110 protein-coding genes (2 of these 110 cut by a window edge) are annotated in these 111,487 nt (G+C 70.4%); 49 read left to right on the top strand and 61 right to left on the bottom strand.

Translation table 11 applies throughout. The features are described from left to right. The 8 genes from OO69_RS12095 to OO69_RS12060 form a co-directional block, all read right to left on the bottom strand. Positions 1–2, bottom strand: partial view of a PP2C family protein-serine/threonine phosphatase gene (locus tag OO69_RS12095; RefSeq protein WP_033280504.1) — a 2-nt sliver only. 829 nt of this gene lie to the left of the window's left edge; a 2-nt sliver of its 831-nt coding sequence is all that appears in the window; only part of the start codon is in view: it crosses the left edge, with 2 bases visible at positions 1–2; its stop codon lies beyond the left edge, outside the window. A 150-nt stretch (positions 3–152) separates the two neighbouring features. Continuing rightward, complete coding sequence (ykgO, locus tag OO69_RS12090) at positions 153–275, bottom strand: type B 50S ribosomal protein L36 (RefSeq protein WP_014669332.1); 123 nt, start codon at positions 273–275, stop codon at positions 153–155. Beyond that, positions 272–520 carry a type B 50S ribosomal protein L31 gene (locus OO69_RS12085; RefSeq protein ID WP_033280503.1) on the bottom strand — a complete coding sequence of 83 codons (249 nt, stop codon included), beginning with the start codon at positions 518–520 and terminating at the stop codon, positions 272–274. Before OO69_RS12085 ends, ykgO begins: the two co-directional genes overlap by 4 nt. Before the next feature lie 95 nt (positions 521–615). Then, positions 616–780: a 50S ribosomal protein L33 gene (gene rpmG / locus OO69_RS12080; protein WP_033280502.1), complete on the bottom strand. Its 165-nt coding sequence runs from the start codon at positions 778–780 to the stop codon at positions 616–618. Between the two features lie 105 nt (positions 781–885). After that, on the bottom strand, positions 886–1,251 hold the full coding sequence (locus OO69_RS49390; RefSeq protein WP_051800939.1) for a hypothetical protein: 366 nt from the start codon (positions 1,249–1,251) through the stop codon (positions 886–888). A gap of 60 nt (positions 1,252–1,311) precedes the next feature. Further along, positions 1,312–3,198, bottom strand: a complete 1,887-nt coding sequence (nhaA, locus tag OO69_RS12070; protein ID WP_033280501.1) for a Na+/H+ antiporter NhaA — start codon at positions 3,196–3,198, stop codon at positions 1,312–1,314. Positions 3,199–3,297: 99 nt separating this feature from the next. Beyond that, complete coding sequence (pgm, locus tag OO69_RS12065) at positions 3,298–4,938, bottom strand: phosphoglucomutase (alpha-D-glucose-1,6-bisphosphate-dependent) (protein ID WP_033280600.1); 1,641 nt, start codon at positions 4,936–4,938, stop codon at positions 3,298–3,300. 117 nt (positions 4,939–5,055) lie between these two features. Further along, the gene (locus tag OO69_RS12060; RefSeq protein ID WP_051800938.1) at positions 5,056–5,976 is read right to left on the bottom strand and encodes an SGNH/GDSL hydrolase family protein; all 921 of its coding nucleotides are present in this window, start codon (positions 5,974–5,976) and stop codon (positions 5,056–5,058) included. A gap of 265 nt (positions 5,977–6,241) precedes the next feature. On the opposite strand from OO69_RS12060, the gene OO69_RS12055 reads away from it, so the two are divergent. Next, entirely contained in the window at positions 6,242–6,916 is a 675-nt protein-coding gene (locus tag OO69_RS12055; RefSeq protein ID WP_051800937.1) for a hypothetical protein, read from the top strand. 78 nt (positions 6,917–6,994) lie between these two features. Here OO69_RS12055 and OO69_RS12050 read toward each other — a convergent pair whose 3' ends face one another. From OO69_RS12050 to OO69_RS12015, 8 genes are all read right to left on the bottom strand, one after another. Then, entirely contained in the window at positions 6,995–7,231 is a 237-nt protein-coding gene (locus tag OO69_RS12050; protein ID WP_033280500.1) for a chaplin, read from the bottom strand. A gap of 100 nt (positions 7,232–7,331) precedes the next feature. Further along, positions 7,332–7,784 (bottom strand): flavodoxin family protein, encoded by a 453-nt coding sequence (locus tag OO69_RS12045; RefSeq protein WP_033280499.1) that lies wholly within the window; start codon positions 7,782–7,784, stop codon positions 7,332–7,334. Positions 7,785–7,800: 16 nt separating this feature from the next. Next, positions 7,801–9,396: a serine/threonine-protein kinase gene (locus OO69_RS12040; RefSeq protein WP_033280498.1), complete on the bottom strand. Its 1,596-nt coding sequence runs from the start codon at positions 9,394–9,396 to the stop codon at positions 7,801–7,803. Positions 9,397–9,507: 111 nt separating this feature from the next. Next, complete coding sequence (katG, locus tag OO69_RS12035; RefSeq protein ID WP_033280497.1) at positions 9,508–11,718, bottom strand: catalase/peroxidase HPI; 2,211 nt, start codon at positions 11,716–11,718, stop codon at positions 9,508–9,510. Positions 11,719–11,752: 34 nt separating this feature from the next. Then, positions 11,753–12,190, bottom strand: coding sequence for a Fur family transcriptional regulator (locus OO69_RS12030; protein ID WP_033280496.1), 438 nt, complete (start codon positions 12,188–12,190; stop codon positions 11,753–11,755). A gap of 50 nt (positions 12,191–12,240) precedes the next feature. Next, positions 12,241–13,758: a crotonobetainyl-CoA--carnitine CoA-transferase gene (locus tag OO69_RS12025; RefSeq protein WP_033280495.1), complete on the bottom strand. Its 1,518-nt coding sequence runs from the start codon at positions 13,756–13,758 to the stop codon at positions 12,241–12,243. Further along, on the bottom strand, positions 13,755–16,067 hold the full coding sequence (locus OO69_RS12020; RefSeq protein ID WP_033280494.1) for a CaiB/BaiF CoA-transferase family protein: 2,313 nt from the start codon (positions 16,065–16,067) through the stop codon (positions 13,755–13,757). Before OO69_RS12020 ends, OO69_RS12025 begins: the two co-directional genes overlap by 4 nt. Before the next feature lie 17 nt (positions 16,068–16,084). After that, positions 16,085–16,963 carry an alpha/beta fold hydrolase gene (locus OO69_RS12015; RefSeq protein ID WP_199810929.1) on the bottom strand — a complete coding sequence of 293 codons (879 nt, stop codon included), beginning with the start codon at positions 16,961–16,963 and terminating at the stop codon, positions 16,085–16,087. A 121-nt stretch (positions 16,964–17,084) separates the two neighbouring features. Here OO69_RS12015 and OO69_RS12010 point away from each other — a divergent pair, with 121 nt between their 5' ends. Both OO69_RS12010 and OO69_RS12005 read left to right on the top strand, forming a co-directional pair. Continuing rightward, positions 17,085–17,570, top strand: a complete 486-nt coding sequence (locus OO69_RS12010) for an FAS1-like dehydratase domain-containing protein (protein ID WP_033280493.1) — start codon at positions 17,085–17,087, stop codon at positions 17,568–17,570. Continuing rightward, complete coding sequence (locus tag OO69_RS12005) at positions 17,567–17,983, top strand: acyl dehydratase (RefSeq protein ID WP_033280492.1); 417 nt, start codon at positions 17,567–17,569, stop codon at positions 17,981–17,983. The genes OO69_RS12010 and OO69_RS12005 overlap by 4 nt, the downstream gene beginning before the upstream one ends. A gap of 277 nt (positions 17,984–18,260) precedes the next feature. Here OO69_RS12005 and OO69_RS12000 read toward each other — a convergent pair whose 3' ends face one another. Continuing rightward, positions 18,261–19,043 (bottom strand): hypothetical protein, encoded by a 783-nt coding sequence (locus OO69_RS12000; protein ID WP_199810928.1) that lies wholly within the window; start codon positions 19,041–19,043, stop codon positions 18,261–18,263. 150 nt (positions 19,044–19,193) lie between these two features. Here OO69_RS12000 and OO69_RS11995 point away from each other — a divergent pair, with 150 nt between their 5' ends. Together OO69_RS11995 and OO69_RS11990 are read left to right on the top strand one after the other, a co-directional pair. Continuing rightward, positions 19,194–20,363, top strand: coding sequence for a sensor histidine kinase (locus OO69_RS11995; RefSeq protein WP_051800936.1), 1,170 nt, complete (start codon positions 19,194–19,196; stop codon positions 20,361–20,363). Next, positions 20,360–21,022 carry a response regulator gene (locus tag OO69_RS11990; RefSeq protein WP_033280491.1) on the top strand — a complete coding sequence of 221 codons (663 nt, stop codon included), beginning with the start codon at positions 20,360–20,362 and terminating at the stop codon, positions 21,020–21,022. The genes OO69_RS11995 and OO69_RS11990 overlap by 4 nt, the downstream gene beginning before the upstream one ends. 51 nt (positions 21,023–21,073) lie before the next feature. Here the strand turns inward: OO69_RS11990 and OO69_RS11985 are convergent, their stop codons facing one another. From OO69_RS11985 to OO69_RS11970, 4 genes are read right to left on the bottom strand one after another with little or no spacing between them, the layout of a single operon-like run. After that, complete coding sequence (locus OO69_RS11985; protein ID WP_051800935.1) at positions 21,074–22,027, bottom strand: quinone oxidoreductase family protein; 954 nt, start codon at positions 22,025–22,027, stop codon at positions 21,074–21,076. Further along, positions 22,024–22,845: an ABC transporter permease gene (locus OO69_RS11980; RefSeq protein ID WP_033280490.1), complete on the bottom strand. Its 822-nt coding sequence runs from the start codon at positions 22,843–22,845 to the stop codon at positions 22,024–22,026. The genes OO69_RS11985 and OO69_RS11980 overlap by 4 nt, the downstream gene beginning before the upstream one ends. Continuing rightward, the gene (locus OO69_RS11975; RefSeq protein WP_199810927.1) at positions 22,842–23,687 is read right to left on the bottom strand and encodes an ABC transporter ATP-binding protein; all 846 of its coding nucleotides are present in this window, start codon (positions 23,685–23,687) and stop codon (positions 22,842–22,844) included. Before OO69_RS11975 ends, OO69_RS11980 begins: the two co-directional genes overlap by 4 nt. Continuing rightward, positions 23,684–24,691 carry an ABC transporter substrate-binding protein gene (locus OO69_RS11970; RefSeq protein WP_033280489.1) on the bottom strand — a complete coding sequence of 336 codons (1,008 nt, stop codon included), beginning with the start codon at positions 24,689–24,691 and terminating at the stop codon, positions 23,684–23,686. The genes OO69_RS11975 and OO69_RS11970 overlap by 4 nt, the downstream gene beginning before the upstream one ends. A 309-nt stretch (positions 24,692–25,000) precedes the next feature. Here OO69_RS11970 and OO69_RS11965 point away from each other — a divergent pair, with 309 nt between their 5' ends. From OO69_RS11965 to OO69_RS11885, 18 genes are all read left to right on the top strand, one after another. Continuing rightward, positions 25,001–26,221, top strand: a complete 1,221-nt coding sequence (locus tag OO69_RS11965; RefSeq protein ID WP_033280488.1) for a Rieske 2Fe-2S domain-containing protein — start codon at positions 25,001–25,003, stop codon at positions 26,219–26,221. Then, positions 26,218–26,340: a hypothetical protein gene (locus OO69_RS53515; protein WP_019056058.1), complete on the top strand. Its 123-nt coding sequence runs from the start codon at positions 26,218–26,220 to the stop codon at positions 26,338–26,340. Before OO69_RS11965 ends, OO69_RS53515 begins: the two co-directional genes overlap by 4 nt. Continuing rightward, positions 26,337–27,677 (top strand): M20 family metallopeptidase, encoded by a 1,341-nt coding sequence (locus tag OO69_RS11960; protein WP_033280487.1) that lies wholly within the window; start codon positions 26,337–26,339, stop codon positions 27,675–27,677. The genes OO69_RS53515 and OO69_RS11960 overlap by 4 nt, the downstream gene beginning before the upstream one ends. Further along, a complete protein-coding gene (locus tag OO69_RS11955; protein ID WP_033280486.1) occupies positions 27,674–28,630 on the top strand; it encodes a catechol 1,2-dioxygenase in 957 nt (318 codons plus the stop codon). The genes OO69_RS11960 and OO69_RS11955 overlap by 4 nt, the downstream gene beginning before the upstream one ends. Before the next feature lie 7 nt (positions 28,631–28,637). Continuing rightward, positions 28,638–29,513 carry an alpha/beta fold hydrolase gene (locus OO69_RS11950; protein ID WP_033280485.1) on the top strand — a complete coding sequence of 292 codons (876 nt, stop codon included), beginning with the start codon at positions 28,638–28,640 and terminating at the stop codon, positions 29,511–29,513. Between the two features lie 37 nt (positions 29,514–29,550). Next, positions 29,551–30,372: an IclR family transcriptional regulator gene (locus tag OO69_RS11945; RefSeq protein ID WP_033280484.1), complete on the top strand. Its 822-nt coding sequence runs from the start codon at positions 29,551–29,553 to the stop codon at positions 30,370–30,372. Beyond that, the gene (locus tag OO69_RS11940; protein WP_033280483.1) at positions 30,369–30,890 is read left to right on the top strand and encodes an FAS1-like dehydratase domain-containing protein; all 522 of its coding nucleotides are present in this window, start codon (positions 30,369–30,371) and stop codon (positions 30,888–30,890) included. Before OO69_RS11945 ends, OO69_RS11940 begins: the two co-directional genes overlap by 4 nt. Further along, on the top strand, positions 30,887–31,279 hold the full coding sequence (locus OO69_RS11935) for a MaoC/PaaZ C-terminal domain-containing protein (protein WP_051800934.1): 393 nt from the start codon (positions 30,887–30,889) through the stop codon (positions 31,277–31,279). Before OO69_RS11940 ends, OO69_RS11935 begins: the two co-directional genes overlap by 4 nt. Positions 31,280–31,346: 67 nt before the next feature. Further along, positions 31,347–32,360, top strand: a complete 1,014-nt coding sequence (locus tag OO69_RS11930; RefSeq protein WP_033280482.1) for an NAD(P)/FAD-dependent oxidoreductase — start codon at positions 31,347–31,349, stop codon at positions 32,358–32,360. A 2-nt stretch (positions 32,361–32,362) separates the two neighbouring features. Then, positions 32,363–32,683 (top strand): ferredoxin, encoded by a 321-nt coding sequence (gene fdxA / locus OO69_RS11925; protein ID WP_033280481.1) that lies wholly within the window; start codon positions 32,363–32,365, stop codon positions 32,681–32,683. 157 nt (positions 32,684–32,840) lie between these two features. Then, entirely contained in the window at positions 32,841–34,175 is a 1,335-nt protein-coding gene (locus OO69_RS11920) for a metal-dependent hydrolase family protein (RefSeq protein ID WP_234444412.1), read from the top strand. 13 nt (positions 34,176–34,188) lie between these two features. Continuing rightward, complete coding sequence (locus OO69_RS11915) at positions 34,189–35,151, top strand: ABC transporter permease (RefSeq protein ID WP_033280479.1); 963 nt, start codon at positions 34,189–34,191, stop codon at positions 35,149–35,151. Further along, a complete protein-coding gene (locus OO69_RS11910) occupies positions 35,141–36,022 on the top strand; it encodes an ABC transporter permease (protein WP_033280478.1) in 882 nt (293 codons plus the stop codon). Before OO69_RS11915 ends, OO69_RS11910 begins: the two co-directional genes overlap by 11 nt. A gap of 57 nt (positions 36,023–36,079) precedes the next feature. Then, the gene (locus tag OO69_RS11905) at positions 36,080–37,660 is read left to right on the top strand and encodes an ABC transporter substrate-binding protein (protein ID WP_033280477.1); all 1,581 of its coding nucleotides are present in this window, start codon (positions 36,080–36,082) and stop codon (positions 37,658–37,660) included. Further along, positions 37,657–38,694 carry an ABC transporter ATP-binding protein gene (locus tag OO69_RS11900; protein ID WP_033280476.1) on the top strand — a complete coding sequence of 346 codons (1,038 nt, stop codon included), beginning with the start codon at positions 37,657–37,659 and terminating at the stop codon, positions 38,692–38,694. The genes OO69_RS11905 and OO69_RS11900 overlap by 4 nt, the downstream gene beginning before the upstream one ends. Further along, positions 38,687–39,688, top strand: coding sequence for an ABC transporter ATP-binding protein (locus OO69_RS11895; protein WP_033280475.1), 1,002 nt, complete (start codon positions 38,687–38,689; stop codon positions 39,686–39,688). The genes OO69_RS11900 and OO69_RS11895 overlap by 8 nt, the downstream gene beginning before the upstream one ends. Continuing rightward, positions 39,685–40,479, top strand: coding sequence for an alpha/beta fold hydrolase (locus tag OO69_RS11890; RefSeq protein WP_033280474.1), 795 nt, complete (start codon positions 39,685–39,687; stop codon positions 40,477–40,479). Before OO69_RS11895 ends, OO69_RS11890 begins: the two co-directional genes overlap by 4 nt. Beyond that, positions 40,476–41,264 carry an IclR family transcriptional regulator gene (locus tag OO69_RS11885; protein ID WP_033280473.1) on the top strand — a complete coding sequence of 263 codons (789 nt, stop codon included), beginning with the start codon at positions 40,476–40,478 and terminating at the stop codon, positions 41,262–41,264. The genes OO69_RS11890 and OO69_RS11885 overlap by 4 nt, the downstream gene beginning before the upstream one ends. Here OO69_RS11885 and OO69_RS11880 read toward each other — a convergent pair. Continuing rightward, complete coding sequence (locus OO69_RS11880) at positions 41,218–42,015, bottom strand: alpha/beta fold hydrolase (protein ID WP_033280472.1); 798 nt, start codon at positions 42,013–42,015, stop codon at positions 41,218–41,220. The two genes, OO69_RS11885 and OO69_RS11880, sit on opposite strands and share 47 nt — an antisense overlap. Positions 42,016–42,058: 43 nt before the next feature. Then, positions 42,059–43,234: an Lrp/AsnC family transcriptional regulator gene (locus tag OO69_RS11875; protein WP_033280471.1), complete on the bottom strand. Its 1,176-nt coding sequence runs from the start codon at positions 43,232–43,234 to the stop codon at positions 42,059–42,061. An 83-nt stretch (positions 43,235–43,317) separates the two neighbouring features. Between OO69_RS11875 and OO69_RS11870 the strand changes: the two genes are divergently transcribed. Further along, positions 43,318–44,598: a metal-dependent hydrolase family protein gene (locus OO69_RS11870; RefSeq protein ID WP_078652383.1), complete on the top strand. Its 1,281-nt coding sequence runs from the start codon at positions 43,318–43,320 to the stop codon at positions 44,596–44,598. A 5-nt stretch (positions 44,599–44,603) separates the two neighbouring features. On the opposite strand, the gene OO69_RS11865 is transcribed toward OO69_RS11870, so the two are convergent. Further along, positions 44,604–45,674, bottom strand: a complete 1,071-nt coding sequence (locus OO69_RS11865; RefSeq protein ID WP_051800933.1) for an LLM class flavin-dependent oxidoreductase — start codon at positions 45,672–45,674, stop codon at positions 44,604–44,606. 137 nt (positions 45,675–45,811) lie between these two features. After that, positions 45,812–47,212 carry a cytochrome P450 gene (locus tag OO69_RS11860; RefSeq protein ID WP_051800932.1) on the bottom strand — a complete coding sequence of 467 codons (1,401 nt, stop codon included), beginning with the start codon at positions 47,210–47,212 and terminating at the stop codon, positions 45,812–45,814. A 269-nt stretch (positions 47,213–47,481) separates the two neighbouring features. On the opposite strand from OO69_RS11860, the gene mgrA reads away from it, so the two are divergent. The 3 genes from mgrA (at position 47,482) to OO69_RS11845 (ending at position 50,566) form a co-directional block, all read left to right on the top strand. Beyond that, positions 47,482–48,525, top strand: a complete 1,044-nt coding sequence (gene mgrA, locus OO69_RS11855; protein ID WP_033280470.1) for an L-glyceraldehyde 3-phosphate reductase — start codon at positions 47,482–47,484, stop codon at positions 48,523–48,525. Between the two features lie 52 nt (positions 48,526–48,577). Further along, positions 48,578–49,579 (top strand): Dyp-type peroxidase, encoded by a 1,002-nt coding sequence (locus OO69_RS11850; RefSeq protein WP_078652392.1) that lies wholly within the window; start codon positions 48,578–48,580, stop codon positions 49,577–49,579. Positions 49,580–49,858: 279 nt separating this feature from the next. Then, on the top strand, positions 49,859–50,566 hold the full coding sequence (locus tag OO69_RS11845) for an NPP1 family protein (RefSeq protein WP_078652391.1): 708 nt from the start codon (positions 49,859–49,861) through the stop codon (positions 50,564–50,566). A 25-nt stretch (positions 50,567–50,591) separates the two neighbouring features. Here OO69_RS11845 and OO69_RS11840 read toward each other — a convergent pair whose 3' ends face one another. Continuing rightward, positions 50,592–52,007, bottom strand: a complete 1,416-nt coding sequence (locus OO69_RS11840) for an FAD-binding oxidoreductase (RefSeq protein WP_033280468.1) — start codon at positions 52,005–52,007, stop codon at positions 50,592–50,594. 103 nt (positions 52,008–52,110) lie between these two features. Beyond that, positions 52,111–54,711, bottom strand: coding sequence for an ATP-binding protein (locus OO69_RS11835; RefSeq protein WP_033280467.1), 2,601 nt, complete (start codon positions 54,709–54,711; stop codon positions 52,111–52,113). A 96-nt stretch (positions 54,712–54,807) separates the two neighbouring features. Between OO69_RS11835 and OO69_RS11830 the strand changes: the two genes are divergently transcribed. Continuing rightward, positions 54,808–55,701, top strand: a complete 894-nt coding sequence (locus tag OO69_RS11830) for an alpha/beta fold hydrolase (RefSeq protein ID WP_051800931.1) — start codon at positions 54,808–54,810, stop codon at positions 55,699–55,701. Here OO69_RS11830 and OO69_RS11825 read toward each other — a convergent pair. Beyond that, entirely contained in the window at positions 55,655–56,164 is a 510-nt protein-coding gene (locus OO69_RS11825; RefSeq protein WP_033280466.1) for a hypothetical protein, read from the bottom strand. The two genes, OO69_RS11830 and OO69_RS11825, sit on opposite strands and share 47 nt — an antisense overlap. Before the next feature lie 306 nt (positions 56,165–56,470). Here OO69_RS11825 and OO69_RS11820 point away from each other — a divergent pair, with 306 nt between their 5' ends. The 6 genes from OO69_RS11820 to OO69_RS11795 all read left to right on the top strand — a co-directional run bounded on the left by OO69_RS11820 (position 56,471) and on the right by OO69_RS11795 (position 63,980). Then, positions 56,471–57,841 carry a chitinase gene (locus tag OO69_RS11820; protein ID WP_033280465.1) on the top strand — a complete coding sequence of 457 codons (1,371 nt, stop codon included), beginning with the start codon at positions 56,471–56,473 and terminating at the stop codon, positions 57,839–57,841. Positions 57,842–57,896: 55 nt separating this feature from the next. Further along, positions 57,897–60,119 (top strand): RICIN domain-containing protein, encoded by a 2,223-nt coding sequence (locus tag OO69_RS11815; RefSeq protein WP_106971011.1) that lies wholly within the window; start codon positions 57,897–57,899, stop codon positions 60,117–60,119. 26 nt (positions 60,120–60,145) lie between these two features. Next, positions 60,146–61,444: a ThuA domain-containing protein gene (locus OO69_RS11810; protein WP_033280464.1), complete on the top strand. Its 1,299-nt coding sequence runs from the start codon at positions 60,146–60,148 to the stop codon at positions 61,442–61,444. Positions 61,445–61,591: 147 nt separating this feature from the next. Further along, entirely contained in the window at positions 61,592–62,317 is a 726-nt protein-coding gene (locus tag OO69_RS11805) for a TetR/AcrR family transcriptional regulator (protein ID WP_033280463.1), read from the top strand. Further along, positions 62,310–63,053: an SDR family oxidoreductase gene (locus OO69_RS11800; protein ID WP_033280462.1), complete on the top strand. Its 744-nt coding sequence runs from the start codon at positions 62,310–62,312 to the stop codon at positions 63,051–63,053. The genes OO69_RS11805 and OO69_RS11800 overlap by 8 nt, the downstream gene beginning before the upstream one ends. 27 nt (positions 63,054–63,080) lie before the next feature. Next, a complete protein-coding gene (locus tag OO69_RS11795) occupies positions 63,081–63,980 on the top strand; it encodes an SDR family oxidoreductase (RefSeq protein ID WP_033280461.1) in 900 nt (299 codons plus the stop codon). A 13-nt stretch (positions 63,981–63,993) separates the two neighbouring features. On the opposite strand, the gene OO69_RS11790 is transcribed toward OO69_RS11795, so the two are convergent. The 4 genes from OO69_RS11790 to OO69_RS11775 form a co-directional block, all read right to left on the bottom strand. Then, positions 63,994–64,755, bottom strand: coding sequence for an IclR family transcriptional regulator (locus tag OO69_RS11790; RefSeq protein WP_106971009.1), 762 nt, complete (start codon positions 64,753–64,755; stop codon positions 63,994–63,996). A gap of 244 nt (positions 64,756–64,999) precedes the next feature. Then, a complete protein-coding gene (gene dmpG / locus OO69_RS11785) occupies positions 65,000–66,010 on the bottom strand; it encodes a 4-hydroxy-2-oxovalerate aldolase (RefSeq protein WP_033280460.1) in 1,011 nt (336 codons plus the stop codon). Further along, complete coding sequence (locus OO69_RS11780) at positions 66,007–66,957, bottom strand: acetaldehyde dehydrogenase (acetylating) (RefSeq protein WP_033280459.1); 951 nt, start codon at positions 66,955–66,957, stop codon at positions 66,007–66,009. The genes dmpG and OO69_RS11780 overlap by 4 nt, the downstream gene beginning before the upstream one ends. Then, a complete protein-coding gene (locus OO69_RS11775; RefSeq protein WP_106971008.1) occupies positions 66,954–67,784 on the bottom strand; it encodes a 2-keto-4-pentenoate hydratase in 831 nt (276 codons plus the stop codon). The genes OO69_RS11780 and OO69_RS11775 overlap by 4 nt, the downstream gene beginning before the upstream one ends. 232 nt (positions 67,785–68,016) lie before the next feature. Here OO69_RS11775 and OO69_RS11770 point away from each other — a divergent pair, with 232 nt between their 5' ends. Continuing rightward, the gene (locus tag OO69_RS11770; RefSeq protein WP_033280458.1) at positions 68,017–69,621 is read left to right on the top strand and encodes an FAD-dependent oxidoreductase; all 1,605 of its coding nucleotides are present in this window, start codon (positions 68,017–68,019) and stop codon (positions 69,619–69,621) included. Between the two features lie 3 nt (positions 69,622–69,624). Here OO69_RS11770 and OO69_RS11765 read toward each other — a convergent pair whose 3' ends face one another. Both OO69_RS11765 and OO69_RS11760 read right to left on the bottom strand, forming a co-directional pair. Then, entirely contained in the window at positions 69,625–70,134 is a 510-nt protein-coding gene (locus tag OO69_RS11765) for a DoxX family membrane protein (protein WP_051800929.1), read from the bottom strand. After that, positions 70,131–70,463, bottom strand: a complete 333-nt coding sequence (locus OO69_RS11760; RefSeq protein ID WP_234444411.1) for a DM13 domain-containing protein — start codon at positions 70,461–70,463, stop codon at positions 70,131–70,133. The genes OO69_RS11765 and OO69_RS11760 overlap by 4 nt, the downstream gene beginning before the upstream one ends. Here OO69_RS11760 and OO69_RS52940 point away from each other — a divergent pair. Further along, the gene (locus OO69_RS52940; RefSeq protein WP_234444410.1) at positions 70,453–70,668 is read left to right on the top strand and encodes a hypothetical protein; all 216 of its coding nucleotides are present in this window, start codon (positions 70,453–70,455) and stop codon (positions 70,666–70,668) included. The two genes, OO69_RS11760 and OO69_RS52940, sit on opposite strands and share 11 nt — an antisense overlap. A gap of 60 nt (positions 70,669–70,728) precedes the next feature. Here the strand turns inward: OO69_RS52940 and OO69_RS11755 are convergent, their stop codons facing one another. Together OO69_RS11755 and OO69_RS11750 are read right to left on the bottom strand one after the other, a co-directional pair. Next, complete coding sequence (locus OO69_RS11755) at positions 70,729–71,373, bottom strand: TetR family transcriptional regulator (protein ID WP_033280456.1); 645 nt, start codon at positions 71,371–71,373, stop codon at positions 70,729–70,731. Between the two features lie 24 nt (positions 71,374–71,397). Further along, positions 71,398–72,258 (bottom strand): alpha/beta fold hydrolase, encoded by an 861-nt coding sequence (locus tag OO69_RS11750; RefSeq protein ID WP_033280455.1) that lies wholly within the window; start codon positions 72,256–72,258, stop codon positions 71,398–71,400. A 168-nt stretch (positions 72,259–72,426) separates the two neighbouring features. Between OO69_RS11750 and OO69_RS11745 the strand changes: the two genes are divergently transcribed. Then, positions 72,427–73,299 (top strand): VOC family protein, encoded by an 873-nt coding sequence (locus OO69_RS11745; protein WP_033280454.1) that lies wholly within the window; start codon positions 72,427–72,429, stop codon positions 73,297–73,299. Between the two features lie 54 nt (positions 73,300–73,353). Here the strand turns inward: OO69_RS11745 and OO69_RS11740 are convergent, their stop codons facing one another. From OO69_RS11740 to OO69_RS11725, 4 genes are read right to left on the bottom strand one after another with little or no spacing between them, the layout of a single operon-like run. Continuing rightward, positions 73,354–73,545 carry a ferredoxin gene (locus tag OO69_RS11740; RefSeq protein WP_033280453.1) on the bottom strand — a complete coding sequence of 64 codons (192 nt, stop codon included), beginning with the start codon at positions 73,543–73,545 and terminating at the stop codon, positions 73,354–73,356. 13 nt (positions 73,546–73,558) lie between these two features. Next, complete coding sequence (locus OO69_RS11735) at positions 73,559–74,371, bottom strand: mycofactocin-coupled SDR family oxidoreductase (RefSeq protein ID WP_033280452.1); 813 nt, start codon at positions 74,369–74,371, stop codon at positions 73,559–73,561. Between the two features lie 16 nt (positions 74,372–74,387). Continuing rightward, positions 74,388–74,597: a hypothetical protein gene (locus OO69_RS11730; protein ID WP_033280451.1), complete on the bottom strand. Its 210-nt coding sequence runs from the start codon at positions 74,595–74,597 to the stop codon at positions 74,388–74,390. After that, positions 74,594–75,739 carry an amidohydrolase family protein gene (locus tag OO69_RS11725; protein WP_106971006.1) on the bottom strand — a complete coding sequence of 382 codons (1,146 nt, stop codon included), beginning with the start codon at positions 75,737–75,739 and terminating at the stop codon, positions 74,594–74,596. The genes OO69_RS11730 and OO69_RS11725 overlap by 4 nt, the downstream gene beginning before the upstream one ends. A 180-nt stretch (positions 75,740–75,919) precedes the next feature. Between OO69_RS11725 and OO69_RS11720 the strand changes: the two genes are divergently transcribed. Then, positions 75,920–76,783: a mycofactocin-coupled SDR family oxidoreductase gene (locus OO69_RS11720; RefSeq protein ID WP_033280449.1), complete on the top strand. Its 864-nt coding sequence runs from the start codon at positions 75,920–75,922 to the stop codon at positions 76,781–76,783. A gap of 9 nt (positions 76,784–76,792) precedes the next feature. Here OO69_RS11720 and OO69_RS11715 read toward each other — a convergent pair whose 3' ends face one another. The 5 genes from OO69_RS11715 to OO69_RS11695 form a co-directional block, all read right to left on the bottom strand. Then, complete coding sequence (locus OO69_RS11715) at positions 76,793–77,770, bottom strand: NADPH:quinone oxidoreductase family protein (RefSeq protein WP_033280448.1); 978 nt, start codon at positions 77,768–77,770, stop codon at positions 76,793–76,795. After that, positions 77,767–78,948: an acyl-CoA dehydrogenase family protein gene (locus tag OO69_RS11710; protein WP_033280447.1), complete on the bottom strand. Its 1,182-nt coding sequence runs from the start codon at positions 78,946–78,948 to the stop codon at positions 77,767–77,769. Before OO69_RS11710 ends, OO69_RS11715 begins: the two co-directional genes overlap by 4 nt. Next, complete coding sequence (locus tag OO69_RS11705; protein WP_033280446.1) at positions 78,945–79,712, bottom strand: SDR family NAD(P)-dependent oxidoreductase; 768 nt, start codon at positions 79,710–79,712, stop codon at positions 78,945–78,947. The genes OO69_RS11710 and OO69_RS11705 overlap by 4 nt, the downstream gene beginning before the upstream one ends. A 27-nt stretch (positions 79,713–79,739) precedes the next feature. Further along, positions 79,740–80,888: an acyl-CoA dehydrogenase family protein gene (locus OO69_RS11700; protein WP_033280445.1), complete on the bottom strand. Its 1,149-nt coding sequence runs from the start codon at positions 80,886–80,888 to the stop codon at positions 79,740–79,742. Between the two features lie 124 nt (positions 80,889–81,012). After that, positions 81,013–82,485, bottom strand: coding sequence for a FadR/GntR family transcriptional regulator (locus OO69_RS11695; RefSeq protein WP_033280444.1), 1,473 nt, complete (start codon positions 82,483–82,485; stop codon positions 81,013–81,015). Between the two features lie 192 nt (positions 82,486–82,677). Between OO69_RS11695 and OO69_RS11690 the strand changes: the two genes are divergently transcribed. Beyond that, a complete protein-coding gene (locus OO69_RS11690) occupies positions 82,678–83,898 on the top strand; it encodes an acyl-CoA dehydrogenase family protein (RefSeq protein ID WP_033280443.1) in 1,221 nt (406 codons plus the stop codon). Positions 83,899–84,038: 140 nt separating this feature from the next. After that, positions 84,039–85,280: a cytochrome P450 gene (locus OO69_RS11685; RefSeq protein ID WP_033280442.1), complete on the top strand. Its 1,242-nt coding sequence runs from the start codon at positions 84,039–84,041 to the stop codon at positions 85,278–85,280. A 19-nt stretch (positions 85,281–85,299) separates the two neighbouring features. On the opposite strand, the gene OO69_RS11680 is transcribed toward OO69_RS11685, so the two are convergent. Genes OO69_RS11680 through OO69_RS11640 form a run of 10 tightly spaced genes read right to left on the bottom strand, consistent with a single transcriptional unit; the run spans position 85,300 to position 95,446 of the window. Beyond that, positions 85,300–86,445, bottom strand: a complete 1,146-nt coding sequence (locus OO69_RS11680) for a thiolase family protein (protein WP_033280441.1) — start codon at positions 86,443–86,445, stop codon at positions 85,300–85,302. Between the two features lie 16 nt (positions 86,446–86,461). Beyond that, positions 86,462–87,610, bottom strand: a complete 1,149-nt coding sequence (locus tag OO69_RS11675) for a CaiB/BaiF CoA transferase family protein (RefSeq protein WP_033280440.1) — start codon at positions 87,608–87,610, stop codon at positions 86,462–86,464. Between the two features lie 53 nt (positions 87,611–87,663). Beyond that, positions 87,664–88,428, bottom strand: a complete 765-nt coding sequence (locus OO69_RS11670; protein ID WP_033280439.1) for a crotonase/enoyl-CoA hydratase family protein — start codon at positions 88,426–88,428, stop codon at positions 87,664–87,666. A 34-nt stretch (positions 88,429–88,462) separates the two neighbouring features. Then, positions 88,463–89,719 carry an FAS1-like dehydratase domain-containing protein gene (locus OO69_RS11665; protein ID WP_199810926.1) on the bottom strand — a complete coding sequence of 419 codons (1,257 nt, stop codon included), beginning with the start codon at positions 89,717–89,719 and terminating at the stop codon, positions 88,463–88,465. A 44-nt stretch (positions 89,720–89,763) separates the two neighbouring features. Continuing rightward, complete coding sequence (locus OO69_RS11660; RefSeq protein WP_033280438.1) at positions 89,764–91,260, bottom strand: class I adenylate-forming enzyme family protein; 1,497 nt, start codon at positions 91,258–91,260, stop codon at positions 89,764–89,766. Positions 91,261–91,289: 29 nt separating this feature from the next. After that, on the bottom strand, positions 91,290–92,393 hold the full coding sequence (locus tag OO69_RS11655; protein ID WP_033280437.1) for an acyl-CoA dehydrogenase family protein: 1,104 nt from the start codon (positions 92,391–92,393) through the stop codon (positions 91,290–91,292). Beyond that, positions 92,384–92,857 (bottom strand): VOC family protein, encoded by a 474-nt coding sequence (locus OO69_RS11650; RefSeq protein WP_033280436.1) that lies wholly within the window; start codon positions 92,855–92,857, stop codon positions 92,384–92,386. Before OO69_RS11650 ends, OO69_RS11655 begins: the two co-directional genes overlap by 10 nt. Before the next feature lie 8 nt (positions 92,858–92,865). After that, entirely contained in the window at positions 92,866–94,065 is a 1,200-nt protein-coding gene (locus OO69_RS11645; protein ID WP_033280435.1) for a cytochrome P450, read from the bottom strand. After that, positions 94,062–94,217, bottom strand: coding sequence for a hypothetical protein (locus OO69_RS51905; RefSeq protein ID WP_158713374.1), 156 nt, complete (start codon positions 94,215–94,217; stop codon positions 94,062–94,064). Before OO69_RS51905 ends, OO69_RS11645 begins: the two co-directional genes overlap by 4 nt. Further along, positions 94,214–95,446, bottom strand: coding sequence for a CaiB/BaiF CoA transferase family protein (locus tag OO69_RS11640; protein ID WP_033280434.1), 1,233 nt, complete (start codon positions 95,444–95,446; stop codon positions 94,214–94,216). The genes OO69_RS51905 and OO69_RS11640 overlap by 4 nt, the downstream gene beginning before the upstream one ends. A gap of 113 nt (positions 95,447–95,559) precedes the next feature. On the opposite strand from OO69_RS11640, the gene OO69_RS11635 reads away from it, so the two are divergent. Then, the gene (locus OO69_RS11635) at positions 95,560–96,879 is read left to right on the top strand and encodes an acyl-CoA dehydrogenase family protein (protein ID WP_033280433.1); all 1,320 of its coding nucleotides are present in this window, start codon (positions 95,560–95,562) and stop codon (positions 96,877–96,879) included. Beyond that, the gene (locus tag OO69_RS11630; RefSeq protein WP_051800928.1) at positions 96,876–97,652 is read left to right on the top strand and encodes an SDR family NAD(P)-dependent oxidoreductase; all 777 of its coding nucleotides are present in this window, start codon (positions 96,876–96,878) and stop codon (positions 97,650–97,652) included. Before OO69_RS11635 ends, OO69_RS11630 begins: the two co-directional genes overlap by 4 nt. Here the strand turns inward: OO69_RS11630 and OO69_RS11625 are convergent. The 3 genes from OO69_RS11625 to OO69_RS11615 all read right to left on the bottom strand — a co-directional run bounded on the left by OO69_RS11625 (position 97,649) and on the right by OO69_RS11615 (position 100,570). Continuing rightward, a complete protein-coding gene (locus OO69_RS11625; RefSeq protein ID WP_033280432.1) occupies positions 97,649–98,677 on the bottom strand; it encodes a phosphotransferase family protein in 1,029 nt (342 codons plus the stop codon). The genes OO69_RS11630 and OO69_RS11625 overlap by 4 nt on opposite strands. Continuing rightward, positions 98,674–100,188: a class I adenylate-forming enzyme family protein gene (locus OO69_RS11620; protein WP_033280431.1), complete on the bottom strand. Its 1,515-nt coding sequence runs from the start codon at positions 100,186–100,188 to the stop codon at positions 98,674–98,676. The genes OO69_RS11625 and OO69_RS11620 overlap by 4 nt, the downstream gene beginning before the upstream one ends. A gap of 73 nt (positions 100,189–100,261) precedes the next feature. After that, positions 100,262–100,570, bottom strand: coding sequence for a hypothetical protein (locus OO69_RS11615; protein ID WP_033280430.1), 309 nt, complete (start codon positions 100,568–100,570; stop codon positions 100,262–100,264). 104 nt (positions 100,571–100,674) lie between these two features. Here OO69_RS11615 and OO69_RS11610 point away from each other — a divergent pair, with 104 nt between their 5' ends. Next, positions 100,675–101,448, top strand: coding sequence for an enoyl-CoA hydratase/isomerase family protein (locus OO69_RS11610; RefSeq protein WP_033280429.1), 774 nt, complete (start codon positions 100,675–100,677; stop codon positions 101,446–101,448). Positions 101,449–101,511: 63 nt separating this feature from the next. After that, complete coding sequence (locus tag OO69_RS11605) at positions 101,512–102,516, top strand: LLM class flavin-dependent oxidoreductase (protein ID WP_033280428.1); 1,005 nt, start codon at positions 101,512–101,514, stop codon at positions 102,514–102,516. 76 nt (positions 102,517–102,592) lie between these two features. Here the strand turns inward: OO69_RS11605 and OO69_RS11600 are convergent, their stop codons facing one another. Next, positions 102,593–103,852 carry an amidohydrolase family protein gene (locus OO69_RS11600; protein WP_199810925.1) on the bottom strand — a complete coding sequence of 420 codons (1,260 nt, stop codon included), beginning with the start codon at positions 103,850–103,852 and terminating at the stop codon, positions 102,593–102,595. Between the two features lie 187 nt (positions 103,853–104,039). Here OO69_RS11600 and OO69_RS11595 point away from each other — a divergent pair, with 187 nt between their 5' ends. After that, positions 104,040–105,518 (top strand): aldehyde dehydrogenase family protein, encoded by a 1,479-nt coding sequence (locus OO69_RS11595; protein ID WP_033280426.1) that lies wholly within the window; start codon positions 104,040–104,042, stop codon positions 105,516–105,518. A 15-nt stretch (positions 105,519–105,533) separates the two neighbouring features. On the opposite strand, the gene OO69_RS11590 is transcribed toward OO69_RS11595, so the two are convergent. Then, positions 105,534–106,706: a thiolase family protein gene (locus OO69_RS11590; protein ID WP_033280425.1), complete on the bottom strand. Its 1,173-nt coding sequence runs from the start codon at positions 106,704–106,706 to the stop codon at positions 105,534–105,536. Between the two features lie 141 nt (positions 106,707–106,847). On the opposite strand from OO69_RS11590, the gene OO69_RS11585 reads away from it, so the two are divergent. Genes OO69_RS11585 through OO69_RS11575 form a run of 3 tightly spaced genes read left to right on the top strand, consistent with a single transcriptional unit; the run spans position 106,848 to position 109,566 of the window. Then, positions 106,848–107,972 carry an acyl-CoA dehydrogenase family protein gene (locus OO69_RS11585; RefSeq protein ID WP_033280424.1) on the top strand — a complete coding sequence of 375 codons (1,125 nt, stop codon included), beginning with the start codon at positions 106,848–106,850 and terminating at the stop codon, positions 107,970–107,972. A 23-nt stretch (positions 107,973–107,995) separates the two neighbouring features. Further along, on the top strand, positions 107,996–108,760 hold the full coding sequence (locus OO69_RS11580) for an SDR family NAD(P)-dependent oxidoreductase (protein ID WP_033280423.1): 765 nt from the start codon (positions 107,996–107,998) through the stop codon (positions 108,758–108,760). 47 nt (positions 108,761–108,807) lie between these two features. Then, on the top strand, positions 108,808–109,566 hold the full coding sequence (locus tag OO69_RS11575) for an SDR family NAD(P)-dependent oxidoreductase (protein WP_033280422.1): 759 nt from the start codon (positions 108,808–108,810) through the stop codon (positions 109,564–109,566). A gap of 30 nt (positions 109,567–109,596) precedes the next feature. Here OO69_RS11575 and OO69_RS11570 read toward each other — a convergent pair whose 3' ends face one another. Further along, a complete protein-coding gene (locus OO69_RS11570; protein WP_033280421.1) occupies positions 109,597–110,262 on the bottom strand; it encodes a TetR/AcrR family transcriptional regulator in 666 nt (221 codons plus the stop codon). A gap of 204 nt (positions 110,263–110,466) precedes the next feature. Between OO69_RS11570 and OO69_RS11565 the strand changes: the two genes are divergently transcribed. Next, on the top strand, positions 110,467–111,487 hold the 5' portion of the coding sequence (locus tag OO69_RS11565; RefSeq protein WP_234444408.1) for an alpha/beta hydrolase. 179 nt of this gene lie beyond the right edge of the window; only the first 1,021 of its 1,200 coding nucleotides appear in the window; its start codon is at positions 110,467–110,469; the stop codon falls past the right edge of the window.

Raw genomic sequence — 111,487 nt, 5'->3', positions numbered from 1 at the left:
ATTGACCACTCCAAGGGGGTTGATACCGTTATAAGCATAAAGAACGGAATTTCTTCCCTCGGAAACGCGCACAAACAGGACGCACAGGGGGGTACGACAACGGCCCGGCCACCGCCGAAGCGGGGCCGGGCCGACCGGTCGTACGTGCCGCGTCAGCCCTGGCGGGCCTTGAAGCGCGGGTCCTTCTTGTTGATCACGAACGTCACGCCACGACGACGTACCACCTGCGCGCCGGGCTTGGCCTTCAGTGAGCGGAGAGAATTACGGACCTTCATGACGCCCTCCCGTAGCGGCGCTCGAAGCGCTCCACACGGCCCGCGGTGTCCACGACGCGCGTGTTGCCGGTGTAGAACGGGTGGCTGGCCGACGAGATCTCGACGTCGATCAGCGGGTAGGTGTTCCCGTCCGCCCACTCGATCGTGCGCGCCGACCGCGCGGTCGAGGTGGTCAGGAACGCGGTGTCCGCCGCGCGGTCGCGGAAGACGACCGGACGGGACACGGGGTGAATGCCAGACCTCATGGTGCTTCCTTCCTCAGGCCGTCCGTCGCCGGACGGCCGCTCTGCTGTGTTCGTGGGACAGCCGCTTCACTCGCCGAGTGGGACAACCCCTCGGCTCAACGCTCCTCGCGGAAGTCGACGTGCTCCCCCGCCACCGGGTCGTACTTGCGCAGGACCAGCCGGTCGGGGTCGTTGTGACGGCTCTTGCGCGTCACGTAGGTGACGCCGGTTCCGGCCGTCGACTTCAGGGTGACGACGGGACGGTTCGTGGTGCGTGCCATGAGGACCTCCTTCCGCCCACATCCCGGGAGATTGTCCCGAGCATGTCAGCTACATGCGTCTCAACACCGGCACCCGTCGGTCCATTCCCGGCCCTGTCCGCCGGCCTAGGCGGTGTCCCGGCGGCCCGGCGGGAACTCGTTGCCGTCGACGTCGGAGACCGTCGCGAACCAGGACTCGGCCCAGACCGTGAGGCGGTCGGGCTGGTGACTCACGTCGAACGGGTGGCCGCTCCACGTCCCGTACGACGTGCCGTACACCGCCTCCCCGGGCTCCAGCCAGTAGTCCTGGCCGAACGGCTCCAGCCACAGCTGCAACTGCCGCTCGCCGTCGTTCTGCACCAGGATCGGCACGGGGTTCCCCAGCTGTCGGATCCCCTCGAAACTGAAGTCTCCGGCCCCGGGCATGTTCGTCCGCAGCGGGCCGATGAAACGTTCGACGTGCGCCCGCCGCCCCGCGTCCTGTTCGTCCACGTGATCAGTGTGGCAGCGCCGCACAGCCGGAATCACGCCGGGCGCCCACGGGCCGGACGGCTACGCCGCCACCACCGCCGCCCGCTCCCGAGCCGCCCGTACCGCCTGCGAGAGCCCCTCGATGTCGTACGCGCCATGGTGTCTACGGCCGTTCACGAAGAAGGTCGGGGTGCCCGCGACCCCGCTGAGGTCCGCCGATTCGACATCCTCGGCGACATGGCCCGCCCCCTCGTGGGCCCGCATGTCGCGTTCGAAGCGGGCGGGGTCGAGGCCGATCTGGACGGCGTAGGCCCGCAGGTCCTTGAAGCGCAGGGCGCCCTGGTGGCTGAGGAGCAGGTCGTGCATCTCCCAGTAGCCGCCCTGCAGTGCGGCGGCCTCCGCGGCCTCGGCGGCGAGCTGGGCGTGCTCGTGGACGTCGGTGAGCGGGAGGTGCCGCCACACGTACCGCACCTCGTCCCCGAAGGAACCGAGCAGCTCACGGACGACCGGCTCGGCCTGGCCGCAGAAGGGGCATTCGTAGTCGCCGTATTCCACGACGGTCACCGGGGCGTGCCGCGGTCCGCGCAGATGGTCGCGGTCGGGGTCCACGGGCACCGACAGGTCGACGATGGTCTCCGCCCGGCCGAACAGCACCCTTGGCCGGATCTGCGGCGGCAGCAGCCCGATCACTCCCGTGACCAGCCGGCCGACCAGGAAGGAGCAGATGACGGCGCTGAGGATGCCCGTCTTCGCGTCCTCCAGGGTGGTCCCGTCGAAGGCGAGGGTCGCGATCAGCAGGGACACCGTGAAGCCGACGCCGGCCAGCGTGCCGCCCGCGGTCACCGCGCCCCAGCCGACCGGGGGCCGGATCCGGCCCCGGGACAGAACACTGGTCAGCGCCGTCGAGGACACGATGCCGAGCGGCTTGCCGACGACATACCCGATGAGGATGCCCAGCGCGACGGGCGAGGTGAAGGCCCTGGCCAGTTGCTCCCCGCTGAGATGCAGACCTGCATTGGCCAGCGCGAACAGCGGGACTACGGCGTAGCTCGCCCACGGGTGGTAGATGCGCTGGAGCCGGTCGTTCGGGGAGATCGACGCCGCGATTCCGGCCCGTACGTCGCGTTCCAGCTCGGGGGTGGGCTGCTCGCGGAACAGCCGGAACAGGCCGGTGGCTCGCTCCAGGTCGTCGCGCCCCGCCGGGTAGGCGTACGTGATCAGTCCCATGGCGAGGCCGATGACCACGGGATCGACACCCGACTTGAGCAGGGCGACCCAGGCGACTACCCCGACCAGCGCGTACAGCGGGCCCCGGCGCACCCGGAACCGCCGTAGCAGCACGACGACGCCGAACATGCCGACCGCCACCAGGAGTGCCGGTACGGCGATGTGGTCGCTGTAGAAGACGGCGATCACGACGAGCGCGAGGAAGTCGTCGACGACGGTGATCGTGAGGAGGAAGACCCGCAGCCCGGGCGGCATGTGGCGGCCCACGACGGCGAGCATGCCCAGCGCGAACGCCGTGTCGGTGGACATCACCGCGCCCCAGCCGTTCGCCGTCCCGTGCCCGCTGTTGATGGCGAGGTAGATGGCGATCGGCACGAGCATGCCGCTCGCCCCCGCGACCATCGGCAGCGCCAGCCGCCTGCGTTCGCGCAGCTCGCCCATGTCGAACTCGCGGCGCGCCTCCAGCCCGACGACGAGGAAGAACAGCGTCATCAGCCCGCTGTTGACCCACTCGCGCAGGTCGAGCGAGACTCCGTGCGAACCGAGCCGCACGGAGAGGTGGGTCTCCCAGAACGTCTCGTACGCCGACGGCGTGACATTGGCCCAGACGAGCGCGACGAGCGCCGCCGCCACCAGGACGGCGGCGCTCCCGGTCTCGGTCCGCAGGAAGTCGCGCAGCGGGGTGCGGGCCTCGTCGCCGCACGTGGTCTGCCCCGTGTAGTCGGTCGTTTCGAAGGACATACGGGGTTCACTTCCGTCGTGCGTCATGGCTCACGTGTCGGCCCAACACCGCCTGCCACAGCATTCATTCCTACGGCAGCCGGCACCACGGCCGCCGGGTCAGCCGCCCAGCGCCGCCCCGACCACGGCCTTCGCCTCCTCCTGCACCTGGCCGAGGTGGTCAGCGCCGAGGAAGGACTCGGCGTAGATCTTGTAGACATCCTCGGTGCCGGAGGGCCGCGCCGCGAACCAGGCGTTGGCGGTCGTCACCTTGATGCCGCCGAGGGCCGCGCCGTTGCCCGGTGCCTCGGTGAGGACGCCGGTGACGGGCTCGCCGGCCAGGGTGTCGGCGGTGACCTGCGCGGGCGAGAGCTTGGCAAGGAGCGCCTTCTCCTCGCGGGACGCCGGGGCGTCGATCCGGGCGTAGGCGGGCGAGCCGAACCGGTCCGTGAGTCCCTTGTAGTGCTCGGACGGCGTCTTGCCGGTGACCGCGGTGATCTCGCTGGCGAGCAGCGCCAGGATGATGCCGTCCTTGTCGGTGGTCCACACGGAGCCGTCCCGGCGCAGGAAGGAGGCACCGGCCGACTCCTCGCCGCCGAAGCCGAGCGAGCCGTCGACCAGTCCGTCCACGAACCACTTGAAGCCGACGGGCACCTCGACGAGCCGGCGCCCGAGGTCGGCGGCGACCCGGTCGATCATCGACGAGGACACCAGCGTCTTGCCCACGCCCGCGTCGGCGGGCCACTGCTCGCGGTGGGCGTAGAGGTAGGCGATCGCGGCGGCCAGGTAGTGATTGGGGTTCATCAGGCCCGCGTCCGGGGTGACGATCCCGTGCCGGTCGGAGTCGGCGTCGTTGCCCGTGGCGATGTCGAACCGGTCGCGCTGCGCGATCAGCGAGGCCATCGCGTACGGCGACGAGCAGTCCATGCGGATCTTGCCGTCCCAGTCCAGCGTCATGAACCGCCAGGTCGGGTCCGTGAGCGGATTGACCACGGTCAGGTCGAGCCGGTGCTCCTCGGCGATGCGCCCCCAGTAGGCGACGGACGCCCCGCCCAGCGGGTCGGCGCCGATCCGCACCCCGGCCGTCCGGATCGCGTCCAGGTCGAGGACGCTCGGCAGGTCGGCGACGTACGCGCCGAGGAAGTCGTAGCGGCCCGTGCCGGGCGCGGCGAGCGCGCGGGTGTACGGGACGCGGCGTACGTCCTTCAGGCCGCCCGCGATGATGTCGTTGGCGCGGTCCTGGATCCAGGAGGTGGCCTCGGAGCCGGCCGGGCCGCCGTTCGGCGGGTTGTACTTGAAGCCGCCGTCGCCGGGCGGGTTGTGCGAGGGGGTGACCACGACGCCGTCCGCCAGGCCCGAGGTGCGGCCGCGGTTGTGGGCGAGGATCGCGTGGGACACCGCCGGGGTGGGCGTGTAGCCGTCCGCGCTGTCGATGAGGACCGTGACCTCGTTGGCGGCGAACACCTCCAGGGCGGTGACCTTCGCGGGCTCGGACAGCGCGTGGGTGTCGGCCCCGATGAAGAGGGGGCCGTCGGTGCCCTGGTCCGCGCGGTACTCGCAGATGGCCTGGCTGGTGGCGGCGATGTGGTCCTCGTTGAACGCGGTCGCCAGGGACGAGCCCCGGTGCCCGGAGGTGCCGAACGCCACGCGCTGCCCCGGCTCGGCGGGGTCCGGGTGCAGCGCGTAGTACGCGGTCACCAGACGGGCTACGTCGACGAGATCTTCCGCGCGGGCCTGTTCGCCCGCTCGCTCGTGTGCCATGGTGGCCCGCTCCTCCGTATCGACCGACTTCGCGTACGGCCCCATCTTTCCTCGTCAGGGGCGCGTTTAGCGAGTACACCCCCTCCGCCTGTGGAAAACCCGGGCCGCCGCTGTCCGTCAGTACCGGTGGCGCCGGTCCAGTTGCTTGAGCACTGCACCCGCCATGGCCGCCTCGCCCTTCGCGTTGGGGTGCGCCGGAGCCGCCGGGGAGGCGGGTTGCAGCGGCTCTATCCAGCGGTCGGCGGGCGCCTTGCACATGTCGTGGCCGACGGTCGGGCCGTAAGTGTCCACGTACTCCGCGCCGTTGAGGGCGGCCACCACGCGGAGCATCAGGTTGAGGCGCTTGCCGGTGTCGCGCAGATAGGGGAAGTCCTTGGCGGCGAACGGCACCGAGGGGTAGCAGCCGCTGCCGTCGTCGGGCAGCAGGTCCGGGTAGCCAACGACGAGCACGCGCGCGTGGGGTGCCTGCTTGTGCACCGCACGGAGGACCTTGGTGACCTTCGGCGCGGTGTTGAGGACGGCCAGCGCCAACTGGTCGACGCCGGAGGAGGTGTAGTAGCGCTGGCACGGGTTGCCGGTCAGGTCCGTGGCGCTGAGCTTGGCGCAGGTGCCGATGATGGTGCTGAACCCGATGTCGTTGCCCCCGATCTGCAAGGTCACCAGGTCCGTGTTCCGCTGCACGGCGTCCAGTTGGGGCGGGTTGGTGCCCTGCGCCTTCCACATCTCCGCGGTCGTCGCGCCGCTGCAACTCACGTCCTTGAGGACGGTCCCTCTTTGGTCCGCCGTCACCACGGAGGGGTAATTGTGGTCGGAGCGGGCACAGTTGGCATCCACCTGGGTCGGTATGTACGGGCCCGAGGTGTAGGAGTCGCCCAGCGCCACGTACTGAGTCGAACGACCGTGCCCATGGCCCGAGTTGTGCGCGGCCGCCGGTGCCGCGGACGCGACGACGAGGGCGCAGCCGCTGACCGCCGCGGCGACCGCCACGGCCCTGCCACGGTGGTGCGCCGTCGTGTCCGGATGCGTCTCACGCTTCATGAGGTTCCTCCCCAGGTACGAGACGGTGCGACGGGGCGGGCCCGCTGCGGTCGTCTCTCGTTCAACTGGCCTTGTATACCGGGCGGTAGGTACCTGGGGCCAGAGGTCTGGAGGGACGACTTCGCTGCCCGCGAGGTCATGGCCGCCGCCGAAACAGTTCGGCCGGTTTGGTGGCCGGTTCCCGTCCCCGCGCACGCGGACCACATCCGGCGGGTATCCCTACCGCAGGCGTCAACGCGCTTGGGGGTGGGGGGAGTTGGCTCTGTTGCCGCAGAGGCTGCGGAGGCACGAGAAGCGCGCGTCGTGGCGCTCCCGAAGGCGCGAGGCGATCCGTGCCCTGCGCGCCCAGGGACGCTACGGCCCCGGACTGCGCGAGGTGCTGCCCGCCCTCGTCGTGGTCGCCGTCGTCGTGTGCGGGATCGTGGCCGGGCTCGCCGAGGCGTACCGCGTCCTCGGCACCGCCGCGCTCGTCGGCGGGCTGGCGCTGCTCGCCGTGATCACGGCGGCCGTGGTCCGGCACAACCGGCCGCTGGCCCGTCGCCGCCTGGGCTACTACACGCCCGAGGAGATCGCCGACCTGGATGTGGAGGGGCTCGCCCTGGCCGTGTCCCGGATGTTGCGCCGGGACGGCTGGCGGGCGCTGGCCCGGCCCGACGCGCAGGGCCAGCCGCGGGTCCGTGCGCGCGACCGGCTGGGCCGCCGTCTGGAGGTGGCCTTCCGGCCGGTCGCCGAGCCGCTGCCCGACGAGGAGACCCCGGCGCGATCAGCACGCGCGGCCGGCTCCGGACCGCATCTGCGGCTCGTCGTGCACCGGGGCACCTTCAGCCGACGTGACGTGCAGTGGGCGCGCAGACAGGGCGGCGTCCAGCTCATCGACGGCTCACGTCTGCGGCGCTGGGCCCACGGCACGCCCCTGCACCGGCTGCCCGAGGTCCCCTGACGCATCTCCTGACACGTCTCCTGACACGCGGAACGAGCCGCGGGCGCGGGGCCCACGGCTCGTTCACGGTACGGCTCGTCAGTCGGTGGTCTCGCAGTGGTTGCCCAGTGCGGGGTTCAGCAGACCGATGACGTTGATGGAGTTGCCGCACAGGTTGAGGTCGAGATCGATCGGCACCTGCACGACGTTTCCGGAGAGCACGCCCGGGCTGTCGCTGGCGGTACCGACGGGGTCGGGGTCCGCGCTCGCCGTGCCGGCACACAGCAGCAACGCCGCACCCGCCAGACCCACCGCGGCCGTCAGACGCTTCCTCATGAAGAACTCCTGTCACTCGGAGGGGCATGTCCCTCCACGCTGGGGGTGCTTCGGGGGGTCACGACACTCTTCGGCCGCCGAACGGGTGGTGGCCGCCCGCTCAGGCCTCCAGACCGGCCGCGATCGTCGCCCCCAGCTCCCAGCACGCCTCGACGCCGCCCCTGTCCGGCTCGCCGGTCAGCGTCACCGGGTCCGCGACGCGCCGCCAGCCCAGCCCGGTCGTGATCGCCTCGATGCCGCGCACGGCTCCGGTCACGTCGTTCCCGCCGTGCACGTAGTAGCCGAAGGGCCGGCCCCGGGTCTCGTCCAGGCACGGGTAGTAGATCTGGTCGAAGAAGTGCTTGAGCGCGCCGGACATGTAACCGAGGTTCGCGGGCGTGCCCAGCAGAAAACCGTCGGCCTCCAACACGTCCGACACCGTCGCGGACAGGGCGGCACGCCGTACGACCCGCACGTCCTCGATCTCCGGTGTCGTAGCGCCGGAGACGACGGCCTCGAACATCGCCTGGCAGTTGGGCGAGGGGGTGTGATGCACGATCAGCAAGGTGGGCACGGGCCGAACCTACCCGTCACCGCACCACCCTGGTCACGGTGCCCTTGGTGTTGGCGTCCACAAAGCCGCCGGCGCCGTAGTCGTCGCTCAGGTAGATCGCCATGCCCTCCAACGTGCCGTCGTAGGTGTTCGGCACCCGCAGCAGCAGGTACTGGCTCGTCGGCTTCGCGACCTTCAGCTCCTTCTTCGCGGTCTTCAACAACGCGGGAACCGCGTCCCAGTTGAAGTCGTCCAGGTTCACCGGCTGGTCGCCTTCCGACACCAGGGCCTTGCTGCCGTCCGGGTCGAACCCGGTGCCGGAGCGGTAGGTGTAGCTCTGGTACTTGGTCTGGCTGCCCTTCACCATCACGTCCGCGATGACGTACCCCGGATAGACGGAGAAGTCGGCGAAACGGTCGCTGCCCGTCTTCTCCTTGAACGCCTTGATCGCGGTCCGGATGCCGGCCGGCGTGAGCATGTCCTGGGTCTTCACCGCGGCACTGCTCTGAGTCGCCGAGACGGTCGGCGTAGGCGTCTGCTGCTGCGTCTGACCGCTGGCGCCCGGGGACGCCGTCGAGCCGTCCTTGTCGTTCCCGCCCGGCAGCACCTTCCAGGCGAGCGTCCCCACCAGCAGGACGCCTACGACGCTGGAGGCGACCGCGACGCCTCGGGACCGCTTCGCCGCCGGGCGCCGTCGGCTGCCCGTGGCCCGCATGCCGTCGGTGGGCGGCAGTGACGGAGGCATCGGCGGTGCGAGCCGGTACGAGGTCGTCTCGGGGCGCCGGTCCTCGGGCTGTGCCGCGGCGGCGTCCAGCATCCGGCCGACCGTCCAGGCGTCCGGCCGCCCCTCGGGATCACGGACCAGGACGCAGGACAGCACCGGCGTCAGCGATCCGGCCCGCACCGGTGGCGGCACGTCCTCCTGGAGTACCGCGGCCAGCGTGGCCAGGGTCGTACCGCGCTGGAGCGGGTGGTGGCCCTCGACGGCGACGTAGAGCATCATCGCGAGCGACCACAGGTCGGCGGCGGGACCGCCGCTCTGGCCCGAGACCCGTTCCGGGGCCATGTAGTCGGGGGTGCCGATGATGGAGCCGGTGGCGGTGAGGGCGGTGGCGTCGCGGATCGCGGCGATGCCGAAGTCGGTGAGGACGGGGCGGCCGTCGGTGCGCAGCAGGACGTTGGCGGGTTTCACGTCGCGGTGCTGGACGCCCGCCGCGTGTGCCGCGTCGAGGGCGTCGAGCACGCCGCGGCCGAGGTGTGCGGCCTCGGCGGGGGCCATGGGTCCGCGGGCCAACCGGTCGGCGAGGGAGCCGCCTTGGACGAGTTCCATGACGAGCCACGGGTAGGTGCCCACGCCCTCGTCGACGATGTGATGGATCGTCACCACGTTCGGGTGCTCGACCCTGGCCAGCGCGCGGGCCTCGCGCAGGACCCGCTGGCGCAGCATCTCCGCCGCGGCGGGGTCGTACTCGGCGAGGTCGATGTCCGGCGGCCGGACCTCCTTGACCGCGACATAGCGGTGCAGCAGCAGGTCCTGGGCGCGCCACACCGTGCCCATGCCACCGCCGCCGAGCCGGGACTCCAGCTCGAAGCGGCCGTCGACAACCCGTCTGCCGGGCTCCCCCTCGTTCATGCGGAGGAGCTTATGTGACAAACGTGCACGCCTGTGCCGCGAGTTCAGGAGATGAGAAACGTCCGGGCCGACCCGCGAGGGCCGACCCGGACGTCAGGTGGTGCGGACTGCTCAGATCAGGTCGAAGCGGTCCAGGTTGGAGACCTTGACCCACGCGTCGACGAAGTCCTTCACGAACTTCTCCTTCGCGTCGTCGCTCGCGTAGACCTCGGCGAGCGCGCGCAGCTCGGAGTTCGAGCCGAAGACCAGGTCGGCACGGGTGCCGGTCCACTTGACCGCGCCGGAGGCGTCACGGGCCTCGAAGGTCTGCTGGTCCGAGGAGGTCGACGTCCACGCGGTGCCCAGGTCGAGCAGGTTCACGAAGAAGTCGTTGGTCAGCGTGCCGACCTTGTCCGTGAGGACGCCGTGCGTGGACTGGCCCTGGTTGGCGCCCAGGACGCGCAGGCCGCCGACGAGGACGGTCAGCTCGGGGGCGCTCAGGGTGAGCAGGTTGGCGCGGTCGAGCAGCAGGTACTCGGCGGGGAGGCGGTTGCCCTTGCCGAGGTAGTTGCGGAAACCGTCGACGGTCGGCTCCAGCGCGGCGAACGACTCGACGTCCGTGTGCTCCTCGGTCGCGTCGACACGGCCCGGCGTGAAGGGGACCTCCACGTCGACGCCGCCGTCCTTGGCGGCCTTCTCGACCGCTGCGGCACCGCCGAGGACGATCAGGTCGGCCAGGGAGACCTTCTTGGCGCCGGAGTTGAACTCCGCCTGGATGCCTTCGAGGACCCGCAGCACCTGGGCGAGCTGGTCGGGGTCGTTGGCCTCCCAGCCGCGCTGCGGCTCGAGGCGGATACGGGCGCCGTTGGCACCGCCGCGCTTGTCGCTGCCCCGGAAGGTGGAGGCGGACGCCCACGCGGTGGACACCAGCTGCGAGACGGTCAGGTCCGAGGCGAGGATCTTCGCCTTGAGGGCCGTGACGTCGGCGGCGTCGATGGCCTCGCCCTCGGCCTGCGGCAGCGGGTCCTGCCACAGCAGGGTCTCGGAGGGGACCTCCGGGCCGAGGTACAGGGACTTCGGGCCCAGGTCACGGTGGGTCAGCTTGAACCACGCGCGGGAGAAGGCGTCCGCGAACTGCGCCGGGTTCTCGTGGAAGCGCTTCGAGATCTCGCCGTAGATCGGGTCGAAGCGCAGCGAGAGGTCGGTGGTGAGCATCGTGGGCAGCTTCTTGGCGTCGCTGTGGGCGTCGGGGATGATCGCCTCGGCGTCCTTGGCCACCCACTGGTTGGCGCCGGCGGGGCTCTGGGTCAGCTCCCACTCGTAGCCGAAGAGGATGTCGAAGAAGTCGTTGCTCCACTGGGTGGGCTTGGTGGTCCAGGTCACCTCGAGGCCGGAGGTGATCGCGTCGCCACCCTTGCCTGTGCCGTAGGTGGACTTCCAGCCCAGGCCCTGCTGCTCCAGCGGCGAGGCCTCGGGGTCGTCGCCGACCGACTCGGCCGGGCCGGCGCCGTGGGTCTTGCCGAAGGTGTGGCCACCGGCGATGAGGGCGACGGTCTCCTCGTCGTTCATCGCCATCCGGCGGAAGGTCTCACGGATGTCGCGGGCCGCGGCCAGCGGGTCCGGGTTGCCGTTCGGGCCCTCGGGGTTGACGTAGATGAGGCCCATCTGGACGGCGCCGAGCGGGTTCTCCAGCTCGCGGTCGCCGGTGTAGCGCTGGTCGTCGAGCCAGGTGGTCTCGGGACCCCAGTACACGTCCTCGTCGGCCTCCCAGACGTCGGCACGGCCGCCGGCGAAGCCGAAGGTCTCGAAGCCCATCGTCTCCAGCGCCACGTTGCCCGTGAGGATCAGGAGGTCGGCCCAGGAGATGGACTGGCCGTACTTCTTCTTGACGGGCCACAGCAGACGGCGGGCCTTGTCCAGGTTGCCGTTGTCCGGCCAGCTGTTCAGCGGCGCGAAGCGCTGCTGGCCGCGGCCGCCACCGCCGCGGCCGTCGCTGATGCGGTAGGTGCCGGCGCTGTGCCAGGCCATGCGGATCATCAGCGGGCCGTAGTTGCCGAAGTCCGCCGGCCACCAGTCCTGCGAGGTGGTCAGTACCTCGGCGATGTCCTGTTTGACGGCCGCGAGGTCCAGGGCGCCGAACGCCTCGGCGTAGTCGAAGTCCGCGCCGAGCGGGTTCGCGACGACCGGGTCCTTGGCAAGGATCTTCAGGTTGAGCCGCTCCGGCCACCACTGACGGTTGCCACCGCCCTGGGTCGGGTGCGCGGCGCGCCCGTGCGCGACGGGGCAGCCCCCGGCATCCTCCGACTTCGCGTCCGTGACGATTGCGTCGTGGTTCTCAGACATGGGAATCCTTCCAAAACGGGGTGGAACACGTGGCTCAGGAACTGGGGACCGCGGTACAGGCGGGGCACAGACCCCAGTAGATGACCTCGGCCTCGTCGATCGAGAAGCCTTGGTCGTCGGCGGCGGTCAGGCAGGGTGCCTCGCCGACCGCGCAGTCGACATCGGCGACGACCCCGCACGACCTGCACATGAGGTGGTGGTGGTTGTCGCCGACGCGTCCTTCGAAGCGGGCGGGACTGCCTGCCGGTTCGATACGGCGTATGAGTCCGGCCGAGGTCAGCGCGTGGAGCGCGTCGTACACGGCCTGGAGCGATATGTGTCCTACGCGGTCACGGACCCCGGACGCGACCGCCTCGACATCGAGGTGGTCGCCGTGCCGGACGGTCTCGAGCAGCGCGACGCGGGCTGCCGTCACCCGCAGGCCGGCACCGCGCAGCTCCTCGGCGGTGGTCGGTGGCTGGGATGCGGTCATGGCGCTCAACCTACAGCCATAAACACGAGTGATTCAAGAAAACAAACGGTTCAAGTTTGATGTCGTCCCGGGGTGGACGGTGTGGAGCGGTCCCACGTGGTGGCCGTGACCCCACGTTCGCGTAGTACGCCCTTGCGAACCTTGCCGGTCTCGGTGAGCGGGAGCTCACGGACGGTGTCGATGTAGCGGGGCACCGCGAACGGCGGCAGTTCGTGCGCACAGTGCCGTACGAGGTCCAGCGGGTCCAGCACCTGCCCCGGCCCGGGCACCACCGCGACCATGACCTCGTCCTCGGCCAGCTCCGAGGGCACCGGGAAGGCCGCCGCGTCGGCGACCGCCGGGTGCGAGCGGACGACGGACTCCACCTCCTGCGAGGACACGTTCTCGCCCCGCCGCCGGATCACGTCCTTGATCCGGTCGACGAACCGGAACCACCCGTCGGCATCACGGACCACCCGGTCACCGGTGCGCCGCCAGGCAGTGGGACCTGGCTCGGGCTCCCCCAAGTACCCGGTACAGAAGGCGAATTCATGCGCGCTACGGACCACCAGCTCGCCGGCGACACCGTCCGCGACGGGGTCGAGCAGGTCGTCGACCACGCGCGCGGAGAAGCCGTCGCGCACGGTACCGACGTAACCGGGCCGCTGCTCCTCGGGCGTCGACCCGATGACGAGGTTCGTCTCCGTCGACCCGAACCCGTCGACCAACGTGACCCCGAACCGCTCCCGAAACGGCTCCCACGCCGAGCCGGGAGTGGCGGGGGAAAGCCCGCGCCACACCCGATGCGCACGGTCGGCGGCGCTCGGCGGCTGGGCCAGCAGCATCGGCACCATCGCGCCCAGCAGATACACGGCGGTCGCCCCGGCCTCCGCCACCCGCTCCCAGTACCGCGTGGCGGAGAACCGCTCACCGATCACACAGCTCGCCCCCACGGCCATCGCGTGCGCGAGGGTGTTCAGCGCGTTGGTGTGGAACAGCGGCAGACAGGTGAACAGCACGTCGTCGGCAGCGAGTTGGAGCGAGCCGGAGACGTTGCGGCCCCACCAGACGGTCTGCGCGTGCGGGCACCGGACACCGCGCGCCGCACCCGTGGTCCCCGAGGTGAACAACACGAACGCGGTGTCGTCCGGGCGCACTTGGGCCGAGGGCAGGGCGGGGGCCAAGCCCGGCGCCGGTACGCCGTCCCCGCCGACGATCCACAACTCCCCCTGAAAACCGGCCGCTACGACCCGTTCCGCCAACTCCTCCTCCACCAGCAGGAATTGCGGTTCCGCCGCCCGCAGCACCTGCCGAAGTCCACCGCCCCGCAGACCGGTGTTGAGCGGGATCAGCACCGCACCCAGCCAGGCGCAGCCGAGGACGAGGTCGACGACCTCGATGCGGTTGTCGGCCATGACGGCGACACGGTCGCCCGGCCGACACCCCCGCTCGGCGAGCGCTCCGGCCATCGTGGCGGCGGCCGTACGGGTCTCCGCGTACGTCCGTGCCACGTCCCCCACCCGCAGGAAGGGCCGTTCGCCGAACTCCCCGGCCGCCACGTCGAGGAGGCCGGGGATGGTGTCGGTCACCGCAGGACTCCGGCCTCCCGGAGCCGCTGGACGCGCTCCGTCGAGAACCCCGCCACCTCGCTGAGTACGGCGTCGGTGTCGGCGCCGAGTACGGGCGCGGCCGCGCGGATCCCGCCGGGTGTGCGGGTGAGGCGGATCGGGACGCCCTCGTGGAGGAAGGCGCCCGCGACCGGGTGTTCCTTGCGGACATAGAAGCCCCGGGCCCTCAACTGCGGGTCGTGCTCGACGAGTTCACGCCCGTCCTGCACTGCTCCGGCCGGGACGCCGCGGGCCTGGAGCTCCTCGGCGGCGACATCGGCAGGGAGCGTACGGGTCCACTCCCCCAGCGCGGAGTCGACGAGGGCTGTCGAGCAACGCCGGGCCTCCGCCGTGAACGTCCGTTCGTCCGTGGCGAGTTCGGGTCGGCCGATCACCTCGCACAGCGCAGCCCACTCGGAGTCGTCGCGCACGCTGACCGCCAGCCAGCGGTCGGCGCCGAGGCAGCGGTAGACGCCCTGCGGGCTCCAGCTCGGGTGGGTGTTGCCGCTCGGTGTCACCGCCGGGCCGCCGAGGAGGCTGGTGCCCATGTGGGCTGCTGTCGCCTCCAGTTGGGAGAGGTCGATGTGCTGTCCGCGTCCGGTGACGGCTCGGTGCTCCAGTGCGGCGACCGTGGCGAGGGCGGCCTGCAGTCCCGCGACGATGTCGCCGTGGCCGTAGATCACGCCGACCACGTCGTCCGGGCCCCAGCCGGTCAGTCCGGTCAGGCCCGCGCTCGCCGAGACCGTGTCGGCGTACGAGACCCAGCCGTTGCGCGGGCCGGTGTGCCCCATGCCCGACATGCTGACGTACACGAGGTCCGGGTTGATCCGGGTCAACTCCTCGTAGCCGAGGCCGAGTTTGCGCATGACGGTGGAGCTGAAGTTCTCCACGAGGACGTCGGCGTGGGCGATGAGTTCGCGGAGGACCGCGACGCCTTCGTCGGTGCGGGTGTCGAGGGCGATGCTGCGTTTGTTGCGGTTGACCTCGTTGAAGTAGCCGTTGGTGTTCGGGTCCGTGTGGGGGCCGCGGGAGAGGTGCATGAACGGGGCGAAGCGGGTGGGGTCGGGGCGGCCCATGGACTCGACCTTGATGACGTCGGCGCCGTGGTCGGCCAGGACCTTGGTGCAGTACGGGCCGGCGAGGACCCAGGTCAGGTCGAGGACGCGGATGCCGTGCAGGGCGGGGGCCTTGGTGTTCACGACCGCAGGGGTGGGTCCCGGGCGGCGTTCCGCGAGCATCTGCTGGTCCGCGCCCAGCGCGGGGACGTCCAACTCCCGTACCCGGTGGCCTTCCGGGAACGCGAAGGGGAAGCCCAGGTCGGTCCGCTCGCCCTCCGGTGTGCGGACCCGGGTGAAGAAGTCGCGGGCCGTGAGCTGCGGGTTGTCGGGGAGTTCGTGGGGCAGGTCGACTGCGGCCCAGGGCAGTTTCCTCGCCTGGGCCCGTTCCGCGAACTCGGCCTTCGGCCACATGCCCACGAAGTCCTGGACGACCTTGAACACATGCTCCTGGTGCTTCTTGCGTTCGACCGGGTCCTGCCAGCGCGGTTCCGTGAGGTCGGCCGCCGCGTTCTCCTCGCGCAGCCAGTCGAGCAGCGCGTCCCACATGCGCGGGCTGCCGCCGAGCCCACCGCCCAGGTAACCGTCGGCGGACCTGAACAGGCCGTGCGGGACGAGGGGATGGACGCTGCCGGGGCGTGGCGGAACCCGGTCCTCGTGCAGATAGGCGAGGGTTCCGGCCTCCAGCGCGGCCGCGACGCACGCCTGCGCGGAGACGTCGACCAGCTGCCCCGTGCCGGTGCGACGCGCGCGGAGGCCGAGCAGGGCGGCGATCGCCGCGTTGACACCGGCGAGTTGCTCGGCCTGCTGCTCCGGGAGCCGTAGCGGCGGGCCGTCGGGGTCGCCGACCTGGGCGAGCATTCCGCCGAGCGCGGCCACCACGAGGTCGGTGCCCTGCCAGTCGGTGCGGGGGCCGAGCAGCCCGAAGGGGGTGACGCGGACGTGCACGAGACCGTCGAGGCCGGTCACGATCTCCTCGGCCCCGCCCGGACTCCCGTCGAGCAGCACGTCGGCGGTGGCGAGGAGAGCACGCAGCTCTTCGGGCGAGGCGGGCACGACCGACCGCTTCCCCGCGTGCCAGTGGACGAACGCGTCGCCGCCGAGTTCGCGTCGGGTCGCGTCGCCTTCCGGCGGTTCGACGAGCACGACCTCGTACCCGAGCCCGACCAGCAGGCGGCCGGCGAACCGGGTGAAGGGGCTGGACAGTTCGACGACCCTCGCGACGGACCCGCTCATGTCTCCTCCCCGGAGAGTCAGTTGTACTGCTGGTTCAGGAAGCCGGTGACGACGCTGTGGTAGTCGTACGGCCGTTCCTCCTGCGGATGGTGGGAGGCCTCGCTCATCACGTGCAGGCTGCCCTTGGGGATCATGCGGGCCAGCATCAGTGGGTAGTCCGGGGTCAGGAACGCGTCCTGCATGCCCCACAGGAACAGCGTCGGCGCGGCGATCAGACCGAGTTCGGCGGTGAGGTCCTGCCAGTCGCCGCGCGGGTTGTCTGAGGCACCGGCGAGCGCGGTCTCCTCGGGGTCGAGGCTCTGCTCGTAGCGCAGGGTCACGGTGCCGTCGGGGATGGCGTCCGGGTCGAACCACTCCAGGCGGGCAATGAGTTCACGCATCTTCTGCCACGAGGGGCCGGTGCCGCCGTAGTAGACATCACGGGCGTTGCGGCCACGGCGGCCGCCCTCCGGCAGGGGCGCGAGCGGGCCGTAGAAGACGGGCATACTGCCGGTGATGACCAACGACCGTACGCGCTCGGGGTACTTGGCGGCGAGGTTGAGCGCGATGGTGCCGCCCCAGGAGTTGCAGACGAAGTCGGCGCGGTCGATGCCGAGTTCGTCGAGGAGGGCGACGGTCTTCGCCGCGTGGTAGTCCCACATGGGGCCCTCGATGACGGGCTTGGCGGACTTGCCGTACTGGAGGATGTCGACGAGCAGGCACCGGCGGTCCGCCGCGAACAGCCGTGCCACCTGGCCGAAGTCCGACCAGCCGGTGCATCCGGGGCCCCCGCCGTGCAGGAAGACCGTGGGGCTGACCGTGGGGCCGCCCTCCCCCAGCTCGACGTAGTGGTACTTGACGCCGTCCGCTTCCGCGTAGGTGCCCTCCGGGGGCGCCTGGATGTCCATGAGGTCCATGTCCCGATGGTGGGACGGCGGCGATCTCCGCCCAAGCGGAACGGTCCGCTGAGCGGGCCGGTTCCGTGGCGGCCGGGGGTGGACCGTCCTTACCGTCCGGGCACCGGAGGGGAGGCAACTCATGATCAGGAGCGCCGCGTTGGAGCTGGTCGAGGAGCGGGCCCGGGCTTCGTTGGGGAGGTGGGAGCGTCGGTCGTTGGGTGTCGTACGGGCCGAGGACGCGGCGGAGTTCGCGCGGGCGGCCGGGGAGCGCGCACCGCATCTCGTCGATCCCGCTCGCGCCGACTTCGCCGTCCACCCCATGTACGTGGTGAGTCTGCTGCGCGGGGCACCCGGCGCCGACGCGGCGGAGTTCCGGCCGGACGGCATGTACCGCGACGAGGTCCCCGGGACGGACGGGCTCGACGTCCGGCTGATGGCGGGCGGGCAGGACGTGCGGTGGGTCGGCGAGGTGCGCGCGGGTGACCTCGTCGAGCTGCGGCGCGCGCTGACTGCCGTGGAACGCAAGGGAGTTGGCGAGGGCTTCCTTCTCCTCACGGTGGAGAAGGTCTACGGCGCGGTACGGGGCACGTTGATCGAAGTCACAGAGAGGTTCATCGTCCGATGACAGGCCGTCAGACACGCCAAGTCGTCGTGGGGCAGGCCGTGTTGCCCGTCGAGCTGACACCCGACGCGGTCGGTCTGCTGCGGTTCGGGGCCGTCACCCGCAATGCCCATCGCATCCACTATGACGCCGAGTTCGCGCGGTCGGAGGGGCTGGCGGGGGCGGTCGTCATGGCTCAGCTGCATGGGTGTCTGTTTCACCGTGCCGCCGTGGAGTTCGCGGGTGTGGGTGGAGAGGTGCGAGAGGTGGGGTGGCGGAACCGGGCGCCGGCGTATGTCGGGGATCGGCTGGTGGTGACGGGCACGGTGCGGTCCGTGGACGCGGTCAGCGGTGTGGTCACTCTGGATCTGGTCGAACGCTGCGGTGCCGGTGACGTGGTGTGTTGCCGGGGGCGTGCCGTGGTGGTCCCCGGGTGAGGTGAAACCCTTCCCCGGTAGAGGGGGCACAGTCACAATGGACGGCCGGTGACGGCGGATCCGAGCCCCGGGAGGTGCCGTATGCCGTCCAGTCCTGCGCCTCGGCGGAAGGCCGACCGTGGCCAGCGCGTGTGCCCACGCGCGGTCCCGCACCGGCTGCGTCCACAGCACCGCCAGCGCCCAACTCATTTACCCGGGACCGGAATTCACCGTCCTGGGCCGGACGGCCGCAGCGCCGGTCGGGCAGTCGAGGCCCTGCGGTCCGCGGTCCGGTCGGTCAATTCCTGAACGTTTCCTGAACGCCTTCCACGCTGTTCGAGGGTGCCGCTTTCGGGGGATCGGACCGGCGGTGTCGTGATGCGATCACCGTGATGACTCCAGCGAGGAGAATCCCGAGGACCAGGCTGATCGGTCCCGTACCCAATTGCAGTCCGTCCCCATAAGGGGCGGGTACGGAAAGCCAGTCCGCGACGGAGGCGCCCAGGGGACGGGTGATGGTGTAGGCGAACCAGAATGCCAGGACTTCGTTGAGACGGAACCAGCGATAGCCGGCTGCCGGGATCAGGATGATTCCGAGGAAGACGAAGGACGAGGCCAAAGTACCGAGTCCCAGGGTCACGGCCGCGAAATCACCCGCGGCCGTTCCCAGCGCGAAGGTGCACAGGACGGTCAGCCAGTAGAACAGCTCCCGCAGACGGTTGTCGATGCTGTGCACGTCCAGGGTGCGCTGTGTCGCGTACCAGGCGGCGAAGACGCCGATCTGGACGGCCACCAGCATCAGCGTGGAAGCGTAGAGCGGCATCCCCAGGTCCTTGTTCAGGAAGTCCGCCGACATCGTTCCGAATATGCTCACCGCGGTCACCGCGAGCCAGTAGACCCACGGGATGTATTTCGTGGTGCCGATCTGCGCGGCCAGGCATACGAGGAGCAGGCCCAGCCCCATGAGCATGGCCGCGTGCTGCCCGATGTAGTCGTTGAAGAAGACGTAGTCCGAGAAGGACTCGCCGAATCCGGTGGTGCACAGTTTCGCGATCCAGAAGATGAGGGTGATCTCCGGCACTTTCATGGCCATGGTCGCTGGTCGAGTTCTCATGCCGCGACGCTAAAAGCAGCCCCGGGAGCGGCACATCCGACAATGGTGGCCACTTTCCGGCGGATGTAAGACCTTCGATTGATGCCGCCGGGACCGCCCTTCCGTACTGTCGGCGGGGTGAAGCACCTCCGACCGGCGCACCGACCGTCCCGGGACCGCCCGTCCCTGTCCCTCGTCCTGCTCCTCGGGCCGCCCGTCCTGTGCGCCGTCGCCGCGTCGCACGAGTTGCTCTACAACCGGTCCGGGGTGCTGGACTGGGTGCTGGCGGCCGCGGTGATCTGTCCCCTCCTGCTGCGCCGCCGGGCTCCGGTCGCCGTGTTCTGGTTCTGCTGGGCCGTGGCGATGGCGACCTGGGCGCTCGGCACGGTCTCGTTCTCCGAGTTCGCGGTGCTCGTCGCGCTCTACACCGTCGCCGCCCACCGCGGCCTGCGGCACTCGCTCGGCGCCGCGACGGCCGTCGAGTTCGGCGTCGTCCTGGTGGCCGTACGGTTCGCTCCGGCCGCGAGCGTCAACGACGCCTTCGTCATCCTCAGCGGACTGGCCGCGGCCGCGTTCTTCCTCGGCACCACCGTGCGCGCCCAGCACCGCTACCTCGCCTCCATCGAGGACCGTGCGCAGCGGCTGGAACAGGAACGCGCCCAGCAGGCGCAGCTCGCCGCGGCGGCCGAACGCACCCGGATCGCGCGGGAAATGCACGACATCGTCGCCCACGGTCTGGTGGTCGTCGTAGCCCTCTCCGAGGCAGCGGCGGCGACCACAGCGACCGATCCGGAGGGCGCCCGGGGGAAGATGCTCCTGGCCGCGTCGACCGGTCGGCAGTCCCTCGCGGGAATGCGTCGGCTGCTCGGCGTCCTGCGGGCCGAGGACGGTGGCGATCGTGCCCCGCAGCCCGACCTCGGCTCGCTCGAGGCCCTGGTGGACGAGACCCGCGGCACCGGCCTGGACGTCCGGCTGACCGAGACCGGCGACTGCACGACCCTGAGCGCGGAGGCGCAGACGACGCTCTACCGGATCCTCCAGGAGTCACTCACGAACGTCGTCAAGCACGCCCGGGACGCATCCCGGGTGGATGTCGTCCTGCTCCGCGACGGTGACCTGGTCGGCTTCAGCGTCACCGATGACGGCAAGACGTCCCCCGGGACCGACGCCGGGGCGGAAGGCAGGGCCGGCAACGGGCTGACCGGGATACGAGAACGGGTCGCGATGTTCGACGGTGATCTCCGGGCGGGGCCCACCCCGTCCGGATGGGTCGTGTCGGGCGAACTGAAGCTGGGAGAACCGCGATGACGATCTCGGTCCTCCTCGCCGACGACCAGGCACTCGTCCGCATGGCCTTCCGCAGCCTCCTCGACACGATGCCGGACATCACCGTCCTCGGCGAAGCCGCCGACGGTCAGGAGGCGGTCGACCTCGCGCGGCGCACGCTGCCGGACGTGGTGCTCATGGACGTACGCATGCCGGTCATGGACGGCATCGAGGCAACCCGGCGCATCACCGCCTCGACAGCCTCACGCGTTCTGATCCTCACCACCTTCGACCTCGACGAATACGCCTTCGAAGGCCTCCGCGCGGGAGCCTGCGGATTCCTCCTCAAGGACGTCGTCCCGACCGTGCTGCGGGCGGCGATCCGGTCCGTGGCCTCCGGCGACGCCGTCCTCACCCCGCGCATCACCCGAGGTCTCGTCGACCGCTTCGCCCAGATCGCCCCGTGGCCCCACGCGGACGACGCCGGCGCGCTCTTCGCCCGGCTGACACCCCGCGAGAAAGACGTGTTCCACCTCATCGCCGCCGGCCTGTCGAACGCCGAGATCGCGGAGCACCTCTTCCTCACCGAGGCCACCGTCAAGACCCACATCACCCGCATCCTCACCAAACTGCGGCTCCGCGACCGGGTGCAGGTCGTGATCTTCGCGTACGAACATCAGCTGCGCCCGCATGGCGAGTAGCGGGGGCGGGGTCCGGGCGGGCGGCGTCCTCGTCGGCGTTCGTCCGGCATGTCACACCAGTTCCAGCACCACCTTCCCCACCGCCTCCCCGCTTCGCAGCCGCTCTGCAGCCTCGGCGAACGCGTCGATGCCATGCCTCTCGATCTCCAACGTCAGCTCCCCGGACCGCAGTTCCGCCAACAGCCCCTCCGCATCGGCCGCGACCTCCTTGCCCCGCGTCATCAGGTTCACCGGCAGCAGGGACACGTCAGCGAGCAAGAAGTCCGCGAGGTCTACGGTGAGTTCGCGTCCGGCGGTGTAGCCGACAAGCGCGACCCGGCCGCGCGGGCGGACTAGCGGGAGCGCGTCGCGCAGGACCGGGCCGCCTACCGTGTCGACGACCACGTCGACCGGGCCGCCCACGGATTCGGCGGACAGGTCGGAGGCCAGGACGGACTTCGCGGGGGCCGGGACGTGGGCGAGCTTGGCCGGGCGTCCGACGACCCCGATCACCTCGGCCCCGGCCCGCGCGGCGACCTGCACCGTCATCGCTCCGACCGCGCCCGCCGCGCCGGTCACCAACACCCGCTCCCCCGGCTGGACTTGCGCGACGGCGTGCACCGCCGCCCACGCCGTACCCACCGGCGAGAACCAACTGCACGCCAGCGCAGGGTCCGTGCCCTCCTCTACGGCCTCCACGGCGGCGTCCGGCACCAGGGCGTGCTCCGCCCAGCAGCCGTCGCGGCGCAGGCCGAGGGCCTTGCCGCCGAGCCGGACCAGGGTGCCCTCGGGGTGGGTGTCCGAGGCGAGGACGACCCCGCATCCCGTGGTGCCCGGTACGGCCGGCAGGTCGGGGAGGATACCGAACTTGCCGTCCACGACGTTCAGATCGAGGTGACCGACCTGGGCCGCCCGCATCCGTACGAGGGTGTGGCCGGGGCGGGGCTCCGGCACCGGGCGCTCCACCAGGCGGGGCAGTGCGCCGAAGCTCTCCAGGACCAGAGCGCGGGACTTGGCGGTCGTCACAACTTCACTCCGTATCGACGCAGAACGCGGGACGCGACGATCCGCAGGACGCGGTCGAAGACGAACCCGAGGATTCCCAGGGTGATGATCCCGACGAAGACCCAGTCGATCCGGCCGTAGTTGCGGGAGGTCCAGATCAGCGAGCCGAGTCCGACCTGGGAGGCGACGATCTCGGCGGAGACGATGGTCAGGAAGCTGTTGCCCATGGCGAGGCGGGCGCCGGTGACGATGTGCGGCACGGTCGAGGGCAGCACGATGCTCTGGAGGATCTGGCGGCGGTTGGCGCCCAGGTTCCGGGCCGCGCGCAGCTTGGACTCGCTCACCGCCATGACACCGGCGCTGGTGTTGACCGTGACGATGAAGACGGCCGTGTAGAAGATCAGGACGACCTTCGACGACTCACCGATGCCGAGCCACACCACCGCCAGGGTCACGAAGGCGACCGGCGGGATGAAGCGGAAGAACTCGATGTAGGGCTCGAGGAGTTGGCGTACGACCGGGACCTGTCCGACGAGCAGGCCCACCGGTGCGCCGACGAGGACGCCGAGTCCCCAGCCGATCAGGATGCGGCGGCTGGAGGCGATGATCGAGTTGGTGAGCGTGCCGTCCGACGCCAACTGCCGTGCCGCGCTGAGGGTTTCGCTCGGGGAGGCGACCAGCGAGGAGCCGTAGGCCATCGCCAGCAGTTGCCAGACGGCGAGGCCGACGAGGACGGACAGGGTGTACATGCCGAGTGCGCGCAGGCGGCCCGCGGTCGCCCGGGCCGGGTGTTTCCTGGTCTCCGCGCTTCCGGGGGCGGTGGCCGTCGCGACGGTCATCGGGCGTCCTCCTCGGTGTCGGGTGACGGGGCGTCGAGCCCCTGGTCGCGCAGGGACTTGCGGACCTCTTCGCCGATGTCCGCGCGGAGTTGGCGGCGGAGTTCGACGGCGGCCGGGTCATCCTCGTCGCGCGGCCTGGGGAGGTCGACGGGGTAGACGGACTTCACGGAGGCCGCCGGGCCCGCGGTCATGACGGCGATGCGGTCGGCCAGCAGGATCGCCTCGTCGATGTCGTGGGTGACGAAGACGACGGTGCAGCCGGACGCGCGCCAGATGCGGTCGGTCTCCTCCTGCATGACCTGACGGGTCTGCGCGTCGAGTGCGCCGAAGGGTTCGTCCATCAGGACCACGCCGGGTTCGTTCGCCAACACCCGGGCGATCTGCACGCGTTGGCGCATACCGCCGCTGAGCTGGCCCGGGAAGCGGTCCGCGCAGTGTCGTAGACCGACCAGGCCGAGGTATTCGTCGGCCAGTTTCGTCTGTTCGGCGCGTGAGGCGCCTCGCATGCGCGGGCCGAACGCCACGTTCTGACGGACCGTCATCCAGTCGAAGAGGGCCTCGCTGCTCTGGAAGACCATGCCCAACTCCGGGTCGGGGCCGGTGATCCGGGCTCCGCCGACGCTGAGGCTGCCCTCGTCCACGGTCACGAAGCCGGCCATCGCCGACAGCAGCGTGGACTTGCCGCAGCCGCTCGGGCCGAGCAGGCACAGGAACTCACCGGCGGCTATGTCGAGGGAGATGTCCCGGACGGCCTGGAAGGAGTCGAAGCGGATGCCGACGCCGTCCGCGCACAGAGCGGCGCCACGGACCTTGGGCAGGGCGGTGTCGACGACCTCCGTCATGACGTTCCCTTCAAGTGCTGGGTGAACCAACCGCGTTGGACGGCCGTCGTGACGTCCGGCTGGGCCTTGACCTTGCCGGTGTCGACGAAGAACTTGGCCGTGTCCGCGTATCCCTTGAGGTCCGTGTCGGTGAAGTCGCGGGTCCCGAAGTCGATTTCCTTGATGGCGGTCAGGGTCTGGGCGGCCGGGACCTTCACGGCCTTCTCGGTCGCCTCGGCAGCGGCCTTCGGGTCGCTCTCGGTGAGCCGGGCCGCCTCCTGAAGGGTCTCGGCGACCTTGGTGGCGGTGTCCGGGTTGGCCTTGAGCCAGGCCGCGCTGGTGAGCAGCCACTGGGAGTAACTCAGGCCGTACGCACCGGTGTTCTCCAGGATGTGCCCGCCCTGCGCGACGCCCTTGGTGGGCCAGGGTTCCCACAGGACGTACGCGTCGACGTCGCCCTTCTGCATCAGGGCCGGTATCTCGGGCGGGTCCGCGGTGACGAACTTGACCGACTTCGGGTCGATGTTCTTCGACTCCAGGAACCGGGTGGCCGCGAGCTCGGACAGCCCGGGCGCCACGGCCATCTTCCGTATCTGCGAAGGGGACTTGACCTTTGGGCCGAGGACGACCTTGAGGTACTTGCCGGACTGCTCGTAGACCAACAGGGAGCGCAGGTCCGGGTCTTGGGGCAGCATGCTGATCGTGGTGGTGTCGGAGTTGCCGGACATCTGGACCTGGCCGACGACGAGGTTGTTGACGCCCTCGCTGCCCTGCCCGAACTGGACCAGCTGGACGTTCACTCCGTGCTTGGCCCAGAGGCCTTTCGCGTCGGCGAGGAAGAAGGGCGCGTACGAGGCGTCGATGCCGACGCCGATGCGGATGGTGGGGCCCGCGGCGTTCTTGCCGGAGCCGGAGCCCGCGGCCGAGTCGGTGGTGCCCGCGCCGCACGCGGTGAGCGTGAGGAGTGCGACGGCGAGGACGGTGGGGCCTGCGAGGGGGTGGCGTGTCGTGGACCGTGTCTCCATGAGTACCTCAGAGGTCGATGGGAGACCGCCGGCTTCGGCTGGTCGGTGGGGGGGCGGCACGGGATCTGGCGCACCGTAGAACGTGGGGTGTCGCCCGCGCATCGACGAGGGTCCGCTGACCGGGACGCGCAGGTGAGCCCTGGTCCCCGACCCTGTCCGCGCAGAAGTGTGACAGAAGTGCCGAAAGTGTCACACTTCCGCCGCCACCCCTGGGTACGGTCTGCTCAGCGGGACGGGTCCCTTGGGCGGATCCGGCGGTCCGTCGCATGCTCGCCGGACAGGCATCCCGGCAGCAGGAGGACGCGCACGATGACGGTCGACGACTCTCCCGACACCCAGCCACCGGTCCGGAGCCGCCGCAGACCAACGGGTGAGCCCGGCCGCCAGGACTGGAAGTCGTGGCCGCACTACGACGCGGCGGGCGCGGGCTTCCGCGGCTACTGGTACCCGGTCACGTGGTCCAGCCAGATCACGGCCGATCCGCTCCCGTTCACGATCTGCGGCGAGAAGATCACGCTGATCCGCGACGGCGGCACAGCCTACGCGCTGCACAACCGCTGCCCGCACCGCGGCGTCCCGCTCTCCGAGGGCGACCAGCAGTTCCCGGGCACGATCAGCTGCCCGTACCACGGCTGGACCTTCGACCTGCCCACCGGCAAGCTCGCCGCGGTCATCACCGACGGCCCCGGCTGCCGCCTCACCGGCAAGGTCTCGGTGCGGACATACCCGGTCGAGGAGCGCCTCGGCATGGTGTGGGTGTACATCCCGCTCGCCGACGAGGAACCGCACTCCATCGACTCGCAGTTGCCCGAGGAACTCGTCGAGAACGCCTTCGTGATGGGCGGCCGGATCGACCCGCGCAGCGGCAACTGGCGCTTCGCCTGCGAGAACGGCTTCGACGAGGGACACGCCAAGTACCTGCACCGCACGGCACTTTGGCGCCTGTTCAAGCCGATGCCGACCTGGAACATCACCCGCGTCGTCCCCAAGGGCCGCTGGATCTACCGCGTCCAGGACGAGGTCTACTGGGAGGCGGACTTCCCCGGCGTCGGCCGCTGGACCAACAAACGCTGGTGGAAGACCCGGCCGCCGAAGGAGACCTTCAACATCGGCAACACGGGCAAGCCGGACAAGGTCAACCCGACGATCGAGGCCCAGGAGTTCCCCGGCTTCGCGTCCCTGTCGATGCCCGGCGTGCTGCGCATCGCGTACCCGAACTTCATCCACTACGAGTTCTACGTCCCCGTCGACGAGGACAACCACCGCTATGTCGGCGTGATGGTCAACTTCACCGAGGGCTGGGACACCCTGCGTTTCTACGCCAAGTACCTCGGTGCGATCCGGTGGTTGTTCCACGGCCAGTTCTCCGGCCAGGACGCTTGGATGGTCGACATCACCGACGCGCCCCCGGAGAAGCTCTACCGCCCCGACATCTCGCTGACCGCCTGGCGGAACCTCAGCGAGGAGGAGTACGGCAAGAAGCTCGCCGGTACCGACACCGGCGCCGTTTCCGACGAGAAGAAGGCATGACCATGGGCCGCACCCTGCTCACTCTGCTGATCGGAGCCGGTATCGCCCTCGGGCTCCCGCTCGCCAAGAAGCGCTTCGAGCGCACGACCATGACCCAGGTCCACAGGATCAACCAATGAGCCCCGCAGACGAGTTGGCCGGTCTCGACGCCAAACGACGCGGCTGGGTCGAGGACGCCTGGCGGCAGGTCACCGGCGACCGGCTGCGTGAGCTGATCACCGGGCTCGTCGACATCCCGAGCCCCACCGGCGACGAGCGCCCCCTCGCCGAGCACATCGCCGCGACCCTCACGGCCGCCAGCTGCCGTGGCCAGGTCCAGCCGCTGGACGCCCGGCAGGCCAACGCCTGGGCCCGGCTCTCCGGCGACGGCACCGGCCCCGACCTCATGCTCTACGCGCCCATCGACACCCTGACGGTGGGCGAGGAGAGCGAGGATCTCCCGTGGATCGGGCCGGAGTTGCGGGACGACATGCGTCCGCGGGCCACGGTCCACGACGACCTCGTCGTCGGCCTCGGCGCCTCCAACCCGAAGGGCCACGCGGCCTGCGTGATGATGGCCGCCGAGGCGATCGCCCTGGCCGGCGTCCCCCTCACCGGCGACCTGGTCGCGGCGTTCGGCGCGGGCGGCATGCCCACCAACGCCCGCCCCGGCTCCACCCGCCTCAACACCGGCCAGGGCGCGGGCTGTTCGTTCCTCCTGGAACAGGGCGTCCGGACCGACTACGCCCTCATCGCCAAGCCCGGCTGGACGGTCTCCTGGGACGAGGTCGGCCTGGTCTGGTTCGAGGTCACGGTCCACGGCACGCACACCTACGTCGGCTCCCGCCACCGCCTCCCCTACGACAACGCCGTCGCCCGCGCCGGCGAGGTCGCCCGGCACCTGGAGGAGTGGTTCGTCGAGTACGCCGACCGGCACACGAGCGGCACGGTCGCGCCGCAGGGCATCGTCTCCTCGATACAGGGCGGTTGGCCCCGGATGGCGGCGGTGACACCGGCGTCCTGCACCCTCATGGTGGACCTGCGTATCGCTCCGGAGACGACCCCGATGCAGGCCAAGCGGGAGTTCCTCGCAGCGATCGACACCCTCTGCGAGAAGAACCCGGGCATCGACGTCTCCGCCGACATGGTCCTGTCCATCCCCGGTACCCGCACCGACCCCGACAGCTGGATCTGCCGTAGCGCGACGGCCAGTTGGGCCGCGTCCGAGGGGCGCGAACACGAGGTGATCCGGGGCAACAGCGGTGCCACCGACGCCAACATCCTGCGCGGACGCGGCATCCCGACCGTGCGGGTCGGCATGCCGAAGGTCACGGACTCGCTGTTCGACATCGACTTCGCGCGGGGCATGAACACCGTCTCCGTCCGGGCGATGGAGAAGCTCACGCGCCATCTGATCCGCACGGCGGTCGACACCGTCACGCGCTCCCGCGCCGAGGTCGAAGGGACAGCAGCATGACCGAGATCGTCCTGGGCGTGGGCGCCTCGCACAGCACGCTGATGAACACCCACTGGGAGGAGACCTTCCACAAGGACCGGGCGGAGCGGTTTCGCGACGCGCTCGCACAGGCCCGGGAGGCACTGCTCGCGGCCCGTCCCGACACGGTGATCCTGGTCGGCTCCAACCACTTCCGGGGCTTCTGGCTGGACCTGATCCCGAGCTTCACGATCGGGGTCGGCGAGTGCGTCGCCAGCGGCGAGTCGGGCACCCCGAAGGGCGCGCAGCCGGTGGACGTCCCACTGGCCCGGCACATCGCCAACTCCCTTGTGGAGAGCGGCGGTTTCGACCCCGCGTTCTCGGCCAGGCTCCAGATCGACCACGGCCAGTCGCACGCCATCCAGTACCTCTTCGAGGGCCTGGACGTGGAGATCGTGCCGATCGTCGTGAACGTCTTCGCCCCGCCCCTGCCCACCCTCACCCGCTGCGAGGAGCTGGGCCGCGCGATCCGGGACGCCGTCCTCGCCTTCCCCGGCGACCGTCGTGTCGCGGTGGTCGGCTCGGGCGGGCTCTCACATCGGCTGCCCTGGCCGGACTGGCGTGAACCGCACGGCGACGACGAGGAGTTCATGGTCGGCGCCTGGCTGAACGGCCGGGAGAACTGGCAGGACTACGACGTCCGGCGCCGCGAGATCATCCGCGCCGCCGAGGCCGCACTCAACCCGGAATTCGACGACGAGTTCCTGTCCCTCGTGGAGCAGGGCGAGATCCGTCGGCTCACGGCGTACAGCACCGAGGAGTTGGAGAAGGTCGCCGGCAACGGGGCACAGGAGCTGCGCACTTGGCTGCTGATGTCGGCCGTGCTCGACCACGTGCCCGGCCGCCGGCTGGCGTACGAACCGATGCCCGAGTGGCTCACCGGGATGGGCGTAGCCGTCCTCGACCCCCAACAGGCCCCCGCCGAAAGGCAGTAAGGAAGTCATGAGCATCTGGACCGAACTCTCGGGCATCGACTACCGCCACGCGTACGTCGAGACCGGCGATGTCACCACCCGCGCCCTCCAGGCCGGCCCCGAGGACGGCGAGCACGTCGTGTTCCTGCACGGCACGACCGGTCACCTGGAGGCGTTCGTCCGCAACATCCCGGCGCACGCCGAGGCCGGCTACCGCTGCCACGCCATCGACATGCTCGGCCACGGCTACACCGGCAAGCCCGACCGTCCCGGTGAAATCCCGGCGTACGTGGACCACTTGATGGCCTACCTCGATGCCGTGGGTGCCGAACGCGCCCACCTGGTCGGCGAGTCGCTGGGCGGCTGGGTCGGATCCTGGGCGGCGAGCGAGTACCCGGACCGGGTCTCCTCCCTCCAACTCCTGTGCATGGGCGGCACGAAGATCAACCCGGCGGTGATGGAACGGCTGAAGACCTCGACACGCGCCGCCGCCATGGAGCCGGAGATCTCATACACCCGCGACCGGCTGGCGCTGCTGTGGGCCGAGTGGGACGAGGACCTGGGCGAGGAGCTGACCCAGGTGCGCTACGAGATCTACCACCACCCCGACTTCCAGCGGAACCTGCACAACCTGCTGGCCCTCCAGGAGGTCGAGGCCCGCGAGCGGAATCTGCTGCGCCCCGACCGCATGGCGCGGATCAAGGCGCCGACGCTGGTGGTGTGGGGCAACAAGAACCCGCTCGGGGACGTACCGGAGGCCGAGGCGATCGCGGCCGCGATCCCGGGAGCACGGCTGGAGATCTTCACAGAATGCGGACATTGGCCGCAACATGAGAAGGCCACCCTGTACAACCCCCTGAGTCTCGCGTTCCTCGCAGAGTCGTCGCCCGCCCACCGACAGTGAGATTCCCGTCGTAACCGTTGACCGTGAGGTGCCCGCCATGACCGTCGTCCCAATCGCCCGCGCCGCGGCCTACACTCCCCCGCCTCCCGTCACCGCGGCCTCCGCGTCCGCGTCTCCCGACTCGATGAACTCCGTCCTCGGCAAGGTGCGGCCCATCCTGGAGGCGTTCACCGTCGACGACGAGTCGCTCTCCCTCGCGGATCTCGTGCGCCGTACGGGGGTCGCCAAGGCCACGGTGCACCGGCTCTGCCAGGAGCTGGTCGTCTGGGGACTGCTGGAGCGGGCGGGGTGCGACTACCGGCTCGGGCTGCGGCTGTTCGAGATCGGTCAGCGGGTGCACCGGCAGCGGATCCTGCGCGAGGTGGCGCAGCCGTACATGGAGGATCTGCTCCTCGCGACGCAGGAGACGATCCACTTCGCGATCCACGACGGCCTCGATGTCGTCTATCTGGAGAAGATCCTGCCGCACCGGGGCCTGAGCGAGGAGTCCCGGGTGGCGGGGCGGCTCCCGCTCTACTGCACGGCCACCGGCAAGGCGATCCTGGCCTTCTCCCCCGCCACGCTGTTCGGGGAGGTGGTCAGAAACGGGCTGAAACCGTTCACCCGGCACACGATCACCTCTCCCGGGCGGCTGCGCGGTCAGGTGGAGCGCATCCGGGAGGAGGGCATCGCGACCGAGGCGGAGGAGGTCAGACTCGGCTACATGAGCATGGCCGTGCCCGTCTTCGGCCGCCAGAACACCCTCGCCGGCGCCCTGTCGATCACCGCCCCGACCTACCGCGTGGACGCCGCCGCACACGCCAGCGCGCTGCGCATCGCGGGTCTGGGCATCGGCAGGTCGCTGCGGTCGGCCCTGTGAACGCCCTGGACGAGGTGCTCACCCGGGCCCGAAGTCTCGTCGGCCGGTGGGAGGACGAGGACTGCGGCACGGTCACCGTCAAGGACTTCTGCCGCTACGCCGCCGCGCTGAACGACGCCGACTACATCGACCGGGCTCGCAAACGGGAGGCAACGGGCGAGCCGGTCGAGGCTCCCGCCCTGTTCCTCGCGGCCACGATGAGCTGGGAAGACGGCCCGCCCGAACGGGAGTTGAGGCCCGACGGACTGGCCACCCGCGAGTCACCGTGTACCGCCGGCCTGCCGGTCCGCCAGGTGCACGGCGGCCAGACCGTACGGCTGCTCAGGACCCCGCTCGCAGGCAGCCGTGTCACCGCCTCCCGCGCGGTCACCTCCGCCGAACGCAAGCAGGGCCGCTCCGGCGCCTTCGTGCTGCTCGGCCTCACCACCCGCTTCACCTCGGCGGACGGCACCGAACTGACCGCCGTCGACGAGACGATCGTCGTGATGGAAGCACTCGACTCCCCCGGAGCCGCATGAACCCGCCCGTCGCCGGTGACATCTGCCCGCCGCAGCGGTACACGCACAGCACGGTCCAGCTCTTCCGCTTCAGCGCCGTGTCGTGGAACTCCCATCGCATCCACTACGACGCCGGGTTCGCGGCCTCTGAGGGCTTCCCGGACGTCGTCGTCCAGTCCACGCTGCACGGCGAGACCCTCACCCGGTACGCGTTGGCGTGGGCCGGGCCGAACTCCCGCCTGGAGAAGGTGAGTTGGCGCAACCGTACGACCGCCGTGGCCGATGAACCCCTCACCTGGACCGGGACCGTGCAGGCGGTGGAGGGCGCCCGGGTGTCCCTGGAGGTCGCCGTCCTCAAGGCCGACGGCTCTCCGTGCGTGACGGGAACGGTCCAACTCGCCCTCGTCTGATCCCCCGTCCCGGCAGCCGGACCGGTTCCATTGGGCGCCGAGCAGTCCGTTCCTACGCTCCTGAACCATGAGCGTTCCTATAGATGCGCCGGTCCAGTCACCGGTGATCGAGACCGACATCCTGATCATCGGCGCCGGCCCGTCCGGCCTCTACGGCGCCTACTACGCCGGCTTCCGCGGACTGAGCGTCACCGTCCTGGACGTCCTGCCGCAGTGCGGGGGCCAGATCAGCGCGATGTACCCGGAGAAGCCCATCTTCGACATCGCCGGATTCCCGTCGGTGCGGGGACGCGACCTCGTCGACAACCTGGTCGCGCAGGCCGCGCCGTACGGCGTCCGGTATCTCCTTGGAGAGCGGGCGGTCGACCTGGCCCACGACCGCGAGGGCCGTCCCGTCGTCCGTACCGACACGGGAACCGCCGTGCGGGCGGGGGCAGTTGTCATCACGGGCGGGGTGGGCACGTTCACGCCCCGGGCGCTGCCGGCGGGCGAGGGTTATCTCGGGCGCGGGCAGGTGTACTTCGTGCCGGACCCGGCCGAGCACGCCGGTCATGACGTGGTCGTGGTCGGCGGCGGGGACAGTGCCTTCGACTGGGCGGCGCTGCTCGCCCCGATCGCCCGGTCCGTCACCCTCGTCCATCGCAGCGCGCGCTTCCGGGCGCACGCGGCGAGCGTGGAGAAGGTGCGCGCGCTCGGCATCGAGATCATCACCGACTCCGAAGTAAGCGCGCTGCACGGCGAGTTGGGCGTCGAGAAGGTAGAAGTGCGGCACCGGGTCGAGAGGACCGTCCGGCTGCTGCCCGCCCGTACCGTCGTCGCCGCGCTCGGTTTCATCGCCGATCTCGGACCGCTCCAGACCTGGGGGCTCGAACTCCAGGCGCGGCGGATCGCCGTAGACACGCGGATGGCCACGAATCTGCCCCGCGTGTTCGCCGCAGGCGACATCACCGACTACCCCGGCAAGGTGCGGCTGATCTCCGTCGGCTTCGGCGAGGCCGCCACCGCCGTGAACAACGCGGCCACCGTCATCGACCCCGAGGCCGCGCTGTTCCCCGGCCATTCCACCGAGAAGGAGAACTAGTCATGGCCTACGTCATCGGATCGGCCTGCGTCGACATCATGGACCGGTCCTGCATGGAGGAGTGCCCGGTCGACTGCATCTACGAGGGCGAGCGCAAGCTCTACATCAACCCCGTGGAGTGCATCGACTGCGGCGCCTGCGAGACAGCCTGCCCCGAGCAGGCGATCACCGTCGACCGGCTCGCCGACCCGGAGTTCCGCGCCGACAACCGGCGCTTCTTCGAGGAGCCCCTGTCCGGCCGTACGGCACCGCTGGGCACCCCCGGCGGGGCGACCGCGCTGGGACCGGTGGGCGCCGACACGGCCTTCGTGAACGCGCTGTGATCTCCGGTGAGTGGCTCAAATCTGCGTTTCCAGGGGTGGCGCAATCCTGCGCGCCCCGCGGGAATTCCAAGCGAAAGCTGCACCGCAACACCGGCATATCCTCGCCCGCCCACACTCCTCCTTACCAGTTCCCACGGAGAGGAGTGAACACGGTCCTATGACGGAGCGAACAGTCCTGGCCGGAATGACGTTGATCGACGGCACCGGAGGTGCCGCACGGACGAACGCGACCGTGGTGATCGACGGCGCCGTGATCACCGAGGTGGGCGACGCGGACAGCGTGCCGACGACCCCGTCGGACACGGTGTACGACCTGCGGGGGACGACCCTGCTGCCCGGTCTCATCGACTGCCATGTGCACCTGCGGTCCAACGCGGGCGACCGGCCCCAGGACGTGCAGCTGTGGAACATGCTGACGTCGACCGAGGAGCAGACCCTGCATGCCGCGGCCAACGCCCGTGAGGCGCTGCGGTCCGGTTTCACCACGGTCCGGGACACGGCCGGTTCGCTGCCCGAGGTGGCGGTCAAGCACGTGATGGACGAGCACGTCCTCGACGGGGCGCGGGTCGTCGCGTCGGGGCTGGTCGGCATGACCGCAGGGCACGGCGACATGTTCTGCCCGGCGACCCTGGACGAGAAGCGGATGTGGCCGCCGGCCGACGGCGCGGACGAGTGCCGCAAGCGGGTCAGGGAGTACGCCCGCATGGGCGTGGACCTGATCAAGATCTGCACGAGCGGCGGCACGCTCTCCGTCGGCGACAAGACCTCGTGGCGCAACTACACGGACGCCGAGATCGACGCGATCGTCGACGAGGCGCACGCCCTGGACCTGCGGGTCGCGGCCCACGCGCACACCCGGGCCGGGATCACCGCCGCGCTGGTCGCCGGGGTGGACACGCTGGAGCACGGTTCCGACCTCGACGAGGATCTCGTCGAACTGATGCTGGAACAGGGCACGTTCCTGTGCCCGACGCTGTCGATCAGCGAGTTCATGACGGAGCACGGGCGCCAACGCGGCCTGGTCACCGAGCAGTTGGACAAGGCTGAGCTGCTCCGCGAGCGCCGGCTGATGTCCGTACGCCGTGCCTATCGGGCCGGGGTGCGGATCATCTCGGGCAGCGACTCCTCCAACACGATGCGGTTCGGCAATCACGCCCGTGAACTGGTGCTGCTGCACGAGCAGATCGGTATGACGCCGGCGGAGGTCCTGGTCGCGGCGACCTCCGCCGCCGCCGAGGCCCTCGGTCTCGGGGCCAGGACGGGCACAGTCGCCCCCGGCAGGTGGGCGGACCTGCTGCTGGTGGACGGTGACCCGCTCGCCGATCTGGGCGTGCTCACCGACCGGCGCCGGCTGCGCGCGGTGTTCCGCGAGGGCCGGGCGATCGACCCGAACGCGGCCGATGCCGTCCCCGGCGCGCTGGCCGCGCGCCTCCGTCCCTCCGAACCGACCCGTACGACGCCCCGGGCCTCGGCGCCGGCCGCCGCGATATAAGGGGAGAGATCCAGTGCTGCGTTATCTGTCGATCCGTGTGCTCCGCTCGCTCGCGGTGGTCCTCTGCCTCAGCGCCATCGTGTTCGCCCTGGCGCATCTGGTGCCCGGTGATCCGGCGGCCCTGATCGCCGGCGAGAACTCGACGCCCCAGCTGCGCGCCCAGATCACCCAGCAGCTGGGCCTCGACCAGCCCGTGTGGTCGCAGTACCTGAGCTGGATCGGGCACGCCGTCCGGGGCGACCTCGGCTCGTCCCTCCTGGACGGGCAGAGCGTCGGCGCGCAGGTCGCCGCCCGGCTCCCGGTGAGCCTCGAACTCGCCGTCTACGCCGCGGTGATCGCGGTCCTGTGGGGCATCCCGGCGGGCATCTGGTCGGCCATGCACCAGGGGCGCGCCAAGGACCGGCTGGTCAACAGCGCGGCGTTCATGGGGCTCGCCGTGCCGCCGTTCGTGGTCGGCACGGTGATGGTCCTCCTGGTCAGCACACTGGCACCAACCTGGCCGCTGTTCTCGTTCGTGCCGTTCTCCCAGGACCCGCTTCTCAACCTCCAGGTGCTGCTGCTCCCGGCGATCGCCCTGGGCATCCCGTTCGGTGCGACGCTCTGCCGCTACATGCGGGCCGCCGTCCTCGACGTCGAGGGCCAGGACTTCATGCGGACGGCGGCGGCGAAGGGCGCGGGGCGCCGGCGGCTGATGCTGCGGCACGCGCTGCGCAACGCGCTGGTGCCGGTGGTCACCGCCGGCGGTCTCCAGCTCGGGGTGCTGGTCGGCGGCACGGTCATCGTCGAGCAGGTCTTCGCCCTGCCCGGCCTGGGCTCGCTGATCGTCAACTCCATCACGCAGCACGACTTCACGGTGATCCAGGGCGCGATCCTCGCGCTGGGCGCCTCCTACGTGCTGATCAACCTGGTGACCGACCTGGTCTACCCCCTCATCGACCCCCGCATCCGGACGACTGGAGCCCGCCGTGACGGTTGAATCCACCGCGCCCGCCGTCACCGTGCCCGCGGCGCGCCGACTACGGAGGCCCCGCCTCGGCTGGAACGCGACCCTGACCACGGGTGTCTGCGTCCTCCTCGCGATCGTGGTGCTGTCCCTGCTCATCGGTGTCTTCGGCCGCTACTCGACGACGGACGTCAGCGACTCGCTGCTCACCGGCCCCTCGGGAAGTCACTGGCTGGGCACCGACAACCTCGGCCGCGACCTGTTCACCCGGACCTTCGGGGCAGCCCGCCAGTCCCTGATGGTGGCTTTCGGGGCGACCACGCTCGCCGCGCTGATCGGCATCCCGATCGGTCTCGTCGCGGGCTACAACGCCCGGCGGCTGGACGCGGTGCTGATGGCGGCGATGGACACCGCGATGTCAATTCCCTCCGTACTGCTGGCACTTGTGCTGGTGTCGGTCTTCAGCCCGGGGATGTGGGTCCTCATCGGGGGCATGGGTCTGATCTTCGTGCCGTACTTCGCGCGGATCGTGCGGGCTCCGGCGCTCACCGTGCGCGAGCGGGACTTCGTGTCGGCGGCGCGCATCGCGGGCGTACCGACCCCGGTGATCATCGGCCGCCATGTGCTGCCGAACGTGCTGTCCTCCGCGCTCGTCCAGTACGCCAACACGGCCGCGACCTGCGTCCTGGTCGAGGCGTCCCTGAGCTATCTGGGCCTCGGTATCCAGCCGCCGACGCCCAGTTGGGGCCGGATGATCTTCGAGGGCCAGCGCTACATGAAGGACGACCCGCTGCTGGTGATCGTCCCCGGCATCACCCTGGCCATCGCCACCGCGGCCTTCGGCCTCATCTCCGACGGCCTCCAGGAACAGCTCAACCCGCGCGGCAAGCGCCGCACGCCCTGAACAGGCTCCCGCACCACGTCACTTCACCCTCACGTTCTTGAGAAACAGGCGGTCCTGATGACGAACCACACCCTCTCCCGCAGAAACGCGCTGGCCCTCGGCGGCAGCACCCTGGCCGGCCTGATGCTGGCGGCCTGCGGCGGTACGGCCACCACGGCGAGCAAGACCTCCGGGAAACCGGTCAGCGGCGGCACCCTCACCATCGGGCTCGACGGGGAGCCCACGGTCGGCTTCGACCCGCAGGTGGCCCAGGCCTACTTCGACCAGCAGATCGTCGCGCAGTTCTACGAGGGCCTGCTGAGCCTGGACAGCAAGGGCCAGATCAAGCCCGGGCTGGCCAAGAGCTACCAGCAGGTGGACGCCACCACCTACCGGTTCACGCTCCGCGACGGGGTCACCTTCCACGACGGAACCAAGCTCACCACCGACGACGTCATCTTCAGCCTGGAGCGGCTGATGGATCCGGCGATCAAGTCGCCGTACACCCAGCAGTACAAGATCAAGACGGTGACCGCGCCGGACGCGAGCACGATCGAGATCAAGCTCAGCACCCCGCAGCCGTCGCTGTACAACTTCCTGGCCCGCCCGTGGAGCGGCGCCATCATGAGCAAGAAGTGGACGACGTCCCGCACCGGGAACCAGCTCAAGCAGTCGGAGAACGGCACCGGACCCTTCGCCCTGAAGAAGTGGTCGAAGGGCATCTCCATCGAGCTCTCCGGCCACAAGGGCTACTGGGACAAGCCGAAGCCGTACCTCGACACGGTGATCTACCGGCTCATCCCCGACGAGACCTCGCGCGTCGCCTCGCTGCGCTCCAACTCGGTGCAGCTGCTGTCCTTCCGCGATCTGCGCATGGTCAGCGACGTCAAGACCACGGCCGGTGTCACCGAGGCGAACGGGCCGATCGTCTCCAGTGTCTGGCTCAACATGAACACCCTCAGCGGACCGTTCGCCGACAAGCGGGTCCGGGAGGCGTTCAACCTCGCCATCGACCGCAAGACCCTGATCAAGACGCTGGGCAGCGGCTCCGCCACCTTCGGCTACGTCATCCCGCCGCAGGACCCGTACGGCGTTACGCCCACGGCCGCCGACCCGATGTACACGCAGAACCAGAGCAAGGCGATAGCCCTGCTCAAGGAGGCGGGCAAGAGCAAGGTCACCATCGAACTGCTCGCCCCCAGCGACCCGGCCTACGGCCCCGACATCTCCGCCATGGAGCTGATGAAGGCGCAGCTGTCCAAGGTGGGCATCACCCTCAACCTCAAGCTCGTGCCGTTCGCGAGTGTCGTACCGAAGGTGCTGGCCGGCGAGTACACCGACATGGTGATGATGACCAGCGTGCTCAACGCGGACCCGAGCCAGTACCTGGACCTGTGGTTCGCCAAGGGCAGCCCGGCGACCAAGGTCAAGGACCAGCACCTGTGGGACCTGATGGCCGCCGCGAAGGCCGAGCAGGACAACGCCAAGCGGATCACGCTCTACCACCAGCTCGCCCAGTACATCGCCGACGAGGCCTACCTCCTGGTGCCGTACGCCAAGGCCGTGCGCGGCGAGGCGTGGAGCGACAAGCTGCACGGCTACCAGCCGGACGCCACGGCGACCCGGCTCAACCTCAAGAACGCCTGGCTGTCCGCGTGAAAGCCGACACCTTGACGCCCGCCCGTGCCGCCACCGAGTCCGGCGGCGCGGGCCCGGTCCTCGACGTCTCCGGACTGCACATCGGATTCGGCGGCTCGGACGTCGTCTCCGGTGTGGATCTCCGCGTCGAACAGGGCGAGGTGGTGGGCCTGATCGGCGAGAGCGGCTGCGGCAAGTCCAGCGTCGCGCTCGCCGCCATGGGGCTGCTGGGCTCCGGCGCCGACGTCCGCGCCGACCGGCTGGAGGCGTGCGGCACGGATCTGCTGGGCAGCGCGCCGAAAGAGTTGGAGAACCTGCGCGGCGACCGCGTGGCCATGGTCTTCCAGGAGCCGATGACCTCGCTCAACCCGTGCATGCGGGTCGGCGCGCAGGTCGCCGAGGTGCTGCGCATCCACGGCAAGGCCGGCCGGAAGGAGGCCCAGGAGCGGGCGGTCGACCTGCTGCGCCTGGTGGAGATCCCCTCCCCGGAGCGCCGGGCCAAGCAGTTCCCGCACGAACTGTCCGGCGGCATGCGCCAGCGCGTCGTCATCGCCATCGCGATGGCGGGCAACCCGCGCCTGCTGCTGGCCGACGAACCGACGACCGCCCTCGACGTCACCGTGCAGGCCGAGATCCTGCGCCTGCTGCGCTCGCTCCAGGAGGAGCACAGCATGGGGATGCTGCTCATCTCGCACGACCTCGGGGTCATCACCGCCATGTGCAGCCGGGTGCAGGTGATGTACGCCGGTCAGGCGGTGGAGTCCGGCACGGTCGAGCAGGTGCTGAACGCGCCCCGGCATCCGTACACACGGGCGCTGCTCGCCGCGGTGCCCCGGATGCGGGAGGGCGACGGCACCCCGCTCACCGCGATCCGCGGCCAACTCACGGACGACGCCCGCAAGTTGCCCGGGTGCCGCTTCGCACCGCGCTGCCCGCTGGCCGCCGACGCCTGCGCCGAGCCCCAGCCGTTGCGGCCCGTCGGCGAAGGGTGGGTGTCGCGCTGCTGGCGTGACATCGAGGACGCCCCGACCGCAGCCGGAGGAGACGATGACTGAAGCACAGCTGGACAAGACCGCCGCGGACACCCAGGTGCCGCTGCTCGAACTCGCCGGTATAGGGCACGAGTTCGGACGCCGCCCGGGCCGTTCCGGTGTCCGGGCCGTGGACGACATCTCGCTGGCCCTGAACCCCGGTGAGACGGTCGGCCTGGTCGGCGAGTCCGGGTGCGGCAAGAGCACGCTCGGCCGGATCGCCACCAGGCTGTACCGGCCCACCCGGGGCGCCGTGCGCTTCGAGGGCAAGGACATGACGCACCAGCCGAAGAGCGCCGACCTCAAGGCGTTCCGGCGTGCGGTGCAGATGGTGTTCCAGGATCCCAACGGCTCGCTGAACCCCCGGCTGCCGGTGGGCGCGAGCATCGAGGAGCCGTTGCGTGCACGCGGGGTGCCGCGCACCGACCGGCGCGCCCGGTTGGCGGAAGTCCTGGAGGAGGTCGGGCTCGACGCGGCGGCGGCCGGCCGCTATCCGCACGAGTTCTCCGGCGGCCAGCGTCAACGCCTCGCGCTCGCACGGGCGTTGGCCCCGCAGCCGTCGGTGATCGTCCTCGACGAGCCGACGTCGGCGCTGGACGTCTCCATCCAGGCGCAGATCCTCAATCTGCTCCAGGAGATCCAACAGCGGGACCGCATCGCTTACTTGTTCATCTCGCACAACCTCGGTGTGGTCCGCCACCTCAGTCAGCGGGTCGCCGTGATGTACCTCGGGTCGATCGTCGAGATCGCCCCGGCGCGGCAGTTGTTCGAGGCTCCGCAGCACCCGTACTCCATGGCCCTGCTCTCGTCCGTCCTCGAACCCGGCGACGACACCGGGCCGGGCGAACAGATCGTCCTCAAGGGCGAGTTGCCCTCGCCGACCGACATTCCGACCGGCTGCCCCTTCTCCTCCCGCTGCTGGCTGGCCGACGACCGCTGCCGCAGCGAGCGCCCCGCACTCACAGAACAGACACCGGGCCATCTGACCGCGTGCCACAAACCAGGGGGTCACTCATGACGGACACACTGCACCGAGGCTATGTATCCAGCCCGTTCGGCCAGCTGCACTATGTCGAATGCGGCACGGGCGAACCGGTTCTGATGCTCCATCAGACACCGCGCTCCTGGACCGAGTACCTGGAGGTGCTCCCCCGCGTCGGAGCCACGCACCGGGCCATCGCCATGGACACCCTGGGTTTCGGCGCCTCCGCGAAACCCGACGGACCCCACACGATCGAGCGGTGGGCCGACGCGGCCGACTCGTTGATCGAGGAACTCGGCCTGGAGCGCTTCCATCTCGTCGGCCACCACACCGGCGGGGTGATCGCGGTGGAGCTCGCCGCACGCCACCAGAAGCGGGTCGCGAGTCTGTTCCTCTCCGCGACCCCCTTCATCGACGAGGAGAAGCGCCGCTCGGCCGGTCAGCGCAAGGCAGTCGACCATGTCGTACCGCAGCCGGACGGCTCTCATCTCCTCGAACTGTGGAACCACAGGCGGGAGTTCTACCAGCCCGGCGAGGAGGCCGCCCTCAACCGGTTCATGATCGACGCGCTGACCGTGCTGGACCGGGTCGAGGAAGGGCACGTCGCGGTACGCGGCTCGATGATGGACCAGCGGCTGCCTCTCGTCACCGCCCGCACCCTCGCCGTCTGCGCGTCCGGGGACCACTTCTCGATGCCAGGCCTCGAGAAGTTCGCCGAGGCGATCGGCTGCGAGACGCGGGTCATTCCCGGCGGACATGTCCCCGTACCGGAACAGCTTCCCGAGGAGTTCTCGCGGCACATCCTCGACTGGGTGGCGGCGGGATGACCACCGCCGGCGCGGTCCGGGAGTCCGGCGAGCGGCCCAACTCGGTGCTCGGCAAGGTGAGTCTGATCCTGTCGGCCTTCGGCGACGACGACTTCTCGCTGGGTCTCGCCGAGTTGAGGTCGCGCACCGGCATCGCGAAGGCCACCGTGCACCGGCTCTGCCAGGAGCTGGTGGCCACCGACTTCCTGGAGCGGGACGGCTGCAACTACCGCCTGGGCGTACGGCTTTACACGATGGGCCTGCGCTCGCCCCAGCAGCGCACTCTGCGCGAGGCGGCCAGGCCGGTGATCGAGAGCCTCGCGCAGAACCTGGACAACGCCGTGATCCTGGCGATCCCGCACGACTCCGAGCTGCTGTGCGTCGAGAACATCGGCACGCACCGCAATCAAGCCCGCTCCACCGCCGACGGCCGACGCCTGCAGCTGCACAGCACCGCCGCGGGCAAGCTCACCCTGGCGCTGCTCCCCGAGCAGTACCCGCTGGCGAGCGTCCTCCCGCTGGCGGTCCGCTGCACCCCGCACACGCTCGGCCCCGCCCAACTGCCCGGTGAACTCAAGCGTGTTCGGGAACAGGGCTACGCCGTCGAGGTCGAGGAGCGGCGCCTCGGCTACCTCGCCGTCGCGGTGCCCGTGCGCGGCGCGGGCGGCGCCTACCTGGGAGCGCTGTCGGTCATCGCGCCCACGGCGGGCAGCAGGATCACCCGGCTGCTCACCGCCCTCACCCAGGCATCGACGGTCATCACGACCCGACTCGCCCGGTACGACTCCCTCCGCGCTCCCCTCTAGCACCTGCCCCCGCACCGCTCTCGGCCAAGGCCGCCACGAACCCCTCGGGGTTGTCGCGCATCATGTGGTGGCCCGCGCCGGGGACGAGGACGACCGGGATGCCGGCCTGTCGTACGGCGGGCTCGTCCGCGTAGGGGCAGCTGCGGGTGCCGATGAGCATCACCCTCGGCTGGGGAAGGCCGTAGAAGAGGTCCGCCGTGCCCGGAGTCTTCCCGCGTACCAGGCTCACGGCGCTGCGGTGGAGGATCGCGGGGTCGGCCGTGCGGACGCGGGCCGCGTAGTCGGCATCCAGTGTCGACAGGACCGTGCGGAATCCGTGGCCGACGAAGTCCTCCTCGGACTGGGCCGCGATGGCCGCGCTGTACAGTCCGCCGCCCGCGCGCAAGTTGGGCTCGGCGACGACGAGCCGGGAGACCAGGTCGGGGCGGGTCGCGGCGAGGACGATCGCGATGGCGCCGCCCATCGAGTGGCCGACGAGGACTGCGTCCTTGATGCCCTCGTCGTCGAGGACGGCGGCGACCGTCTCGGCGTGCGCCTCCAGGGTGCCGGGGAAGTCCTTCGGGCGGTCGCTGAAGCCGTGGCCCAGGAGGTCGACGACGATCGCGCGTCCGCCGTGGAGAGCCGCGATTCCCGTGAAGTCGGCCGAGCCCGCGCAGCCCAGTCCGTGGAGGTACACGTGGGCGGGGCCGTCGCCCGGGAGGTCGAGCCAGCGGAGGTGGCCGCCGGCGCCGGGGAGGTACGTGGACCGCATCAGTGCTCCTCAACAGGCATCACGGCAAAGGCAGTTCGGGATGTCATCGCCACAGGCGCCTGTCGTCCGGTATGGCGAGGAGGCTGTCGGTGGGGAGGTGGGGTCCCTGGGGTTCGCGCAGCGGGACGACGCCGACGCAGCGGCCGTCGCGGTCCAGGATGCGGCCCATGTGCTTCACCGTGCGCAGGACCACCGAGCGGTCGTCGATCACCAGGCGTGGCAGTCGGCGCGAGAGATGCGCCTCGAAGGTGTGCACGTCGGCCAGTGCGCGCAGCCAGACGTCGATGACGAGGTTGTGCGGGCCCGCGGTGATCGCGCACGAGCGGACCTCCCGGATGCCCGACAGGACGCGGCTGGTCTCCTCCAGGTGCTGGGCGGGCACGGAGGCGAAGTACACCGCGGCCAGCGGCCAGCCGGACAGCCGCCGGGCGAGGTCGCAGCGCAGGCTCACGCGGGAGGCCAGCAGCGACTGGAGTCTGCGTCGGACGGTGGTGACACCGACGCCCGTGGCGGTCGCCAGGGCGCGGATCGACATCCGGCCGTCGGAGCTGAGGAGTTCGAGGATCTGCGCGTCCAGGGAGTCCCAGGGCGTGGTGGTCCCGGTGCCCGGGTCGGGCGGGATGTCGGAGGCGTGGCTCGCCTCGATGCGCGCGCACTGAGCCGCGTCCAGGCTGCGCAGGCGCCAGCGGCTGCCCTCGGTGGGGACGCCGGTGGAGACGTGGGTGCGGGTCGCGCGGACGCCGGGGGTCTGCTGGAAGAGCCGGGTGGTGAGGTGGGCGAGTTCGTCGAGGTCCCTGGTCTGTACGGCGGTCACGACGTCGCGGCCGCCGGCCGTGATCTTGACGTTGGCCACCGCGTGCTCGGCGGCGAGGGCGCGGGCCACGTCCTCCGCGACGCCGGGTTCGGTGTCGACCTCGACGATGCCCGTCACCACGATCCGGGAGTCCGACAGCCTCGGGTAGGCGGTCACCCAGGCGAGCCCCGCCTCCTCCAGCCGCTGCCAGCGCCGCGCGGCCGTCACCGGATTCACACCGAGGACATCGCCGATCAGGGTCCAGGGGGCCCGGGGGTGGATCTGCAGCGCGTGCACGACGCCGCGGTCCAGTTCGTCGAGATCCGCAGCAGCGAAATCCTGCGCCTCCTGGGACGGCGTATTCCTGCGCGCCCGACTGAAATCAGGATCGGAAGCTGCACCGTAGCGCGGGGTTATCTCGTCCATTGCAGACTCCCTTTCGCCTGTTCCTGATAGCGAGGTTCCCCGACACCGAGGTTCCTGATACCGAGGAGTGATTCGGCCCCACCATGACGGATGCCATGACGCAAGAGACCTTTCGGACCATGTTGCGCGTCGAGAACGCCCGCCTCGTCGACGGTACCGGTGCGCTCCCGGTGACCGACGCCGTCGTCGTCGCGGACGCGGAGGGAACGATCGCCTACGCCGGACCAGCGGCCACGGCTCCACCCGTGCCCGGTGACGGCTCCGCGGTCCGGATCATCGACGCCGGCGGCCGGACCGTGCTCCCTGGGTTCTTCGACTGCCACACCCACCTCGCGTACGCGCAGGGCTCGCCGCCCGGGCGGCGCGGCGAACTCGACCCGGTCCTGGTGACCTACGACACCGCGACCCGGCTGCGGCAGACCCTGGACGCGGGCATCACCACCGCGCGTGACCTGGGCGGACTGTCCACCGGGTTCCGTACGGCCGTGGAGACCGGGCGGATCGTCGGCCCCCGTCTGCACACCGCCGTACGGATCATCAGCCACACCGGCGGGCACGCCGACTTCCGGATGCTGGACGGCACCGACCTCAGCGGCGGCGAGATGGCCGAACTGGCCGACACCGTGGACGAGTCCCGGCTCGCCGTGCGCAAGGTGATCCGCGCGGGCGCCGACGTGGTCAAGATCTGCGCGTCCGGCGGCATGGCCAGCCCCTACGACCAGCCCGAGGACGAAGGGTTGATGGAGGAGGAGATCCGGGCCGTGGTGGACGAGTGCCGGCGGCACGGCGGCAAGCCGGTCGCCGCGCACGCGCAGGGCACCGCGGGCATCATCAACGCCATCCGCGGCGGCGTCACCAGCATCGAGCACGGCTACGGCCTGGACGAGCGGGCGCTGGACCTGGCGGGCGAGCGGGGCACGTTCGTCGTGCCGACGCTGTCCACGGTGTTCGCGGGCATCGACAAGGACCTGATGCCGGAGCACCACTACCAGAAGAAGGTCCGCTGGTCGGGCATCACCAAGGAGAACATCGCCCGCGCCATCGACCAGGGCGCCCGTATCGCGCTCGGCACCGACGCGGCGGTCTGCCCGCACGGCCAGAACCTGCTGGAGCTGCGCTTCCTCGTGGACCTGGGCATGGACCCGATGACCGCGATCGTCGCCGGCACCCGGGTCTCCGCCGAACTCCTGGGCCTGTCCGACCGGTTGGGCACGCTGACCGCGGGCAGGACCGCCGACCTGATCCTGTGCGACGGCGACCCGCTCGCGGACATCGGCGTGCTCGGCGATCCCGGCAACATCGTGTGTGTCGTCCAGGACGGCGTCGTACGCAAGGATCTGCTGCCGGCGGCGGGAACCCGCTGACGGTCTCATCCCCGGCGGAGGGCCGGCAGGACCGAGGCACCGACGCTCTCGATCAGGTCGGTCGGCAGGTCGTAGGAACCGACGTGCTGGAGGAAGACGTCAGTCACCCCCAACTCGCGGAGGGTGCGCAGGCGTTGGGTGATCTGTGCGGCCGTGCCGATCAGGCAGAACTCCTCGGCGAAGCGGACGGCCGCCTCGTCGCTGATCCAGGCCGAGCAGATGCCGACGGCCGCGTCCCAGTCCTCGGCGTGCACGAGGTCCGGGTAGACGCCCTCCACCGTCTCCGGGACGTCGACGTCGACGTCGATGCCGGCGAGGGCGAGGAAGGACGCGCCGCCGTTCTGGGCGATCGAGGCGCAGATCGGTTTGATCCGGCGGGCCTCGGTCTCGATGTCGTCGGTCACCGCGCAGAACGCGGACACGGTCACCGGGAGCATGTCGGCGTTCCGGCCCGCCGATTCCGCGCCTTCCCGGACCCGGGCGGTGGCGGCGGCCAGGGTGCGCGGGGAGACACCGCTGAGCAGGATGACGCCGTCGGCGATCTCCCCGGCGAGGCGCAGGTTGCGCGGCCCGCTCGCCGCCAGGTGCAGCGGCACGGTCGGCTGGGGGTCGCGCAGCCGGGAGCGGACCTTGCCCTCGAAGTCCCACTCGCGCCCGTCCAGCAGGGCCCTCAACATGCCGAGCCCTTCGCGCAGTTGGGCCGAGCCGGTCTGCCGCAGGCCGATGGGCGCGACGGAGCTGTTGCCCACGCCGAGGCCGAGGGTGAACCTGCCCGGCGCGAGTTCGGCGACGCTGCGCGCGGCCGACGCGACGACGGACGGGTGCCGGGTGGCGAGGTTGGTGACGGCGGTGCCGAGGCCGATGTGCTCGGTGGCGAAGGCGGCCGCGGTGAGCGTGGTGAACACATCCCGCCACAGCAACTGCGAGTCGGGGAACCACACTTGGTCGAAGCCGAGCTCCTCGGCCCGTCGTACGGACCGGGCCACCCGGTCCGCCCGGTCGCAGGGCGGGACGCGCACGCCGATCCGCAGCGGGCCCTCGTCCGTGTCCGTGTCGCTGTCGTGATGAACGCTCATGGCGACGACCCTAAGGACGGGTGAGGGGCCGCCAAACGTCAGCGGTCCGCTGAGCGAGCCGCCCGCGCGGTACGGCCGGAGGCCGATATGGGTGCCCGCGCCCGGGAGGGTCGCGGGCACTCCGGTCCCGGGCGTGACTACGCCGGGCCGGCCGGCCGTAGGAACGCCATGGTCATCGTGTCGGGCTTGACGGTGACGACGGCCTGGGCGCGGGGCGGGCGTGAGGTGAGTTCGAGGCGGGGCCAGGTCCGCAGGACGGTCGCGAGGATGATCTGGAGTTCGGCCCAGGCGAAGTTCTCGCCGATGCACTTGCGGCGGCCGTCGCCGAAGGCGAGGAAGGAGCCGCGCGTGGCCGGGGCGCGCTCGGGTGTCCAGCGGTCCGGGTCGAAGGTGTCGGGGTCGGGGAAGTGGTCCGGGTCGTGCTGGTGCAGATAGGGGCTCCAGATCACGTCGGCGCCCCCGGGGATGCGGTGGCCGCCGAGGTCGACGTCACGGGCGGCGGTTCTGGTTACCATCCAGGCCGGCCCGTATTTCCGGATGGCCTCCTGCAACACCCGGCGGGAGTAAGGGAGTTGGTCGAGGTCCTCGGGGCGCAGGGGCCGGTCGCCGCACACCGACTCCAGTTCCTCGCGGAGCCGTCGCTCGATGCCGGGGCTCCGGGTGATCTCGTAGAGCGTCCAGGCCAGCGTGGTGCCGGTGGTCTCGATCGCTCCGGTCAGCAAGGTGATGGCCTCGTCCTGGAGCTGCTGTCGGCCCAGCGAGTCCTCCGCCGCGAGCAGGGTGGCGAAGAGGCCGGACGGGGCGCCCGCGTGCGGGCAGCCCGTCGCCTGGGCGGACTCGGTGTCACCGGTGCCGTGGTGGTCGATGGCCTGGTCGATCAGCGCGCGCAGCCGGGCGACCCGTTCGGCGTGGGCGCGGTTCATGGGCAGTGGCAGGCGGGTCACCCAGGCCGGGAGGATGGTCTGCCGAATCGTTCCTTCCATGATGGCCGGCATGAGGGCGGTGAACTCCCCCGCCAGTTGCCCCGGCAAATCGGTGCCGAAGAGGGCCACCAGGAACGCGGCCAGGGTGATGGCGTTCATGTCCGCGTACACATCGCGGGGCTGCCCCGCGGGCCAGGCGGCGACGAGCGCCCCTACCCGGTCGATCATGGCGTCGCCGCGTTCGGCGATGTGGGCCTTGTTGAACATCGGCTGCATCAGCCGCCGGTTGCGCAGATGCGTGTCCCCGTCGGCGACGGTGGCCAGCCCGTCGCCGAAGAAGACCCGCAGCGCGTCGATGATCTTCCCGCCCTTGGTGAAGTCCGCGGCGTCGGTCACCAGGACCCGCCGGGTCAGGGCGGGGTCGGTGACCACGTAGGCGGGGGTGGGTCCGATGCGTATGCGGACGACACCGCCGTGCTCACGCAGCGAGGTGATGAACGGCAGCGGGTCACGGGCCAGCCGGTGGCCGTGTCCGATCAGCGGCAGGCCGCCGGGGGCGGTCGGGGCGGGCACGGGAGCGGGGGCGTCGGCGGATGAGGCGGCGGGGGCGCTCAACTGATCTCCTCATGGGCAGGCAACCACAAACGCCCGTATCACTGCCCAAGATCACCTTCCGGAATGCAATCCGGAAGTGATCCCTCCGTCACACTCCGAAGTTCCTCACCCGCGCCGCACGCCCTTGGTCCCGTGCTCCGGATTCAACGACGGCATCGCTTAATCCCATGGCGAGGAACGGTTGGACGCGGGAATCGCGCGGGGGCACAGTGGACGTGTCGATCACCCCGACACCACCACCCCCTCATGCACCTCGCGGAGACCCCCCGATGACCCACGTCGCAGATCCTGAGCGTTACAACGGCACCATGCGCTACCGCCGCACCGGCCGCTCGGGGCTCGACCTGCCCCTGCTGTCGCTGGGCTACTGGCACAACTTCGGTGACGACCGCCCGTTCGAGACGCAGCGGGAGATCGCGCTGCGCGCCTTCGACCTCGGCATCACCCACCACGACCTGGCGAACAACTACGGCCCGCCCTACGGCGCCGCCGAGGCCAACTTCGGCCGCCTGCTGAAGCAGGACCTCGCGCCGTACCGGGACGAGCTGGTCGTCTCCACGAAGGCCGGCTGGGACATGTGGCCCGGTCCGTACGGCCAGGGCGGCGGCTCCCGCAAGTACGTCCTGGCCTCCCTCGACCAGTCGCTGAAGCGCACGGGCCTCGACTACGTGGACATCTTCTACTCCCATCGCCTCGACGCCGGCACCCCGCTCGAAGAGACCATGGGTGCGCTGGACACCGCCGTCCGCCAGGGCAAGGCCCTCTACGTCGGCATCTCCTCCTACGACGCCGAGCGCTCCCGTGAGGCCGCCGCGATCCTCCGCGAGCTGGGCACACCGCTCCTCATCCACCAGCCGTCGTACAACATGCTCAACCGGTGGATAGAGAACGACGGACTCCTGGATGCCGCGCAGGACGAGGGCTTCGGGGTCATCGGTTTCACGGCGCTGTCGCAGGGGCTGCTGACCGGGCGGTACCTGGACGGGATCCCGGAGGGGTCGCGGGCCGCGCAGGGCACGTCGTTCGACGCGGGCTGGCTGACCGAGGACATGGTGCGCCGGCTGCGCGCGCTCAACGACATCGCGGGGCGGCGCGGGCAGACCCTGGCGCAGATGGCGCTCGCCTGGGCGCTGCGCGACGAGCGGGTCACCTCGCTGGTCATCGGCGCGTCCCGCACGGAGCAGCTCGAACAGAACGTGGCCGCGTTGGACAACCTCGACTTCAGCGCCGAGGAGCTGGCCGAGATCGACTCGTACGCCGTCGACGGCGGGGTGGATCTGTGGCAGGACGCGCGGACTGGGAAACTCGGCTGACGCTCAAGGTGCCGGCCGGCACCTCCCAGGACACAGCGGAGGCGTGGAGTACATGACAGTTGACGGCTCGGTCGAGGGCATGGACGGCACCGTCGGCGGCGAGGGGAACGTCCCGACCACGCAGGCGGTGCTGGAGAGCCTGACCCCCAGCGCGACCTTCCTCGTCGTCACCGTGGAGCCGGGTGGCGAGGAGACGACACGCCAACTCCTCGAAGATCTCGGCGGGTTGATCCGGTCCATCGGGTTCCGCGCGCCGGACGGGCGGCTCAGCTGTGTGACCGGTATCGGCTCGGAGGTGTGGGACCGGCTGTTCGACGGGCCGCGCCCCGCCGAGCTGCATCCGTTCCGCGAACTCGTCGGCGAACGGCACACCGCCGTCTCCACCCCCGGCGACCTGCTGTTCCACATCAAGGCCGTACGGGCCGACCTGTGCTTCGAGTTGGCGACCGAGATCATGGGGCGGCTGGGTGGCGCGGTCGCCGTGGCCGACGAGGTGTCCGGGTTCCAGTACTTCGACGTGCGCGATCTGCTGGGCTTCGTCGACGGCACCGAGAACCCGGTCGGGCGGGCGGCCCGCGAGGCGGTGGTGATCGGCGGCGAGGACCCGGAGTTCGCGGGCGGCAGCTATGTGATCGTGCAGAAGTACGTCCACGACATGGCGGCCTGGAACGCGCTGCCGGTGGAGCAGCAGGAACGGGCCATCGGGCGCAGCAAGTTGACCAACATGGAGATGGACGACGACGTCAAGCCGGCCGACTCGCACATCGCGCTGAACGTCATCACCGGCCCGGACGGCACCGAGCGGAAGATCCTGCGCGACAACATGCCGTTCGGCAGCGCGGGCCAGGGCGAGTTCGGCACCTACTTCATCGGGTACGCGCGCACGCCCTCGGTCACCGAGCAGATGCTGCGCAACATGTTCCTGGGCACCGACTCCGCGTCCCACGACCGCATCCTGGACTTCTCGACGGCCGTCACCGGAAGCCTTTTCTACGTCCCCTCCGCGGACTTCCTGGACGACCTTCCGGACCTTCCCGACCGTTCGGACGGGTGACGCCGGGCGCGACTGAGAGCCGCCTGTGGGGGCGCTGTACGCGGCGCGGGAAAATTCAGCGGTGGGCCAAGACCCGTACATCGCAAGGGTGTTGACGTGCACACACCTGACTGCGAAGGTCTGGACCTGGCGCATCCAGTAGCGCCCCCACAGCCCAGAACTGGAGTCGGCGTGCCCGAACTGACACCCCCCACCGACAACTCCGCGAGAGCGGCGAAGCCCCGGAGCCGACGTCTTCGCCGCTCCGCCGTCGTCACCGTCCTCGGTGCGCTGGCCCTCGTGGTCGGTCAGGCGACGGCCGCCCAGGCCTCCGTACTGACGGCGCTCCCGCAGAACGCGGACGGCCTGGAGCAGACCTTCTCCCCGGCCTACGACTACGACGGCGACGGCTGCTACGCCACGGCCGCCATCGGCACGGACGGCACCATCAACCCCGGGCTGAAGCTCGGCGGCGACGTCAACGGGCACTGCCACGACCTCGCCCAGCTGAACAACTCCAACACGTACTCCCGCGAGAAGTGCAACAACGACTGGTGCGCGGTGATGTACGCCAGTTACTTCGAGAAGGACCAGGTCACGCTCGGTCCGGCGGCGATCGGGCACACCCACGACTGGGAGCACGTCGTGGTGTGGATCAAGGACAACACGGTGCAGTACGTGTCGGTGTCGCAGCACTCCGCGTACCAGGTGTCGGCGGCCTCGGGGGTGCGCTTCGACGGCACACACCCCAAGATCGTCTACCACAAGGACGGCATCGGCTCGCACGACTTCCGCTTCGCCAACACGAACGACGAGCCTGCGGAGAACGCCACCGGCAACTGGTTCTACCCGCGCCTGGTGGGCTGGAACGGCTACCCGGCGGGCCTGAAGGACAAGCTCCTGGCCGCCGACTTCGGCTCGGCCACCCTGAAGATCAGGGACAGCGACTTCAACTACGCCCTGTCCATCGCGAAGCCGTCCGGCATCTCGTTCGACCCGAACGCGTGATGCCGGCCCGGCCTCGGAATCGGTGTTACGGGCGGGTCTCGTAGCGCGGTTTCGGGGCCGGGTGGATGTTCTGGTTCAGACGGAAGACGTTGTCCGGGTCACGGTCGGCCTTGATGCGGGCCAGGCGCTCGTAGTTGCCGCGGTAGCTGGCCCGGACACGTTCCTGTCCCTCATCCATCATCATGTTCACGTAGGCGCCGCCCGCGGAGTACGGGTGCAGGGCCTCCTGGTAGTCGACGGCCCACTGTTTGATGAGGCCCGCGTTGGCGGGGTCCCGGTCGACTCCGGCGAAGACGGACGCCCAGCGCGCGTCGCGGTACGCCCACGGGGTCTCGTCGTTGCCGACGTCGTGGGCCGCGCCGTCGATCGGGTAGAGGTGCATCGTCGACTGCGGGGTCGGGACCTCCGCGCCGAACTTGGCATGCAGCTCCACGGCCTCGTCGGGGATGTCGTTGACGAAGTCGGCGCGCCAGTACCACTGGTCGCCGGGCGGGTAGAGCCCGTCGAACATGCCCTGCATGTCCGGGTGTTGCATCGGTCCAGCCGCATGTAGCAGCGGAGCGGGCAGTGCGTCGAGCAGCGGGGCCATCTCGCGTGCGGCGGCCTCGGTGTCGCCGCCGGTGTAGCACCACACGACGCCGGCCGTCTTGCGCAGCTGGATCTCCTCGGGGAACGGCGGGGCGGGCGGGACGCTGCCGTGCAGGAAGAAGGCGTTCAGCTCGCGGGGCGCGTTCGGCAGGAAGTCCCGGTAGGCGGCGAGGACTTCGGCGCTGATCTCGACCGGCCAGAAGGTGGGTCCGGCGACGACCGTGCTCACCTCGTGCAGCCGGAACAGGAACGAGGTGACGACCCCGAAGTTGCCGCCACCGCCGCGGACCGCCCAGAACAGGTCGGTGTTCTCGTCCGAACTGGCCCGCACCCGGCTGCCGTCGGCGAGGACGAGGTCGGCCTCCAGCAGGTTGTCGATGGTCAGCCCACACTTGCGGGTGAGGTGGCCGAGCCCGCCGCCGGTGGCGAGACCGCCGACGCCGGTGGTGGAGATGATGCCGCTGGGCGTGGCGAGTCCGTGCGCGTTGGTGGCCCGGTCCACCTCGCCCCACACGCAGCCGCCGCCGACCCGGACCGTGCGCGCCTCGGGGTCAACCTGGATGCTCTTCAGCGGGGAGAGGTCGGCGACCACTCCCCCGTCGACGGTGCCGAGTCCGGCCCCGTGGTGCCCGCCTCCCCGTACCGCGAGGGGCAGTTGGTGGGCGCGGGCGAAGCCGATCACGCGGGCCACGGCGTCCGCGTCGGCGCAACGGGCGATGAGGGCGGGCCGTTTGTCGATCATCGCGTTGTAGACGGCGCGGGCCTCCGGGTAGGCGGCGTCGTCCGGGCCGATCAACTCCCCGGTGAAATCGGTCAGTTCACGTCGAGCGGTCTGTGCGGGTGTGCTGGACATGCGGGTCCCCGTTTCGTGATGCTCTGCATGACCTGCTTGTTCTATTTCGCCCGGAACCGCGCGGTCATCCGTGCGCGTCACCCAGCTCGGCGCCTGCGGGTACCTACGTTTCGGCGTCCGGCAGCAGCCCCAGCTCCGTGGCGCGGGCCGCGGCCTGCCGTCTGGTGGGGGCGTCCAGCTTCTCCAGTACGGCCCGCACGTGGTTGTCGACGGTACGGACGGACACCACGAGCCGGTCGGCGATCTCCGGGTTGGTCAGACCGTCCACCAGCAGCCGTACGACCTGGAGTTGGCGCCCGGTGAGTCCGCCCGGGTTGCCCCGGGTCGCCGCGTGCGGGCCGCGCGGGATGTGGCGCACGCCGAGCTCGCGCAGCTCGGCGCGGACGAGGCGGGCGAGGGGTTCGGCGCCGAGCGCGTCGAGTTCGGCGAGGGCGGTGAGTCTGTCGGCCGGGTCGGGGCTCTCCGCGAGCGCGGCGGCGTGTTCGTAGGGGCAGCCCGCTTGCTGCCACAGATCAGCGGCGCGTTTCCACTCCCCGGACGCCTGCAACGCGTACGGGTGGTCGCTCTCGTCGACGGCCACCGGGTGCCCGACTTTGCCCAGCCAGTAGCCGAGTTCGGCCCGGTACGGCCCGTGGCCCAGCCGGCAGGCCTGCTCGTAGACCGGCCGCACCGCCTCGGCCGCCGCCGCGCGGTCGCCGCGCAGCCAGGCCGCCTCCGCCCGTACGGCCGCCACCGGGCCGGTGCGCTGCAGCTCCCCGGCCCGTACGGCGATCTCCCGGGCCTGGTCGAGGAGTTCGTCGGCGCCCGGCCTGCCGCACCGGACGCGCACGCGGGCCAGCACGGTCAGCGCGGGACAACGGGCGGGCACGAACTCGTGCATCCCGTACTCGGCGTGCCGCTCGGCGTCGTCCCAGTCCGCCGCCGCGAGCCGTCGCATCGCCTTCTCGACGTGCAGATAGTTGAAGAACCCCAAGTGCTCGGCGCGGTCGGCGAGTTCCAGGGCCGGGGGCAGGAAGCGGTCGGCCTCGGCGTAGCGGAGGTCGTCGAGGAGGGACCAGATGATGTTGGCGTAGGACCGGCAGGCGTGTTCGACCTCGCCCGCCGCGAGCGCCACCGCGAGGCTCTCCTCCACCTGCCGTCGCCCGTCCGGGTCCCCGCTGCGCCAGCGGGCGGTGCCCACGTTGTTGAGGGCGTGGGCCAGGATCGCCGCGTCGCCCGCGCGACGGGCCAGGGCGATGGCGCGCTCACCGTGCGCGATGGCCTCGGCGTACCGGTCGGAGAGCATCCGCAGCTGGGCGGTGTTGCTGAGCGCGAGGGCCAACAGCCGGTCGTCACCGGCGTGTTCGAGCACGGCGATGGCTTCCTTCGCCGCGTCCTGGGCCTCCGTCGCGTGGCCCGCCCACCAGTGGATGCGGGACAGCCAGCGCAGATCCGCGCCGAGGGTGAGGGTGTCGCCGAGGGAGCGGCGCAGGGCCACGGCCTCGCGCTGGGCGGCGACGGCCTCGACGGAGTCGGCGATGGTGTAGCACTCCACCGCGTAGCGTTCGAGCAGGGAGGCGAGTTCGGCGGGGGTGTAGCGCTGCCGTTGCCGCAGCACGAGCCGGAGATGGGCGGCGGCCTCGCGGTGGGCGCCCGCCTCGGTGGCGTCCCGGGCGGCGCGGGGGCCGTAGCGGGCGATGGCGTCCTGGTCGCCGACCTGCGCCGCGTGGTGGACGACACGGGCCGGGTCGGAGCCCGGCCGGAGCATGAGGGCGGTGAGCACGTTGCGGTTGAGGTCGATGCGCCGGGCCGCGGGCAGGGAGTCGACGACCGCGCGGCGGATCAACTCGTGGCGGAACGTGACCCGTTCGGGGGTCACCGCGAGCAGCCCGCGCTGTTCGGCCGTGACCAGCCCGGCGACCCCGCCCGTCAACAGGGTGTCGACGAGGGGCCGTTCGACGGCGGAGGGCACGACGGCGAGTTGCTCCAGCGCGTCGACGCTCCGGCCGTCGAGTCCGCGCAGCCGGGCGAGCACGGCGTCGACGACCGTCGGGGGCACTCCCCCGGTACCGCCGGCCGCGAGGACCTCGGTGACGAAGAAGGGGTTGCCCGAGGTCACCTCGTAGACCTCGGCCGGGTCGAGTGGGCTGGCCGAACCGAGCGTGCGGACGGCGGACTTGGAGAGGCGGGCCAGCGGGAGCCGGTGGACGCGGTCCGCGCGGGAGACCTGCCCGAGGAGGTGGCGCAGCGGGTGCTCGCGGCTCAACTCGTCGTCGCGGTAGGTGAGGACGAGTACGGCGGGCAGCCGCGCCATCCGCCGTACCAGGAAGCGCAGCGCGTCCAGCGAGGCCTCGTCGGCCCAGTGGACGTCCTCCACGACGAGCACCGCCGGATGCGGTATCCCCGCCAACTCCTCCTGCAGGGCCTCGCATACGCGGTGGCGGTCGCCGCCCTCCATGACGGCCCGGGCGAGGTCGGCGCCGACGCTGCCGACGAGGTCGCGGAACGGGCCGAGTGGGCGCCGCGTGGCGAGGTCGTCGCACTGGCCCAGGAGGATGCGGGTGCGGTGCGGCAGCCGGTCCGGCATGGCCCTCACCAGGCTCGACTTGCCGATGCCGGCCTCGCCGAAGACGAGCGCAACGGACCCGGCCCCGTCCGCCGCCTCACGTGCGGCCGAGGCCAGTCGCGCCAGCTCGGGCTCGCGCTCGAGGATCCCCCGGTCCACGCCGCTGATTGTGCCACTCGGCGCCAACTCCCGTACGGGTGTCACACTTCGGGCCTCCGGCGCCCTCTTGAGTGCGGACACTCACGGGAGGCGCTCATGACCAGGACCGAACCGGCCGGGACGACCACGCGGCATCTGATCGAACTGTCGGCCGGAACCGTCGCGTACGAGGACACCGCCGGCGACGGTCCCGTCCTGGTGCTGCTGCACGGGCTGTTGATGGACGCGTCGTTGTGGACCGGTCCCATCGCCGAACTGTCCGCCACCCACCGGTGCGTGGCCCCGACTCTCCCCCTCGGCGCCCACCGCCACCCGATGCGCGCGGACGCCGATCTGTCGCTGCCCGGGGTGGCCCGGCTCGTCGCCGAACTCCTCGACCGGCTGGAGCTGCGGGACGTCACGCTCGTCGGGAACGACACGGGCGAGGCGCTGGTGCAGCTGCTGCTGGCCGAGGGGTCCGCGCGCGTGGGGCGGGCGGTGCTCGTCTCCTGCGAGGCGTTCGACAACTTCCCGCCGGGTCTGACGGGTCGGACCCTCGTACTCGCGGGACGTCTTTCGCCGTGGTTGTTCGGGCAGTTCATGCGGCAGATGCGGGTGCGCGCGCTGCGCCGTCTCCCGTTCGCCTTCGGGTGGCTGACGAAGCGCGGGGACGCGGTCACCGCGCGGTGGACGGAGCCGGTGCGGCGGCAGCCGGGGATCCGCCGTGACGCCGTACGCGTGCTGCGCGCGGCGTCGGCGGACGGGCGTCGGCTGCTCGAACAAACCGCCCTGCGGCTCAGCGAGTTCGACCGTCCCGCACTCGTGGTGTGGGCGAGTGAGGACCGGGTGATGCCACCCGGGCACGGGCGGCGGCTGGCCGAACTCCTGCCGCGGGGACGGCTGGTGGAGGTGGCCGACGGCTACACGCTGCTCCCGCTGGACCGGCCTGCCGAACTCGCCCGGCTCATCGGCGAGTTCGTACGCGCGACCGCGCCGCCTTCACGGGCATGATCCGGTGCCTGCGGCGCGGCTTGGGGGCGTCGAGCATGCTGACGCCGTTGTAGTTCCGGCCGTGCAGGTAGAACACGGGCCCGGCGACGAAGGTGACGACGACGGCGACGACGCTGATCGGGAAGAGGGCCGGGAGCGACTGACCCTCGGGGAGGGTCTTGCCGCCCTCGTGGATCGCGTAGGCGAGGGCGGCGAAGAAGACGACCGCGCACACGATCCCGACGACACGCAGGACGGCCGCGAGCGTGCGGGTGGTGGCCCGGTCGCGGACCTCGGCCAGCAGGGACGCCGAGCACTCGGTGCAGGTCAGCTCCACCGTGTGCTTGCCCGAAGGGGGCCGCTTGACCACGTAGTGTGCGTCGGTCCAGGTGATCGTGCGCGTCCTCGGCTGGAGGAATCCGCCCGTGACCTTGTCGCCGAGTATGTGCCGCACCGCGACCTCCGCGGTCCCCGCTGTGCTCATGGTTCCTCCGTCACGCCGCCCCGACGATCATCACGAATCCCGCACAGTGTGACCTGTGAGAACCGGCCGCTCAATGGTCCTGGTGATTTCTTTTCCTTCGCCTACAACTTCTCAACTCAGCCATGACGTGCGGGACTTCTCCGGTCGCACCTCTTGACGGCTTTGGTGCAGACCTTTAGGTTCACCAGCCAACAGACCTCCCATGAATGCATTCCGCGCTCACATATGTGAACACCCGTGTTCACCTCTCACCGCCCTCAAGCCGGCGGCGTCCACCCCCCACCCAGGACGAAAGGCCCCCTCGTCATGCAACGCCTCGCCCTGCGCTGCGCCCTCGCCCTCTCCCTCGGCCTCACCGCCGTCGGCACCCTCGCAGCTCCCTCCGCCTCGGCCGCCACCGGCACCATCACCGGCCTCGGCGGCAAGTGTCTCGACGTCGCCGGCGCGAGTTCCGCCGACGGCACGGCCGTACAGATCTACGACTGCAACGGAACGGCCGCCCAGCAGTGGACGGTCGGCTCCGACGGAACCATCAGAGCCCTCGGCAAGTGCCTTGACGTCACCGGCAATTCGACGGCCAACGGCGCCCAGCTCCAGCTGTGGACGTGCGGCGGCAGCGCCAACCAGCAGTGGACGGTCTCCGCCGCGCGCGACATCGTGAACCCGGCCGCCAACAAGTGCCTCGACGTCACCGGCAGTTCCACGGCCAACGGCACCCGCACCCAGATCTGGACCTGCTCCGGCGGCGCCAACCAGAAGTGGACCGCGCCCGCCGCCGGCGGCACGACCCCGCCCACGACCGCCCCGATGGCCGTGGCCCCGTACCTGTACAACGGCTGGGGAAACCCGCCCAGCCCTACGACTGTCATGAACGCGACCGGCGTGAAGTGGTTCACGCTGGCGTTCGTCCTGAGCAACGGCTACTGCAACCCGCAGTGGGACGGCGGCCGCGCGCTGACCGGCGGGGTCGACCAGTCGACCATCAACACCGTGCGGGCCAACGGCGGTGACGTCGTCCCGTCCTTCGGCGGCTACAGCGGCAACAAGCTGGAGAGCTCCTGCTCCAGCGCGAGTGAACTGGCGGCGGCCTACCAGAAGGTCATCAGCGCCTACTCGCTCAAGGCCATCGACATCGACATCGAGGCAGACGCGTACAGCAACGGGACCGTGCAGCAGCGGACCGTGGACGCGCTGAAGACCGTCAAGGCCAACAACCCGGGCATCAAGGTGTACGTCACCATCGGCACCGGGCAGAGCGGTCCCGACACGAGCCTCATCAACCGGGCCGCGTCCTCCGGGCTGACCGTGGACGCCTGGACGATCATGCCGTTCGACTTCGGCGGCGCCGGCCAGAACATGGGCACGCTCACCCAGCGGGCGGCGGAAGGCCTCAAGACCGCGCTGAAGAACGCCTACGGCTACAGCGACGACGCGGCCTACCGGGACATGGGCATCTCGTCCATGAACGGCATCACCGACAACAACGAGACCGTCACCACCGCCGACTTCCAGACGATCCTCGGCTACGCGCAGACGCACCACCTCGCGCGGCTGACGTTCTGGTCGGCCAACCGTGACCGTCCCTGCCCCGGCGCCTACCCGAACGACGACACCTGCTCGGGCGTGAGCCAGAGCAACTGGCAGTTCACCAGCATCTTCGCCCAGTACACCGGCTGACCGCCGCCCCCCTCCGACCTCTTCTCCCCAACCCCCCATCACCACAGGAGAATCCGTGCTCAGACGGAAAAGACTGACCGGCCGCCACCCCATACCGAGAGCGCTCACGGCGGTCGCGCTCGTGGCGACCACCGTGACCGGGATCGAGTTCGCCACCCAGGGCTCGGCGAGCGCGGCGAACTCGGCGGCCGCGGCGATCCCGACCGGCTACACCACCGTGGTCAACAAGGGCAGCGGCAAGTGCGTAGACGCCCGTTCGGCCGCGAGCGCCGACGGCACCGCCGTCCAGCAGTACACGTGCAACGGAAGCACCGCGCAGAACTGGCAGTTGACCGCCACCGACAGCGGCTACTACCGCGTGAACAGCAACCTGAACGCCGCCGAGGCCTGGGACGTCACCAACGTCTCGACCGCCGACTCGGCGCCCATCCAGCTGTGGACGTACTCCGGCGGAGCCAACCAGCAGTGGCTGCCCGTCGCCGAGTCCGACGGCGCCTACCACTTCGTCAACCGCAACAGCGGCAAGTGCCTCGACGTCCCGAGCGCGTCCACCGCGGACAGCGTGCAGTTGGCGCAGTACACCTGCAACGGCACCGCCGCGCAGTCCTTCACCCTCGGCACGGTCTCGACCAACCCGCCCGGCACCCCGGACTTCGGCCCCAACGTGACGGTGTTCGACCCGTCGATGTCGTCGTCCAGCATCCAGTCCAAGCTGGACTCGGTCTTCTCCCAGCAGGAGACCAACCAGTTCGGCTCGGCCCGCCAGGCCCTGCTGTTCAAGCCGGGCACGTACAGCGCGAACGCCAACGTCGGCTTCTACACGCAGGTCGCCGGGCTCGGCTTCTCGCCGGACGACGTGACGATCAACGGCGCGGTGCACGCGGAGGCGGACTGGTTCCAGGGCAACGCGACGCAGAACTTCTGGCGCGACGCCGAGAACCTGTCGGTCAACCCCACTGGTGGGACCGACCGTTGGGCCGTCTCACAGGCCGCGCCCTACCGGCGCATGCACGTGCGCGGCAACCTGGCTCTGGACGACGGCGGTTGGTCCAGCGGCGGCTTCATCTCCGACACCAAGGTCGACGGCCAGATCCAGTCCGGCTCGCAGCAGCAGTTCCTCACCCGGAACTCCACGATGGGCAGTTGGTCCGGCTCGAACTGGAACATGGTCTTCGTCGGCGACCAGGGCGCACCCGCCCAGTCCTTCCCGACGTACACCAACGTCGCCAGCTCGCCGACGATCCGCGAGAAGCCCTTCCTGTACGTCGACAGCGCGGGCAACTACCAGGTGTTCGTACCGGGGTTGCAGTCCAACGCCGTCGGCACGACGTGGAGCGGGAAGACCCCGGCGGGCAAGTCCCTGCCGATCGACCAGTTCTACATCGTCAAGCCCGGCGCGACCGCGGCCGACATGAACACCGCCCTCGCGGCCGGCAAGAACCTGCTGGTCACCCCCGGCGTCTACCACCTCAACCAGACGCTCAACATCACGCGCCCCGACACCGTCGTGCTGGGCATGGGTCTGGCCACCTTCGTGCCGGACGGCGGGATCACCGCGATCTCCACGGCCGACGTGGACGGCATCGAGCTGGCGGGCCTGCTGATCGACGCGGGCACCACCAACTCCGCCACCCTGGTGCAGATCGGCCCGTCCGGCTCGACCGCCACCCACGCGTCCGACCCGACGCAGTTGTCCGATGTCTTCGTCCGCATCGGCGGCGCGACCGTCGGCAAGGCCACCAACTCCCTTGTCATCAACAGCGCCAACACGATCATCGACCACACCTGGATCTGGCGGGCCGACCACGGCAACAGCGGCACGGTCGGCTGGACCACCAACACCGCCGACACCGGACTGATCGTCAACGGCGCCAACGTCACGGCGTACGGCCTGTTTGTCGAGCACTTCCAGAAGACCCAGGTCGTCTGGAACGGCAACGGCGGCAGAACGTACTTCTTCCAGAACGAGATGCCCTACGACCCGCCGAACCAGGCCTCGTGGATGAACGGCAGCGGGAAGGGCTATCCGGCCTACAAGGTCGCCGCCAACGTAACCAGCCATGAGGCGTGGGGACTTGGCAGCTACTGCTACTTCAGCAGCAATTCGAGCGTGGTCGCCGACCACTCCTTCGAGGTGCCGAGCGTGTCCGGGGTCAAGTTCCACGACATGGTGACCGTCTCGCTGGGCGGGGTCGGCACGATCAGCCACATCATCAACAGCACCGGCGGACCGTCCAACTCCAGTACCAACGTCGCGTACTTGACCAACTACCCGTAGACCGCAGGGAAAGGATCGATCACCAGATGAACACCATCAGATCCGGTTCCACCCGCGCGGCCCTGCGGGTGCTGCTCCTCCTGGCGACGGTGCTGGGCTTCGCGGTGGCACCGCCCGCCGCCCACGCGAGCACCGCGGCCACGCCGTTCAAGGTTCTCGGCCTGTACAGCGGTACGTACGACGCGGCGCACATCGACTTCGAGAAGGAGGCGAACGTCTGGTTCCCGCAGCAGGCCGCGGCGAACGGCTTCACCTACACGTCCAGCACCAACTGGGACCTGCTCGCCAACGGCGGGGTCAACGCCTACCAAGTCGTGCTGTTCCTCGACGACTTGCCGCAGACGGCCGCCCAACGCACCGGTTTCGAGGCGTACATGAGGGGTGGCGGCGGCTTCATGGGCTTCCATGTCTCCGCCTTCACGACGGACGCGGCGAGCTGGTCCTGGTACCACAACACGTTCCTCGGCTCGGGGAACTTCGTGTCCAACACCTGGGGTCCGACGGCGGTGACCCTGAAGGTGGAGGACCATTCGATCCCGCCCACCGCCGGCCTGCCGGCCACGTTCACCTCGTCGGTCAGCGAGTGGTACAGCTGGTCCAACGATCTGCGGCAGAACCCGGACATCAAGATCCTCGCGTCGATCGACCCGAGCAGTTTCCCGGTCGGCACTGATCCCAACCAGTCCTGGTACAGCGGGTATTACCCGATCATCTGGACCAACACGAAGTACAAGATGCTGTACGCGAACTTCGGCCACAACGCGATGAACTACACGACCAACACGCGCCTGTCGTCGACGTTCGCGAGCGCCACCCAGAACCAGTTCCTGCTGAACGGGCTCAAGTGGCTGGGCGGGGGCGACACTTCGATGCCGCCGACGGACACCCCGATCTCCGAGACGTCCTGGTACTCCGTGCAGAACGGCGGCAACGGCACGTGCGTCGACGCCCGTTCGGCGGCCACGGCCAACGGGACGGCGATCCAGCAGTACGCCTGCAACGGGACGGCGGCGCAGCAGTACCAGTTCCGCTCGACCGACAGCGGGTACATGGAGATCACCGCGCGGGGCAATCCGGCCCAGGTCATCGACGTGACCGACCGCTCGACGGCGGACAACGCGCCGTTGCAGCTGTGGGCCTACTCCGGCGGCACGAACCAGCAGTGGCAGCCCGTGAAGGAGACGAGCGGGCGCTACCACTTCGTCGCCCGGCACAGCGGCAAGTGCCTGACCGCCGCCGCGGCGGCGACCAACAGTGTCCAGCTCACCCAGCGGACCTGCGACGGCTCCACCGCGCAGGCCTTCCAGCTCGCCGTGCAGTCCTGAGCCTGCACGGCGGTCAGGGGCGCCTCCGCCGCATCGCGTGTCGATGCGGCGGGGGCGCCCCTTTGTTTCCCCCGCTCCCGTCGGCATGTTTTCGCCGCTAACAGAAGACTGTTGTCAGCGATACGAATCCCTGTTATCGTCGATTACATGAACACGAGATCGCTGATAATCGAGGCGGCGGCGGAGCTGATCGCCCAGTCGCCGAGCGGCGACGTCTCGACGCGTGCGGTGTGCGAGGCGGCGGGGGTCCAACAGCCCGTGCTGTACCGGCTGTTCGGCGACAAGGACGGGCTGCTGGCGGCGACGGTCGACCACGTGTGGGACCAGTACCTGGAGACGAAGCGGGCTGCCACGAAGTCCGAGGACCCGCTGCGGGATCTCCGGGCCGGCTGGGACAGCCACACCGCGTTCGCGCTGGCGCACCCCAACGCCTACAAGCTGATGTTCGCCCCGGCGCTCCGTTCCGTGCCCGCGGCGGCGGAGGAGGCGATGCGCATCCTCCGCGGGGACCTCGAGCGGCTCGCCGCGCAGGGGCGGCTCCGGGTCGCACCGGAGATCGCGGCACGCATGGTCATGTCGGCCAACACCGGGGTGTCCCTGGCGCTGATCACCCGTCCCACCCTGTATCCGGACTCCGGCCTGTCGGGACTGGTCCGCGACGCGATCCACCAGGCGATCCTGCTCGACCCCGCGGCGGACACCACGGCCGCGGACACCCGCGCCGCGGCCGCGACCACGCTGCTCTCGTCCCTCGACGACCTCACCCCCGAACCGTTCAGCCCGGCGGAGTCGGCCCTGCTCGGGCAGTGGCTCACGCAGATCCCCGTCTCCCCGCAGCACCCCACCTCACGGAAGGACCCTCACCATGACTGACACCCACACCCCCACCCGCGTCGCCCTGATCACCGGCGGCTCCGGCGGCATCGGCCGCGCGGTCGCCGAGCGCCTCGCCCAGGACGGCATCGCGGTCGGCGTGCACTACGCGGGCAACAAGTCCCGCGCCGACGAGACGGTCGCCGCGATCACCGCGGCCGGCGGCCGGGCGATCCCGGTCGGCGGCGACGTGGCCGACGAGCAGGAGATGGCCGCCGCCTTCGACGCGGTCGAGGCGGAGTTCGGCGGCATCGACGTGGTCGTCAACACCGCCGGGATCATGGTCCTTTCGCCCATCGCGACCATGAATCTCGACGATCTCGACCGCATGCACCGCACCAACATCCGCGGCACGTTCGTCGTCTCCCAGCAGGCGGCCCGCCGGGTGCGCAGCGGCGGCGCGATCATCAACTTCTCCACCACCGTCACCCGCACCAAGTTCCCGACGTACGGCGGATACGTGGCGAGCAAGGCCGCGGTCGAGGCGATGACCCTCGTCCTGGCCCGCGAACTGCGCGGCAAGGACATCACCGTCAACACGGTCGCCCCCGGCCCCACCGCGACCTCCCTCTTCCTCGACGGCAAGGACGAGGCGACGGTCCAGAACCTCGCCAAGGCCGCCCCGCTGGAGCGCCTCGGCGCCCCGGACGACATCGCGGAGTCGGTCGCCTTCCTCGCGGGCCCGGCCCGCTGGATCAACGGCCAGGTGCTGTTCGCCAACGGCGGGCTGGCCTGAGCCACCCCCCTTCAAGGAGTGAACCCCATGAACAACATCGTCGTGATCACCGGCGCCTCCAGCGGCTTCGGCGCCCTCACCGCCCGCACGCTCGCGCGCCGGGGCGACACCGTCTACGCCGGCATGCGCCAGACCGGGACTCGTAACGCGCCCCAGGTCCAGGCGGCCGCCGCCTACGCCAAGGAACACGGCGTCGACCTGCGCTCCATAGAACTCGACGTGAACGCGCAGTCCTCCGTCGACGCGGCGATCGACCAGGTCGTCTCCGAGCACGGCCGTATCGACGTCCTGATCCACAACGCCGGCCACATGGTCACCGGACCGGCCGAGGCCTTCACGCCGGAACAGCTCGCCGAGCTGTACGACGTCAACGTCCTCTCCACCCAGCGGGTCAACCGCGCCGCGCTGCCCCATCTGCGCGAGGCCGGCCGGGGTCTGGTGATCTGGGTGTCGAGTTCGAGCGTCAAGGGCGGCACCCCGCCGTATCTCGCGCCGTACTTCGCCGCCAAGGCCGCCATGGACTCCCTCGCCGTCAGTTACGCGGCCGAGCTTGCCCGTTGGGGTGTGGAGACGTCCATCGTGGTGCCCGGTTCGTTCACCAGCGGCACGAACCACTTCGCCCACTCCGGGCACCCGGCGGACGACAAGGTCGAGGCGGAGTACGAGACGCGGTACACCGGTCTGATGAGCCAAGTCGCCGAGAAACTCGCCGCGTTGGAGCCCGAGGGCACGGACGCCTCATTGGTCTCGGACGAGATCGCCCGCATCGTCGCGCTCCCCTCCGGGCAGCGTCCGTACCGGGTGCACATCGACCCGGCCGAGGACGGCTCCGAGGTGGTCTCCGCCGTGGCCGACCGCATCCGCCGCGAGTTCCTGACCCGCGTCGACCTCGCGGACCTGCTCTCCGTGCACCCCACGGCGGCCTGACCCACCCGCCCGGCTACGAGGGCACCGCCTCCAACTCCTCCCGCCGGTACGCCGCCCCGCCCCCGAACAGCTCCTCGGACACGGCCCGTACGGCGTTGACGACCAGCGGGGCGACCAGTTCCAGCGGGGCGCGGCCGTCCCCGACGACCGAGATCGCGCCGACCGGGCCGTCGGGACCGCGCAGGGCGAGGCCCACGCACCCCAGGTCGGGGAAGCACTCGCCCCGGTCGATCGCCAGCCCGTTGCGACGGCGTACGGTGCCCAACTCCCGGTGCAGGAGGTCGAGTCGGCCGATGCTGTGCGAGGTGCGGCATTCCATCGCCTTCTGGTACCGGGCGTCGATCTCCTCGGGACTCAGCCAGGCCAGCATCGCCTTGCCGAGGCCGGTGCAGTGGGCGACCGCCCGCCCGCCGACCCGGGAGGGGATGTCGACCGCGGCCCGGCCGCCCACCTTGTCGAGGTAGTAGATCTCCGGGCCGTCGAGCACGGCGAGATGGACGACCATCTTCGTCCGGACGGCCAGGTCGAGGAGTTGGGGCGCGGCCGCCGCACGCAGCGTGCTGTGCCCGATCTCCCGCCCGCCCAGACCGAGCGCGCGCGGCCCGAGCGCGTACCCGGCGACCGTGTGGTGCAGCCAGTCCAGGCGCACCAGTTGGTCGAGTATCCGGTGGGTCGTGGAGCGCGGGAGGTGAGTCCGGCGGGACACCACTTCGAGGGTGAGGTGTGTCTGGGGCCGCTCGAAGAGGTCCATGATCAGCGTCACGCGCTCCATCATCGACGGCGGCAGCGCATGCCGGTCGGCCTCTGATCGCGGGTCCAGGCGAAGGGCAGACGTCATCGTCAATGCCTCTCTGCTCAAACTGAAATCAATTCTAGTTCGGCGCCTGCGTCAACGTATCAACGGCGTCGGAGCCCGGCCAAGAGGCGTGCACGAGTTTATTGGTACGCCCGGTCTAAACAATGCGCGAAAGTGCCGCCCCCGGTGCACGGACCGGGGGCGGCACTGCGTGGGCGTGCGGTCAGCAGCCGCGCGTCAGGTCGAGCGCGATGTCCACGATCATGTCCTCCTGCCCGCCGACCAGCCCCCGCCTGCCCACCTCCTGAAGGATCGTGCGGGCGTCGAGGCCGTACTGTCCTGCCGCCGTCTCGGCGTGCCGCAGGAAGCTGGAGTAGGCGCCCGCGTAGCCGAGGGTCAGGGTCTCCCGGTCGACGCGCACCGGGCGGTCCTGGAGCGGGCGCACCAGGTCGTCGGCGGCGTCCTGGAGGGCGAACAGGTCACAACCGTGTTCCCAGCCAAGGAGGTTGGCGACGGCGACGAACGGTTCGATCGGGCAGTTGCCGGCGCCCGCGCCCTGTCCAGCCAGGGACGCGTCCACCCGGGTCACGCCTTCCTCCACCGCCGTCACCGAGTTGGCGACCGAGAGGGAGAGGTTCTCGTGCGCGTGGATGCCGATCTGGGTGTCCGGGTCGAGCACGTCGCGGTAGGCGCGGACGCGGTCGCGCACGCCGTCCATGGTCAGCCGGCCGCCGGAGTCCGTGACGTACACGCAGTGCGCGCCGTAGGACTCCATCAGCCGTGCCTGGCGGGCGAGTTCGGCGGGGCCGGTCATGTGGGCCATCATCAGGAAGCCGGAGACGTCCATGCCGAGTTCGCGGGCGGTGGCGATGTGCTGGGCGGCCACGTCGGCCTCGGTGCAGTGGGTGGCGACGCGGACCGAGCGGACGCCGAGGGAGTACGCCTGCTTGAGTTCGGCGATGGTGCCGATGCCGGGGAGCAGCAGGGACGTCAGCGTCGCCCGGTGGATGGCGCCGGCGGCGGCCTCGATCCACTCCCAGTCGGTGTTGCTGCCGGGGCCGTAGTTGAGGCTGCCGCCCGACAGACCGTCGCCGTGGGCGACTTCGATGGCGTCCACGCCCGCCCGGTCCAGGGCCGCGCTGATGGCGGCCACGTTCGCGATCGTGATCCGGTGCCGGATGGCGTGCATGCCGTCCCGCAGCGTGACGTCCTGGACGTAGAGCCTGGGGGTCACCGGGTCACCTCCGTGGAGAAGCGCTGGGCGATGCGCTCGGCGACCCGCAGCGCGGCCGAGGTCATGATGTCGAGGTTGCCGGCGTAGGCGGGCAAGTAGTGGGCGGCGCCCTCGACTTCGAGGAAGACGGACACCTTGGTGGTGACCTCGGAGGCGTCGCCGCTGAAGAGCGTGTGGATCGGATCGCCGGCCGGTATCGGGGTGAACTGCACCTGCTGCTTGAGCCGGTAGCCGGGCACGTACTCGGCGACGGCGTCCACCATGCCCTCGACCGAGGCCCGCACCTGCTCCTGGTCCGCGTCGCCGATCAGGCAGTACACGGTGTCCCGCATGATCAGCGGCGGTTCGGCCGGGTTGAGCACGATGATCGCCTTGCCCCGCCGGGCACCGCCCACCTTCTCGATCGCGGAGGACGTGGTCTCGGTGAACTCGTCGATGTTGGCCCGGGTTCCGGGACCGGCCGACTTCGAGGCGATCGACGCGACGATCTCGGCATACGGCACCGGTGTGATCCGGCTGACCGCGTGCACGATCGGGATGGTGGCCTGGCCGCCGCAGGTGACCAGGTTGAGGTTGTCGACATCGTTGGCGAGGTGCTCGTCGAGGTTCACCGGCGGCACGACGTACGGGCCGATCGCGGCGGGAGTGAGATCGACGAGCCGTTTCCCGTACGGGGCAAGGCGTTTGGCGTTCTCGACATGGGCCTTCGCCGAGGTCGCGTCGAAGACGATCTCGATGTCGTCGAAGCCGTCCATCCGGATCAGCCCGTCCACGCCCTCGTGCGTGATGGGCACCTTCAGGCGCGCGGCGCGGGCGAGGCCGTCCGAGTCCGGGTCGATGCCCACCATCGCGGCCATCTCCAGGGTGTCGGACAGCCGTAGCACCTTGATCATCAGGTCGGTTCCGATGTTGCCGGAGCCGATGACGGCCACCTTGGTCTTCGTCATCCTCGGTCCTTGGGTGAGAAGGTCGCGGACACCGTTCCGAGGCCCGTCAGTTCGGCCCGTACGGTGGTTCCTGGCGGGGTGGGGACGAGTGGGCCGAGTGCGCCGGAGAGCACGACCTGGCCGGCCCGCAGCGGATCGCCGAACTCCCGGGCGGTGCGCGCCAGCCAGAGCAGCGCGGCGAGCGGGTCACCGAGGCAGGCGGTGCCGTCGCCGGCCGACGCGAGCTTGCCGTCGGCGTACAGCCGCATGGTCACGTCCCGGGGTTCGAACGCCTTCAACTCGACCTGTTCGGCGCCCAGTACGAACAAGCCGCTGGACGCGTTGTCGGCGACGGTGTCGGTGATCGCGATGTCCCATGCGGCGACCCGGCTGTCCACGATCTCCAACGCGGCGACCGCGTACGCGACGGCGGAGCGGACCCGCTCGATGTCGAGACCGTCGTCGTCGAGGTCGGCGGCGAGGACGAAGGCGATCTCCGCCTCGACCCGGGGCTGCAGCAGCCGCTCGCTCGGCACGGCCGGCAGTGCGCTGACGTCCATGTCGGCGAGGAGCACCCCGAAGTCGGGCCGGTCGACGCCCACTTGGCGCTGTACCGCCTCGGAGGTCAGCCCGATCTTGCGGCCGACGACGCGTGCTCCGGCCGCGATCCGGTCGGCCACGACGCGCTGTTGGACGGCGTAGGCGAGGCTGATGTCGCTCGCGCCGAGCAAGTCCCTTACGGGCGGGCAGGGTTGGCGGTCACGGGCCGCGCGGGCGAGTCGTACGACCGCCTCGGCCACCGCCGCCTCACGGTCCGCCACGGCCCTCGGTTCCCAGACGTCAGTCATTCGCATCCTCACCTCGTGATGGTCTCCAGCCTGGGCATCCGTGCCCGATCGCGGTCCCGCGCGTTCCGCTCACCGGGACTCGCTCCGGGCGTGGACAACGGGTCTCGCTCAGCGAGATGACCGGCGAGAGCCGTCGAAGTGGCTCGATACCGTCGCCGGCACATTGCTGGAGGTTGTGGCGTTGAGCCGCGCTCGGCCGTCGAGAAACGTCAGCACACCTGAGGAGGTCAGGATGACCAGCAACGAGGACGTCTACGACGTGATCGTCGTCGGGTCGGGCGGGGGTCTGGTCGGTGCCTACGCCGCGGCGTCACGCGGCCTGCGCACGCTCGTCGTCGAGAAGACCGACCGGGTCGGCGGCACGACCGCCTACTCCGGTGCCGGTCTGTGGTACCCCGGCTCGGCTCCCCTGCGGCGGGCCGGTCTGGACGAGAGCGTCGAGGACGCCAGGACGTATCTGCGCACCGCCGTCGACGACGCGTCCCGGGAGCCACTTCAGGACGCCTATCTGCGGGCCGGCGCGCAGGTGATCGACGAGTTGGAGAAGAACCCGTGGTTCCGGTCGTTCGAGTACGGCCCGGTGCCGGACTACTATCCGGCGCTCGAAGGAGCCTCCTCGGCGGGCCACACCATCTTCCCGCCGCAGGTCACCGTCGCCGAACTCGGCGAGCACGCCCCGCTGGTGCGCACCTGCCTGCCCGCCGAGCGATGGGGACGTGACGAAGGCCCGGTCCTCAGCGGCGGCCGCGCGCTGATCGGCCGGACGCTCGCGGCCTTCCTGGAGACGGGCCACGGTTCGCTCCGGCTCGACACCGCGTTCGACAGCCTTGTCGTCGAGGACGGCAGGGTCGTCGGTGTGGAGGCGGTGAGCGACGGCGAGCGGGTCACGTTCCGCGCCACGGGCGGGGTGATCCTCGCGGCCGGCGGTTTCGAGCGCGATCAGGAGCTGCGCGAGAAGTACCAGCCGGTCCCGGAGCGCGCGAGCGAGTGGACGCACGGCGCGCCGGGGAACACGGGCGACGCGCTCCGGGCCGGGATCGCGGTCGGCGCCGCGACCGACCTGCTCGACGCCGCCTGGTACGTGCCGGGCCTCGTGTGGCCGGACGGCCTCCCGCTCTTCCACACGGGCACCCGGGGCGGCATCTGGGTCAACGCGGCGGGCGAACGCTTCGTCAACGAGGCCCGCCCCTACGACCAGGCGGGCCGCGAGATCGTCCGCCTGCACACCACCACGGGAGTCTCGCACATCCCCGCCCACTGGATCATCGACCAGCGGCAGCTGGACCGGGACGGCTTCGGCGGCCCGTACGACCAGCCGGTCCGGCCCGAGTGGTTCGAGTCCGGCGCGCTCAAGAGGGCTGATTCTCTTGAGGAGTTGGCGAAGCTGATCGACGTACCGCTCGATGCCCTGCGCGCGACCGTCGAGGAGTTCAACGGCTACGCGCACACCGGGGTCGACGAGAGGTTCCACCGCGGCGAGACACCCTGGGACCGGATCGCCCACCACGTGCTGGGCTTCCCCGCCCTCCCCGAACTCAACTACCCGGCGCCGCCCACCCCGGACTGGCCCAACCCCCTGCTGCTGCCGCTCGACACCCCGCCGTACTACGTGGCGACCATCCTCCCTTCCGACATCGGCACCAAGGGCGGACTGAGGATCGACGAGCACGCGCGCGTGCTGCGCCCGGACGGCACCCCGATCGAGGGGCTGTACGCGTCCGGGAACACGGCCGCCGCGATGTCGGGACGCGTGTACCCGGGCGCGGGAACGCCGATCGGTTCGAGCGTCGCGTTCTCGTATCTCGCGGTGCTCGACATCGCGAGCGCTACGGGCTGACGCTCAGAGCCAGCGACGGAACGGCTCCTGGAACACCACCAGGTCGGGGTGCCTTCGGCCCACCGCCCTCTCCGCGAGAGTCGTCACGGAGAAGCGTGAGGCCAGCAGCGGCCAGGCGATGACCACCGTCGAGAGGGCGGCCATCACCGGATACTCGGTGATGAGCTGGTCCGCGCTCCAGTACGTCAGCAGTGTGAAGGCGGACATCAGAGCCGCGGGCAGCGAGAACACCCCCATCACGAGGACGACGCCCAGCGTTGTCTCCAGAAGAGGCATCGCGAAGCCGAAGAAATGCGGCCAGCCGGCGAGAGCGAAATCCGCGAAGCTTTTGAAAAAGCCCGGAACCCGACTGTTCGACTTCGCGCTGTTCGCCACCAGCAGGATGTCCGCCGCACCGAAATGCGCCCGGTATTTCAACGTCCCCTCATGGAGCCAGAGAACACCGAGGGCGACTCTGATCGCGCCGACGACAGCCGCCGCGATCAGAGTCGTGCGCGAAAAGAACGTCTTCATGACAGTTTCGCGGCGCCGAATACCGCCTTCGCCTTGTCGCAGTGGATGACCACGTTGGTGTACATGGACGCGTCGACGCCGTTGAGCGCGAACATCTGGGACTTCTCATCGAACTTGACGGCTCCGAGCTGCTTGCCCGCCGACACGGCAGCCTCATCCGTGCCGTTCGTGAGGTAGACGTGCAGGTCCGGACCCTCGTCGGAGGAGAAGCCGGAGAGCGTGACACCCGAACCGCCCACCTTCGCGGCGCCGGTCACCTTCTTGCCGTTGAGGCCCGCGAACATTCCCGTCCTGTCCGCCGACTGCACAGCCGCCTTCGTGGCCGACATGGTGGGTGCCGCTTTCGAGGTGGAGTCGCTGTTGTCGGACCCGCCGCACGCCGTGAGCGTGAAGGAAAGGGCAACGAGAGCCACGCCGACAAACCCGATTTTCCGCATGCCGAACTTCCTGTTCTTGATTCCGCTGGGAATCGGCGGCAAGAGGAACGGGCTGCCGCCGACGGGAACCAAGCTACCTACGGAATACGGGAAATGACCCCGCGACCGGGGGGACGTAAGAATTGCTTCACATTCTCCGCGGACGCCGGACGGCCGGCTACGGCGTGAGGAGCAGCCGGGCGGCCAGGCGCATGTTGGTCTCCGCCTCCTCGGTGGAGATCTCCTCGGTGAGCATGGCCACGAACAGACCCCACCAGCCGTAGATGAGCAACCGCGCCCTGCTGCGGTCGGTCTCCGAGGCCTCGTCGGCGCCGAGGAGGCGCAGGATGGCCTGGCCGAGGGCGCTGTCGACGATGTCGATGCGGGCCGGGACGGCGGTCGCGTACTCGGTGAACGAGGACAGCGCCACGGCCGAGGCGAGCAGCGGGCTGTCCAGCAGCTTCACGCTGAGCGTGATGAGCAGCTCGGCGACCTCGGCGGCGGCGTCCGTGCCCGCGTCGGCGCGAGCGAGGTTCTCCGGACCGTTCCCCTGACCGCTCTCATGGCCGCCGAGGTACTGCTCGATGTGCCACTCCAGGACCGCCATGAACAGGTACGGCTTCGACGGGAAGTAGCGGTACAGCGTGGCGATGGCGACGCCGGCCTCCTTGGCCACGTCGTGCATCTGCACGCTGGCGAGGCCCTCGCGGGCGCCGAGTTCGGAGGCGGCGCGGAGGATGCGGACCCGGCGGGCGATCTGGCCGCGCGAGACCGGGGCCGCCGGTTGCCGTCCCTCAGCGGGTCTCGCCACGTCGTCCCCCATGTCGTCCGGTCCTCCCGCCGACGCTCAGGATGCCTCGGGGCGGGTCAGGAAGGCCAGCACGGTGCTTTCCCAGGCCTCCTTCTGCTCGATCATGGCCCAGTGTCCGCAGTCGGGCAGCACATGCAGTTCGGCCTTCGGAATCGTACGCATCGGGATCAGCGCGCTCTCCAGCGGTGTGACCCGGTCGTCGCGGCCCCAGGTCAGCAGGGTGGGCACGGTGATCTTGTGCAGGGCGGCCCAGATGGGCTGGTCGGAGTGGGCCTGCGCGGCCTGCATGGCGGCCATGGCCTGGCGGCCGTAGATGCGGCGGGAGGCCTCCAGGGTCGCGGGCTCGGTGGCTGTCTGCCAGCGCTCCTCGATGAGTTCCTCGGTGAGGAGGGCCGGGTCGTGGACCATCGACCGCAGCCACTGGACCAGGTTCTCGCGGGTCGGGTTCTCGGCGAACTCGACCAGCAGGTTGAGGCCTTCGCTGGGGCCGGGCGAGAGGATGTTGCGGCCCACGCCGCCGATCGTGACGACCCGGCGGAACAAGTCCTTGTGGGCGACGGCGAGTCCGGCCGCGACGAAGCCGCCCATGGAGTTGCCGATGACGTCGACGCGGTCGAGGCCCAGGCCGTCGAGGAAGCGCAGGACGGCCTTGGGCGCCGCCATCATGGGGTTCTCGTCGGTGGGGTCGCTGACCCCGAACCCCGGGAATTCCAGGGCGAGGCAGCGGAAGTGCTTCGCGAACACCGGGAGATTTCCACGGTAGTTGCGCCAGCCGGTGACGCCCGGACCCGAGCCGTGCAACAGGAGCAGGGGCGGCCCGTCGCCCGCCTCGTGATAGCGCAACGTGCCCTCGTCGGTGTGCAGTTCGCGCAGGGTGTCCTCAGCGGTGAGTGTCATGACGGTGCGTGGCCTCCGGTCGCGGGGTGACAGGCGACTGTCACCGTGCCACCGGGCCACGTGGGGACGCCGTGCCGCTCCCGATCAGTGGGACGTTCCCGGGCCCGGGTCAGCCGGGCTGATTAGCGTCGAACTGCCAGGAGTTGACGACATTGATGGGAGAACCTGATGGGTGTGCGCTCACTCGGGTATGTACGGCTGGAGTCCAGCGACATCGCGAAATGGAAGGTGTTCGGGGCGGATTTCCTCGGCCTGATGCCTGTTGAGGGCGGCGACCCGGAGTCCCTGTACTTCCGGATGGACGACTATCCGGCCCGCATCGTGGTCTCCCCCGGCTCACAGAGCGGGATGACCGCCCTCGGCTTCGAGGTGATCGACGAGCGGGAACTGGCGAGGCTGGTCGCCGACGTCGAGAAGACCGGCATCAAGGTGACCCCCGGCACGGAGGAAGAGGCCGCGGAACGCCGGGTCACCGGCTTCGTCAAGTTCAACGACCCGGGCGGCAACCCGGTCGAGCTGTTCTACGGCGCGATCCTCGACCACGTCCCGGTGCACACGCCGCTGGTGTCCAAATTCCTCACCGGCGACATGGGCTTCGGGCACGCGATCGTCTCCGCCGAGGACGCGCGCGGCACCTTCGACTTCTACGTCAATGTCCTCGGCTTCATCGAGCGCAACACGATGCGGTCGCCGGGCGGCACGACCTGGTTCATGGGCTGCAACCCCCGCCACCACACCCTGGGCGTCACCCCGGCGCCGGGCCCCGGGCGGCTGCTGCACTTCATGGTCGAGGGCGAGACCCTGGACGACGTGGGACGTGCCCTGGACCGGGCCACGAAGCTCGAGGTCCCGATGATGCACTCGCTCGGCAAGCACACGAACGACCACATGGTGTCGTTCTATGTGTGGTCGCCGGAGAACTACGCCGTCGAGTTCGGCTGGAACGGCCTGAAGGTGCCGGAGCCGGTACCGGTCTACGAGATCACCGACGGCGCGTTCTGGGGCCACCACTTCACCCCGCCGCCGCAGCCAGCAGGCTGACCCGAGCACGCGCGAGAACAGCCCCACGGTCTACGGCCGTGGGGCTGTTCCGTGTCAGCGCTCGACGGTGATGGCCCTCTCGGGGCAGGCCAACTCCCCGTCCCGGGCGGCCTGTTCGAGCTCCGGGGGCACCTCGCCGTCGTAGGGCAGCGCGTAGCCGTCGTCGTCGAGCCGGAACACCTCCGGCGCCGCCGCCGCACACCTCGCGTGCCCGGAGCACAGCGACGAGTCGATCGTGATCTTCATCCACAACTCCGTTCTACGGCTTGTTCGTCGAGCCGGCATCGACGGTGAACTGGAGACCCGTGACGTACCGCGCCTCGTCCGACGCGAGAAACAGCACGGCGTTCGACACGTCCCGCGGCTCGACGTACGGGGCGAGAGGGTTCATCGCGGCCAGCGCGAACAGCGGTTCCCGCGCGGCGAGTTCCTCGATCGGGACGCCGACGGTGATGCCCGTGTCGCTGACGCCGGTGGGGTGCACCGTGTTCACCCGGATGCGGTGCGGGGCGAGTTCGTTGGAGAGCGCCTTCATCAGGCCCACGACACCGTGCTTGCTGGCCACGTAGTGGGCGTAGGGCACATGGCCGCGGATGCCTGCGGCCGAGCTGGTGATGATGACGGAACCGCCCTGCCCCGCCTCGATCATCCAGGGGATCGCGGCGCGCACCGTGTTCCAGGGGCCCTTGAGGTTGACGTCCATGACGACGTCCCAGGCCTCTTCGGAGAGTTCCCAGGCGGCGCCGATGCTCATCACACCGGCGTTCGCGACGACCGTGTCGAGCCGCCCGAACTCGTCCCTGGCCGCGTCGACAGCCCCCCGCATCTCGGCCACCGACCGGACGTCGGCCTGGACCGCGACGCACCGCCGACCCGTCCCCCGCACCAACTCCGCGGTCTCTTCGAGCTGTTCCTTCGACGCCAGCGCGTAGGGCAGCTCGTCGCTGATGTCGTGGCAAACGTCGGTGACGACGACATCGGCTCCCTCCTCCGCCAGCCGCACGGCATGGGAACGCCCCTGCCCCCGGGCCGCCCCCGTGACGAGCGCCACCTTGCCTTCCACACGCCCCACGCCAACTCCCTTTCGCTCAGCCGACATTCAGGTCCTCGGCGGCCTCGCGCAGGGCGCGCAGCCGGGTGTCGAGGAGTTCGCGCTCGGCCTCGTCGCCCGCACCGAGTTCGGCCAGCCGGCGGGTGGTGAGCGCGATCTCCTCCTGGAGGCGGCCGTACGCCTCGTCGCGGGTGAGCAGGTCGAGGTCGGTCCAGTCGGAGCGCTCGGACTCCGGGCGCCTGCTCATGCGGGGAGGTTGTAGAGGCGGCGGGCGTTCAACTCCACGATCTTGTGGACCTCTTCGTCGGGTACGTCGGCGAGGACCTCGGCGGCGTAGGCGCGGCTCTTGGGCCAGTACGAGTCGGAGTGCGGGTAGTCGCACTCCCAGGTGATCTTGTCGACGCCCACGTGGTGGCGTACGTCCACGCCGAACCGGTCGTCGATGAAGCAGCCGTGGATGTGCTTGTGGAACAACTCCGAGGGCCGCACGGTCTGGTTGACGTTCTGGTAGAAGCGGTGCCGCTCCCAGGTGCCGTCCATCCGCTCCAGCAAGTAGGGGATCCAGCCGATCCCGCCCTCGGACAGCCCCACCTTGAGGCCGGGGTGGTTGTGGAACACCGGGGAGAAGATCAGGTCGGCGGTGGCGTACATGGAGTTGCAACCGAACAGGGAGATGGTCACCGCGAAGGGTGCCTCCGGGGCGGTCTTCGGTGCGGCGCCCGAGGTGCCGAAGTGCAGGCACAACGGCATGTCGGTCTCCACGGCCGCCCTGAACACCGGGTCCCAGTGGTCGGTGTGGAAGGACGGCAGACCCAGCGGTACCGGGTTCTCCGGGAACGAGATCGCCTTGGCGCCCTTGGCCGCCGTGCGCCGGATCTCGGCCGCGCAGGCGTCGACGTCCCACAGCGGCAGGATGACCAGCGGGATGAGCCGGCCGGGTGCGGTGGCGCACCACTCGTCGAGCACGAAGTCGTTCCATGCCTGGACGCAGAGCAGGGCGAGCTCGCGGTCCTGGCCGTCCAGGAAGATCGTGCCGGCGAAGCGCGGGAACGACGGGAAGCACAGCGCGCCCCACACGCCGTCCAGGTCCATGTCGCGCAGCCGGGCCTTCGGGTCGTAGCAGCCCGGGATCATCTCGTCGTAGCGGGTCGGTTCGAGGCCGAACTCCTCAGGTGTCTTGCCCGCGACGGCGTTCAGGCCGATGTAGGGGTAGATGCGGTCCTCGTAGTTCCACACCTCGGCCGGGGCCTGGCCCTCTCCGCGTGCCTGTTCCACGATCCGCGGCCCGACGTCGCGGTACTTCGCCGGCAAGCGGTCGGCCCAAAGTCGTGGCGGCTCGATCAGGTGGTCGTCGGTCGACAGCAACTTCATCCATGGCTGCAATGGCATCGATGTGCTCCCTCGATCTCATGGACTCTCTAGCACCGGCTGAATTGTGTGCACTGTTCGTGTCCCACTGAACGGAAACAGGCCACCGGCTGCCTCAGTTGACCCCGATCATGGATCACGAGCAGCCTCCTCCAGCAACATTCAGGCTACTCTTTTATCTCCGGCGGAAGGAGTCCCACGATGGGCCGAGTACAGGACAAGGTCGTCTTCATCACCGGCGCCGCGCGCGGACAGGGCCGTGCCCACGCGCTCCGGCTGGCCGCGGAGGGCGCCGACATCATCGCCGTCGACCTGTGCGAGGACATCGCCACGAACGCGTATCCGCTGGCCACTCAGGACGACCTGGACGAGACCGTGCGCCAGGTCGAGAAGCTCGGCCGACGCATCGTGGCGCGCAAGGCGGACGTGCGTGATCCGGCGGCGCTGAAGGCGGCCGTGGCCGACGGGGTGGCCGAGTTGGGGCGCCTCGACGCCGTCGTCGCCCAGGCCGGAATCGCCCCGCTGGGTCCTCAGCAGGGCATCCAGGCCTTCATCGACGCGGTCACCGTCGACTTCAACGGTGTCGTCCACGCGGTCGAGGCCGCCCTGCCCCATCTGCCGGACGGCGCCTCGATCGTGGCGACCGGCTCCATAGCGGCGCTGACCCCGGCGACCGTGGACAACCCGTCCAACGGCCCCGGTGGTCTCGGCTACTCCTTCGCCAAGCGCCAAGTCGCCGCGTTCGTCCATGACTTGGCGACGGTGCTGCTGTCCCGGCGGATCCGGGTCAACGCGCTGCACCCCACCAACGTCAACACGGACATGCTGAACAGCGACATCATGTACCGCTCGTTCCGGCCCGACCTCGACAACCCGACCCGCGAGGACGCGCTGCTGTCGTTCCCCGCGACGACCGGCATGGACATCCCCTACGTCGAGCCCGAGGACGTCTCCGACACCGTGCTCTTCCTCGTCTCCGACGAGTCCCGCTATGTCACCGGGATGCAGATGCGGGTCGACGCCGGCGGCTACGTCCGCAAGCGCCCACAACTCCCCACGTTCTGACGGCCGTTCCTATGAGGTGAGGTCCAGGACCACCTTGCCGGTGGTCCTGCGCTCGGCGACATCCGTCAGGGCGGTCGCGACGTCGGCAAGCGGGTGGACGCGGGAGACCAGCGGGCGCATCCCGTCCCGGACCATCCCGGCGAGAGCGCGGTCGGCGGCGGCCACGGCTTCCGGGGCGTACTGACGGACCGTACGGATCTCGAAGCCCCGGACGACCAGGTCCTTGAGCAGGACCAGGTTCAGCGGGATGCGCGGGATCTTCCCGTCGGCGTATCCGACCGTGACGAACCGGCCGCCCCGGCGCAGTGCCCGCAGGGCGGCCTCCGCGTGGTCGCCGCCCACCGGGTCGATGACGAGGTGGACGCCCTCGCCGCCGGTCAACTCCCTTGTGCGGAGCTTGAGATCCTCGTGGACGTAGTCGACGCCGGCCTCGGCTCCGAGCTTGCGGGCGACGGTCAGCCGCTCCTGGCTGGACGCGGCGGCGACCACCCGCATCCCGAGCCGCGTCGCGATGTCGACCGCGGCCGAGCCGACCCCGCCCGCGGCGCCGAGCACCGCCACCCACTCCCCCGCGCCGCCCTGTCCGACGGTGACGAGGGAGTGGTAGGCGGTGGCGTACGTGACGTGGAACGCGGCGGCGTGCACCATGTCGAGGCCCTCGGGAACCTGGCGCAGACCCGCGACGGGCACCACGACCTGTTCGGCGAACGCACCGGTGAGCACCGCCCCGGCGACGGGTGAGCCGACGGGCGGGCCGGTGACGCCGGGCCCCAACTCGGCCACCACACCGGCGAATTCGCTGCCCGGGGTGAACGGCAGCGGCGCGGGCACCTGGTAGCTGTCCGCCACGATCAGCACGTCCGGGAAGTTGACCGCGGCCGCGTGCACGCGGACCAGTACCTCGCCCGGGCCGGGCCGGAGTTCGTCGAGTTCGACGACCGAGAGGCCGCCGGGCGGCCCGTACTCCGTACAGCGTGCGGCTCTCATCGCGCCCTTTCCACGGTCGTCGGCATCGCCGGGTCCCGGGGCAGTCCCAGTACCTGCTCGGCGATCGTATTGCGCTGGATCTCGGCGGTGCCCGCGCCGATCGACGAGGCCCGGGTGCGCAGGAACCCCCATACCCAGCGCCCGCGTTGGACGGCGTGCGGGTCGCGGCGGCCGAGGATTCCGTACGGGCCCAGCAGGTCGAGGGCGAACTCGTGCAGCTCCTGCTCGAAGGTCACGATGGACAGACGGGCCGTCGAAGAGGCGGGCCCGGGTTCGCCCTTGGCCATGATGTCGGCGATGGTGCGCATGCCGGTGAGCCGCATGACGCGCACCCCGATCTCGAAGCCCGCGAGCCGGTCGCGGACGAGAGGGTCGGCCGTGGCCCCGCGTTCACGGGCGAGTTCGATCAGCTCGTCCAACACCCGCCGGTACAGGGCCGCTTGGTTCATCGCCCCGGCCGCGCGCTCGTGCCCCAGGCTCGTCCGCACCAGCGGCCAGCCGCCGTTCTCCTCGCCGATCCGATCGGCGACCGGTACGCGGACGTCGTCGAAGAAGATCTCGCAGAAGTGCGCGTCCCCGGTGAGGTCACGCAGTGGCCGTACGGTCACGCCCGGGGCGTGGGCGTCGATCAGCAGGTAACTGATGCCGTCCTGGCGGGAGTCGGGCGGTCCGGTGCGGACGAGGGTGAAGACGATGTCGGCGATGTCGGCCGAACTGTTCCACACCTTCTGCCCGTTGACGACGTACTCCTCCCCTTCACGCCGCGCCGTCGTGCGCAGCGCGGGAAGGTCCGATCCCGCCTCCGGTTCGGAGTAGCCCTGGGCCCACACCATGTCGCCGCGCAGCATGGGGCGCAGGTGGCGCTCCTTCTGCTCGGGCGTGCCGTACTTGATGAGGGTGGGGGCGGCGATGCCGAGGCCGGTGCCCAATGGTCCCGGGACGCGGGCGCGTGCGTACTCCTCCTGGTAGCTGACCTGGCGGGCGAAGGACAGGTCCATCCCGCCGTACGCGCGCGGCCAACTCGGGCCCGCGTAACCGGAGTCGTACAGCGCGGCGAGCCATTTCTTCTGCCAGGCGACCCGCTCGACGGGGTCCTTGGGGCGGCGGCCGGGATGCTGCTCCGTCAGGAAGGTCCGCAGGCGGGCCCGGAACTGCTCGTCGGTCTCGTCCACCGTCATCGCGGGGCCATGCGGATGGCACCGTCGAGGCGGACGGTCTGGCCGTTGAGGTACGGGTTCTCGAGCATCTCGACGGCGAGGCGGGCGAAGTCGTCCGGGTCGCCGAGGCGTTTGGGGTGCGGCACCGAGGCGGCGAGTCCGTCGCGGATGTCGGCGCGCAGGCGGCCGAGCATCGGGGTGTCCATGATCCCGGGGGCGATGGTGTTCACCCGGATCTGCCAGCTGGCCAGGTCGCGGGCGGCGACGAGGGTGATGCCGTGGACTCCGGCCTTGGCCGCGGTGTAGGAGGTCTGCCCGATCTGGCCGTCGAACGCGGCGACCGACGCGGTGAGCACTACGGCGCCGCGGTCGCCGTCCACGACGTCGTTGCCGGCGAGGCGGGCGGCCGCGAGGCGCAGCACGTTGTAGGTGCCGATCAGGTTGACGCGGACGACCTCGGCGAAGGTGTCGAGTTCGCCGGGGTTGCGGTCGCGGTCGATGATGCGGGTGCGGTCGCCGCCGCGTCCGGCGCAGTGCACGACGCAGCGCAGGGTGCCGAGTCGCTCCGCGGCGTCGAGGGCGGCGGCGACCTCGGTCGCGTCGGTGACGTCGGTGCGGACGAAGCGTGCGGCCTCGCCGAGGTCGGCGACGGCCTTGACGCCCTGTTCCTCGGAGATGTCGGCGAGGACGACCCGTCCGCCGCGTTCGATGAGGCGGCGCGCGGTGGCCAGGCCGAGCCCGGAGGCGCCGCCGGTGACGAGTGCCGCTGAACCGTCGATGTTCACACCCAACTCCTCATGGTCTACAGGGACTTACAGGCCCAGGGACTTGCTGATGATGAGCTTCATGACCTCGCTGGTGCCGCCGTAGATGCGGGTCACACGGGCGTCCGCGTACAGCCGGGCGATCGGGGATTCGAGGATGTAGCCGTAGCCGCCGTGCAGTTGGAGACAGCGGTCGACGACGCGCCCCTGCGTCTCGGTGCAGACCAGCTTGGTCCGGGCCGCGTCCACGGGGTCCAGTTCGCCCGCGACGAGCGCGGTGACCGACGCGTCGAGCAGGGTTTGGGCCGCTGTCAACTCCGCGTCCAGGGCGGCGAGTTCGAACTTCGTGTTCTGGAACTGGGCCAGCGGTTTCCCGAACACGGTTCGGTCGCGGACGTAGGCGACGGTCAGGTCGATGGCCGTACGGGCCTGGGCGACCGCGCCGACCGCGATGGCGAGGCGTTCCTGGGCGAGGTTGCGGCCCAGGAGGGAGAAGGCCGCGCCTTCCTCGCCGAGGAGATTGGCGGCGGGCACGCGGACGTCGGTGAAGGCGAGCTCCACGGTGTCCTGGACGGCCAGCCCGATCTTCTCCAGCTTGCGTCCGACGGTGAAGCCGGGCATGCCCTTCTCGACCACGAGGAGGGAGAGACCGGCACGCCGGTTGTCGGGGTCAACGGAGGTGCGGGCGACGACGATCACGAGGTCGGCGTGGTGGCCGCCGGTGATGAAGGTCTTGGCGCCGTTCAGCACGTAGTGGTCTCCGTCGCGGACCGCCCGGGTGGTGACGCCGGCGAGGTCGGAGCCGGTGGCGGGCTCGCTCATCGCGATCGCGGTGTACAGCTCCCCGGAGGCCAACCCCGGTAGCCAGCGCGCCCGTTGCTCGTCATTCGCCAGGCCCGTGAAGTACGGGACGACGATGTCCAGGTGGGTGCGCAGGCCGCCGAGTGTGACGCAGGCGCGTGCGCACTCCTCCTGGAGCACGACGTTGTACCGGTAGTCGTCCTGGCCGCCCCCACCGTACTCCTCGGGGATCGCCGTGCCGATGATGCCGAGCTTGCCCAGTGCGGTGAACAGGTCGCGGGGGACGAGTCCGGCGCGCCGCCAGTCCTCGTACGACGGGACGACCTCACGGGCGAGGAAGTCACGGACCAGCAGACGGAAGTCCTCGTGGGTCTCTTCGAACAGGGTCCGGCGCATCGGATCTCCTTCGGCTCGACCTATTCAGTATACCTAATTAGCCTCGCCCGCCACAGCCCGGTACAGCAGAACGCCCCGTGAGCCGGAAGGCCGCACGGGGCGCTGCTGGTCGAGTGTCAGGGAATCAGTGCCACCAGGGGATGAGCGCGTCCAGGTGACGGCGCATCCGGTGCCGGGCCACCCCTGCGTCGCCCTCGACGATGGCGTCGAGGATCCGCTGGTGGACGTGCTGGACCTCCTCCGCCGCCGTGTCGCCCGGCAACGGCCGGTCGTGGCCGGAGGCGTGGCGGCGGAACAGCTCGGTGATGATCGACAGGAACAGCGCCAGCACCGGGTTGTCGGACAGCGCGGCCAGTTCGGTGTGGAAGAGGTCGGCCTTGCGCGGGTCGTCGGCGGGGCCCTCCGTGCTCCACCGCACGGCCCGGCCCAGGCGCTCGGCCACCTCCGTGTCGCCCTCCGCGACCCGGGCGGTGACCCGGGCCACGATGCCGAGTTCGATCGCGTTGCGGACGATCCGCAGGTCGTCGGCGGTGACGCCCTGGTACTCCAGGAACAGCGCCATGGTGTCGATGCTGGCCTGCGGTTCGGGCTCGGTGACGATCAGCCCGCCGCCGGGACCGCGGCGCATCCGGGCGACCGAGTGGTACTCCAACAGCCGTACGGCTTCCCGTAGTACGGCCCGGCTGATCGAGTAGCGGGCGAGCAGATCGGCCTCCGAGCCGAGCACCATGCCGGTCTGCCAGCCGCGCGCGGCGATGTCGTCGTGGATCCGGGCGGCGACCACCTCGGCGAGCTTGGCCCGTGGCCCCTCGACCAGTTCGGGCTCGACCACGTTGCCCGCGATCCGCTGCCCGCGCCGCACCCGGTGCTTCTCGATCCAGCCGGCCACCGACTCCAGGTGCGCGGTCAACTCGGTCTGGGCACGGGCTCCGTCGTCGGCGATCACGGCGTCGACGACGGCTTTGTGCGCGCGGTGCGAGGTGTCCTTCGCCGCGTGCATCTCGGACTTGGAGATCCGGCGGGAGGTGTGTGCGTAGCGTGCGGTGAGCCGGGTGAGCACGTCGACGAAGAGGTGCAGAACCGGGTTGCCCGACAGTCGGCCGAGCACGGGGTGGAGCGGGTCCTGCGAGTGGACGCCGGGGTCGTCCCAGTGGGCGAGTTCGGCTTCGAGTGCCGTGCGGAGGGTGTCGATGCCCTCCTCGGTGATCCGCTCGGCGGCGAGTCCGGCGGCGATCGGCTCCAGCAGGAGGCGCGCCTGGAGGAGGTCCGTGACGCTCGTGCCGACGTATTCGAGGTAGATCACCATGGCGCGGGTGGCCGGGCCGGCGTCGGGCGCGCAGACGATCAGGCCACCGTTCGGGCCGCGCCGCATCCTGGCGACCTGGTGGTGCTCGACGAGCCGTACGGCCTCGCGCAGCACTGCCCGACTCACACCCAGCCGCTCCCGCAGGTCCACCTCGGAGCCCAACGACTCGCCCACCGGCCAGCCCTGGCGGATCACAGTCGCCTCGATACGGCGGGCGGTCTGCGCGGCCAGCTTGCCGACCGGGACACCGGTCTCGCCGTCGGCGGGCTCGCGGTCGACGGCAGTCGCCATGGCCAACTCCTCTGGGGCGGATATTGCGGATCCCCAGTCTATTCGCCACCTGGGCCGGAGGCGTGCGCTTCGGCCACCCGGCACCCAGATGAGGTCACTTTTTTGGGAGTACGGCTCTGGCAGCCGGGTGAACAGCACGGTTAAAGTAACCTCATTTCCGGGCCGCGGCACGAGAACAGGGAGCCGACAGCGATGCGACTGGAGTCCACGCCCGAGCTCGAGGCGTTCCGGAGGAAGGTGCGCGCCTTCGTCGCGGAGCACGCCCCGGGCACCAAGACCCATGCGGGGGTGCGCGCGCCGGAGCCGGAACTGATGCCGGCGATCCGCGCGTGGACCGCCGAGTTGTACGAGGCGGGCTTCCTCGGGATCGACTGGCCGGCCGAGTACGGCGGCCGTCCCGACGCGCATCCCCTGGAACCGTTCGTGGTCGCCGAGGAGATCGCCCGCGCCCGGACCTGGCAGCCGATCGGCGCGGCCTCGCTGGCCTCGGCCGCGCTGCTGGAGTTCGGCACCGACGCCCAGCGGGCGCGCTTCCTGCCCCGTATCCGCTCCTGCGAGGACGTGTGGTGCCAGCTGTTCAGCGAGCCCGAGGCGGGCAGCGACCTGGCCGCGCTCCGGACCCGGGCGGTCCGGGAGGGCGAGGGCGACGAAGCGGTGTTCGTGGTGGACGGCCAGAAGGTGTGGACGACGAACGGCCAACACGCCGACATGGGCTATCTGCTCGCCCGCACCGATCCCGAGGCCCCGAAGCACCAGGGCATCACCGCGTTCGCCCTCGACCTGCGCAGCCCGGGCGTCGACATCCGGCCGCTGCGGGAGATCACCGGCACGACCGACTTCAACGAGGTCTTCCTGGACGGCGTCCGCATCCCGGCCTCGCAGGTGATCGGCCGCGTGAACGACGGCTGGCGGGTGGCGATGAGCAGCCTGGGCCATGAGCGTTCCGGCGTGGGCGCGCGCGGGGTCGAACTGTTCGCCGTACTGGACGACTTGGTGCGGCTCGCCTCCCGTACGCCGGTCGGCGGCGGGTCCGCGCTGGACGACTCGGCGACCCGGCAGGCGATCGGCGAACTGGCCGCGCGGGTGCAGGTGAACGCCGCGCTGCTCGGCCTCGCCCAGTCACGGATGCTGCACGGCACGGAGCAGCCCGCCGACACCCTCCTCGGCAAGATCTTCTTCAGCGAACTCAACCACGACCTGGTCGACTTCGGCCTCGGCCTGCAGGGCACGGACGGATTGCTGGTCGAGGGCGACGAGGACGCCGTGGCGGACGGCTGGTGGCAGGACGCACATCTGTACTCGCGGGCGTACACGATCGCAGGCGGGGCGAACGAGGTGCTGCGCACGCAGGTCGCCGAGCGGGGGCTCGGGATGCCGCGGGAGCCTCGCCGACCGACCTCGTGCATGAAATAGACCACTCGGTCAATACGCGCGCTCCACGTTTCTCAGCCGATCACCGGAAAGCTTTCACGCGCCTTCCGGAAGATTGATTGTACCGATCGGTCGACGTATGGTTTCGTCAGGTGCGGGCCCGACGAGAGGACGACAGAACCATGACCGAGAGCGTGGCCGGAACCGACGTCTCCGAGGAACTGCCGGAGTACCCCTCGCCCCGATCGGGCGCGTGCCCGTTCGCTCCGCCGCCGGGGCTGCTGGAGCTGCACGACACGGGCAAGGCGGTCGTCCGGGCGAGGACCTGGGACGGTACGACCCCGTGGGTCGTCACCACGCACGCGGCCCAGCGGCAGCTGCTGACCGATCCCCGGCTCAGCGCGAACATCGGTGCCCCCGGATATCCGCACACGACCGAGGCGATGAAGGCGCACGCGGCCCATATCCAGCCGTCGATCAACAACACCGACGGTGCCGAACACACCCGCTGGCGCCGGATGTTGACGAGTTCGTTCACCCGGCACCGGATGGAGAAGATCCGCCCGGAGATCCAGCGGATCACCGACGACCTCATCGACAGGATGCTCGCGGGCCCCAACCCGACCGAACTGAACGAGGCGTTGTCGCTCCCGCTGCCGTCGCTGATGATCTGCGCGCTCCTCGGCGTGCCGTACGAGGACCACGACTTCTTCCAGGAGCACGCGGGAGTCACCAACGCGCGCTTCAAGACCCCGGAGAAGGCGGCGGAGAGCACGGCGACCGTGCGCCGCTACATCGCCGGGCTCATCGAGGCCAAGATGGACGACCCCGGCGAGGACGTCCTCTCCGACCTCGGCGCGCGCATCAAGGCGGGCGAGCTGTCCATGGAGGAGGCCGCGCCCCTGGGGCACATCCTGCTGGTCGCCGGGCATGACACCAGCGCCAACATGATCACGCTGGGCACCGCGCTGCTGCTGGAGAACCCCGGCCAACTCGCGGGCCTGCGCGAGCACTCGGACGATCCCAAGTACGTGACGAGCACGGTCGAGGAGTTGCTGCGCTACCTCACCATCCCGCATCTGCTGGCGCGCCGGGCCGTGTTGGACGACATCGAGATCGACGGTGAGGTCATCCGTGCGGGCGAGGGTGTCATCGCCTCGCTGCCGGCCGCCAACTGGGACCCGCAGGCGTTCCCCGACCCCGAGAAGCTCGACCTCACCCGCACCGCCTCCCACCACCACGCGTTCGGCTGGGGGCCGCACCAGTGCGTGGGACAGCAGCTGGCGCGCATCGAACTCCACGTCGTCTTCAGCACGTTGTTCCGCCGTATCCCGACACTCCGACTCGCCGCGGACGTCTCGGAGTTGAAGTTCAAGGAGGACTCCCAGGCCTACGGCATCTACGAGTTGCCGGTGGCCTGGTGATCCCTCCGGCCGGAACGCGTCACGGAAGCAGCTCGACGACCGTGGCGTTCGCGGTGCCGCCGCCCTCGCACATCGTCTGAAGGCCGTAGCGCAGGTTCCGTTGGCGCATCCGGGCCAGCAGCCGGGTCATCAGGATGGCGCCGGAGCCTCCCAGTGGATGGCCGACCGCGATGGCGCCGCCGAGCGGGTTGAGCCGCTCGGGGTCGGCGCCGGTCTCGGCCAGCCACGCCAACGGCACCGGTGCGAACGCCTCGTTGACCTCGTACGCTCCGATGTCGTCGATGGTCAGGCCGGAGCGGCGCAGTACCTTCTCGGTCGCGGGGATCGGGCCGGTCAGCATCATGACCGGGTCCGCGCCGCTCACCGCGCCCGAGTGGTAGCGCGCTATCGGCTTGAGGCCCAACTCCCTGGCCCGTTCGGGAGTTGTGATGAGCAGGGCGGCGGCGCCGTCGGAGATCTGGGAGGCGTTCCCCGCGTGGATCACGCCGTCCTCCTTGAACGACGGCTTGAGTTTGGCGAGCGTCTCGACCGAAGTGCCGCGCCGCAGGCCCTCGTCGACGGTGAACTTGGTGCCGTCGACCTCGATGGGCACGACGTGGTCGTCGAAGATCCCGGAGTCGATCGCCGCGGCGGCCTTGGCGTGCGACTCGGACGCGAACTCGTCGAGCCGAGTACGGCTGAGCCCCCACCGTTCGGAGATCAGCTCGGCACCGACACCCTGACTGAACTGGAACCCGTCGTAGCGGGCAAGGACCGCGGGTCCGTACGGCTGTCCGGTGGTCCGGTGCGAGCCGAGCGGGACCCTGGTCATGGTCTCCACGCCGCCCGCCACCACCAGGTCGTACTGCCCGGCCATGACGGCGTGTGCGGCGGAGTCGACGGCCTGTTGGCTGGAGCCGCAGGCCCGGTTGATCGTCACGCCGGGCACATGCTCGGGCCAGCCCGCCGCGAGCGCGGCGAACCGGGCGATGTTGCTCGACTGATCGCCGATCTGGGTGACACAGCCCCACATCACGTCATCGACGGTGCCGGGGTCGATGCCGGTGCGTTCCACCAGAGCGGTGAGCACGTGCGCCGACAGGTCCGCCGCGTGCACCGCGGCCAGGGAGCCGTTGCGCTTGCCGATGGGTGTGCGGACGGCGTCGACGATGACGGCCTCGGGCATGGCAGGGTCCTCTCGGTCAGTGGGGGAACTGGACGGCGGCGCCGCTCTCGACGAGTTCGTCGGCTCCGGCGATCCGCCAGTCCCGGAAGACGGCGCGCGTGTCGGCGCCGACGGGTGGTGCTGCCGGCCCGGGGCTCGACGGTGTCGCGGAGAAGCGCGGTGCCGCGGCGGGCTGGACGACGCCGTCCCGGGTGAACAGGCTGCCGCGTTCGGCCAGTTGGGGGTGGGCGGCCGCCTCGGTGAGGCCGAGGACGGGTGCGACACAGGCGTCGGTGCCCGCGAACAGGGCCGCCCATTCGTCACGGGTGCGCTCCGCGAACCGTTCGGTCAGGCTGCGGCGCAGCTCCGGCCAGGTGGACCGGTCGTGCTGGAGATCCGGGTCGACGTCGAGTTTCAGCAGGTCGATCAGGCACCGGTAGAACTTCGCTTCCAGGGCGCCGACCGCCACATGCCGGCCGTCCTTCGTCCCGTAGACGGCGTAGAACGGCCAGCCGCCGTCGAGTTGGTTGACCCCGCGCTCGTCGGTCCACGCGCCGCGCCCGAGCTTGCCGAAGGTGCTCGCGAGGAGATGGGCCGTCCCGTCGACGATCGCCGCGTCGACGACCTGGCCAACTCCCGTGCGTCCTACGGCATGCAGGGCGGCCAGCACGCCGATCACGAGGTAGCAGCCGCCGCCCCCGAAGTCGCCGACGAGGTTGAGCGGTATCCGCGGCGGTCCGCCCGCCTCCCCCATCGCGCCGAGCGCGCCGGTGAGGGCGATGTAGGTGAGGTCGTGTCCGGCGGCCGCGGCGAGGGGTCCGGTCTGGCCCCAGCCGGTCATCCGGCCGTAGACGAGCCGGGGGTTGCGGGCCAGGCACGTGTGCGGTCCGATGCCGAGCCGTTCGGTCACGCCGGGACGGAAGCCCTCGATCAACACGTCGGCGCGCTCGGCGAGTTGGAGGAGCGCGGCGGGTCCGGCCGGGTGCTTGAGGTCGAGTACGACCGAGCGCTTCCCGCGGTTGAGTACGTCCGCGGGGCCACCCGCGTCGGGTTCGTCGGCCCGCTCGGGCCGGTCCACCCGGACGACCTCCGCGCCGAGATCGGCGAGCAGCATCCCGGCGAACGGTCCCGGGCCGATGCCACCGAGCTCGACCACGCGGCAGCCGGACAGCGGTCCTGTGGTCATCAACACCCTCCCTGACAGCCCACATTGAGGTCACTCATCCTGGTACGACGCTCTCAGCGTCCCTTCCAGACCGGTGGGCGCTTCTCCGCGAACGCGGCGGCCCCTTCCCGCGCGTCCTCGGACGAGAACACCGGCGAGGCGATCTCGGCCTGCCGGGTCCAGCCCTCCTCCAGCGTCCAGTCGGCGGCGGAGCGCGCGATCCGTTTCGTCGCGGCGACGGCGAGGGGGCCGTTCGCCGCGATCGTCCCGGCCAGTTCCAGCGCGCCGGCGAGCGCGCCGCCCTCGTCCGTGAGCCGGTTGACCAGTCCGACCTCGGCCGCGCGTGCGGCGGTGATCGGCTCGCCGGTCAGCAGCAGCTCGAGCGCGATGGCGTACGGGATGCGCCCCGGCAGTTGGAGTGCCGCCCCGGCCCGCGCGACCAGGGACCGCTTCACCTCCGGCACCCCGACCCGCGCCGAGCGGGCCGCCACGACGAGGTCGCAGGCGAGCACCAGCTCGAAGCCGCCGGCCAGCGCCCAGCCCTCGACCGCGGCGATCAGCGGTTTGCGTGGCGGGGTGACGGTGATCCCGCACAGCCCGCGGCCCTCGATCGCGGGACTCTCGCCGCGCAGCCACGCCTTGAGGTCCATTCCCGCCGAGAACGTGCCGCCCGCGCCCGTGAGCACGCCGACCCGCAGGTCGTCCGTCTCGTCCAGCTCGTCCACCGCGGCGGCGACGCCCGCGGCCACCCCGGCGTCCAGCGCGTTCTTCACCGCGGGACGGTTGATCGTGATGACCTGGACCGCGCCACGGCGCTCCACCAGCACCTCGTCCGACACCCTTGCCTCCTGAATCGTCATCCTCAATTGCCGTTCATTTGCCGCCGACCGCGAACCGCTCCAGTTCGTGGGCGACCATGCCGTCCAGGTTCTGGGCGGGCGGCACGGGGAGTTCGACGGCGCGCTCCCTGGTCGGAAGGAGCACAACTGCCGTTCCGGGCGTGGTGACTTCACCGCGCTGGTTCTCGCAGCGCACCTCGATGTGCACCTCGCCCCGCCCGTCCACCAACCGTTTGTCGACGACCGTGCCGCGCACCCAGGTGGTGTCGCCGAGGTAGTTGAACTTGCGGTGCTCGCACCGGAGTTTCCACAGCCAACCGTCGTCGCCGATCCAGTCGGTGAGCAGATGGCAGAGCCAGGTCTCGCGCATGCCGCCGTAGTCGTAGGGGTTGGGGAGGCCCAACTCCCGAGCCCGTTCGGGTTCCCAGTGCAGGCGCTGGACGGTGTCCGGGACGCCCAGCCGGTTGGGCGGGTAGAGGCCGGGGGCTTTGCGCCGTACGGCCGCCGCGATACCGAACGCGCCGGGCGGGGTGAGCTGCATGCCCCAGCCGAGGTGCCACACGACCACGTCCGTGGTGGTCAGCGGGCCCTTCACCCGGGGTTGCAGTACGTCCCCGACCTGGACGTCCTCCCAGTGGCGGGGTTCGGCGCCGCGCCTGGTCTCGGCGGCGTACGCCGCGTCGATCTCGGCCAATTGGTCAGGCGTGTAAGGCGGTTGTGCCAGCGCCTCCTTGGCCCGCTTCTTCGACGTGTGCCGTTCGGCGTTGATCCAGGTGCCGCGCCGCAGGGCGTGCATCTCGCCGCGCCCGTTGGCGTACAGGTAGTCGCGGACGACGTGCGCGGTGCGCCCGCCGAAGCTGCTCTGCTTGAGCCGCACCCCGACCTGGGTCTGCAACACCCGGCAGCGGTCGCCCAGTTGGAGCGGTCGCCACCACTCGAACTCCATCACCGCCTGGTAGGAACCGAGTCCCGCGAAGGGATCCCCCTTGAGCAGTGCCTTGGTCTCCGGGTCCGGTGCCGGGGCCGCGTCCTCCCCCATCGTGTAGAGGAAGGTCGGCGGTGCGATGAGGGCGCCCCAGCGGGTCTTCGCCGCGTACTCGGGGTCGCAGTAGAGCGGGTTGGCGTCACCGTAGCCGTAGGCGAAGTGGCGTGAACCGTCCCAGGTGACCTCGTAGTTGTGGGGTGGGTTGTGCTGCGGCTGGGGTACGCCCAGGCGTCGCCGGGAGCGTTCGACCGCCTCGTCCGTCAGCATGCCGAACCGCTCGGCCGTCTTCTCCTCGGTCCCGCTCACCGCTCAACCTCCTTGCTGGTCACCGCAGTTCCTCCTTCAGGCGCTCAGGCCTTGGTCTGCTCGGCGAACCGCGCCCGTACGAGGTCGAGCAGTTCGACGCGGCTCACCTTGCTCGACGGCGTGCGGGGCAGTTCGTCGACGACGACGATGTGGGCCGGCACCTCGTACGGGGCGAGGTGGCTGCGGCACAGGGCGGTCAGTTCGGCCTCGTCGGGAGCGGGCTCCCCCGGCCCCAACTCGACGGCGGCGACCGGTACTTCGCCGAGCCTCGGATCGGGCAGTCCGGCAACTGCCGCCTCGCGTACGGCCGGATGGGTCTCCAAGACGCGTTTGACCGTCTCCGGCTGCACTTTGAAGCCGCCGCGGATGATCGCGTCGTCGGCGCGGCCCTCGATCCACACGAACCGCTCGGCGTCGATCCGGGCCAGGTCACTGGTCCGCACCCAGGTACGGCCGCCGTGCGTGCTCTGCTCGGTGCGCACTTCGAGCCGTCCGGTACGGCCGACCGGCAGCTCGGTGCCGTCCTCGCCGGTCACCCTCAACTCGACGCCGGCGAAGGCGCGTCCGGCGCTGCCCGCCTTGCGCTGCCACCACCGGTCGTGCAGCGGCAGGGTCCAGCCGGCGACGGCTCCGGCGAACTCCGTCGCGCCGTAGGTCATCAGGACGGGGATGCCGTACGTCCGGTGGAAGGCGTCGGCGAGTTCGGGCGGGCAGGGTGCCGTGCCCGAGGTGACCACCTGGAGGGTGGCGAGGCGTTCCTTCGGTACATGGGCGTCGAGGACGGCGCGCAGCGCGGCCGGTACCAGGCTCGCCGCGCGCAGCTGGTGGCGTTCGACGGCGCTGACCCAGGGCTCGACGGCGAACTTCGGCATCAGCAGCATCCGGCGTCCGGTGGCGAGGCAGGCCAGCGCCCGCCACAGGCCGCCGATGTGCACGAGCGGTGTGGCCACGAGCGACGCGGATTCCGACAGGAGTCTGCTCGGCTTCGGGGTCTGACCGCCGGAGACGAGGGCCTGGTCGAGCTGTCCGATGCGCAGGTGGACGCGTTTCGGGGGGCCGGTGGTGCCGGAGGTGAGCATCTCCACGGCGACGCCCGGGCGGGCCGGTGCCTCGGCCGGTGCCGTGCCGCCCGCGGGCCGTAGGGTCCCGTCGGTGCTCAGTTCGAGGGCGGCGCCATACGCGGTCACGGCGTCGAGGACGCCCTCGCGGGCGAGGACCTCGGCGCCGGACACCACGACGGGTGGCGCGCAGCGGGTGATGTCGGCGGCGAGGCGTGCGGCGGGCTGGAGCGGGCTGAGCATGACCAGGCAGCGTCCGGAGGCGATGACCGCGGCGACCACGGCGACGTGTTCGGGCCGGTTCTCCAGGACGACCCCGACGCGGGCCCCGGAGTGCAGGCCCAGCGCGTCGAGTGTCTCGCGGAGTTCCTTCGCGGTCCGCTGGACCTGCCCCCAGGTCCACCAGTTCTGGTCGTACTCGATCGCCTCGGCGGCCGCGGGCGCTTCGGCCAGCAGGCGGGACAGGCGGTCGCGAATTCCCACGTGATCAGCCTTTCGACAGGACGTCGGTCTCAGATTCCGACCAGGTCGGCCAACCGGGCCCGGTGTGCGGCCGGCCCCCCGAACAACTGCTCCGACGACTTCGCGCGCTTGAGATACAGGTGCGCGTCGTGCTCCCACGTGTAGCCGATGCCGCCGTGGATCTGGATGTTCTCCTTGGCCGCGTGGGTGAAGGCGTCCGCGCAGCAGGCCGCGGCCAGCGCGGCGGACACCGGCAGTTCGGACGAGCCCTCGTCCGCCACGGTCGTGGCGTGGTAGGCCGCCGACCGGGCGCCCTCGACCTGGACCAGCAGGTCGGCGCACTTGTGCTTGACCGCCTGGAACGATCCGATGGGCCGCCCGAACTGCACCCGGACCTTGGCGTACTCCACGGCCGCGTCCAAACAGGCCTGCGCCCCGCCGACCTGCTCGGCGGCGAGCGCCACGGCCACCAGGTCGAGCACGGTCCGCAGATACGCGGACGCGTCGCCGTCGGGGCCGATCCGTCGCGCGGGCGCGCCGTCGAGGTCGACGCGCGCCAGCCGCCGGGTCGGGTCGAGGGTCTCCAGCCGGGTGCGGGTCACGCCGGGCGCGTCACCGTCGACGGCGAACAGTCCGGGGCCGGTGCCGGTGCGCGCCACGACGAGGATCAGGTCGGCGGTGTGGCCGTCGACGACGAACATCTTGGTGCCCGACACCGTCTCGTGCGTGGCCGTGGTCTCCACGTCCTCGACGCGCCATGACCCGCTCTCCTCCGCGAGCGCCAGCGTGGCCGTCGTCGAACCGTCGGCGATCGCGGGCAGCCAACGCGCCTGCGCCGCCTCGTCGTTCGAGGCCGCGAGCGCCTGCCCGGCGAGGGCCACGGTCGCGAAGTACGGCGACGGCAGCAGCACCCGTCCCAGCTCCTCCAGCACGATCCCCAACTCGACCGGGCCGCCGCCGAATCCGCCGTAGGCCTCCGGCAACGCCAGTCCGTGCAGCCCGAGTTGGTCCGCCATCTGCCGCCACAGCCGGGGGTCGTATCCCTCGCCGGAGTCCATCGCACGGCGCACCGCCGCGCTCGGCGCCTTGTCGGCGAGGAACCGCCTTAGCGTCGTGCGGAGTTGTTCCTGCTCCTCGGTGAACGTCAGTGCCACGTCGGCGCCTTGGAGCGGAGGTAGGCGGCGAAGTCCGGTATGCGGGTGCGGTCCACGATCTCGATGCGGACGCCCCACGGGTCGAGGTGGTAGGCGAAGATCGACATGGCGCCGTCGACCGTCGCGCAGGCCTCCAGCGGGAAACCCGCCTCCTCCAGCCGTTTGGACGTGGTCTGGAGGTCGTCGCAGAAGTAGCCGAGGTGATGGGTGGCGAGCTGTGCGGCCGGTGTCCACGGTGTCCCCGGGATCTCCTGCACGAGTTCGATGTGCGGGGTGTCCAGTGAGTACGCGTAGCGCAGCGGGAGCACGCGCTCGCCGTCCGCGAGGCGGACCGGGAGGTCGGCGGCCATGGTCTCGGTCCAGCGGTGGCCCGCGACCTCGGTCAGCCGGGTCTTCCACGCCTCGATGTCCGGGACGACAATTCCCGTGTGGTACAGGTCAGTTGCGCTGAGCGGGTGCGTCATGGCGTCGCTCACCACTCGAGCCGGAGCTGCTTGATGCCGTACATGTTGCCGTGCTGTTCGAGGTCCTGGCCGGGGGTGATCCGGTAGTCGGGGATGCGCTTGTGCCATTCCTCGACGGCCACGTTGAGTTCGAGGCGGGCGAGGTGCGAGCCCAGGCAGCGGTGCGGGCCGGAGCCGAACGCGATGTGGTTGCTGGTCTTGCGCCGCAGGTCCACTTCGAGGGGGTCCTCGAAGCGCTCGGGGTCGCGGTTGCTGACCGCGAGCGGGAGCATCACCATCTCCCCCGCCCTGACCGGGCAGCCGCCGATCTCGACGTCCTGGGTCGCCTTGCGGGCGGGCACGACGAACGAGTAGACGCGCAGGATCTCCTCGACCGCCGTGGGGATCAGCTCGGGGTTCTCGACGATCGCCCTGCGCTGTTCCGGATGCGTGGCGAAGTGGTAGAGGGCCCAGCCGATGGAGATCGGGACGGTGTCGAAGCCGGCCTGGAACAGCAGGATGCAGAAGGCGTGCATGTCCCGGTCGCTGATCGGCTCGTCGTCGATCGTCCAGCTCATCGCACGGGACAGCAGGTCGTCACGGGGCGCGTCGCGCCGGACGGCGATCTGCTCCTCGAAGTACTCCGACACGGCACGCATGGCGCTCAACTGCCGCTCGCCGTCCGGGTCTTCACGGTGGGACAGGTGCAGCAGATCGTGGATCCAGTCGAGGAACCGCGCGAGATCCTCCTCGGGCAGGCCCATCAGCCGCATGAAGATCAGGGTCGGGAAGCGGCGGGCGAACGCGTCGAGGACGTCGGCGGAACCGCTGCCCTGCAGCCCGTCGACGAGGCCGGACGCCACCTCCCGGATCTCCGGCTCCCGGGCGGCGACGGTCTTGGGCGAGAAGGCACTGCCCAACAGCCGTCGCCACGCGGTGTGTTGGGGCGGGTCCAGCATCTCCGGGATCCACAGGAACCTGGGGTCGGGGTCGAGCGCCGTCACGGACGTGTTCGAGAAGGTCCGCCAGTCCTGGAGGGCCTTCTGCACGGCCTCGCCCTCGGTGACGACCCAGTACCCGCGCGCGATGGTGCTCCGGAATCCGGCGTGGGTGCGGGCCATCTCGTCCCAGCGTTCCTGATGGCTGAGGACCGGGCCGCCGAGGCGGTTGTCGAAGTGGTAGGCGGGGACGCCCTGGTGGGTCCCGTCGGGTTCGAGGGTCGCGCTCATGACGGCTCCTTCCGCACGCTCTGCTCGTCTCCTGCGGCCTGCGCGTGTCGTACGGTCCGCGCGTCTCGTACGGTCTTCATGTCTTCTACGGCCTTCACGTCTTGTACGGCCTTCACGTCTTGTACGGCCTTCACGTCTTCTACGGCCGTCACGTCGCCGCACCGTCGATCTTCAGCGCGATCAGCTCCTCGTCGGAGAGGCCGAGCGAGCGCAGGACCTCGTCGGTGTGCTCCGCGAACTGCGGTGCCCTCGTCAGGTCGACCGGTGTCTCGTCGAACTGGACGGGGCTGGCGACGAGTTCGCGGTCCACGCCGTCGGCGTCGACGACCGGGGCGATGAGTCCGTTGGCGCGCAGCGAGGGGTCCTGGCCGACCTCCCAGGCGTTCTGCACCGCCGCCCACTGGCCCTCTCCACGCGAGAGGATCTCGACCCACTCCGCGAAGGGACGGGACGCGAGGAGACCGGCGACGATGTCGGCGGCCTCCGCCGCGTTGGCCATCAACTTCTCAGTACTGTCGAAGCGTTCGTCGGTGCCCAGTTCCTCGCGGCCGGCGAGTTTGCAGAACTCGGCCCAGTACCGGCCGGGTTGGAGCATCGACAGTTCGATCCAGCGTCCGTCCGAGGTGAGATAGGCGCCGATGAGCGGGTTGGTGCGCGATCCGTACCGGGGCTGGACGTTGACCGGGAGCGGACCGCCGTTCATCAGCGCCAGGTTGACCGTGAACTGGGTCGCCCAGGCGCCGACGCCGAGCAACGACACGTCCACCACGGAGGGTTCACCGGTCGTCGCGCGGGAGTAGAGGGCGGCGGCGATGCCACCGGCGATCGTCATGCCACCCATCGAGTCGCCGTAGGCCCCGGCGGGCATCCTGGTCATCCGGTCCGCGCCGTGCGGGGTGACACCGGCGGCGCTGCCGCCGCGCGCCCAGAAGGCGGTGCTGTCGTAGCCGCCCTTGGTGGCCTCGTCGCCCTGCGGGCCGAAGCCGCTGCCGCGCACGTAGATGATGTCCGGGTTGATGGCCCGGATGTCCTCGACGTCGATGCGCAGTTTGGCGCGCGCCTCGGGCAGGAAGTTCGTGAGGAACACATCGCTGGCGCGGACCAGATCCTCGAACACCTTGCGGGCGGACGGTTTCTCCAGGGCTAGGCCGACGCTGCGTTTGCCCCGGTTGGGGCCCTCGACTATGGGGAAGAACGACGACCCCTTGCTGGCGGCCTCGTAGCCGAGGACCCGGACCAACCCGCGCTGGGCGTCGCCGCGTTCGGCATGCTCGATCTTGATCACATCGGCACCCCAGTCCGCGAGCACGGCGCCCGCCGCCGGGACGAAGGTGAACTGGGCTACTTCGAGAACGCGTACGCCCTCCATCGGCCTGCGCATCGACCAACTCCTCATACTCATTCCGCCGTCACGCGCTCCGAGTATGGACCGAACCTCGCTAAAAAGTATACTGTTTTGCCGTCACCGACCGACCCGCACCTTCCGGAGGGCCGATGCTGGACTTCTCGACCGAACCCGAGTTCCAGGCCAAGCTGGACTGGGCGGCGGCCTTCGTACGGGAGGAGGTCGAGCCGCTCGACCTGCTCTTCCCGCACGGCGGCGACCCGTACGACACGCGCAACGAGAAGGCGCGCGCGATCCTCAAGCCGCTCCAGGAACAGGTCCGGGCCCAGGGTCTGTGGGCCTGCCATCTCGGCGCCGAACTCGGCGGCGCGGGCTACGGCCAGGTGAAGCTCGCGTACCTCAACGAGATCCTCGGCCGCTCCTACTGGGCCCCGACGGTCTTCGGCACCGCCGCCCCGGACACCGGCAACGCCGAGATCCTGGCGATGTTCGGCACGGGCGCACAGAAGGCGCGCTATCTGCGGCCCCTGCTCGACGGGGACATCGTCTCCACCTTCTCGATGACGGAACCGCAGGCCGGAGCCGATCCGAAGGAGTTCGTGTGCCGGGCCCGGCGCGAGGGGGACGAGTGGGTGATCGACGGGGAGAAGTGGTTCTCCTCCAACGCCCGGTACGCGGCCTTCCTCATCGTCATGGCCGTCACCGACCCGGAGGCCGCGCCGCACGCCCGGATGTCGATGTTCATCGTCCCGGCCGAGACACCCGGCATCGAGATCAAGCGCAACGTCGGCACGATGGACGAGCGCGACTCCCTCGACGAGGGCATCCACGCCTACATCCGCTACGACCAGGTGCGGGTCCCGCTCGACGCCATGCTCGGCGGCCCCGGCGAGGGTTTCAAGGTCGCCCAGGCCCGGCTCGGCGGGGGCCGTGTGCACCACGCGATGCGGACCGTCGGCAAGTGCACGCGCGCCTTCGACATGATGTGCGAGCGCGCGCTGTCCCGCCGGACTCAGGGCACTCTTCTCGCCGAGAAGCAGGCGGTGCAGCAGTTCATCGCGGACTCCTGGGTGGAGTTGCAGCAGTTCCGGCTGCTGGTGCTGCACACCGCCTGGATCATCGACACCCAGCCGCACGGCGCGGCCCGCACCCAGATCGCGATGTGCAAGGTCCAGACGGCGAAGGTGTTGCACGACGTCATTCAGCGCGCCCTGCATCTGCACGGCTCGCTAGGCACCACCAACGAACTCCCGCTCGCCAAATGGTGGATGGCCGCACCGAACCTCGCCCTCGCCGACGGCCCCACCGAGGTGCACCGCACCACGATCGCCAAGCAGCTGCTGAAGAACCGCCGCCCGGCCGAGGGACTGTTCCCCAGCGAACACATCCCGCCGAAACTGGAGGCCGCCCGCAAGCGCTACGCCCACGTCATCGACGACGACAGCCTCACCGGCCGGGTGGAGGCATGAGCGACGGGCGCGACCCCAAGTCCCTTGCTCCGGCAGACCTGTTCGGCCTCTCCGGCAAGGTCGCCCTCGTCACGGGCGGCAGCCGGGGCCTGGGCCTCGCGATGGTCCGCGCCTTCGCCACCGCGGGCGCCGACGTCGTGATCGCCAGCCGCAAACGCGAGGCGTGCGAGACCGTGGCGGCCGAGATCCGCGACCTCGGCCGCCGCGCCCTGCCGGTCGCCGCCCACGTCGGCCACTGGGACGACCTGGCACGCCTCACCGACGCGGCCTACGAGGAGTTCGGCAAGGTCGACGTCCTGGTCAACAACGCCGGCATGTCCCCGCTCGCCCCGTCCTCCGCCGACACCAGCGAGGAACTGTTCGACAAGGTGATCGGCGTGAACTTCAAGGGCCCGTTCCGGCTGGCCTCGTTGATCGGGCAGCGGATGGCCGAGGGGGACGGCGGCTCGATCATCAACGTCTCCTCCTCCGGCGCCCTGATGCCCCAGCCACGCTTCGGCCCCTACGCCGGCGCCAAAGCCGCCCTGAACGCCCTGACCACGGTCTTCGCCCTGGAGTACGGCCCGACCGTCCGGGTCAACACGATCTCGGCCGGCCCCTTCCTCACGGACATCTCCAAGTCGTGGGCGGAGGAGAAACGCCAGACCACACGCAGCGCGATCGGGCGCCCGGGGCAGCCGGACGAGATCGTCAGCACCGCGCTGTATCTGGCGAGCGACGCGTCCAGCTATACGACGGGGGCACTGATCCGGGTGGACGGCGGGCTGTACTAGCCGAGCAACTCCAACGCCTCGTCCAGCAGTTCAGGAAGCGCGGGCAGCATCCGACGGTGCATGTCGTTCAACTGCCCCGCTTTCCGGCCCCGTTTGATCAGCAGGGCGGTGGCGGCCGACTCCTTGTACTTGGTGAGCGCCTCGAACCACCAGAGGTCCCGCAGCGCCTCGCCGCGCAACTCCGCGTAGGCATCGACGAGTTCGGCCTTGGATGGCATGCCGGTCGGCTCGTCCGACGGGGCGGCGGGGTGGCGGGCCTCGTCCGTGAAGAAGGTCAGCCAGGTCATGTCGACCCGGGGATCGCCGAGCGACCAGATCTCCCAGTCGATGATCGACGTCACCGAGCCGGCCTCGCACAGGGTGTTGCCGAGCCGGTAGTCGCCGTGGGTGAACACCGGTGTCATCGCGGCGGGCACGGTGGCGTGCAGCCGGTCCGCGACCGTCTCGTGGCCGGTGCTCAGGTCGTCGGGGACGGTGCCGAACGCGCGGGTCCAGCGGTCGATCTCGGCGTGGAGGGTGACCACGGGTTCCGCCGCGAGCGCCGTACGCCAGGGATCCACCCGGTGCAGGTCGGCGAGCATCCGGGCCGCGTCGAACGCGCGGGAGCGCACCTGGCCCGGCGTGAGGGTGCCGCGGGGTACGAGCACCGGCTCCACGCACTCGCCGGGTACGAGTTCCATCGCCACGAAGGGCTGCACGGCCGGGGGCGCGCCCGCGTCGCAGAACAGCACCTTCGGTACCCGTACGCCGGGCTGTCCGGCCAGGGCCGCCATCAGCCGCGCCTGGCGCAGCACGTCCCGGTTGCGGACCGGGGGCAGGCCGGGCGGGGCCACCTTGAGGACGACGCGTTCGTAGCCGTCCGGGACACCGGAGAGGGCGGCGACGAACGTCAGGCTCGACGTGCCGCCGGTGAGCGGTTCGACGCCGTCCACCGTGGCCCCCGGGATCCAGCCGCCGACCACGGCGGCCGTGCGTTCCGTCAACTCCCTTAGCAGCGCGGGCGTGTTGGTGGCGGCGACGCTCATGGCTGCCCTTTCGTCCCGTTCCCGGGTGCGGTCAGTGCCGCCACGATGTCGCGGCGGATCAGCTTGCCGGTCACCGTGCGCGGGAGTTCGGTCCAGTACGTGATGCGGTCCGGGGTCTTCGAGCCGCGCAGGGTGCCGCGTACGGCGGCGCGCAGTGCTCCGGCGTCGGCCTCGGCACCGTCGCGTGCGACTACGACGGCCTCGATGCGCTGTCCCCACTCCTCGTCCGGCACGCCGACCACGACGGCGTCGAGCACGTCCGGGTGCCGTAGGAGAACGTCCTCGATCTCGGCGGGCGCGATGTTCTCCGCGCCGCGGATGATCGTGTCGTCGGCCCGGCCCTCGATGTGGAGGTAGCCGTCGGCGTCGAGGCGGCCCCGGTCGCGCGTGTGGAAGAAGCCCCGCTCGTCGACCGCGGAGCCCTGTCCGGCGTACTCCCCCGAGACCTGCTCGCCGCGCACCCAGATCTGCCCGGTCTCCCCCGCGCCGAGCAACTCCCCGGTCACATCGCGGACTTCGATCCCGATGCCCGGCACCGGCAGTCCCGCCGAGCCCAACCGGGCGCGTACCACCGGGTCGTCGCTCGCGACCGCCGCCCGGTGTTCGGCCGGGCCGAGCACCGAGATGGTGGACGAAGTCTCCGTCAGGCCATAGGCGTTGACGAAGTCGACACCCGGCCAGGCGCGCAGTGCCGTCTCGATCACCCGCACCGGCATCCTGGCCCCGCCGTAGGCGAGCGAGCGCAGTGAGGGTACCGAACGGTCCAGGCCGTCCGTGTCCATGATCCGGGCGAGCATGGTCGGGACCACCATCGCGTGGGTGATCCGCTGTTCCCGGACGAGGGCCAGCCAGCTCTCCGGGGTGAACTGGTCGAGGGTGAGGGTGCGTCGGCCGGCGTAGAGGTTCGTCAGCACATTGGAGACGGCGGCTATGTGGTACGGCGGCACGCTCATCAGCGCCGCCTCGGTGGGGTCGGCCGCGGCGAACTCGACCGTGCCGAGCACGTAGGACACGAGGTTGTGGTGACGCAGGACCACGCCCTTGGGGGCCGAGGTGGTTCCGCTGGTGTAGATCAGTACGGCGGGGGCGTCTGGTGACGGGGCCAACTCGAAGCCGCCGTCGGCGTTCGCGGCCGCCTCCGCGAGCCAGGCGGCCGGGCCGTACACCGGCAGTCCCGCTCGGCGCAGGGCCGCGTCCTGGTCGGGGGTGGCGATGGCCAGGGCGTGCGGGTGGTTGGCGAGCAGGGCGTCCAACTGTTCTTCGCCGAGGCGGTAGTTGACCGGGACCAGGGGGACCCCGGCGTGGGCCGCGGCGAACTGGGCGACCGCGAAGGCGGGGCCGTTCGTGGCCAGGTACACGATCGCGTCGGCGTGGACCGCGCGGACCAACCGGGCGCCGCCGACGGCCAGTTCGCGGAGTCGTACGGGGGTGAGGCCGTCCTGTGCGGGTCCGATCACCACCCGGTCGCCGAAGCCGTCGGCGGCCATGTCCAGGATCATCGAGACGTTCATCGGCGCGCTTCCCGCTTTCCGTTGCTCAGTCTTCCCGTTGCCCGGTCGTCCCGTTGCTCGGTCGTCCCGTTTGTCAGTCCGAGGCCGGCAGCGGCTTGGCGCTCTTCACCGGCAGGGGGACGCCGTTGACCGCGAGGGTGCCCTCGCCCTGTTTCGTACAGAGGAGTTCGAGGCCGAGGTCCTCGTCGGCGTAGCGCTTGCCGAGCAGGGAACCGCCCATCAGGTCGGGGTCGGGGGTGCCGGTGACGGCCCCCGGCGCGGTTCCCTCGATCATCGCGGCACCGCCGCAGGTGACGTCCACCTCACCGTCCGGACACCGCACGACGATCACCGCCGTCGTGTCCACCGTGCTGGCGAGCATCTGTCCCACTCGTGGCCTCATCGCAGGTTCCTCCGCGGATCTCGTTTTCGTTCCGGGCGCCCGAAGACCAGAAAAAAGTATACTACTTACCTCGATCACGTCGAGATGAGGAACGGAGTCGGCGGATGGAACTCAAGACCGTCCTGTTCGAGGTGACCGACCACGTCGCCACCATCACCCTGAACCGGCCGCAGGCCATGAACAGCTTCAACCAGCGGATGCTGGAGGACTTTTCCGCGATCTGGGACCGGGTGAAGACCGACGACGACGTGCATGTCGCCGTGTTGCGCGGTTCGGGCGACCGCGCCTTCAGCACCGGCATGGACGTGAAGGAGGGCATCGAGCGGCATCCCAACGTGTGGTCGCAGACCGACCCCGGCGAGTTCCTGTCGCCGAAGCTGAACCAGGTGTGGAAACCGCTGGTCTGCGCGGTGCACGGAATGGCGGCCGGCGGCGCCTTCTACTGGCTCAACGAGGCCGACATCCTGATCTGTTCGCAGGACGCGACCTTCTTCGACCCCCATGTCAGCTACGGACTCACCGCCGCGCTCGAACCGATCGGACTGGCCCGCCGCATCCCGCTCGGTGAGACCCTGCGCATCGCGCTGCTCGGGCTGGACGAACGCCTGTCGGCCGCGCGCGCTCTGCAGATCGGCCTGGTCAGCGAGGTGTTGCCGGGTGACGAACTCTGGGCCCGCGCGGACGAGATCGCGCGCATCATCGCCGCCAAGCCGCCGGCCGCGATCCAGGGCACGGTCCGCGCGATCTGGGAGTCCCTGGACGCGACCCGCACCCAGGCGCTGCGCACCGGGCTGTCGTACACCCAGATCGGGAACCCGATCGGGAAGGCGGAGGTGGACCGCGACGCGGTGCCCCGCGGGCGGTGGACACTGCGCTGACACTCCCCTACGCTCCATAAAACAGTATCCTTTTTTATTGCGTTCCATGGAGGGCTGGCTCCGATGCGCTTTGGCATGCCCTGGCCGGGCCGGGAGGTGGCACACGAGGCCGAGGAGGCCGGTGCGGGCGCCTTCTGCGCCGGCGAGTTCGTGGACCACGACGCCTACCTCACCCTCGCCGAGATCGTCGCGAACTCCGAGCACGCCCTGGCGGGGCCCGCCATCGCCTACGCCTTCGCCCGCACCCCGTACGCCCACGCCACCGCGCTGCGCCAACTGCACGCCCAGGCGCCGGGGCGCCTCTTCCTCGGTCTGGGCAGCGCCGCGTTCCGTATCAACCGCGACTGGCTCGACGTGCCCGCCGACCGGCCCGTGGCCCGGATCGCGGAGACCGTCGCCGCCGTGCGCGCCTGGCTGCACGCGGAGAACGGCGAGAAGGTCCGGTACTCCGGCGAGTTCTACTCGATCGACGCCGACGTCCGCGCCCCCGTGCTCGGCCGGCTGGACATCCCCGTCCTGCTCGCCGCGTTCAACACCCGCATGGCCACCACGGCGGGCCGGGTCGCCGACGGCGTCATCGGGCACGGCCTGTTCACCCGCTCCTGGTGGAACGACGTCGTACGCCCCTCGGTCGAACGCGGCACGGCGGACGCCGACCGGACCGAGCCTCTCCTGGAGCACGGCTGGGTCATCACGGCGGTCGACGACACCGCCCCCGAACGTGCCGTGGCCGACGCCCGGCGCATGATCGCCTTCTACCTCACGGTGAAGACGTACGACCCGTTCGTCGCCCACCACGGCTGGGAGGGCCCGGTGACCCAGCTGCGCAAGGCGTTCCGGGCCGGGGACACGGACGCGATGGCCGCCGCCGTCACCGACGAGATGCTGACGGAGATCGCCGTGTGCGGGACGACGACCGACGCGAAGGGCATGCTCGCCCGTCGCGCCGGTTCGCTGCCCCGTGACGTCGGCTATTTCGCGCCCCCGAGTTTCCTGGTGAGCCAGAGGCGCCGGGCCGCGTACGCCCGTGCCTCCCTCGCCCTGATCGGCGACCTGCCCACGCCGTGAGAGAAGCGGCGGGCGGCACCCTCGGGCCGCCCGCCGCTGCCTTCGCGTTTCAGTACCCTGAAACGCCGTTCGCGGGTCAGGCGCTCTCGGTGACCGGGGCGAGTTTCCTGCTCTTGTCGAAGTGCACGACGTCGGCGAGGGTGCCGCCCAGGATGGCCGCGCGGTCCTCGTCGTTCACGCCCTCGAAGTTCTCCGCGATGCACTCGGCGCTGGAGCGGAAGGTGCCTTCCGCGTGCGGGTAGTCGTTGCCCCACATGACCGTCGACAGGCCGGTGATGTGGCGGGCCTTGACGGCCGTGGGGTCGTCCGCGAACTGCACGTGGATCTGGCGCCGGACGTACTCGGTGGGCTTGAGCGGGTAGGGCCACTTGTCGTTGATCGCGAACAGCCGCCCCATGGAGGGCTGTTCGGTCGCCGGACGATTGTCGTCCCAGAAGCCGAGCCACCAGTCGGGGTCCTGGCCGGTGCCCGTCTTCCAGGCCTTGTCCATGTAGCCCATGAAGGAGACCAGCCAGCCGGCCGTGTACTCGATCAGGTTGAAGTGCAGGTCGGGGAAGCGCTCGCACACCCCGCCGCCGACGAGGCTGGCGATGATGCCCTGCGGACCCGCCACACCGGCGCCGGCCGCGAAGCCCATGGTCCGGCCCGCCACCATGTCGTCGGTCAGGTTGCCCTTGCCCATGTTCATGGACGTCATCAGGCCCCGGACAGTCTGCGCCGTCCCGGAGATCTCCTGCTTGACCTTCACCCCACCGGTGGCCACGTGGATGAAGACCGGCAGGTCGTGCGCCTGGGCGGCGGCCCAGATCGGGTCGTACTCCCGCGAGTAGTACGGCTGGGGCGGGATCTCCGGGAGGAGGATCGCGCCGAGTCCCAGCCTCGCGACCCGCTCGATCTCCGCCACGGCGGCGGGGACGTCCGTGATCGGGATCGCGGCCGTGGGGCGCAGCCGGTCCTTGTAGGGGAGGTAGCGCTCGACGAGGTAGTCGTTCCACACGCGCGCGTGGGCCATCGACAGTTCGTGGTCGTCCGTGAACAGGACGAACAGCGAGAGGTTGGGGAACATGACCGAGGCGTCGACGCCGTCGAAGTTCATGTCCCGGATGATGTGGTCGGGGTCGCCGTCCGGGGTCTCCCCGCCGGTCTGGCGGTACTTGGAGATGGTCCAGCCGTCGAACCCGATGGTGTGGAGCTTCTTGAACTCCGTGTGCCCGCCCGGCACGATCGGCTCGTCGAGGGTGAACTCCTCTTCCCACAGCGCGCGTTCGCGGAGCTGCTTGGGCAGGCGGGTCTTGAACAGATCGACCGGCTCGATGATGTGCGAATCGCCGGACACGACAAATTCCTTGAACACAGGCGGTACCTCTCTTCGAACTCCGTCGTCCGTAGCCAGAAGGCCGACCCCCAGATATCTGCGAAGTTAGCTGTACCGACCGGTCGAGTCAATAAAAGGCGCGCACTCCTGACCCGACCCCCTTAATTCAGTACACTCAACACGGGACACACTGATGAGGAGACGGCACATGACGACGACGTACTCGTTCTCTTCGCGGCTCTACATCGACGGGCGGCACACCGACGGCACCGCGGACGCGCGGATCGTCGTACGCAATCCGGCGACGGAGGAGATCCTCGCCGAGGTTCCCGACTCCTCGCCCGCGGATGTGCGGCGTGCGGTCGAGGCGGCGCGGCGGGCCTTCGACGAGGGGCCGTGGCCGCGGCTGAGGCCTGCCGAGCGGGGTGCCGTTCTGCTGCGCCTGGCCGAGGAGTTGGAGCGGCGGCTGCCGGAGCTGGTCGCCGTCAACATGGCCGAGGCGGGCTCGGTGCGGGGGCTGGCGGAGACGCTGCAGACCCGGGTTCCGGTGGCGCATCTGCGGGACATGGCCGAGCGGGTGATCCCGGCCTTCGCGTGGGAGCGCCCGATGGATCCGACGATCGCGCCGGGCGTCGGCGTCTTCCAAGGGGTGCTGCGCCGCGAGGCGTTCGGGGTGTGCGCGCTGATCTCGGCGTACAACTTCCCCTTCTTCCTCAGCATGATGAAGGTGATCCCCGCGCTGGCCGCGGGCTGCACCGCCGTCCTCAAAGCAGCGCCGCAGACCCCACTCGACTCACTGCTGCTCGGCGACTTCGCCGACGCGGCCGGGTTGCCGCCGGGCGTCCTGAACATCGTGACCGGCGATGTCGAGGCAGGCCGGGAGCTCACCACCCACCCGATGGTGGACCTCGTCAGCTTCACCGGGTCGGACACGGTGGGCCGCACGGTGTACGCGCAGGCCGCGGCCTCCATGAAGAAGGTCGTCCTGGAGCTCGGCGGCAAGTCGGCCAACATCGTCCGCGCCGACGGCGATCTCGACGGCGCGGTCCGTTCCGCGCTGGCGGGCATGACCACCCATGCGGGGCAGGGCTGTTCGCTGCTGACCCGCACGCTCGTGCACGAGTCCCTCCACGACGAACTGGTCGACCGGCTGAGCGCGGCCCTCTCCGGGGTCAGGGTCGGCGACCCCGCCGACGCGGCCACCACGATGGGCCCGCTGATCAGCGAGGCCCAACGCGACAAGGTCGAGAAGCTGATCCGGGTCGGCGAGGAGGAAGGCGCGCGCATCGTCCGCGGCGGCAAGCGCCCGGCCGGCCTCGACCGGGGCTACTTCCTCGAACCCACGCTCTTCGCCGCCGTGGACAACGCGATGACGATCGCCCGGACCGAGTTCTTCGGACCGGTCGGCGTCGTCATCCCGTTCCGGACCGACGAGGAGGCGGTGCGCATCGCCAACGACAGTCCCTACGGTCTGGGCGGCGCCGTCTGGAGCGCCGACACCGTGGCCGCGTACGAGATGGCGGCCCGGCTCCGCACCGGCGGGGTGACGATCAACGGCGGCAGCGCCGGAGTCAACCCCCGGGCCGCCTTCGGCGGTTACAAGCAGAGCGGACTCGGCCGGGAGTGGGGCGAGTTCGGGCTCGACGAGTATCTGCACACGAAGACGGTCAGTTGGGCCGCGCGCTGAGGCGTGTCCCGCTCGTCACGCGGTGAGCACCATCGCCGATCCCATGCCGCCGCCCGCGCACATGGCCGCGACCGCCACTCCTCCCCCACGGCGCCGCAACTCGTGCGCGAGCGTGACGACCATGCGCGCGCCGGTGGTGGCGATGGGGTGGCCGAGGCTGCAGCCGCTGCCGAAGGGGTTGACCCGGTCGGGGTCGAGGCCCAGTTCACGGGTGGCGGCGACGGCCACCGCGGCGAAGGCCTCGTTGACCTCGAACAGGTCGACGTCCTCGATCCGCAGCCCGGCGCGGTCAAGTGCCTTGCGGATGGCGGCGATCGGGGCCAGTCCCGTCTCCACTGGGTCGACGCCGACGCTCGCCCACGACCGTACGGTGGCGAGCGGGGTGAGTCCGTGCTCGGCGGCGACCCCGGCGGAGGCGACGACGACCGCGGCCGAACCGTCGTTCACGCCACTGGAGTTGCCCGCCGTGATGGAGTAGCCCTCGATCTCGGGGTGCAGCACCTTCAGTGCCGCGAGCTTCTCGATGCTGGTGTCGCGGCGCGGATGCTCGTCGGTGTCGAACACCGACTGCGTCCCGTCGCGGCCGACGACCTCCACGGGGACGATCTCGTCGGCGAACCGTCCCCCGTCGATCGCCCGCACGGCCCGCTGGTGCGAGCGCAGCGCCCAACTGTCCATCTCCTGACGGGAGATGCCGATCCGCCGGGCCACGTTCCAGCCGACCAGCGTCGCCATGTCGTCGTTGGGTGCCTCGCGGGTCGGGGCGTGCGAGGGCGACATCCAGGGGTCCTGCCAGTCGTCGGTGCCCGGAATCCTGCGCCGGGCCACGGGTGCGGTCGACGAGGACTGCGTTCCGCCTGCGACGACCGCGCGGTCCATCCCGGCGCGTACGCCCGCGGCGGCGGTCGCCACGCTGGCCAGTCCCGAGGCGCAGTGCCGGTTGTGCGCCAGGCCCGGCACATGGGTCAGCCCCGCCTCCAGGGCCGCGTAGCGGGCGATGTCCCCGCCGCCGGCGAGCGTCTCGCCGAGGACTACGTCGTCGATCAGGTCGAGCGGCACCCCGGAGCGCCGCACCGCCTCACGCACGACGACGGTGGCGAGGTCGAAGGCGCTGGTGTCCCGCAGCGTTCCCCTCCGGGCGGTACCGATCGCGGTGCGGCAGGCGGCGAGCAGAACGGCATCAGTCATGCAATTGATGATACTCAACTAGCACTTAGGCGCGGAAGAAAGCCTTCAACTGTCCCTGTATCTCGACCGATTACCGAAAAGAGGATACCTTCTTCGTGCCGTGGATCTGTCATCGATGCGCCGTGGACCGGGTGGTGGCTGGTGAACTTCGAACTCAGCGAGGAGCAGGCCATGCTCCGCGAGGCCTCGCGCGCCCTGCTGTCCGACCACGCCCCGATGAGTGCCGTACGAGCGTCGATGGACGGCTCCGTGGACGTCGACCCCGAGCTGTGGCAGCTGACGTCCGACCTCGGCTGGCCCGGCCTCGCGCTGCCCGAGGAGTACGGCGGTTCCGGTCAGGGACTGGTCGAACTCGCCCTGCTCGCCGAGGAGATCGGCCGCGCACTCGGCCGCGGCCCGTTCCTCCCGACGGCCGTCGTCGGCCGGGCGGTCGCCTACGGCGGTTCCGCGCGGCTGCGCGACGAGGTGCTGCCCGCGCTCGCCGCCGGGGAGGGCTGGGCCACCTGGGCGTTCGCCGAACCGCACGCGCCCTGGACCCTCGACGGGGTCCGCGCGACCGCCCGTGCCGACGGCGACGGGATCGTCCTCGACGGCGTCAAGACGGTGGTGCAGGACGCCGGCGGTGCCCGCTGGCTCCTCGTCACCGCCCGCCACGAGGGCGAACCCGCGTCCTTCCTGGTCGACCGCGCGGCCCCCGGTGTCACGGTCCGGCGTCAGCGCGTCCTGGACCTCACCCGCGCGTTCCACGAGGTGCGCCTCGACGCCGTACGCGTTCTGCCCGACGCCCGTCTCGACGGCGGGCCCGACGACATCCAGGCCCTGCTAGACGAGGCGTCCGTCCTGCGGTGCGCCGACGCGCTCGGCGTGATGGAGCGCATGCTGGAGCTGACCGTCGAACACACCACGAACCGGGTGCAGTTCGGGCGGCCGATCGGAAGTTTCCAGGCCGTCAAACACGCCTGCGCCGACATGGCACTGCTCGTGCACGGCACCCGCGCCGCGACCTACTACGCGGCGATGGCCGCCGATGCCGGCACCGACGACGCCGCCCGGGCGGCCTGTGCCGCCGCGTCCTACGCCACGGCCGGTACCGGTGAAGTCGCCGCGCGGGCACTGCAGTTGCACGGCGGTATCGGTTTCACCTGGGAGCACGACCTCCATCTCCATCTGCGCCGGGCCAGGGCCGACCGGGTGCTGTACGGGGACACGGCCGTCCATCGCGAACGGCTCTGCGCCCTCCTTCAGCGGTCGTCCGTGTCCGCCTGAGCCGAGCGAAAGGGAGTCGACCGATGGAGATCAAGGGCAAGAAGGCCGTGGTGTTCGGCGGTGCCTCCGGAATGGGGCGCGCCGTCGCGGAGTTGCTGGCGGCGCGCGGCGCCGACGTCGTCGTACTCGATCGTCCGGCGTCGGCCGGTGCCGAGGTCGCGGCGGCGCTGGGCGGGCGTTTCCAGCCGGTCGACGTCACCGACTTCGAGGCGACGGAGAGTGCGCTCGCCGCCGTCGTGGAATCCCTGGGCGGACTGCACGTCTCGATCACCACCGCGGGCGGCGGTACGGCGATGCGGACGCTCGGCAGGAGCGGTCCGCACGACCTCGACACCTTCCGCCGCATCCTCGATCTCAACACCGTCGCGACCTTCAACATCAGCCGGCTCGCCGCCGCGCACATGAGCCGCAACGAGCCCGAGGACCCGGACGGCGAGCGCGGTGTCATCATCAACACGTCCTCGATCGCCGCGTTCGAGGGCCAGGTCGGCCAAGTCGCCTACGGGGCGGCCAAAGCGGCGATCGCCGGGATGTGTCTAACGATGGCGCGCGATCTCGGCTCGCTCGGCATCCGGGTACTGGCCATCGCGCCGAGCCTGTTCGACACCGGGGCGGTCGAGAAGATCCCGGACGAGGCGCGGGCCGTTCTGGTCAAGGACGCGGCGTTCCCCAAACGCCTGGGTCGGCCGGAGGAGTACGCCAAGCTCGCGCTCGCCATCGTCGACAACCCGATGCTGAACGGCCAGTGTCTGCGGCTCGACGCGGGGCAGCGCTTCGCCCCCAAGTGACCGGTGGGGGGCGCCACTTGGAAGCAGGACGACGACGGGAGCACCGTATGCCGGACAACGACGAGCACCAGGGCAAGGTCGCGTTCATCACCGGGGGCGGGCGCGGCTTCGGCAAGGCGTTCGGCGCCGCGTTGTCCGCGCGGGGCGCGCACGTCGTCCTCGCGGACATCGACGGCGCGGCGGCGGAGGCCGCTGCCGCCGGACTCACCGCCGCGGGCGGCAGCGTGACGGGAGTGACCTGCGACGTGGCCGACGAGACCGCGGTCCAGGCGGTCGTCGACAAGGTCGCGGAACAGCACGGCGGCCTCGACATCCTGGTCAACAACGCGGGCCTGCACGCGGCTTACAACAAGCCGTTCACCGAACTCGGCCTCACCAAGGTGCGACGCGTGCTCGACGTCAACGTCATGGGCGTCGTCATCTGCTCCCTCGCGGCACAGCGGGCCATGCGGGGACGCCCCGGTGCCGCCATCGTCAACATCTCCTCGTCGGCGGCCTACGCGAACCGCAGCATCTACGGCGTCTCCAAGCTCGCCGTACGCGGTCTGACGGTGTCCTTCGCGCGCGAGTTCGCCGCCGACGGCATCCGCGTGAACGCGATCGCCCCGGGGCTGATCTTCACCGACACGGTCCGCGCCGAGCTCGACGAGGCCGAGGCGAAACGGGTGTTGGGCGAGCAGATCCTCCAACGGGAGGGCGAGGAAGGGGACATCGTCGAGGCGCTGCTCTATCTGGTCTCGTCGAAGGCGTCGTTCGTCACGGGTGAGACGCTGCGGGTGACGGGCGGGTTCGCGCTGTCGGTCTAGCGTCCTGGTGCCCATCCGCGCCTACCGGCTTCAGGAACGGGGCAGTTGCTCCCCCGAGAGGTACGCGTCCGGTCCCAGGCCGCGGAACTCGGGGGCCGGGGGCAGCGGTTGCGTGCCCTCCGGCTGGGTGCGCAGGCCGTCCAGCAGCAGCCGCAGGTAGCGCCGCCAGAGGTCGGGCTCCCCGGTCTGGTCGGTGACCGCGGCCACCATCAGCTGGATCATCGGGAGATCCAGGTGTTCCATGTCGGGGCGCAGCGCCCCCTGCTCCTTGGCGCGCGCGATCAGCGGATCGACGAGGGGCTTGATCCGCCGGTCGACGACGGCGTGCCGCTGGGTGGCCTTGCCGGTGCCGAGCATGACCTCGCGCAGTCCGCGGTCGTGTGCCTGCAGCTCGCACACCTTCTCCAGGCTGGACGCCAGTCCGTGCCACGGGTCGGGATCGGTGGCGGCTTCCCGGGCGGACGCCTCGACCTGGTCGATCATGTCGTCGAAGACCGCGTCGACCAGCTCTTCCTTGTTGGCGAAGTGACGGTAGGCCGTCCCGACGCCGAGCCCCGCGTGGCGGGCGACGTCGTCGAGGGTCGCGGCCAGGCCCCGGTCGCGGAACACCTCACGGGCGGCGGCCATCAGACGGCGGCGGTTCAGCTCGGCGTCGCGCCGCAGCGGCGGTCTGCCGGGTCCTGCGGGCTCCGCCATGCCAGTCGTCCCGTCTTCCGGATGAGGTCGGATCTTCCAGCTCATCGTACCGGCGCGAGCTGGGCACTCCTTGATCAGGTTCGGTCCCGGTGCGTGACCCTCGAAGCTAAACGGAGATTATATCTCCGTTTGATGTTACGGTGATGGAGAGAAACGGAGATCTGATCTCCGTTTACTGCTTCGTGGTCGACGGGAGAAGAAGACATGCACGCAGAGAACGCAGCGCCCCGGGGAACGGTACGGACGGGCCGGCGAAGGGGCGGCGCTGTCGTCACGGTCACGCTGGCCGCGGGGCTGGCCCTGGCCGCCTGCTCCTCGGGCGGCAACAGCTCGGCGGGGAGTTCAGCCGGCCCCAGCGCCACGACGACGGCCTGCCCTACGAGCACGTCCGCCGCGGGTGCCGGAACGCCCACCGGAATGCCGTCGGGCAACGCGGGAGGCATCACCGCCGCCAAGACCGTCAAGAAGTCGGACACCGGCACCAGCACGGTGATCGACCCCAAGGGTGCGCAGATCCGGTGCGCCACCTCCGGGATCACCACCACGCACGACATCACGTACTCCTCGCCGACCACCGACGGCAGGAAGAGCGACCTGAAGCTGGACATCCAGGTCCCGACCTCCACGTCGGGCAAGAAGCCGCTGGTCGTCTACCTCACCGGAGGCGGGTTCGTCATGGCGGACCGCACCGCCAACCTGAGCCAGCGCACCTATGTGGCCGACCAGGGCTATGTCGTGGCGAGCATCCAGTACCGCACGACCAAGGACGGCGCCACGTACAAGGACGCCGTCGCCGATGTGAAGTCCGCGATCCGGTACCTCCGCGCCAACGCGGACAAGTACTCCATCGACCCCGACCAGGTCGCCGTGTGGGGCCAGTCCGCGGGCGGCTACCTCGCCGCGATGACCGGCGCCACGAACGGGGAGAAGTCCTTCGACGTCGGTGACCACCTGGACCGGAGCAGTGAAGTGCAGGGCGTCGTCGACGAGTTCGGCCCGGCGGACCTGTCCAAGCTCGCGGCCGACTACGACACGGCGGCCCAGAAGGCCAACTACGCGCCGGGCAACAGCGCCGCGCAGTGGGTCTACGGCCCCGGCACCAAGAAGTCGGTCGCGGACCGCACCAGCGAGGTCGCGGCAGCCGACCCGGCCACACACATCACGTCGAAGACTCCGCCGTTCGTCCTGTTCCACGGCAGCGCCGACACCCTGGTCTCACCCAGCG

Source organism: Streptomyces sp. NRRL F-525 (genome assembly GCF_000716605.1).
Classification (GTDB): Bacteria; Actinomycetota; Actinomycetes; order Streptomycetales; family Streptomycetaceae; genus Streptomyces.
Note: the sequence above shows the minus strand (reverse complement) of the source record. Positions and strands in the feature narration are given on the sequence as shown.

What these genes read in the sequence shown, in the direction of transcription:
- OO69_RS11730 (WP_033280451.1), bottom strand. Translation starts at nt 74,597, where the DNA reads ATGAGCAGGCGCCCGGAGTCCGAGCGCTCCGACTGGACCGACCTCGAC.
- OO69_RS11570 (WP_033280421.1), bottom strand. Translation starts at nt 110,262, where the DNA reads ATGGCGGAGCCCGCAGGACCCGGCAGACCGCCGCTGCGGCGCGACGCC.
- OO69_RS11795 (WP_033280461.1), top strand. Translation starts at nt 63,081, where the DNA reads ATGAACAACATCGTCGTGATCACCGGCGCCTCCAGCGGCTTCGGCGCC.
- OO69_RS11935 (WP_051800934.1), top strand. Translation starts at nt 30,887, where the DNA reads ATGAACCCGCCCGTCGCCGGTGACATCTGCCCGCCGCAGCGGTACACG.
- mgrA (WP_033280470.1), top strand. Translation starts at nt 47,482, where the DNA reads ATGACCCACGTCGCAGATCCTGAGCGTTACAACGGCACCATGCGCTAC.
- OO69_RS12040 (WP_033280498.1), bottom strand. Translation starts at nt 9,396, where the DNA reads ATGAACGAGGGGGAGCCCGGCAGACGGGTTGTCGACGGCCGCTTCGAG.
- katG (WP_033280497.1), bottom strand. Translation starts at nt 11,718, where the DNA reads ATGTCTGAGAACCACGACGCAATCGTCACGGACGCGAAGTCGGAGGAT.
- pgm (WP_033280600.1), bottom strand. Translation starts at nt 4,938, where the DNA reads ATGGCACACGAGCGAGCGGGCGAACAGGCCCGCGCGGAAGATCTCGTC.
- OO69_RS11765 (WP_051800929.1), bottom strand. Translation starts at nt 70,134, where the DNA reads ATGAAGACGTTCTTTTCGCGCACGACTCTGATCGCGGCGGCTGTCGTC.
- OO69_RS11895 (WP_033280475.1), top strand. Translation starts at nt 38,687, where the DNA reads ATGACTGAAGCACAGCTGGACAAGACCGCCGCGGACACCCAGGTGCCG.
- OO69_RS12030 (WP_033280496.1), bottom strand. Translation starts at nt 12,190, where the DNA reads ATGACCGCATCCCAGCCACCGACCACCGCCGAGGAGCTGCGCGGTGCC.
- OO69_RS11760 (WP_234444411.1), bottom strand. Translation starts at nt 70,463, where the DNA reads ATGTCGGCCACGAAGGCGGCTGTGCAGTCGGCGGACAGGACGGGAATG.
- OO69_RS11780 (WP_033280459.1), bottom strand. Translation starts at nt 66,957, where the DNA reads ATGACGAAGACCAAGGTGGCCGTCATCGGCTCCGGCAACATCGGAACC.
- OO69_RS11810 (WP_033280464.1), top strand. Translation starts at nt 60,146, where the DNA reads ATGAACACCATCAGATCCGGTTCCACCCGCGCGGCCCTGCGGGTGCTG.
- OO69_RS11955 (WP_033280486.1), top strand. Translation starts at nt 27,674, where the DNA reads ATGACCGAGATCGTCCTGGGCGTGGGCGCCTCGCACAGCACGCTGATG.
- OO69_RS11970 (WP_033280489.1), bottom strand. Translation starts at nt 24,691, where the DNA reads ATGGAGACACGGTCCACGACACGCCACCCCCTCGCAGGCCCCACCGTC.
- OO69_RS12005 (WP_033280492.1), top strand. Translation starts at nt 17,567, where the DNA reads ATGACAGGCCGTCAGACACGCCAAGTCGTCGTGGGGCAGGCCGTGTTG.
- OO69_RS11615 (WP_033280430.1), bottom strand. Translation starts at nt 100,570, where the DNA reads ATGAGGCCACGAGTGGGACAGATGCTCGCCAGCACGGTGGACACGACG.
- OO69_RS11825 (WP_033280466.1), bottom strand. Translation starts at nt 56,164, where the DNA reads ATGAGCACAGCGGGGACCGCGGAGGTCGCGGTGCGGCACATACTCGGC.
- OO69_RS11980 (WP_033280490.1), bottom strand. Translation starts at nt 22,845, where the DNA reads ATGACCGTCGCGACGGCCACCGCCCCCGGAAGCGCGGAGACCAGGAAA.
- OO69_RS11830 (WP_051800931.1), top strand. Translation starts at nt 54,808, where the DNA reads ATGACCAGGACCGAACCGGCCGGGACGACCACGCGGCATCTGATCGAA.
- OO69_RS11675 (WP_033280440.1), bottom strand. Translation starts at nt 87,610, where the DNA reads ATGACCACAGGACCGCTGTCCGGCTGCCGCGTGGTCGAGCTCGGTGGC.
- OO69_RS11740 (WP_033280453.1), bottom strand. Translation starts at nt 73,545, where the DNA reads ATGAAGATCACGATCGACTCGTCGCTGTGCTCCGGGCACGCGAGGTGT.
- OO69_RS11945 (WP_033280484.1), top strand. Translation starts at nt 29,551, where the DNA reads ATGACCGTCGTCCCAATCGCCCGCGCCGCGGCCTACACTCCCCCGCCT.
- OO69_RS11875 (WP_033280471.1), bottom strand. Translation starts at nt 43,234, where the DNA reads ATGGACGAGATAACCCCGCGCTACGGTGCAGCTTCCGATCCTGATTTC.
- OO69_RS11580 (WP_033280423.1), top strand. Translation starts at nt 107,996, where the DNA reads ATGGAGATCAAGGGCAAGAAGGCCGTGGTGTTCGGCGGTGCCTCCGGA.
- OO69_RS11885 (WP_033280473.1), top strand. Translation starts at nt 40,476, where the DNA reads ATGACCACCGCCGGCGCGGTCCGGGAGTCCGGCGAGCGGCCCAACTCG.
- OO69_RS11690 (WP_033280443.1), top strand. Translation starts at nt 82,678, where the DNA reads ATGCGACTGGAGTCCACGCCCGAGCTCGAGGCGTTCCGGAGGAAGGTG.
- OO69_RS11695 (WP_033280444.1), bottom strand. Translation starts at nt 82,485, where the DNA reads ATGGCGACTGCCGTCGACCGCGAGCCCGCCGACGGCGAGACCGGTGTC.
- OO69_RS11710 (WP_033280447.1), bottom strand. Translation starts at nt 78,948, where the DNA reads ATGACGGTGGACGAGACCGACGAGCAGTTCCGGGCCCGCCTGCGGACC.
- OO69_RS11590 (WP_033280425.1), bottom strand. Translation starts at nt 106,706, where the DNA reads ATGACTGATGCCGTTCTGCTCGCCGCCTGCCGCACCGCGATCGGTACC.
- OO69_RS12050 (WP_033280500.1), bottom strand. Translation starts at nt 7,231, where the DNA reads ATGAGGAAGCGTCTGACGGCCGCGGTGGGTCTGGCGGGTGCGGCGTTG.
- ykgO (WP_014669332.1), bottom strand. Translation starts at nt 275, where the DNA reads ATGAAGGTCCGTAATTCTCTCCGCTCACTGAAGGCCAAGCCCGGCGCG.
- OO69_RS11950 (WP_033280485.1), top strand. Translation starts at nt 28,638, where the DNA reads ATGAGCATCTGGACCGAACTCTCGGGCATCGACTACCGCCACGCGTAC.
- OO69_RS11975 (WP_199810927.1), bottom strand. Translation starts at nt 23,687, where the DNA reads ATGACGGAGGTCGTCGACACCGCCCTGCCCAAGGTCCGTGGCGCCGCT.
- OO69_RS11745 (WP_033280454.1), top strand. Translation starts at nt 72,427, where the DNA reads ATGGGTGTGCGCTCACTCGGGTATGTACGGCTGGAGTCCAGCGACATC.
- OO69_RS11965 (WP_033280488.1), top strand. Translation starts at nt 25,001, where the DNA reads ATGACGGTCGACGACTCTCCCGACACCCAGCCACCGGTCCGGAGCCGC.
- OO69_RS11880 (WP_033280472.1), bottom strand. Translation starts at nt 42,015, where the DNA reads ATGCGGTCCACGTACCTCCCCGGCGCCGGCGGCCACCTCCGCTGGCTC.
- OO69_RS11650 (WP_033280436.1), bottom strand. Translation starts at nt 92,857, where the DNA reads ATGACGCACCCGCTCAGCGCAACTGACCTGTACCACACGGGAATTGTC.
- OO69_RS12015 (WP_199810929.1), bottom strand. Translation starts at nt 16,963, where the DNA reads ATGGACCTCATGGACATCCAGGCGCCCCCGGAGGGCACCTACGCGGAA.
- OO69_RS11805 (WP_033280463.1), top strand. Translation starts at nt 61,592, where the DNA reads ATGAACACGAGATCGCTGATAATCGAGGCGGCGGCGGAGCTGATCGCC.
- OO69_RS11990 (WP_033280491.1), top strand. Translation starts at nt 20,360, where the DNA reads ATGACGATCTCGGTCCTCCTCGCCGACGACCAGGCACTCGTCCGCATG.
- fdxA (WP_033280481.1), top strand. Translation starts at nt 32,363, where the DNA reads ATGGCCTACGTCATCGGATCGGCCTGCGTCGACATCATGGACCGGTCC.
- OO69_RS12060 (WP_051800938.1), bottom strand. Translation starts at nt 5,976, where the DNA reads ATGAAGCGTGAGACGCATCCGGACACGACGGCGCACCACCGTGGCAGG.
- OO69_RS11635 (WP_033280433.1), top strand. Translation starts at nt 95,560, where the DNA reads ATGCTGGACTTCTCGACCGAACCCGAGTTCCAGGCCAAGCTGGACTGG.
- OO69_RS11750 (WP_033280455.1), bottom strand. Translation starts at nt 72,258, where the DNA reads ATGACACTCACCGCTGAGGACACCCTGCGCGAACTGCACACCGACGAG.
- OO69_RS11840 (WP_033280468.1), bottom strand. Translation starts at nt 52,007, where the DNA reads ATGTCCAGCACACCCGCACAGACCGCTCGACGTGAACTGACCGATTTC.
- OO69_RS11715 (WP_033280448.1), bottom strand. Translation starts at nt 77,770, where the DNA reads ATGAGAGCCGCACGCTGTACGGAGTACGGGCCGCCCGGCGGCCTCTCG.
- OO69_RS11620 (WP_033280431.1), bottom strand. Translation starts at nt 100,188, where the DNA reads ATGAACGTCTCGATGATCCTGGACATGGCCGCCGACGGCTTCGGCGAC.
- OO69_RS11870 (WP_078652383.1), top strand. Translation starts at nt 43,318, where the DNA reads ATGACGGATGCCATGACGCAAGAGACCTTTCGGACCATGTTGCGCGTC.
- OO69_RS11575 (WP_033280422.1), top strand. Translation starts at nt 108,808, where the DNA reads ATGCCGGACAACGACGAGCACCAGGGCAAGGTCGCGTTCATCACCGGG.
- OO69_RS11820 (WP_033280465.1), top strand. Translation starts at nt 56,471, where the DNA reads ATGCAACGCCTCGCCCTGCGCTGCGCCCTCGCCCTCTCCCTCGGCCTC.
- OO69_RS11685 (WP_033280442.1), top strand. Translation starts at nt 84,039, where the DNA reads ATGACCGAGAGCGTGGCCGGAACCGACGTCTCCGAGGAACTGCCGGAG.
- OO69_RS11930 (WP_033280482.1), top strand. Translation starts at nt 31,347, where the DNA reads ATGAGCGTTCCTATAGATGCGCCGGTCCAGTCACCGGTGATCGAGACC.
- OO69_RS11720 (WP_033280449.1), top strand. Translation starts at nt 75,920, where the DNA reads ATGGGCCGAGTACAGGACAAGGTCGTCTTCATCACCGGCGCCGCGCGC.
- OO69_RS11725 (WP_106971006.1), bottom strand. Translation starts at nt 75,739, where the DNA reads ATGCCATTGCAGCCATGGATGAAGTTGCTGTCGACCGACGACCACCTG.
- OO69_RS53515 (WP_019056058.1), top strand. Translation starts at nt 26,218, where the DNA reads ATGACCATGGGCCGCACCCTGCTCACTCTGCTGATCGGAGCCGGTATC.
- OO69_RS11610 (WP_033280429.1), top strand. Translation starts at nt 100,675, where the DNA reads ATGGAACTCAAGACCGTCCTGTTCGAGGTGACCGACCACGTCGCCACC.
- OO69_RS11595 (WP_033280426.1), top strand. Translation starts at nt 104,040, where the DNA reads ATGACGACGACGTACTCGTTCTCTTCGCGGCTCTACATCGACGGGCGG.
- nhaA (WP_033280501.1), bottom strand. Translation starts at nt 3,198, where the DNA reads ATGTCCTTCGAAACGACCGACTACACGGGGCAGACCACGTGCGGCGAC.
- OO69_RS11800 (WP_033280462.1), top strand. Translation starts at nt 62,310, where the DNA reads ATGACTGACACCCACACCCCCACCCGCGTCGCCCTGATCACCGGCGGC.
- OO69_RS11920 (WP_234444412.1), top strand. Translation starts at nt 32,841, where the DNA reads ATGACGGAGCGAACAGTCCTGGCCGGAATGACGTTGATCGACGGCACC.
- OO69_RS11850 (WP_078652392.1), top strand. Translation starts at nt 48,578, where the DNA reads ATGACAGTTGACGGCTCGGTCGAGGGCATGGACGGCACCGTCGGCGGC.
- OO69_RS11645 (WP_033280435.1), bottom strand. Translation starts at nt 94,065, where the DNA reads ATGAGCGCGACCCTCGAACCCGACGGGACCCACCAGGGCGTCCCCGCC.
- OO69_RS12010 (WP_033280493.1), top strand. Translation starts at nt 17,085, where the DNA reads ATGATCAGGAGCGCCGCGTTGGAGCTGGTCGAGGAGCGGGCCCGGGCT.
- OO69_RS11890 (WP_033280474.1), top strand. Translation starts at nt 39,685, where the DNA reads ATGACGGACACACTGCACCGAGGCTATGTATCCAGCCCGTTCGGCCAG.
- OO69_RS11960 (WP_033280487.1), top strand. Translation starts at nt 26,337, where the DNA reads ATGAGCCCCGCAGACGAGTTGGCCGGTCTCGACGCCAAACGACGCGGC.
- OO69_RS11790 (WP_106971009.1), bottom strand. Translation starts at nt 64,755, where the DNA reads ATGATGGAGCGCGTGACGCTGATCATGGACCTCTTCGAGCGGCCCCAG.
- OO69_RS12020 (WP_033280494.1), bottom strand. Translation starts at nt 16,067, where the DNA reads ATGAGCGGGTCCGTCGCGAGGGTCGTCGAACTGTCCAGCCCCTTCACC.
- OO69_RS11755 (WP_033280456.1), bottom strand. Translation starts at nt 71,373, where the DNA reads ATGGGGGACGACGTGGCGAGACCCGCTGAGGGACGGCAACCGGCGGCC.
- rpmG (WP_033280502.1), bottom strand. Translation starts at nt 780, where the DNA reads ATGGCACGCACCACGAACCGTCCCGTCGTCACCCTGAAGTCGACGGCC.
- OO69_RS11700 (WP_033280445.1), bottom strand. Translation starts at nt 80,888, where the DNA reads ATGCGCCGGACCCTGTTCGAAGAGACCCACGAGGACTTCCGTCTGCTG.
- OO69_RS11905 (WP_033280477.1), top strand. Translation starts at nt 36,080, where the DNA reads ATGACGAACCACACCCTCTCCCGCAGAAACGCGCTGGCCCTCGGCGGC.
- OO69_RS11775 (WP_106971008.1), bottom strand. Translation starts at nt 67,784, where the DNA reads ATGACTGACGTCTGGGAACCGAGGGCCGTGGCGGACCGTGAGGCGGCG.
- OO69_RS11625 (WP_033280432.1), bottom strand. Translation starts at nt 98,677, where the DNA reads ATGAGCGTCGCCGCCACCAACACGCCCGCGCTGCTAAGGGAGTTGACG.
- OO69_RS11680 (WP_033280441.1), bottom strand. Translation starts at nt 86,445, where the DNA reads ATGCCCGAGGCCGTCATCGTCGACGCCGTCCGCACACCCATCGGCAAG.
- OO69_RS11865 (WP_051800933.1), bottom strand. Translation starts at nt 45,674, where the DNA reads ATGAGCGTTCATCACGACAGCGACACGGACACGGACGAGGGCCCGCTG.
- OO69_RS11770 (WP_033280458.1), top strand. Translation starts at nt 68,017, where the DNA reads ATGACCAGCAACGAGGACGTCTACGACGTGATCGTCGTCGGGTCGGGC.
- OO69_RS12085 (WP_033280503.1), bottom strand. Translation starts at nt 520, where the DNA reads ATGAGGTCTGGCATTCACCCCGTGTCCCGTCCGGTCGTCTTCCGCGAC.
- OO69_RS11630 (WP_051800928.1), top strand. Translation starts at nt 96,876, where the DNA reads ATGAGCGACGGGCGCGACCCCAAGTCCCTTGCTCCGGCAGACCTGTTC.
- OO69_RS11605 (WP_033280428.1), top strand. Translation starts at nt 101,512, where the DNA reads ATGCGCTTTGGCATGCCCTGGCCGGGCCGGGAGGTGGCACACGAGGCC.
- OO69_RS11640 (WP_033280434.1), bottom strand. Translation starts at nt 95,446, where the DNA reads ATGCGCAGGCCGATGGAGGGCGTACGCGTTCTCGAAGTAGCCCAGTTC.